108 protein-coding genes, 1 tRNA gene and 1 riboswitch (1 of these 110 only partly in view) are annotated in these 112707 nt (G+C 63.1%); of the genes, 26 read left to right on the top strand and 83 right to left on the bottom strand.

The features are described 5' to 3' along the window. The 19 genes from ACFO3A_RS09410 to hemA form a co-directional block, all read right to left on the bottom strand. Positions 1 to 284 carry the 5' portion of a TraB/TrbI/VirB10 family type IV secretion system protein gene (locus ACFO3A_RS09410; RefSeq protein WP_011716367.1) on the bottom strand. Its footprint begins 997 nt before the window's first position, so only the first 284 of its 1281 coding nucleotides appear in the window; its start codon is at positions 282 to 284; its stop codon lies off the left edge, out of view. A 2-nt stretch (positions 285 to 286) separates the two neighbouring features. Then, positions 287 to 1279, bottom strand: coding sequence for a P-type conjugative transfer protein TrbG (trbG, locus tag ACFO3A_RS09405; protein WP_021204027.1), 993 nt, complete (start codon positions 1277 to 1279; stop codon positions 287 to 289). Beyond that, positions 1276 to 1980 (bottom strand): conjugal transfer protein TrbF, encoded by a 705-nt coding sequence (gene trbF, locus ACFO3A_RS09400; protein ID WP_011716365.1) that lies wholly within the window; start codon positions 1978 to 1980, stop codon positions 1276 to 1278. The genes trbG and trbF overlap by 4 nt, the downstream gene beginning before the upstream one ends. A gap of 18 nt (positions 1981 to 1998) precedes the next feature. Further along, complete coding sequence (trbL, locus tag ACFO3A_RS09395; protein WP_011716364.1) at positions 1999 to 3381, bottom strand: P-type conjugative transfer protein TrbL; 1383 nt, start codon at positions 3379 to 3381, stop codon at positions 1999 to 2001. After that, entirely contained in the window at positions 3378 to 3695 is a 318-nt protein-coding gene (locus ACFO3A_RS09390; RefSeq protein WP_011716363.1) for a hypothetical protein, read from the bottom strand. The genes trbL and ACFO3A_RS09390 overlap by 4 nt, the downstream gene beginning before the upstream one ends. A gap of 12 nt (positions 3696 to 3707) precedes the next feature. Then, positions 3708 to 4451: a P-type conjugative transfer protein TrbJ gene (gene trbJ, locus ACFO3A_RS09385; RefSeq protein ID WP_011716362.1), complete on the bottom strand. Its 744-nt coding sequence runs from the start codon at positions 4449 to 4451 to the stop codon at positions 3708 to 3710. After that, positions 4448 to 6898, bottom strand: a complete 2451-nt coding sequence (gene trbE, locus ACFO3A_RS09380) for a conjugal transfer protein TrbE (RefSeq protein WP_023094630.1) — start codon at positions 6896 to 6898, stop codon at positions 4448 to 4450. The genes trbJ and trbE overlap by 4 nt, the downstream gene beginning before the upstream one ends. 10 nt (positions 6899 to 6908) lie before the next feature. Beyond that, positions 6909 to 7178, bottom strand: coding sequence for a VirB3 family type IV secretion system protein (locus tag ACFO3A_RS09375; protein WP_011716360.1), 270 nt, complete (start codon positions 7176 to 7178; stop codon positions 6909 to 6911). Then, positions 7175 to 7561, bottom strand: a complete 387-nt coding sequence (locus tag ACFO3A_RS09370; protein ID WP_011716359.1) for a TrbC/VirB2 family type IV secretion system protein — start codon at positions 7559 to 7561, stop codon at positions 7175 to 7177. The genes ACFO3A_RS09375 and ACFO3A_RS09370 overlap by 4 nt, the downstream gene beginning before the upstream one ends. Next, positions 7558 to 8628, bottom strand: a complete 1071-nt coding sequence (trbB, locus tag ACFO3A_RS09365; protein ID WP_011716358.1) for a P-type conjugative transfer ATPase TrbB — start codon at positions 8626 to 8628, stop codon at positions 7558 to 7560. Before trbB ends, ACFO3A_RS09370 begins: the two co-directional genes overlap by 4 nt. After that, positions 8625 to 9089 (bottom strand): CopG family transcriptional regulator, encoded by a 465-nt coding sequence (locus ACFO3A_RS09360; RefSeq protein ID WP_011716357.1) that lies wholly within the window; start codon positions 9087 to 9089, stop codon positions 8625 to 8627. Before ACFO3A_RS09360 ends, trbB begins: the two co-directional genes overlap by 4 nt. Then, on the bottom strand, positions 9086 to 11083 hold the full coding sequence (locus tag ACFO3A_RS09355; RefSeq protein WP_023094629.1) for a conjugal transfer protein TraG: 1998 nt from the start codon (positions 11081 to 11083) through the stop codon (positions 9086 to 9088). The genes ACFO3A_RS09360 and ACFO3A_RS09355 overlap by 4 nt, the downstream gene beginning before the upstream one ends. 234 nt (positions 11084 to 11317) lie before the next feature. Continuing rightward, entirely contained in the window at positions 11318 to 11581 is a 264-nt protein-coding gene (locus ACFO3A_RS09350) for an EexN family lipoprotein (protein WP_023112212.1), read from the bottom strand. Then, positions 11578 to 12522, bottom strand: coding sequence for a LysR family transcriptional regulator (locus ACFO3A_RS09345; protein WP_023094627.1), 945 nt, complete (start codon positions 12520 to 12522; stop codon positions 11578 to 11580). The genes ACFO3A_RS09350 and ACFO3A_RS09345 overlap by 4 nt, the downstream gene beginning before the upstream one ends. 29 nt (positions 12523 to 12551) lie before the next feature. After that, on the bottom strand, positions 12552 to 13745 hold the full coding sequence (locus tag ACFO3A_RS09340) for an MFS transporter (protein WP_023094626.1): 1194 nt from the start codon (positions 13743 to 13745) through the stop codon (positions 12552 to 12554). 67 nt (positions 13746 to 13812) lie between these two features. Beyond that, positions 13813 to 15657, bottom strand: a complete 1845-nt coding sequence (asnB, locus tag ACFO3A_RS09335) for an asparagine synthase (glutamine-hydrolyzing) (RefSeq protein WP_230686224.1) — start codon at positions 15655 to 15657, stop codon at positions 13813 to 13815. 37 nt (positions 15658 to 15694) lie between these two features. Beyond that, positions 15695 to 16768 (bottom strand): Gfo/Idh/MocA family oxidoreductase, encoded by a 1074-nt coding sequence (locus ACFO3A_RS09330; protein ID WP_023094624.1) that lies wholly within the window; start codon positions 16766 to 16768, stop codon positions 15695 to 15697. Beyond that, on the bottom strand, positions 16765 to 17265 hold the full coding sequence (locus tag ACFO3A_RS09325; protein WP_023094623.1) for a GNAT family N-acetyltransferase: 501 nt from the start codon (positions 17263 to 17265) through the stop codon (positions 16765 to 16767). Before ACFO3A_RS09325 ends, ACFO3A_RS09330 begins: the two co-directional genes overlap by 4 nt. A 1-nt stretch (position 17266) precedes the next feature. Continuing rightward, a complete protein-coding gene (gene hemA, locus ACFO3A_RS09320; protein WP_023112213.1) occupies positions 17267 to 18508 on the bottom strand; it encodes a 5-aminolevulinate synthase in 1242 nt (413 codons plus the stop codon). Between the two features lie 155 nt (positions 18509 to 18663). Here hemA and ACFO3A_RS09315 point away from each other — a divergent pair, with 155 nt between their 5' ends. After that, the gene (locus ACFO3A_RS09315) at positions 18664 to 19521 is read left to right on the top strand and encodes a helix-turn-helix transcriptional regulator (protein WP_023094621.1); all 858 of its coding nucleotides are present in this window, start codon (positions 18664 to 18666) and stop codon (positions 19519 to 19521) included. A 111-nt stretch (positions 19522 to 19632) separates the two neighbouring features. On the opposite strand, the gene ACFO3A_RS09305 is transcribed toward ACFO3A_RS09315, so the two are convergent. The 16 genes from ACFO3A_RS09305 to ACFO3A_RS09230 form a co-directional block, all read right to left on the bottom strand. Beyond that, complete coding sequence (locus ACFO3A_RS09305) at positions 19633 to 20289, bottom strand: MIP/aquaporin family protein (RefSeq protein WP_023094620.1); 657 nt, start codon at positions 20287 to 20289, stop codon at positions 19633 to 19635. 148 nt (positions 20290 to 20437) lie between these two features. Continuing rightward, positions 20438 to 21523 (bottom strand): methyltransferase domain-containing protein, encoded by a 1086-nt coding sequence (locus ACFO3A_RS09300; RefSeq protein WP_023094618.1) that lies wholly within the window; start codon positions 21521 to 21523, stop codon positions 20438 to 20440. Between the two features lie 29 nt (positions 21524 to 21552). Next, positions 21553 to 23313, bottom strand: coding sequence for an arsenical pump-driving ATPase (arsA, locus tag ACFO3A_RS09295; RefSeq protein ID WP_023094617.1), 1761 nt, complete (start codon positions 23311 to 23313; stop codon positions 21553 to 21555). Between the two features lie 42 nt (positions 23314 to 23355). Next, on the bottom strand, positions 23356 to 23709 hold the full coding sequence (gene arsD / locus ACFO3A_RS09290) for an arsenite efflux transporter metallochaperone ArsD (protein WP_023094616.1): 354 nt from the start codon (positions 23707 to 23709) through the stop codon (positions 23356 to 23358). A 122-nt stretch (positions 23710 to 23831) separates the two neighbouring features. Continuing rightward, positions 23832 to 24212: a PadR family transcriptional regulator gene (locus tag ACFO3A_RS09285; RefSeq protein WP_023112219.1), complete on the bottom strand. Its 381-nt coding sequence runs from the start codon at positions 24210 to 24212 to the stop codon at positions 23832 to 23834. Between the two features lie 133 nt (positions 24213 to 24345). Further along, on the bottom strand, positions 24346 to 25494 hold the full coding sequence (locus tag ACFO3A_RS09280) for a flavin-containing monooxygenase (protein WP_023094614.1): 1149 nt from the start codon (positions 25492 to 25494) through the stop codon (positions 24346 to 24348). 68 nt (positions 25495 to 25562) lie between these two features. Further along, a complete protein-coding gene (locus ACFO3A_RS09275; RefSeq protein ID WP_023094613.1) occupies positions 25563 to 25928 on the bottom strand; it encodes an ArsR/SmtB family transcription factor in 366 nt (121 codons plus the stop codon). Positions 25929 to 26004: 76 nt separating this feature from the next. Further along, complete coding sequence (locus ACFO3A_RS09270; RefSeq protein ID WP_377725843.1) at positions 26005 to 28002, bottom strand: relaxase/mobilization nuclease domain-containing protein; 1998 nt, start codon at positions 28000 to 28002, stop codon at positions 26005 to 26007. Positions 28003 to 28450: 448 nt separating this feature from the next. Further along, on the bottom strand, positions 28451 to 29050 hold the full coding sequence (locus ACFO3A_RS09265) for a S26 family signal peptidase (protein WP_023112221.1): 600 nt from the start codon (positions 29048 to 29050) through the stop codon (positions 28451 to 28453). Further along, on the bottom strand, positions 29047 to 29604 hold the full coding sequence (locus ACFO3A_RS09260; protein ID WP_023094610.1) for a DUF2840 domain-containing protein: 558 nt from the start codon (positions 29602 to 29604) through the stop codon (positions 29047 to 29049). The genes ACFO3A_RS09265 and ACFO3A_RS09260 overlap by 4 nt, the downstream gene beginning before the upstream one ends. Further along, complete coding sequence (locus ACFO3A_RS09255; RefSeq protein ID WP_023094609.1) at positions 29601 to 29864, bottom strand: hypothetical protein; 264 nt, start codon at positions 29862 to 29864, stop codon at positions 29601 to 29603. The genes ACFO3A_RS09260 and ACFO3A_RS09255 overlap by 4 nt, the downstream gene beginning before the upstream one ends. Continuing rightward, positions 29861 to 30499, bottom strand: a complete 639-nt coding sequence (gene parA, locus ACFO3A_RS09250; RefSeq protein WP_021204048.1) for a ParA family partition ATPase — start codon at positions 30497 to 30499, stop codon at positions 29861 to 29863. Before parA ends, ACFO3A_RS09255 begins: the two co-directional genes overlap by 4 nt. A gap of 265 nt (positions 30500 to 30764) precedes the next feature. After that, positions 30765 to 31610 carry a replication initiator protein A gene (locus ACFO3A_RS09245; RefSeq protein ID WP_031638372.1) on the bottom strand — a complete coding sequence of 282 codons (846 nt, stop codon included), beginning with the start codon at positions 31608 to 31610 and terminating at the stop codon, positions 30765 to 30767. Positions 31611 to 31636: 26 nt separating this feature from the next. Beyond that, positions 31637 to 31921, bottom strand: a complete 285-nt coding sequence (locus ACFO3A_RS09240; RefSeq protein ID WP_015476700.1) for a helix-turn-helix transcriptional regulator — start codon at positions 31919 to 31921, stop codon at positions 31637 to 31639. 114 nt (positions 31922 to 32035) lie between these two features. Continuing rightward, the gene (locus ACFO3A_RS09235; RefSeq protein ID WP_023083110.1) at positions 32036 to 32806 is read right to left on the bottom strand and encodes a DUF2285 domain-containing protein; all 771 of its coding nucleotides are present in this window, start codon (positions 32804 to 32806) and stop codon (positions 32036 to 32038) included. Between the two features lie 343 nt (positions 32807 to 33149). Next, on the bottom strand, positions 33150 to 33500 hold the full coding sequence (locus tag ACFO3A_RS09230; protein ID WP_023094607.1) for a DUF2958 domain-containing protein: 351 nt from the start codon (positions 33498 to 33500) through the stop codon (positions 33150 to 33152). A 319-nt stretch (positions 33501 to 33819) separates the two neighbouring features. On the opposite strand from ACFO3A_RS09230, the gene ACFO3A_RS09225 reads away from it, so the two are divergent. Then, positions 33820 to 34113, top strand: a complete 294-nt coding sequence (locus ACFO3A_RS09225; RefSeq protein WP_071533935.1) for a helix-turn-helix domain-containing protein — start codon at positions 33820 to 33822, stop codon at positions 34111 to 34113. A 318-nt stretch (positions 34114 to 34431) separates the two neighbouring features. Here the strand turns inward: ACFO3A_RS09225 and ACFO3A_RS09220 are convergent, their stop codons facing one another. Next, on the bottom strand, positions 34432 to 34746 hold the full coding sequence (locus tag ACFO3A_RS09220) for a DUF736 domain-containing protein (RefSeq protein ID WP_023094606.1): 315 nt from the start codon (positions 34744 to 34746) through the stop codon (positions 34432 to 34434). 824 nt (positions 34747 to 35570) lie between these two features. Beyond that, entirely contained in the window at positions 35571 to 35984 is a 414-nt protein-coding gene (gene cadR, locus ACFO3A_RS09215; protein WP_031639031.1) for a Cd(II)/Pb(II)-responsive transcriptional regulator, read from the bottom strand. Positions 35985 to 36076: 92 nt separating this feature from the next. Between cadR and ACFO3A_RS09210 the strand changes: the two genes are divergently transcribed. Then, entirely contained in the window at positions 36077 to 37192 is a 1116-nt protein-coding gene (locus ACFO3A_RS09210; RefSeq protein WP_377725838.1) for a cation transporter, read from the top strand. A gap of 143 nt (positions 37193 to 37335) precedes the next feature. Here the strand turns inward: ACFO3A_RS09210 and ACFO3A_RS09205 are convergent, their stop codons facing one another. The 5 genes from ACFO3A_RS09205 to ACFO3A_RS09185 form a co-directional block, all read right to left on the bottom strand. Next, the gene (locus ACFO3A_RS09205; protein WP_023094604.1) at positions 37336 to 37545 is read right to left on the bottom strand and encodes a hypothetical protein; all 210 of its coding nucleotides are present in this window, start codon (positions 37543 to 37545) and stop codon (positions 37336 to 37338) included. A gap of 62 nt (positions 37546 to 37607) precedes the next feature. Then, positions 37608 to 39665, bottom strand: coding sequence for a ParB/RepB/Spo0J family partition protein (locus ACFO3A_RS09200; protein WP_023094603.1), 2058 nt, complete (start codon positions 39663 to 39665; stop codon positions 37608 to 37610). Positions 39666 to 39745: 80 nt separating this feature from the next. Further along, positions 39746 to 40573, bottom strand: coding sequence for a DUF932 domain-containing protein (locus ACFO3A_RS09195; protein WP_023094602.1), 828 nt, complete (start codon positions 40571 to 40573; stop codon positions 39746 to 39748). A gap of 702 nt (positions 40574 to 41275) precedes the next feature. Beyond that, entirely contained in the window at positions 41276 to 41554 is a 279-nt protein-coding gene (locus ACFO3A_RS09190) for a hypothetical protein (RefSeq protein WP_023094601.1), read from the bottom strand. 65 nt (positions 41555 to 41619) lie between these two features. After that, the gene (locus ACFO3A_RS09185) at positions 41620 to 41970 is read right to left on the bottom strand and encodes a DUF2958 domain-containing protein (protein ID WP_017677011.1); all 351 of its coding nucleotides are present in this window, start codon (positions 41968 to 41970) and stop codon (positions 41620 to 41622) included. A 351-nt stretch (positions 41971 to 42321) separates the two neighbouring features. Between ACFO3A_RS09185 and ACFO3A_RS09180 the strand changes: the two genes are divergently transcribed. The 8 genes from ACFO3A_RS09180 to arsH are packed head-to-tail and all read left to right on the top strand — an operon-like array spanning position 42322 to position 48080. Continuing rightward, entirely contained in the window at positions 42322 to 42669 is a 348-nt protein-coding gene (locus ACFO3A_RS09180; protein ID WP_020203137.1) for an ArsR/SmtB family transcription factor, read from the top strand. A gap of 12 nt (positions 42670 to 42681) precedes the next feature. Continuing rightward, complete coding sequence (locus ACFO3A_RS09175) at positions 42682 to 43128, top strand: ArsI/CadI family heavy metal resistance metalloenzyme (protein ID WP_377725834.1); 447 nt, start codon at positions 42682 to 42684, stop codon at positions 43126 to 43128. A gap of 11 nt (positions 43129 to 43139) precedes the next feature. Further along, entirely contained in the window at positions 43140 to 43637 is a 498-nt protein-coding gene (locus tag ACFO3A_RS09170) for an arsenate reductase ArsC (protein ID WP_023094599.1), read from the top strand. A 42-nt stretch (positions 43638 to 43679) separates the two neighbouring features. Beyond that, positions 43680 to 44039 (top strand): arsenite efflux transporter metallochaperone ArsD, encoded by a 360-nt coding sequence (gene arsD, locus ACFO3A_RS09165; protein WP_023094598.1) that lies wholly within the window; start codon positions 43680 to 43682, stop codon positions 44037 to 44039. A gap of 13 nt (positions 44040 to 44052) precedes the next feature. Further along, complete coding sequence (gene arsA, locus ACFO3A_RS09160; RefSeq protein ID WP_023094597.1) at positions 44053 to 45819, top strand: arsenical pump-driving ATPase; 1767 nt, start codon at positions 44053 to 44055, stop codon at positions 45817 to 45819. After that, positions 45816 to 46928 carry an ACR3 family arsenite efflux transporter gene (gene arsB, locus ACFO3A_RS09155; protein ID WP_008643204.1) on the top strand — a complete coding sequence of 371 codons (1113 nt, stop codon included), beginning with the start codon at positions 45816 to 45818 and terminating at the stop codon, positions 46926 to 46928. The genes arsA (ACFO3A_RS09160) and arsB overlap by 4 nt, the downstream gene beginning before the upstream one ends. Positions 46929 to 46942: 14 nt before the next feature. Then, positions 46943 to 47365, top strand: coding sequence for an arsenate reductase (glutaredoxin) (arsC, locus tag ACFO3A_RS09150; protein WP_377725831.1), 423 nt, complete (start codon positions 46943 to 46945; stop codon positions 47363 to 47365). Beyond that, entirely contained in the window at positions 47358 to 48080 is a 723-nt protein-coding gene (arsH, locus tag ACFO3A_RS09145) for an arsenical resistance protein ArsH (protein ID WP_031639028.1), read from the top strand. Before arsC ends, arsH begins: the two co-directional genes overlap by 8 nt. A 41-nt stretch (positions 48081 to 48121) precedes the next feature. Here the strand turns inward: arsH and radC are convergent, their stop codons facing one another. The 5 genes from radC to rplM form a co-directional block, all read right to left on the bottom strand. Then, entirely contained in the window at positions 48122 to 48631 is a 510-nt protein-coding gene (gene radC / locus ACFO3A_RS09140) for a RadC family protein (RefSeq protein WP_008643200.1), read from the bottom strand. Positions 48632 to 48971: 340 nt separating this feature from the next. Next, a complete protein-coding gene (locus tag ACFO3A_RS09135) occupies positions 48972 to 50036 on the bottom strand; it encodes a PDDEXK nuclease domain-containing protein (RefSeq protein WP_377725829.1) in 1065 nt (354 codons plus the stop codon). Further along, positions 50033 to 51235 carry a tyrosine-type recombinase/integrase gene (locus tag ACFO3A_RS09130; RefSeq protein WP_377725827.1) on the bottom strand — a complete coding sequence of 401 codons (1203 nt, stop codon included), beginning with the start codon at positions 51233 to 51235 and terminating at the stop codon, positions 50033 to 50035. The genes ACFO3A_RS09135 and ACFO3A_RS09130 overlap by 4 nt, the downstream gene beginning before the upstream one ends. A 231-nt stretch (positions 51236 to 51466) precedes the next feature. Further along, a complete protein-coding gene (rpsI, locus tag ACFO3A_RS09125; RefSeq protein WP_377725826.1) occupies positions 51467 to 51859 on the bottom strand; it encodes a 30S ribosomal protein S9 in 393 nt (130 codons plus the stop codon). A gap of 11 nt (positions 51860 to 51870) precedes the next feature. Next, a complete protein-coding gene (gene rplM, locus ACFO3A_RS09120) occupies positions 51871 to 52299 on the bottom strand; it encodes a 50S ribosomal protein L13 (RefSeq protein WP_377725825.1) in 429 nt (142 codons plus the stop codon). Positions 52300 to 52539: 240 nt separating this feature from the next. Here rplM and ACFO3A_RS09115 point away from each other — a divergent pair, with 240 nt between their 5' ends. Beyond that, positions 52540 to 53430: a 23S rRNA (adenine(2030)-N(6))-methyltransferase RlmJ gene (locus ACFO3A_RS09115; protein WP_377725824.1), complete on the top strand. Its 891-nt coding sequence runs from the start codon at positions 52540 to 52542 to the stop codon at positions 53428 to 53430. A gap of 99 nt (positions 53431 to 53529) precedes the next feature. Here the strand turns inward: ACFO3A_RS09115 and ACFO3A_RS09110 are convergent, their stop codons facing one another. From ACFO3A_RS09110 to dtd, 5 genes are all read right to left on the bottom strand, one after another. Beyond that, complete coding sequence (locus tag ACFO3A_RS09110) at positions 53530 to 54162, bottom strand: septal ring lytic transglycosylase RlpA family protein (RefSeq protein WP_377725822.1); 633 nt, start codon at positions 54160 to 54162, stop codon at positions 53530 to 53532. 61 nt (positions 54163 to 54223) lie between these two features. Then, positions 54224 to 55060: a methylenetetrahydrofolate reductase [NAD(P)H] gene (gene metF / locus ACFO3A_RS09105; RefSeq protein WP_377725965.1), complete on the bottom strand. Its 837-nt coding sequence runs from the start codon at positions 55058 to 55060 to the stop codon at positions 54224 to 54226. Positions 55061 to 55088: 28 nt separating this feature from the next. Beyond that, on the bottom strand, positions 55089 to 56252 hold the full coding sequence (locus tag ACFO3A_RS09100) for a TlyA family RNA methyltransferase (RefSeq protein ID WP_377725820.1): 1164 nt from the start codon (positions 56250 to 56252) through the stop codon (positions 55089 to 55091). Between the two features lie 123 nt (positions 56253 to 56375). Then, a complete protein-coding gene (gene ahcY / locus ACFO3A_RS09095) occupies positions 56376 to 57815 on the bottom strand; it encodes an adenosylhomocysteinase (protein WP_377725818.1) in 1440 nt (479 codons plus the stop codon). Positions 57816 to 57895: 80 nt separating this feature from the next. Then, positions 57896 to 58009: riboswitch (S-adenosyl-L-homocysteine riboswitch) on the bottom strand. Between the two features lie 35 nt (positions 58010 to 58044). Beyond that, the gene (gene dtd, locus ACFO3A_RS09090) at positions 58045 to 58494 is read right to left on the bottom strand and encodes a D-aminoacyl-tRNA deacylase (protein ID WP_377725817.1); all 450 of its coding nucleotides are present in this window, start codon (positions 58492 to 58494) and stop codon (positions 58045 to 58047) included. Between the two features lie 174 nt (positions 58495 to 58668). Between dtd and ACFO3A_RS09085 the strand changes: the two genes are divergently transcribed. Then, positions 58669 to 60705 (top strand): putative bifunctional diguanylate cyclase/phosphodiesterase, encoded by a 2037-nt coding sequence (locus ACFO3A_RS09085; RefSeq protein WP_377725964.1) that lies wholly within the window; start codon positions 58669 to 58671, stop codon positions 60703 to 60705. Positions 60706 to 60788: 83 nt separating this feature from the next. Here the strand turns inward: ACFO3A_RS09085 and ACFO3A_RS09080 are convergent, their stop codons facing one another. The 3 genes from ACFO3A_RS09080 to fabI form a co-directional block, all read right to left on the bottom strand. Further along, positions 60789 to 62000 carry an acetate/propionate family kinase gene (locus tag ACFO3A_RS09080; RefSeq protein WP_377725816.1) on the bottom strand — a complete coding sequence of 404 codons (1212 nt, stop codon included), beginning with the start codon at positions 61998 to 62000 and terminating at the stop codon, positions 60789 to 60791. Positions 62001 to 62018: 18 nt separating this feature from the next. Further along, the gene (locus ACFO3A_RS09075) at positions 62019 to 63458 is read right to left on the bottom strand and encodes a bifunctional enoyl-CoA hydratase/phosphate acetyltransferase (RefSeq protein ID WP_377725815.1); all 1440 of its coding nucleotides are present in this window, start codon (positions 63456 to 63458) and stop codon (positions 62019 to 62021) included. Positions 63459 to 63528: 70 nt separating this feature from the next. After that, positions 63529 to 64305 carry an enoyl-ACP reductase FabI gene (gene fabI, locus ACFO3A_RS09070; RefSeq protein WP_377725813.1) on the bottom strand — a complete coding sequence of 259 codons (777 nt, stop codon included), beginning with the start codon at positions 64303 to 64305 and terminating at the stop codon, positions 63529 to 63531. Positions 64306 to 64601: 296 nt separating this feature from the next. On the opposite strand from fabI, the gene ACFO3A_RS09065 reads away from it, so the two are divergent. Beyond that, the gene (locus ACFO3A_RS09065) at positions 64602 to 65450 is read left to right on the top strand and encodes a 3-hydroxybutyryl-CoA dehydrogenase (protein ID WP_377725811.1); all 849 of its coding nucleotides are present in this window, start codon (positions 64602 to 64604) and stop codon (positions 65448 to 65450) included. A gap of 212 nt (positions 65451 to 65662) precedes the next feature. Here ACFO3A_RS09065 and ACFO3A_RS09060 read toward each other — a convergent pair whose 3' ends face one another. The 4 genes from ACFO3A_RS09060 to ACFO3A_RS09045 form a co-directional block, all read right to left on the bottom strand. Next, a complete protein-coding gene (locus ACFO3A_RS09060; RefSeq protein ID WP_377725810.1) occupies positions 65663 to 67366 on the bottom strand; it encodes a GDYXXLXY domain-containing protein in 1704 nt (567 codons plus the stop codon). Next, the gene (locus tag ACFO3A_RS09055; RefSeq protein WP_377725809.1) at positions 67363 to 68325 is read right to left on the bottom strand and encodes a DUF2157 domain-containing protein; all 963 of its coding nucleotides are present in this window, start codon (positions 68323 to 68325) and stop codon (positions 67363 to 67365) included. Before ACFO3A_RS09055 ends, ACFO3A_RS09060 begins: the two co-directional genes overlap by 4 nt. A gap of 14 nt (positions 68326 to 68339) precedes the next feature. Next, positions 68340 to 68738: a hypothetical protein gene (locus ACFO3A_RS09050; RefSeq protein WP_377725962.1), complete on the bottom strand. Its 399-nt coding sequence runs from the start codon at positions 68736 to 68738 to the stop codon at positions 68340 to 68342. Positions 68739 to 68842: 104 nt separating this feature from the next. Continuing rightward, entirely contained in the window at positions 68843 to 70630 is a 1788-nt protein-coding gene (locus ACFO3A_RS09045; protein ID WP_377725807.1) for a methyl-accepting chemotaxis protein, read from the bottom strand. 234 nt (positions 70631 to 70864) lie between these two features. Between ACFO3A_RS09045 and ACFO3A_RS09040 the strand changes: the two genes are divergently transcribed. The 7 genes from ACFO3A_RS09040 (at position 70865) to ACFO3A_RS09010 (ending at position 78986) form a co-directional block, all read left to right on the top strand. Beyond that, positions 70865 to 71722 (top strand): PHP domain-containing protein, encoded by an 858-nt coding sequence (locus ACFO3A_RS09040; protein WP_377725806.1) that lies wholly within the window; start codon positions 70865 to 70867, stop codon positions 71720 to 71722. A gap of 80 nt (positions 71723 to 71802) precedes the next feature. Next, complete coding sequence (locus ACFO3A_RS09035; RefSeq protein ID WP_377725960.1) at positions 71803 to 72438, top strand: L-threonylcarbamoyladenylate synthase; 636 nt, start codon at positions 71803 to 71805, stop codon at positions 72436 to 72438. A 98-nt stretch (positions 72439 to 72536) separates the two neighbouring features. Beyond that, positions 72537 to 73205 (top strand): site-2 protease family protein, encoded by a 669-nt coding sequence (locus ACFO3A_RS09030; protein ID WP_377725805.1) that lies wholly within the window; start codon positions 72537 to 72539, stop codon positions 73203 to 73205. 3 nt (positions 73206 to 73208) lie between these two features. Continuing rightward, the gene (locus tag ACFO3A_RS09025; protein WP_377725804.1) at positions 73209 to 74513 is read left to right on the top strand and encodes a tryptophan--tRNA ligase; all 1305 of its coding nucleotides are present in this window, start codon (positions 73209 to 73211) and stop codon (positions 74511 to 74513) included. 49 nt (positions 74514 to 74562) lie between these two features. Further along, entirely contained in the window at positions 74563 to 75264 is a 702-nt protein-coding gene (locus ACFO3A_RS09020; protein ID WP_377725803.1) for a response regulator transcription factor, read from the top strand. Next, on the top strand, positions 75258 to 76985 hold the full coding sequence (locus ACFO3A_RS09015) for a FecR family protein (RefSeq protein ID WP_377725802.1): 1728 nt from the start codon (positions 75258 to 75260) through the stop codon (positions 76983 to 76985). Before ACFO3A_RS09020 ends, ACFO3A_RS09015 begins: the two co-directional genes overlap by 7 nt. Before the next feature lie 90 nt (positions 76986 to 77075). Then, complete coding sequence (locus tag ACFO3A_RS09010; RefSeq protein ID WP_377725800.1) at positions 77076 to 78986, top strand: CHASE2 domain-containing protein; 1911 nt, start codon at positions 77076 to 77078, stop codon at positions 78984 to 78986. A 38-nt stretch (positions 78987 to 79024) separates the two neighbouring features. On the opposite strand, the gene ACFO3A_RS09005 is transcribed toward ACFO3A_RS09010, so the two are convergent. From ACFO3A_RS09005 to ACFO3A_RS08990, 4 genes are all read right to left on the bottom strand, one after another. Continuing rightward, positions 79025 to 79101, bottom strand: a tRNA-Arg gene (locus tag ACFO3A_RS09005). Between the two features lie 58 nt (positions 79102 to 79159). Beyond that, positions 79160 to 79867, bottom strand: coding sequence for a BON domain-containing protein (locus ACFO3A_RS09000; RefSeq protein WP_377725798.1), 708 nt, complete (start codon positions 79865 to 79867; stop codon positions 79160 to 79162). Then, a complete protein-coding gene (locus ACFO3A_RS08995) occupies positions 79864 to 80454 on the bottom strand; it encodes an SIS domain-containing protein (RefSeq protein WP_377725797.1) in 591 nt (196 codons plus the stop codon). Before ACFO3A_RS08995 ends, ACFO3A_RS09000 begins: the two co-directional genes overlap by 4 nt. Positions 80455 to 80566: 112 nt before the next feature. Beyond that, on the bottom strand, positions 80567 to 80953 hold the full coding sequence (locus ACFO3A_RS08990) for a YraN family protein (protein ID WP_377725795.1): 387 nt from the start codon (positions 80951 to 80953) through the stop codon (positions 80567 to 80569). Here ACFO3A_RS08990 and rsmI point away from each other — a divergent pair. After that, positions 80953 to 81870, top strand: a complete 918-nt coding sequence (gene rsmI / locus ACFO3A_RS08985; RefSeq protein ID WP_377725793.1) for a 16S rRNA (cytidine(1402)-2'-O)-methyltransferase — start codon at positions 80953 to 80955, stop codon at positions 81868 to 81870. The two genes, ACFO3A_RS08990 and rsmI, sit on opposite strands and share 1 nt — an antisense overlap. Positions 81871 to 81914: 44 nt before the next feature. On the opposite strand, the gene argH is transcribed toward rsmI, so the two are convergent. Next, positions 81915 to 83372: an argininosuccinate lyase gene (argH, locus tag ACFO3A_RS08980; protein ID WP_377725792.1), complete on the bottom strand. Its 1458-nt coding sequence runs from the start codon at positions 83370 to 83372 to the stop codon at positions 81915 to 81917. A 64-nt stretch (positions 83373 to 83436) separates the two neighbouring features. Between argH and ACFO3A_RS08975 the strand changes: the two genes are divergently transcribed. From ACFO3A_RS08975 to ACFO3A_RS08960, 4 genes are all read left to right on the top strand, one after another. Then, complete coding sequence (locus tag ACFO3A_RS08975) at positions 83437 to 84495, top strand: sensor histidine kinase (protein WP_377725789.1); 1059 nt, start codon at positions 83437 to 83439, stop codon at positions 84493 to 84495. Continuing rightward, positions 84476 to 85213, top strand: a complete 738-nt coding sequence (locus tag ACFO3A_RS08970) for a LytR/AlgR family response regulator transcription factor (RefSeq protein ID WP_377725787.1) — start codon at positions 84476 to 84478, stop codon at positions 85211 to 85213. The genes ACFO3A_RS08975 and ACFO3A_RS08970 overlap by 20 nt, the downstream gene beginning before the upstream one ends. 83 nt (positions 85214 to 85296) lie before the next feature. Then, complete coding sequence (locus ACFO3A_RS08965; protein WP_377725786.1) at positions 85297 to 86427, top strand: nuclear transport factor 2 family protein; 1131 nt, start codon at positions 85297 to 85299, stop codon at positions 86425 to 86427. Between the two features lie 111 nt (positions 86428 to 86538). Further along, positions 86539 to 87747, top strand: a complete 1209-nt coding sequence (locus tag ACFO3A_RS08960) for a L,D-transpeptidase family protein (RefSeq protein ID WP_377725784.1) — start codon at positions 86539 to 86541, stop codon at positions 87745 to 87747. Positions 87748 to 87877: 130 nt separating this feature from the next. Here the strand turns inward: ACFO3A_RS08960 and rpoH are convergent, their stop codons facing one another. From rpoH to ACFO3A_RS08865, 19 genes are all read right to left on the bottom strand, one after another. Beyond that, complete coding sequence (rpoH, locus tag ACFO3A_RS08955) at positions 87878 to 88819, bottom strand: RNA polymerase sigma factor RpoH (protein ID WP_377725783.1); 942 nt, start codon at positions 88817 to 88819, stop codon at positions 87878 to 87880. A 54-nt stretch (positions 88820 to 88873) separates the two neighbouring features. After that, positions 88874 to 89329, bottom strand: a complete 456-nt coding sequence (locus ACFO3A_RS08950) for a DUF192 domain-containing protein (RefSeq protein WP_377725958.1) — start codon at positions 89327 to 89329, stop codon at positions 88874 to 88876. Further along, the gene (locus ACFO3A_RS08945; protein ID WP_377725780.1) at positions 89329 to 90240 is read right to left on the bottom strand and encodes a type II secretion system F family protein; all 912 of its coding nucleotides are present in this window, start codon (positions 90238 to 90240) and stop codon (positions 89329 to 89331) included. The genes ACFO3A_RS08950 and ACFO3A_RS08945 overlap by 1 nt, the downstream gene beginning before the upstream one ends. A gap of 8 nt (positions 90241 to 90248) precedes the next feature. Continuing rightward, positions 90249 to 91112: a type II secretion system F family protein gene (locus tag ACFO3A_RS08940; RefSeq protein WP_377725779.1), complete on the bottom strand. Its 864-nt coding sequence runs from the start codon at positions 91110 to 91112 to the stop codon at positions 90249 to 90251. Between the two features lie 58 nt (positions 91113 to 91170). Next, on the bottom strand, positions 91171 to 92160 hold the full coding sequence (locus ACFO3A_RS08935) for a hypothetical protein (RefSeq protein WP_377725778.1): 990 nt from the start codon (positions 92158 to 92160) through the stop codon (positions 91171 to 91173). A gap of 237 nt (positions 92161 to 92397) precedes the next feature. Continuing rightward, positions 92398 to 93141 carry a hypothetical protein gene (locus ACFO3A_RS08930; RefSeq protein WP_377725776.1) on the bottom strand — a complete coding sequence of 248 codons (744 nt, stop codon included), beginning with the start codon at positions 93139 to 93141 and terminating at the stop codon, positions 92398 to 92400. Between the two features lie 19 nt (positions 93142 to 93160). Next, the gene (locus ACFO3A_RS08925) at positions 93161 to 96043 is read right to left on the bottom strand and encodes an RHS repeat-associated core domain-containing protein (protein WP_377725774.1); all 2883 of its coding nucleotides are present in this window, start codon (positions 96041 to 96043) and stop codon (positions 93161 to 93163) included. Between the two features lie 169 nt (positions 96044 to 96212). Beyond that, positions 96213 to 96917, bottom strand: coding sequence for a hypothetical protein (locus ACFO3A_RS08920; RefSeq protein WP_377725772.1), 705 nt, complete (start codon positions 96915 to 96917; stop codon positions 96213 to 96215). A gap of 2 nt (positions 96918 to 96919) precedes the next feature. Beyond that, positions 96920 to 102466 carry an RHS repeat-associated core domain-containing protein gene (locus ACFO3A_RS08915; RefSeq protein WP_377725770.1) on the bottom strand — a complete coding sequence of 1849 codons (5547 nt, stop codon included), beginning with the start codon at positions 102464 to 102466 and terminating at the stop codon, positions 96920 to 96922. A gap of 121 nt (positions 102467 to 102587) precedes the next feature. After that, positions 102588 to 104435, bottom strand: coding sequence for an ATPase, T2SS/T4P/T4SS family (locus ACFO3A_RS08910; protein WP_377725768.1), 1848 nt, complete (start codon positions 104433 to 104435; stop codon positions 102588 to 102590). 17 nt (positions 104436 to 104452) lie between these two features. After that, the gene (locus ACFO3A_RS08905; protein ID WP_377725765.1) at positions 104453 to 106633 is read right to left on the bottom strand and encodes a pilus assembly protein N-terminal domain-containing protein; all 2181 of its coding nucleotides are present in this window, start codon (positions 106631 to 106633) and stop codon (positions 104453 to 104455) included. A gap of 28 nt (positions 106634 to 106661) precedes the next feature. Next, entirely contained in the window at positions 106662 to 107684 is a 1023-nt protein-coding gene (gene cpaB, locus ACFO3A_RS08900) for a Flp pilus assembly protein CpaB (protein WP_377725764.1), read from the bottom strand. Between the two features lie 122 nt (positions 107685 to 107806). Beyond that, on the bottom strand, positions 107807 to 108013 hold the full coding sequence (locus ACFO3A_RS08895) for a hypothetical protein (RefSeq protein WP_377725762.1): 207 nt from the start codon (positions 108011 to 108013) through the stop codon (positions 107807 to 107809). A 10-nt stretch (positions 108014 to 108023) separates the two neighbouring features. After that, positions 108024 to 108659 carry a hypothetical protein gene (locus ACFO3A_RS08890; RefSeq protein WP_377725760.1) on the bottom strand — a complete coding sequence of 212 codons (636 nt, stop codon included), beginning with the start codon at positions 108657 to 108659 and terminating at the stop codon, positions 108024 to 108026. A gap of 106 nt (positions 108660 to 108765) precedes the next feature. Continuing rightward, positions 108766 to 109518, bottom strand: a complete 753-nt coding sequence (locus tag ACFO3A_RS08885) for a hypothetical protein (protein ID WP_377725758.1) — start codon at positions 109516 to 109518, stop codon at positions 108766 to 108768. Between the two features lie 17 nt (positions 109519 to 109535). After that, positions 109536 to 110396, bottom strand: coding sequence for a hypothetical protein (locus tag ACFO3A_RS08880; RefSeq protein WP_377725756.1), 861 nt, complete (start codon positions 110394 to 110396; stop codon positions 109536 to 109538). A gap of 30 nt (positions 110397 to 110426) precedes the next feature. Beyond that, positions 110427 to 111881 (bottom strand): pilus assembly protein TadG-related protein, encoded by a 1455-nt coding sequence (locus tag ACFO3A_RS08875; RefSeq protein WP_377725753.1) that lies wholly within the window; start codon positions 111879 to 111881, stop codon positions 110427 to 110429. 48 nt (positions 111882 to 111929) lie between these two features. After that, positions 111930 to 112181: a hypothetical protein gene (locus ACFO3A_RS08870; protein ID WP_377725752.1), complete on the bottom strand. Its 252-nt coding sequence runs from the start codon at positions 112179 to 112181 to the stop codon at positions 111930 to 111932. A 115-nt stretch (positions 112182 to 112296) separates the two neighbouring features. Next, entirely contained in the window at positions 112297 to 112599 is a 303-nt protein-coding gene (locus ACFO3A_RS08865) for a hypothetical protein (RefSeq protein ID WP_377725749.1), read from the bottom strand. Between the last annotated feature and the right edge of the window lie 108 nt (positions 112600 to 112707).

Genomic DNA, 112707 nt, shown 5'->3' with positions numbered 1-112707 from the left:
GGCGGCAGCTTCGAGTAGTCCGTCGGTAGCGCATCCAGCCCTTCGGACTTCGAGACGCGATCGACGTTGTAAAGCTCGGTTTGCTCGCCCGTACCGCGCCGATGCGGTTGCAGCGACCAGATCGTGGCCCCAAGCACGGCGACCGACAGGCCGCCCGCGAGGATGGCCAGCGTGCGCCGGTTCAGGCGCGTGACCGGACGCGGCTGGGCACGCAGCGCCACAGCCTCGGGCGCCACCTTGCCCGCCGGCGGAGCGGCGAGGTCGGGAGTGTCATCCTGGCTCATGGTCAGTTCCTCCGCGCCACGCCATCGGTGCGCTCGATCCGCACCACGTCGCCGCCATCGCCGCCCAGCCGCAGTTCGGCCGCGCCGAACAGGCGATCCACGATGTAGTACGGCGAGCGGAAACGATAATTCACCAGTTGCCCGTCGCCCTGCACGCCGATGACGAACAGCGGCGGCAGCTCGCCCTGGGCAATGCCCGCCGGAAACTGGATATAGACCTTCTCGCCGTCATCGAAGGCACGCAGCGGCTTCCACGGCGGGTTGCTGCCCGATACCGCGTAACGGAAGCGGATCTTCTCCAACGCCAGGCCGGTATCGACTGGCGCGGCGGCGCTGGCCGCCTGCGACTGGCGCTGCAAGGCCAGCATCCGGTCGCGTGGATAGTCCCAGGATACCGAGGCCATCCATGCCTTTTCCGTTGAGGTCAGCTCCAGCAGGTAGGTGCGCCGGCTGGTGGTGATGACCAGATTGGTTTTCAGGCCCGAGCGGATGGGCTTGACCAGCACATTAACGCGCAGCGCGTCGCTGCTGCCGCTGGACGTGTCGCCCACGATCCAGCGCACGGTATCGCCGGCGGCGACCGTCACCAGTTCCTCGCCCGGCTGGAGCGAAACCACGGTCACGCGCCCCGGCGAGGCATAGACCTGATAAAGCGCACCATCGGTGAAAGGCCACACCTGGATAGCATTGACGTAGCCCTCGCGTGTGGGTGCGATGCGTGCCTCGGCGTTGGCACGGGAAACACGTACCTTCTCGTCGGCTGGCTCCGGCGCAGCCGGGGCCGCATCGACCTCCGGCAGTGGCTTCAACTGCGCCGGCAACGCCAGCGGCTCGGGGACGGCGACGACTTCCACCGGCGCGAGCGGTTCGGGCAGCGGCTGGGCCAGCACTGGCTCATCAAGTGAGATGGTCGGCGGCGGCTTGCCCTGCGAGGCGCAGCCCGCGAGGGCAAGCAGGATCAACGGCAAAGCGTGAAAGCGGAAAGGCAGGTTCATGGCTTGGCTCCTTCGGAAGAATCCAGTTCGCGGCTCCACGACAGGCCGTTGACGTAGATACCCAACGGGTTCTTGCGCAGGCGCTGTTCGGTGCGCGGGGTTTGCAGGACGGTGGAAAGCACGGCGTTCCAGCGTTCGGTGCCAGCGGGTGCGCCATTGACGAACCGTTGCTCCGTCCAGCGCACGTTGAAAGACGTGTCGCTGGCACGCACCACGCTGGTGATCTGCACCGTCACCGATTCCTTGCCGATGCGAGCGAATGGATCATTGGTGCGGGCGTAGTCGTTGAGCACGGCCGCGCCCCGGTCGGTGGTGTAGTCGTAGGCATCGAGCCAGTTTTGCCGCACGACGATGGGGTCGATGGACAGCGAGCGCACCAGGCTGACGAAGCGTGCCAGGTGGTGCGCGATCTGCGCATCGGCGGGCCGGTACGGCGTGGCGGCCTCGCCCACGGCGCGAACCTGTCCGGCCTGATCGACCTCGATGACGTAAGGCGTCACGATGGACTGCGCCGAGCGCCATACCAGGCCACCGGCCATCAGTAGCGCGAGCACCAGGCAGCCGAAGGCCATCAGCCGCCAGTTCTTGGCCTGCACGCGGGCCGAGCCGATACGCTCGTCCCACACCTGGGCGGCGGCTTGATACGGGGTGGCAGGCTGCGGCGTATCGGCGTAGCGCACCTGCGGTCGTTTGAATCGCATGGGTGTTCTCCTTGAGGGTCAGGTATCGGAATCGCGCAGGCTCGGGCCTTGCCCTGAGCCGCCGCCGTCGCCACCGCGCAGCGTGTGGGCGGTGGTGGTCGCGGCATGGGTGATCTGCTGGCGGCGGTGCATCCGCTTGGCCCAGGCGGGTTGCTCTTGCTTCTGCGAGTTGGCAGCGCCGTCTGCGGCCTCGCTTGCGGCGGATTGGCCCGCCGCGGCTGCACCGGCATCGTCCGAAGATCCGTTCCAGCCGGCACGAAAGGAACTGGTCATCTTCTGCCCTGCTGCGGAAGCACCAGAAGCGACGCGGCGGCTGGCGGCCTGTGCGCTGGTCTTGGCGACATTGCCAAGGCCAGCCGCCGCGCCTTTGGCCCCGCCGCCCGCAGCGGTGGAACCCGCCTGGAACGCCGACCGCGCGTTGCCAGCCGCTGAGGTGGCGGCACGCGCCCCGGCACCGGCCAGCTTCGCGGCGGCTGGCGCCATGCGTGCCCCGGCGGCTACGGCGGCGCCCACGCCGGTCGCGGCGGCACCGATGGCGACGCCCGTGCCGACAGCGCCGACAGCAGCACCGGCCATCGCGCCCGCGCCAAGCTGAGGCGCACCGGACACCAGGCCGGTGGCGATGCCGGGGCCGAAGATGCCCAGCGCCAGCAGCGCGAGCGAGGCCAGCATCACGACCAGCGCATGGTCGATGGATGGTTCATCGGGATGCGCTTGGAACTCGGCGAACAGACCCGAACCGATGCCGACGATGACGGCCAGCACCAAGACTTTGATGCCCGAAGACACCACGTTGCCGAGCACCTTTTCCGCCAGGAAGCTCGTCTTGTTCCACAGCGCGAACGGCACCAGCACGAAGCCGGCGAGCGTGGTCAGCTTGAACTCGATCAGCGTGATGAAAAGCTGCACCGCCAGCACGAAGAAGCAGAGGATCACCACCAGCCAGGCGAGGAACATCACCACGATGGGGTCGATGTTCACGAACACCTCGGGGAACCCGGCCATGTCCCCGATCTGTTCCAGAATCGGTGCTCCTGCGTCAATGCCGGTTTTCGCCAGCCGCCCCGGCTGAAGAAAATTCTCCATCGTGATGGCTGATCCGGTGGCCGTGATTCCCAGGCCGGCGAACGAGCGGAACACGATGCTCGCCAGCCAGTTGAAGTTGCCGATGATGTAGGCGAAGGCGCCGACGTAGAGCACCTTGCGCAGCAGCTTGGCGATCACGTCCTCGCCCTGGCCGGTGGCGTGGCTCATGGCCCAGTACAGTCCCGCGATCGTCATGTCGATGACGATGAGCGTGGCGGTGAGAAACGCCACTTCGCCTTGTAGCAGCCCGAAGCCCGAGTCGATGTAGCGCGAGAACGTATCGAGGAAACGGTCGATGATGGTCACGTCGTTCATGGCGTGTTCTCCGGCGAGGTGAGCGGCGCTGGCATGTCGTCGGTGGGCGTGTCGAAGCTCGGCGGAATCGGCGGCAGTTCGGCCAGCGATTCGTATTCGTCCGGCCCGGTGTGGCCGGCGAAGAAGCGTCGCCGGAAGGCTTCGGCGGCGGCGCGGCAGGCGTCCTCGCCTACGGTTTGCCGATCAGCCGCGCATTGCCCGCGTAGCTCCTTGAGCCGCACGGGGTCGGCGGCCAGGGCGTCGGCCAAGTTCTCGACCGGCTGCTGGCCGCAAGCGGTCAGCAGCACGGCCAGCAGGACGGAAGCGCATCGCATGGCCGCCCCCCGTCAGTTGTTGTAGAAGTTGACGGACTGCGGCGTGTACGGTGTGCCGGTGCCGAGGAAGCGCCGCCGCACTTCGCGGGCGCGTTCGGTCGCCGCCGCCTGCCGCGCCAGTTCCAGCGAAGCGGCCCGGTCTTGCGTGATCTGGAGCTGCTGCGCCTGGATCGACTGCTTGGCCTGCAAGGCGAGAAGCTGATTCGTCGCCTGCATGGCTTGCAGCGCGCCGGTGGCCGACTGGCTCTGGCTCACGAGGTCGGCCAGCGCACTTTCGTCTTGAGCAAGGTTTTGCGACACCTGCGCCTGCATCCGCATCGCGGTGTGCAGACCGTTCAAGGTGTTCTGCCAGCGTTCGCGGGCGTCCTGCGCCATGCGGTCGCCGCTGATAGTGGCGGCATATTGCTCCGGGTACAGGCGGGCGAACGTGGCGTCCATGCTCTGCACGTCGTAGGCCAGGCCGCGTGCCTCGGCGATCAGGCGCTCAGTGGTGGCGAGCGTCGAGCGCAGCCGATTGACGATGTTGAAGTCCAGCTTCGCCAGATTGCGCGCCTGGTTCATCAGCATCTGCGCTTCGTTCTGGAGCTGGTTGATCTGGTTGTTGATCTGCTCCAGCGTGCGGATGGCTGTCAGCGTGTTCTGCACGAAGTTCGACGGGTCGAACACCGTCAGCGCGGACGCGGGCTGCACGGCCAGCAGCGATACCGACAGCACGGCGGCGAGCGAGACGGACAGCAAACGGGGCTTAGTCTTCATGGTGAAACCTCCAGTGGTTGGGAGTTGAGAAACGAAGCGGCCGCCGGTGAGGACGGCAGCAGGTCGGCGGCCCAGTCGAGGCCGCGATGGCGCAGCCACGCGCCGGTGAAGCCGGGGGCGCCGGCCTGCGTCAACACGCGGTCGATGTCGCGTTGGTCTTGAGGGGTGGATGCGCCCGCGAAGGCGAGCGCCAACGGCCCCAGGTCGAGGTCGAATAGGCGGTTGCCGAGACGCGACTGGTAGTAGTAGTCGCGCTTGGGCTGCGCGGTGGCGACGATCTCGATCTGCCGGCTGTTGAGCCCGAAACCCTCATAGATCGTGCGAATCTGCGGCTCGGTCGCCTGCGGGTTAGGCAAGAAAATCCGACTGGCGCAGCTCTCGATGATCGCGGGCGCGATGGTCGAGTCCTTGATGTCTGCCAGGCTCTGCGTGGCGAAGATGACGCTGACGTTCTTTTTCCTGAGCGTCTTGAGCCATTGCCGGATGCGGGCCGCGAAAGATGGCTCATCGAGGAACAGCCAGGCTTCATCCAGAATCAGCAGCGTGGGCGCACCATCGAAACGCTCATCGAAGCGGGCGAACAGGTAGCGCAGCACCGCTTGCACGGCGGCGGGGCTGTGCATCAGTTCTTCCATCTCGAAGCCCTGCACGTCGGCCATGCCCAGCCGGTCGCGGTCGGCGTCCAGCAGCTTGCCGTGGGCGCCGCCAAGCACATAGGGCGACAGCGCTTGCCGTAGCGCGTTCGATTGCAGCAGCACGGAAAGCCCGGTCAGCGTGCGCTGTTCCACCGGCGCACCGGCGAGGCTACCCAGCGCCGACCAGATGGCTGCCTTCTCGTCGGGGCCGACGGTCACGCCTTCGTGCAGTAGCCGGCCTTCCACCCATTCAGCCGCCCAGGTGCGGTAGCCCTCGCTGTCGATACGGGCCAACGGCTGAAAGGCGATGCCGCCATCGGCGCCGAGGTCGTAGTGTTCGCCGCCGAGGCCGAGGATGGTGGCACGCATGGAGCGGCCCATGTCGAAGGCGAAGATCCGCGAGCCGAAGTAGCGCCGGAACTGCATGGCCAGAATGGCAAGCAGTACCGACTTGCCCATGCCGGTCGGCCCGGCGACCAGTGTGTGGCCCACGTCGCCGATGTGCGTGACCAAGCGAAAAGGCGTCGCGCCATCGGTGCGGGTGACGATCAGCGGCGGGCCGTCCAGATGGTCGTTCTTCTCCGGCCCGGCCCACACCGCCGACAGCGGCATCATGTGCGCCAGGTTCAGCGTCGAGACGATGGGCTGGCGCACGTTCGCGTAAGCGTTGCCGGGGATGGACGACAGCCAGGCATCGACCGCGTTCAAGGTTTCGGGAATCGTCACGAAGCCCCGACCCTGGATGACGCGCTCCACCATGCGCAGCTTCTCGTCGGCCACTGCCGGGTCGGCGTCGAGCACTGTCACCGTGGCGGTGAGATAGCCGAACGCGACTTGATCGCTGCCCAACTCCTGCAAGGCCGCATCGGCGTCGGCGGCCTTGTTGCTGGCGTCGGTATCCACCAGCGGGCTTTCCTGCTGGAAGATCGTTTCGCGCAGCAGTGCGACGACGTTCTTGCGCTTGGCGAACCACTGGCGGCGCAGGCGGCCGAGTTCCTTTTCGGCCTCGGCTTTGTCCATGCAGAGAAAGCGTGTGCTCCAGCGGTAGCCAAAGCCCAGGCGGTTGAGGTCGTCCAGAATCCCCGGCCAGGTCGAGGTCGGAAAGCCACGCACCGACACCACCCGCAGGTGCTGGTCGCCCAGCATCGGCGCAAGGCCACCGACCAGGGCGCAGTCGGCCAGTAGCGCGTCGATATGGAACGGTACTTCGGGTACGCCGAGCCGGTAGCGCCGCGTCGAAACCGTCGCGTGCAGGCCGGTCAGCGTGTCGTCGTCATCGAGCCAGGCGATTTCCGGCATCACGCCATCGAGCAGATCGAACACGCGATCGGTTTCAGCCACGAAGGCATCGAGCCGACCACGCCAGTCCACGCCGTCGCCGGGCGAGTTCTCGTAGAGCAGCTTGGCAGCGCGGGCGCGCGATTCCTCCGGCGGGAGAAACACCATCGTCAGGTGATAACCGCTCTCGAAGTGATGGCCCGATTCCTCGAAGGCGGCGCGGCGTTCCTCGTCCACCAGCCAGGACAGCGGCTCGGGAAAATCCGAGTGCGGATAGCCCGCAGCCGGTCGGCGCTCGGCCTCGATGAACAAGGCCCAGCCCGAACCCAGGCGGCGCAGCGCGTTGTTGAGCCGCGCGGATGCGGCGATCAACTCGCCTTGCGTGGCGCTGTCCAAGTCCGGCCCGCGAAAACGTGCCGTGCGCTGGAAAGAGCCATCCTTGTTCAGCACAACGCCCGGCGCGATCAGCCCGGCCCAGGGAAGCCAGTCGGCCAGCAGCGCGGGCCGCTGGCGGTATTCGGCAAGGTTCAGCATGGCATCGTCCTCACACGTCCAGCAGCGGCTTGTGCTTGATGTGCCGGGCGAAGACCTGCATGAACTGCGGATCGACACGCGCGCCCCATACGGCCAGCGAATGGCCGACGATCCAGAGCACCACGCCGGGAATCCACAGTTGCAGGCCCAGCCCCACGGCGGCGGCCAGCGTGCCGTTCGCAATGGCGACCGTGCGCGGCGCACCACCAAGCAGGATTGGCTCGGTCAGCGAGCGATGCAGCGGCACCTCGAAGCCGGGAAGATCGTTGGCCGTGCTCATACGACGGCCCCGCCGGAGAAGCTGAAGAACGACAGGAAGAACGAGGACGCGGCGAACGCAATGGACAGACCGAAGACGATCTGGATCAGTTTGCGAAAGCCTCCCGACGTGTCGCCGAAGGCGAGCGCGAGGCCCGTGGCGATGATGATGATGACCGCGACGATGCGTGCGACCGGCCCCTGAATCGACTCCAAGATCGACTGCAACGGCCCCTCCCACGGCATCGAGGAACCGGCGGCCTGCGCCGTATCCGCCAGGAACAGCAGCAGTGCGGCCAGCAGCAGCCCCTGCCCCGCAGGGCGCGCGAGGCTGCGCAGCCGCATGAGACCGGACAGGTGGGGAAGCGGATTTACGGAAAAGCGGAAAGCATGGGCGTGTGTCATGGCAGTTCTCCAGGTTGGTCAGGGGACGGGGGAAGCGCAGCGGCGTCGGCTGCGAGCGGAAGCGGGATCAATTCGGGAAACGGCGTTTCCAGCGCGTCCGCCAGGCGATAGCCGGTGCCGTCGAAGCCGACGACACGGGCGATGGTTTCGACGTGGCGCTTGCGGCCACGTCCGGCGATGTGGATGACGACGTTGACCGCCTCGGCGATCAGCGCCCGTGGCGGATTCACTGCGACTTCGAGGATCAACTGTTCGAGGCGCAGCAAAGCGCCTAGCGCGGAACCGGCGTGGATGGTGGCGATGCCGCCGGGGTGGCCTGTTCCCCACACTTTGATGAGGTCGAGGGCTTCGCCGCCGCGTACTTCGCCGACGACGACGCGATCCGGGCGCAGGCGCATCGTGGCGCGCACCAGTTCCTGCATCGACACCACGCCCGCACGGGTGCGCAGCGGCACATGGTCACGGGCTGCGCATTGCAGCTCGATGGTGTCTTCGAGCACCAGCACGCGGTCGCCGGTGGCGGCGATCTCGGCCAGCAAAGCGTTGGCGAGGGTGGTCTTGCCGGTACTGGTGCCGCCGGCGATCAGTACGTTCTGGCGCTCGCGCACGGCGCGGCGCAGGAAGTCCGCCTGGCCAGCGGTCAGGATGCCGTCGGCCACATACTGATCCAGGCCGATGATGTTCACGGCACGCTTGCGCAGCGCGAAGGCCGGGCCGGGAGCGGCTGGCGGCAAGATGCCCTCGAAGCGTTCGCCCGTCTCCGGCAGCTCGGCGGTTAGCAGCGGCTGGCCGCGATGCACTTCCGCACCGACGTGCGCAGCCACCAGGCGGATGATGCGTTCGCCATCGGCTTCGGGCAGTTCCACGCCCAGCGGTGCGCGGCCCGACGACAGCCGATCCACCCATAGGGTGCGGTCGGGGTTGAGCATGATTTCCACCACGTCCGGGTCTTCGAGCGCGGTGGCAATCAGCGGCCCCATTGCCGTGCGCAGCATCTGGATTCGTCGATCCAGTGAGGTTGCGGCGGACGAACGAGGTTGAGGCGGGATCTGCGGAACGGCGCTCATGAGGCCCGCTCCCGCGCTTCGGCCAGCGCCACCGCGTCATCCAGTCGCATCGGGTCGGGATGCAGCTCCTCCACCACGTCGCGCACCAGGCTGCGCCCGCGCAGCAGATGGCGGCCGAGCTGTTCGACGAACTGCTCGAAGCGTGCCTTGCCCTGGGCGCGAGCCGCTTCTTGATGGGCCTCGGGAACCGGCGTGCTGACGGTGAGGAAGTAGCGGATGAACAGCGCCAGCGTTTCGATCTGGATGTTCTGGTCGCGCTCCAGGCGTTCGGCCTGCCGTGACAAGCGATCCAGTCGCTTGGCGATGGCGGCCTCGCGCTGGTCGCCTGCGTCCGGCGACAGCCAGGACGCCAGCGCCGCCGCGACGATGGACGACTTGGACACGCCTTTCTTGGCGGCCAGTTCTTCCAGGCGCTTGGCGTGCTCGTGCTGAATGAACAGGTTGAGGCGGTATTGGCTCATAAGTCGATTCCGTCGTTGGGGTCGAGGGAAGCCAGCCGGGCCGTGCGCTGCATGGCCGGGTCGAGCTGGCCGGGAAGCGGCAGCGGCAGGTCGTCGTCATCGAGCAGCGCGAGGTCGGAAGCGTGTGCGTCCGGCTCGGGGTCGTAGGCGACGGTTTCGGAGAGTTCGGGCTGGCGGCGCAGGCCGCCGTCGTCGGCGCCGCCGGGGTCATCGGCGGATGCCGTGGCCAGCGCCACAGGCACGGTCGGGATCGCCAGGTCGCTCCAGTCGTCGAGCCGCGATGGCGGCGCGTCGGCGTACTGCCCGGCTGCCAGCGTGGGCGGCGGTAGTACGCGGCGCTTGAAGTTGGCGTCGGCGTAGTAGCGCAATTTCTTCGCCTTGATCGGCGCGACGCTGGACACCATCACCACCGATTCGTCTGGCGGAAGCTGCATCACTTCGCCAGGCGTCAGCAGTGGCCGTGCGGTTTCCTGCCGTGACACCATCAGATGGCCCAACCACGGCGCGAGCCGGTGGCCGGCATAGTTGCGCTGCGCACGCAGTTCGGTAGCCGTGCCCAGGGTTTCGGAAATGCGCTTGGCAGTGCGTTCGTCGTTGGTCGCAAACGTCACGCGAACGTGGCAGTTGTCGAGGATGGAATGGTTCTGCCCATACGCCTTGTCGATCTGGTTCAGGCTCTGAGCGATGAGAAAGCTGCGGATGCCATAGCCGGCCATGAAGGCAAGCGCGGACTCGAAGAAGTCCAGGCGGCCCAACGCCGGGAACTCGTCGAGCATCAGCAGCAGTTTGTGGCGACGGGCGATGCCGTCGGAACCGTCGAGCGATTCGGTCAGCCGCCGCCCGATCTGGTTGAGGATCAGCCGAATCAGCGGCTTGGTACGGCTAATGTCCGAAGGCGGCACCACCAGATAGAGCGATACCGGATGCTCGGCGGAAATCAGGTCGGCGATGCGCCAGTCGCAGCGCGACGTGACTTCGGCCACGGTCGGGTCGCGGTACAGGCCGAGAAACGACATGGCGGTGGAGAGCACACCCGACCGCTCGTTGTCCGACTTGTTGAGCACTTCACGCGCAGCGGATGCGACAACCGGGTGCGGTGCGTCGCCCAGGTGCTTGGTCGTCATCATCCGGTGCAAGGTCAGCTCGAATGGGCAAGCCGGGTCGCTGAGGAAGTTGGCGACGCCGCGCAGCGTCTTGTCCTCGCTGGCGTAGAGCACGTGCAGGATGGCTCCGACCAGCAGTGCGTGACTGGTCTTTTCCCAATGGTTCCTGCGTTCGAGCGCCCCGTCTGGATCGACCAGAATGTCCGCCACGTTCTGAACGTCGCGCACTTCATGCGCGCCGCGCCGGACTTCCAGCAATGGGTTGTACGCGGCCGACTTCGCATCGGTCGGGTTGAACAGCAGGCAATGCGAGAAGCGCGAGCGCCAGCCGGCCGTCAGCGTCCAGTTCTCGCCTTTGATGTCGTGGATCACGACGGACGCAGGCCAGCTCAACAAGGTGGGCACCACCAGGCCCACGCCCTTGCCCGAGCGTGTCGGCGCGAAGGTCAGGACGTGCTCCGGGCCTTCGTGCCGCAGGTACTGGCCGCGATGCAGGCCGAGGAAAACGCCGTCGGGTTGGGTCAGCCCGGCTTTGCGAACGTCATCCGCATCGGCCCAACGTGCAGAGCCGTAGGTGGTGACAAGGCGCGATTGCCGCGAGCGCCATACCGACATGGTGATGGCGACCACAACGGCAACCAGGCCGCTGCCGCCCGCGATGGCACCGCCCACGTCGAAGACATGCGGCGCGTAGGCATCGAAGAAGAACCACCACTCAAAGAGTCGCCAGGGGTGATAGACCGGCGTTCCAAAGAAGTCGAACCACGGCGAGCCAAGGCGTAGTTGATAACCCAGGGCGGCGGCTGTCCATTGCGTTGCACTCCACACACCGGCGATCACGATGCCGAAGACGGCGGCGATCTGCCCGAACAGCACGCCCTGAGCTTGCATTGACTGGCCTCCGATATTCCCTGCGCTGATTCCTCATCCAAATGCGGCACAAGGACGTGCCGCATAGCGCGAGGATCAGTGCCGGGTCAGTGCCGGTCAAAGACTGTTATCGGAAGCAAGATGATGAAAAAAGCATCGTTTCAGGCTGTGTAGAACCCAATAAAAACGCCGCAGGCGCGGGCGCACTGCGGCGTGTTGGCAAAGAAGAACAGTTTTTTTGCGACGGACTGGTAATCAGAACTTCGGTGGTGTTTCCGGTGGTGTGTAGGGCGTTGTTCCATCGCCATAGAATCGTTTGCGTGTGGCTTCGGCCACTCGATTGCACAGCACTTCGCCCAGCGTCGCGCGGTCGATCTTGCATTGCTGACGCAGCTCCTTCAACCGCGCCGGATCGGCGGCCAGTTCCTCCACGGTAGGCACGTTGGCCTGCTTGGGTGCCTCCGATGGGCCGCAAGCGGCCAGCAGTACGGTCAGCAGGAACGGAATGGATTTCTTCATGGCTCGATTTCCTCCTGGGGGGCAGGTTCAGGTGGCGGTGCTGGCTTCACTCCTTCGGGCAACTCGATGGCCCGCACTCGCTCGATAAACCGGGACAACACTTCCGAAGTCTCGCCTTCACGCCGAAGAAGGTAGGTCTTCAGCATGGGGGAGCGACCCGCCAAGGGGCGGGCCACCACGCCGGACTCCCGGCTTGCGGTGATATGCGGCCCGGAGGTCAATCCCAAGGCAAAGCCCGCAGAAACCACCACCATCATCAGATCGAGCGAGGCGACGCGCTCACAGATCAGGGGTTCCCGCCCAGCGTGGCGCAGCACCCGCTCAACCTGTCTCGCGTGGCCCTCGCACGCCTGCGGGTCGCATAACACCAATGGAAAATGCAGGACTTCATCCAAGGGAATGCGCTTGTACCTGAGCAAATGGTGTCGTGCAGGTACGGCCACCATCATCGGGTCACTCCACACTGCTTCTGCTGCAATGCCTTCCCCCACTTCATCCGACTGCGCAAAACCTATGTCGTACAGATCATCGTGCAATCCCTTGATCTGCTGTGACAGTGGCACCTCAAAAAGTCGAATATCAACTTCGGGTTCTTCCTGCCGACAGATCGCTAGCAAAGTCGGTAGACGCGATGGAGTAATGCTGTCGGATAAGCTGATGCGCAACTGCCCATGAAATCCGTTGGCCGCTGCCTTCACGCTGTCGCGGGCCTGCTGCAAGGTGCCGAAGATGCGCGGTACATGCTCCAGAAACAGCTTGCCCGCCCGCGTCAACCTTGTGCTGCGACTGGTACGGACGAACAATTGCTCACCCAGGTCTTCTTCCAGTTCCTTGATGGTGCGTGACAGCGGCGACTGCTCAATATGCAGTCGCTCGGCCGCACGCGCGAAGTGGAGTTCTTCGGCAACGGCGAGGAAACAGCGCAGGTGACGTAACTCCATAGCTCAGTATCCTCGTCCAGATTCCAGCATCAGTGCGATTCGGCTCGAACTCGCCCTGCGGTCGGAGCGCGACGCAGGACCAGCAGTTGCACCAGCGTGCCCAAGGCCGCAACGATGCCCGCACCGCTGGCCAGCAAGCTTACCGGCCACTGCTGGAGCAGCAGCACGCCGCCCAGCGCCGCGCCGATGGCACTGCCCAGGTACAGCGCCGATTCGTTGAGCGCCACGGCCAGATTGCCATCGCCTTGCTGCTCGCGTGCATGGATCAGTTCGTTGTTCTGCGGCACCTGCAGCGCCCAGCCCACCGCGCCCCAAACAGCGATCGGCAGCATCACCAACCATGCGCCCAGTGCAGCCGTAGCCGGCAGCAGGAACAGCGCCACGGCCAGAATCGCCATGATCCACAAGGTCAACAGCGGCCCCTTGACCCGATCCACCAGCGGCCCGATCAGGAAGCTGCCGAGCACGCCACCCACACCCCACACCCATAGGTAGGGCGTGGTCGAACGGGCCAGACCATCGCCAGTGGCGGCCAGTAGCGGCGCGATGAAGGTGTACATGCCCAGGCTGGCGATGGCGGCCAACAGCGACACCAGCAGGATGGCGACCACGCGGCCATCGGCCAGCAGGGCCAGCTTGGCTTTGAGTGGCGTGGCGGCTGCGGGGGGAAACACTGGCAGCCTCAGCGCCAGCCCCACCCAAGACAAGGCGCCCAACGCGGCGACCAGCCACAGCGCGGATGCCCAACCCAGGCGATCAGCCAACAGCAGGCTCAAGGGCACGCCAAGCACGGTGCCGCTGGCCATGCCGCCCATGATCACCGCAATGGCTTTGCCACGCTGGTCGGGGACTGACAGGGCCGCCGAGGCTGCGATGCCCATGGCGAGGTAGACGCCGGCACCGATGCCCGCGATGGCGCGGAAGATCAGCAGCGCAGTGAAGTTGGTTGCCAAGGCGCTAGCACCATTAGCGAGCACGAACAAACCGAGCGCAAACAACAAGCCGCCGCGTTGCCGATGGGCCGGCAGCAGCGCGACGAACAGCGGTGAGCCCAGACCGTAGGCCAGGGTGAAGGCTGTCACCAGTTGCGCCGCGAGGGCGACGGGCACCGCGAAGGCTGTTTCGATCATCGGGATCAGGCCTGCGGTGACGTAGGACGCCATGCCCAGGGCGAAGGCACCGAGGGCGATGAGATAAACCGGGGATTGCGTGGGGCGGGACATAGTGGGGCTCCCAAGGGATGTAAAAGAGCGGGGACGCGCACGCGACCGTGCGCATTCCACGGTCGCGTCAGAGAGCGAGCTCGACCTGGTATTCGGCCAGCCAGGCGTTCAAGCCGATCGCCAGCTCCATGCCCATTCGGTCGTACATCGGCGACAGGTCGCCGAGCGGCTTGGCCAGGGTGTGGGCGACACGCTGCCGATCAAGCAGCGGCAGTACCGGCGCGGAGGGGTCGGCCAGGATGGCGGCCAGCGATTCGCGTAGGCCGCGCTCGTAGGCAGGGTCCTGGGTCGAGGGGTATGGGCTCTTGACCCGCTCGGCGATGCTGTCGGGCAGCAGGTCGCGGGTGGCGGCACGCAGGATGCTTTTCTCCCGACCATCGAAGGCCTTCATCTCCCAGGGGATGTTGAAGGCGTACTCGACCAGACGGTGGTCGCAGAAAGGCACGCGCACTTCCAGGCCCACGGCCATGCTCATGCGATCCTTGCGGTCGAGCAGCGTCTGCACGAAGCGTGTCAGGTTCACGTAGCTCATCTGGCGCATGCGCCGGTTGGTCGAGTCCTCGCTGGGCAGCACCGGGGTTTCGGCCAGCGCCTGGCTGTAGCTGTCGCGCAGGAAGCTGTCCATCTGCAAGGTGTCCAATAAATCCTGGGCGAACAGGGTCTTGCCGTCGAAGTATTTGCCAGTGACCGAGGTTAGCCACGGATAGGTCTGGGCCGCGATCGCCTCCGGGTCGTGGAACCAGCGATAGCCGCCGAACACCTCGTCGGCCGACTCACCGGACAGCGCCACCGTCGAGTGACGACGGATCTCCTGGAACAGGCGATACAGCGAGGGCCACATGTCGCCCCAAAACGCCGGCGGCAGATCCAGTGCGCGGACGATCTTGGCACGCAGCTCCGGGTCGGCTAGCTCGCGGCTGTCGAGCACGATCTCGCCATGGGTGGAGCCGATGCGTTCCACCAGATCGCGCACAAATGGTGCATCGGGCGTTCCCCGCACGGCGTCGCCGCTGAAGCCACCGCCATGATCCGCGAAGTCCACCGAGAACGAACGGATATTGTCCTTACCGGCGGCCAGCAGTTTCTTAGAGGCCAGGGCAGTGATGATCGAGGAGTCGAGGCCACCGGAAAGCAGGCTGCACAGTGGTACGTCGGCGACGATCTGCCGATCGACGATGTCCTCCAGCAGATCGCGGGTGTGGCGAATGGTCTGTTCCAGCGTGTCGCCATGCTCGCGAGCCTCCAGTGTCCAGTAGCGGTGGCGCGACAGGCCGGTGCGACCCACCCGGATCATTTCGCCGGGCAACACCTCGCGCATGCCGGCGAAGATGGCTTGTCCCGGCGTCTTGACCATCTCCAGGATCTCCCGCAGCCCATCTGCCGCCACCTTGCGTGGCACCAGCGGGTGGGCGAGCAGTGCCTTGGGTTCGGAGCCGAACACCACGCCGTCGTCGGTCTGGAAGTAGTACAGCGGCTTTACGCCCATGCGGTCACGCACCAGCAGCAGTTGCTGTTTGGCACGATCCCAGAGGGCGAACGCATACATGCCGTTGAGCCGCTCGACGAAGGCTGCGCCCCATTCCAGGTAGGCACGCAGGACTACCTCGGTATCGCTTTGCGTCTCGAAGCGGTGGCCGCATGCCTGAAGGTCACAACGCAGCTCGCAGAAGTTGTAGACCTCGCCCGTGTAGCTGATGACCGCGGCAGCACGCTGGCCGCCGTGGTCGGCCACCATCGGCTGGCGGCCACCTTCCAAGTCGATGATCGACAAGCGCCGGTGGCCCAGGCCGATTGGGCCGTCGATCCAGATGCCTTGTGCATCCGGGCCGCGCGGTGCCAGGGTATCGGTCATGCGCTGCAAGGTCTTGCGGTGCGCCTCCATGTCATGGCTGAACGCAAGCCAGCCTGTCATTCCACACATGGTCACTCCTTTCAATGGTTAGTCGGTCTCAGCCGAGGCTTTCGAGGTCTGCGCTCGCGGGGATAAGCAGGCGTGTGCCGCCGCGCACGTAGCGGGCCAGCGGCGGCGATCCAAGCTGCTGGCCGATGCCGTCGAGCAGGTGTTGTAGGTGGATCGCGTCATCGAGGCCGGCAAAGGGTTGACGTGGCGGTGCGTCCAGCGCCGCCACGCGCAGGGCGTCTTCGCACAGCCGCGACAGCTTGAGCAACGTTTCCAGCCCGGCTTCCCCAGGGGCCGTGTGGTATTCGTCCACCACCACCTCCCGGCCGTCACCATCGCGGGTCCAGATGCGCAGTTCGTCGTGATCCCAGGCCGGGGTGTCGTAGACCAGCCGCGCGTGGAAAATCCGGCCTACCGGATCGGAAAACGAGAAGTCCACCGTGCGCTGCCGCTGGATGTTGACGAAGCTGCTGTAGCCTGCCACCACCGCCTCGCCCAGGGTGGCGGTGAGCATCACCGTGTCCGGCACCTTGGAACCGGAGAGGGAAAAGTCCGAACCGATGCCGATCGCCTGCCGCACGCACAGCGTTTCGTCGAGCGCACCAATCCACTGCACCAGGTCCAGAGCGTGAATTACCTCGCTGCTCACGCCGCAGGTGGGCCGGTAGTCGTTCAGCCTATCCTTGCCCCAATGAAAGCTGGCGCGGATCAGCGACCAGCCCTGCTGGGCCACCCGTTCTTTCAAGCGTTGCGAGGCGTACGAATAGCGTTCCACCAGGTCCAGCGCGAAGCCTTGGGTTTGCGCCAGTCCGGTGCAGACGCGCGGCCAATCATCTCCTGGAGCCGCCAGCGGTTTCTCGCAGAGCACGAAGCCATCGAACCCGGCTAGGTCGCGCAAGATGCCCACATGCCCGTGGTCGTTGACGCTGACTACCACCATGTCCGGGCGGAACTCGGCCAACGCCCGGGGGACATCGGAGTAATACGACAGGGTTTCGCCGCTGCGTTCACGGCGTGCCACGTAGGCCATGTCGAGTGGCAGATCCAGCTTGCCGGCAAGATGATGAAACGCGCGACGGTAGCGCTGGCCGGCATAGCCCAGGCCAACAATGAGCAGCTTCATGGTCGACCTCCGACGAAGCTCAGCAGGCCTTCCGGGCTGCGTGCGAAACCGAGCTTGCGGTACAACGCTTCGGCGGCCGGGGTCGTCTCCAGCAGCACCTTAGTCGCACCGTGTCCGGCGAACCATTGCAGCAGCTCGCGCATTAGCCGCTCGGCAATACCCTGGCGCCGGCAGGCGGGCACCACCACCACCGACTGCACCCAGCCGCACCAGCCGGTCAGACCATCCGGTGCGGGTGGGCGTCGGTCTATAAGGCCGGTGGCGCAGGCCACGACCTCACCTGCCTGTTCGGCGACGACGATCCGCACTTGCGCGTCGCCGGGCAGCATCTGGGCCAGCCATTCTTGATAGGCGATCTTCCAGCGTCGGCTTTCATCGGGCGTGCGGCTCACATAGCTCGCCTCGGATGCGCCATCGAGCAAATTGGCACGCAGCGCTACCAGCGCGTCGATGTCCGCCAACGCAGCCGGGCGAACCGTCCAGGCAGTCTTTGGCATATCACGACACCTCCTGTAAGGCGGTGGCTGTTGCTGGTGTCTGCAAGGGAATCTCGAAATGCATAAACACCTCGCGCAATGCTTCGGCAAGTTGGTCGATCTGCGTGTCGCTGTGATTCGGGGTAGCGTTAACCCGAAAGCGTTCGGTGCCGACTGCCACCGAGGGGAAGTTGATTGGCTGCAAGTAAATGCCGTGTACGCGCAGCAGCCTTTCGGCGGCGGCCTTGCATTTACCTGCGTCGCCGATCCGTACCGGCAGCACATGCGTGGTTGAGCACGGCATCACAGGGATGCCAAAGGCATTCAACGCTTGCCGCAGGCGACGGGTCTGCACATGCAGTCGTTCGCGTTCATCTACATGCGCTTTCAGGTGCTCGACGCTGGCCAGGCAACCGGCCGTCACCGCTGGCGGCAGCGACGTGGTGAAGATGAAGCCAGTGGCGAACGAGCGAACTGCGTCGATTAGCCATGATGTACCGGCGATGTAGCCGCCGATCACGCCAATCGCCTTGGCCATCGTGCCCTGGATGATGTCCACTTGATCGGCAACGCCTTCGAGCGCCGCCAGCCCGGCACCGCGCGCGCCATACATGCCCACCGCATGAACTTCGTCCAGATAGGTCAGCGCGTTGTGGCGGTGGGCCAGAGCGACAATCTCGGCGATGGGCGCAACATCGCCGTCCATGGAATACACCGACTCGAAGATCACGATCTTCGGCCGTTCGCGCGGATACTGAGCCAGCAGCGTTTCCAGATGCGACAGGTCGTTATGACGGAAGACCTGGCGCTCACCAGTCGTCGCACGGATGCCGTTGATGATTGACGCATGGTTCATTTCGTCGCTGATGACCACGCAGTCGGGAATCTGCCGCAACAGGCACTGCAGCGACGCATCGTTAGAACTGAAACCCGTTGGAAAGACCAGTGCCGCCTCTTTGGCATGCCAATCGGCCAGGCTGCGCTCTAACTTGTCGTAGAGCCCGTGGCTGCCGCCGATGTTGCGCGAACCACCCGAGCCGGCACCGTAGAGATCAATCGCCTCGTGCATGGCCTTGCGCACGACCGGATGCTGGGACATGCCCAAGTAGTCGTTACTGCACCAGACAACCACCGAACGCTCGTCGTTGCCTTCAAGCTGCGCCAACGGGTACTGGCCGCAGATCCGGTTCAAGGTCACAAAGGTGCGGTATTGCCCGGTCGCCTTCAATCCATTCAGCTTTTCACTCAACAAGCGCTGGTACATGCCCATTTCTCCTTGGTTCCGCTACACCTCAATGGCGATTTCGCAAGCACCCGCTGCGGGCCGTTGCGGCACTGAAACAGTGGGATATACCGATTGTGGGCGCGTCTTTTAACTATTACAATTTAACTATTTATACTGTTACTCAAGGTAATGGCATGAGTATCATTCGCAATATGGAGCGCACCCGCAAGGAACTGTCCGAGTTCCTGCGCAGCCGTCGCGAGCGGCTGAGCCCGATAGACGCAGGCTTACCGGCGGGTGGTCGCCGCCGCACGCCGGGGCTGCGGCGCGAAGAGGTGGCGGCTCTGGCTGGCGTGGGCTTGACCTGGTACACATGGCTGGAGCAAGGGCGCGATATCAGCGTGTCCGCCACCTTCCTGGACAACCTGGCACGCGTGCTCAAACTCGATGCGGCGGAGCGGCGCTACCTGTATTTGCTCACGCAACAACGCCCGCCCGCCGAGCCGGGCAAGACGTGGTGCGTCGTACCGCCAGTGATTCATCGGCTCATGGGCGACCTGATCACACGCCCCGCCTATGTCATCAATCTGCGTTGGGACGTCCTGGCCTGGAACACAGTGGCGGACCGTGTATTTCGCTTTTCCCAACATGCTCCTGAGCGCCGCAACTTGTTGTGGATGTTGTTCGCTGACGAACCGACTCAGGCGCTGTTCGATCCCTGGGATGACCAGGCGCTGCAAATGCTGTCCCACTTTCGCCGTGATTTCGTCAAGGCAACGCAGGAGCCTGATATCTGTGCATTGATTAAGGATTTAGAGAAGGTCTCACCTGACTTCCGAGAATGGTGGCAACGGCAGGACATTCACGGACCTGACCATGGCTGGCGGCGCCTGCATCTCGAAGGGATCGGTCCGGTGGCATTCGACTACACCAAGCTGACGATTGACGAGGATCATCATTTGCGGCTGGTGTACTACGCGGCAATGGAAGATGACGGCGGCACGCGAGGATTCGCGAAGTGGTTAAACCAGGCCGAAGCGACGGAGGCTTGAGATTCGGGCATACGGGCTAACCGATGGCAGGCCCCCCTTGTCGCCCCATCTCCCAGGAAACGCTACCGCCGCGCATCGTCGCTGCAAGCGGCTGTCCCAGCCGCTGCTCGGTCACTGGTTTCCACTTGGCAACGTGGCGGGCTTGTCCAGTAAGACGAAAACAAGGACAGCGAGCAGTGCCCCGGATAGCGGTGCCAGCCAATAGACCCAGTGGTATTCCCAGTGATGGCTGAACAGTGCAGGCCCGAAACTTCGCGCTGGATTCATGCCAGCGCCTGTGATGTGTCCACCGATCAGCGCTCCCAAGAACACCATCGCGCCGATGATTAGTGCATTGGTCGTGCGCAACACGGTCAAAACAAGGAAGAAAGTCAGAATTGCCTCCACCATAAAACCATTCGCCAGACTGACGCCGGTGCTGATTCGGGTAGTGCCTGCTTCAATCCGTTGCCCGAACAGGGCGAACAAAGCGGCCGATGCCAAGCAGGCACCGATAATTTGTGCAATGGTGTAGTAGAGCAGGCATCTATAAGAACATCTGCCGGTAGCGCAGAGCGAAAGCGTCACCACAGGATTGAGGTGGGCGCCGCTTGTTATTGAAATACCGCTGATGATGCAGGTGACGCTGACCCCGAACGCAAGCGCGACGCCGAGGTAACTGACCGCATCGCTTTGCTTGCTTAGTATCGCTGCGCCAGCTCCGATGAAAATCAACGTGAAAACGCCGATCAACTCAGATAGAAAATTTCGCCACTGTGTAGGAAGCATACGGACTCCTCCATGAACTACCGGCCTTGTTCAATGCGGCGCCCCTGTTACGCAGCATTCCTATCTGTTCCGTTTGAAAACACTGAGATCAGGAAGGCGTAATGAACTCTCCTAATCTCACTTCATGCTGCGTACCAAATGGGGGCTTTTAGCATCCGCAACCACTAGGGCCGCACACACCCGCATCGGCCAGCGCCGGCGTAAATTCAATCTGCTGTGCCCCGCACTGGAAAAGCCCATAGTGCCGTCGGCCCTCGCCAATCACATCGAACAAGGTGCGATAGCGACTCTTGCGGATCATGTCGGCGGTGTTGCGGCATACCGATACCGCCCGGCCAGTATCGAAAGCATGGCCGTTATCCAGCACGAATCGGTCAGGAGCTTCTGGAAGGTTGCCCTTGTAGATGGCAACTTGACCATAATCCTCGCAGCGATCTTCCAGATCCATTTTGAACAAGCGCAGAGTGATCGAATACAGCTTCGCCCCGCCGAGCTTGGCTTCGATGGCGGGATTGGCGATGGTTTTCAGCGCTTTGGCGGTGATCCGTACATCAAGGAAACCGGCAGCTCGTGCCAAACGCACGAAGTCCTCGAAATACAGGGCATCGCCGATACATTCACCGACGATGAGCGGGTCGTTTTTCAACTCCGGTGCCAGCCTGCGATCCGCATAAATATCGGCGAAGTAGATTTCCCCGCCCGGTTTGAGCAGTTTTGCCATGCCCGCCAATACATCGGCCTTGGTCATGGATAGGTTGATTACGCAGTTGGAAACGATGACATCAACGCTTTCGGGTGCAATGCCTAGCTTGTCCAGGGCTTCGATCTTGCCCTGTAGGAATTGGACGTTGCTTTTGGCGTAGCCGAATACCTCGCGGTGGTGCTCCACATAATCTTGAGCGAAGGCGATTTGTTCGGCCGTGGCATCTACGCCGATTACCTTGCCTTGCTCACCGACCAGACTGGACAGGACGAAGCAATCGCGCCCGCCGCCGCAACCCAGGTCTAGCACAGTGGCGCCTTCCAGCAGCGGCGGGAACGGCGCCCCGCAACCGTAAAAGCGCATCTGCACATCTTCGTGGATTTGCGCCAGGATGGCCTTGATGGTCTCGGATGGCGGTTCGTCCACTGTGCAGACATTGGTCGCCAAATCTTCCTTGTCAGTCAAGGTGCCGCCGTAGTAATGCTGAACCTCCTCGACGCGCCGTTCCAGGGTATGGGCTTGATTGCTCATGGTCTGCCTTCCTTCCTTTGGGTTAAATGTCAATGGGTCGCCATGCGCCCCAACAAGTCGATGCCAACCGGCTCCTGCGCCTGTAATGGAATCACTGCGAAACGCTTGGCATGCTGGTCTTGCACCTCGGAGATCAATGGCAATTCGCGGTTGGCGCGAGTCACCAGGAAAGGTGATGCCGGTCGAGCGGCGGCCAGGCTGCTATTCACCACCCAGGCCCACGGCTCGATGCCCGCGCGGCGCAGGTCGTCTTGCAGATTGGCCGCTTCCAACACAGGCGTGGTTTCGGCCAGTGTCACGACGATCACCTTGGTCTTTTCGGGGTTCTGCAATTGCGTCATCGGCGTGATGACCTGCTCACCGGGCTTGCCCATCTGCCGTACCATGTCGCGGTGGTAGGCACCCGTGGCATCAAGCAGCAACAGCGTGTGTCCGGTGGGCGCCGTGTCCATGATGACGAAATGCTCATCGGCCTCCTTGACGATGCGTGAGAACGCTTGGAATACAGCGATCTCTTCGGTGCAAGGTGAGCGCAGATCTTCTTCGAGCACCGCCAACCCTTCCGCATCCAAGCCTTTGCCCTGGTTTTCCAGCACAAATTGGCGGTAGTTCTCGGTTTCTACCTTTGGGTCGATACGGCTGACGGACAGGTTTTTCAGGCTGCCATCAAGCGTGTACGACAGATGAGCGGCAGGGTCGGAAGTGGTTAGATGCACCTGATGACCGCGCTGGGCCAAAGCAACAGCAACCGCTGCCGCGACAGTGGTTTTGCCCACACCACCTTTGCCCATCATCATGACCAAGCCATGCCCCTGCGTGCTCAATGCCTCGACCAGCCCTGACAACGCCGGGAAGGTGGTCTCTGTCTGATCGTGCAATGTCTCCAGCGGCCCGTCCGATTGTTCGCCCAGTAACATGCGCAGGGCTTGCACCCCCATCATGTTGAAAGGCTTAAGTGGCAAACGATCCTGCGGCAATGTGGAGAGGTTGGCTGGAAGCTGGGTCAGCGCGTGCTGTTCCCGTTCAAAGATCGTGGTCGCCAGCGGATCGCCCTCAGCGGCCTGTTGGGGAAGAACACCGTTGATGACCAAGTGCTGGCGCGTCAGTCCTATGGCATGCAGTTCATCATGGGTATGGGAGACCTCCTTGAGCGTGGAGGATTGTGCTCGCGCGACCAGTACCAGGCGGGTTTGCGCAGGGTCGGCCAACGCCTTGACCGCATCGGCATACTGACTTTGCTTTTTTTCCAATCCAACCAACGGCCCCAGATTGGCGGCGGCATCGGGATTGTTTTTGAGATAGCCTGACCACGCGCCAGGCAATTCCAGCATGCGGATGGTGTGTCCGGTGGGTGCGGTGTCGAAGACGATATGGTCGAAGTCACTGCGCAAGGCCCGATTCGTCAACAAACCGGTGAACTCGTCGAATGCCGCAATTTCGGTGGTGCAGGAACCGGACAATTGCTCCTCAATGCTTTGAACGATCTCGGCTGGCATCGAATCGCGTACTGGATCAAGGACACGATCCCGATAGGCTTGCGCGGCGGCCATCGGATCAACCTCCAGCGCCGATAGACGCGGCACCTGAACGATGGCGACGATTTGATGGCCTATCGGCTGGTTGAATACCTGGCCGACATTGGAGGCCGGATCGGTACTGACCAGCAGCACTTTTTTTCCTGCATCCGCGAGACGCACGGCGGTGGCGCAGGCCAACGAGGTTTTCCCTACACCGCCCTTGCCGGTGAAGAACAAGAAGGGCGGTGCGTTGTGTAGAAATTTGAACGACATGTGATGTTCCGTAATCTGAGAAGAGGGGTTCTTGCTTGGCGCTCAAGCACGTGCCGTAGGTGTGCAGCAGGACGTTGGAGCAGTGCTGATCGGTGTGACCTCTGCACCGAACCAACGGGCCAGTTCCTCGCGGTTGGGAAGCCGGCCCGTTAACGCCACCACGTCATTGACCAGCGTGACCGGCAGCGACTGCGTTCCCGATACGTCAAGGAACGCCTTGACACGCGGATTGCTGATAAAGCTCTGCGGGTTCTTCAACAGGTTGTGGCGCTTGACCTCGAATCCCTGCTGCTTACACCAATCCATGTCGGCGTTGAAATGCAGTGCGTTTTGGTCGATTACGACGCTGCTGGTGGCACAGCATCCTGCGGGTTCAAAGATTTCAATGGTGGTCATGAAATGCTCCTTTCGTGAGGTGGGTGAGAGCGAAAAATGCGTCGCTACAAACATATACATTGATACTCAATGGATCGTTCATCTATACATAGATGGGCAATGTTATAGCTCAAAAAAAACCATCACTGTTGCCGAGTGATGTGTGCGGCCACCTCCATCCAGGCATCTACTGCCACCGTGAAGGCTTCACGGCCCTTGTCCGTCAGGGTATAAACCTTGCGTCCGCGACCAGCGACCGTTTCAGTATGCGCGGTTACATAACCGCCTTGCTCGAACTCACGCAGAACCGGATAGAGCGTGCCCTCCGTGGGGGCACAGCAGCCTTGGGTTGAGCATTCCACTTCACGGGCGATTTCGTAGCCGTGCATGGGCCGCGCCTTCAAAACACTGAGAATGAAAAACTTGGACAGGCTCATCTTGATGATGCCGTTCCAGTACAAGCGGTCGGTGTAGTCCACCGGCACACGCTCTACGTTTTTTAGGGAAGTCGTCGATTTAGCCATGTGGACGATTCTATACATCGCCCATCAATGTATCAAGCGACTTTTCTACAAAATTGGGTTCTATGCCTAGCTCACCTGCCTTCATTGCTCCCTGCAATATCTTTCAAGATGTTGATTTATATGTGTATTTTCCCTATGAAATTTCACTTCCGCTACGCGGTGGTTGATCTTGGATCAATGCGATAGAGCCGACATGATCCGTAGAAGCCGAGGCCGTGCTCATGTGGCCGGTTTCTTGATCGTTCTTGTGTAAGTACGCGAGCAGGTGCGGCATGATGTGCGCGGCGTCGGCACCAACGCCGCGCAGGGTGGCGGAAGCGAAGTTGCGTTGCCTTGGAAAGCCCACGAAGTAGAGGCCGGGGGTGGCCTGCGCGATGCCGTTCTGCTGTGCCAGGCGGTTGTCGGCACTAACGGCACCCAACTCCTGGAGGTAGGTGGCATTCGGGCGAAAGCCCGTGGCGAACAGCAGCACGTCCACCTGTTCTTCGGTGCCATCCGGCCAGACCACGCCGTGCGCGGTGATGCGGGTGAACATTTCCTGGCGCTGTACCCGTCCGGTCTTTATCGCGTGGCTGTATCTCCCGCTGTCGAGTACCGGGGTGCTTTGGTCGTTCAACCAGCGTGTTTGCTCCAGGCCAGTCCACTTCATCCAGAAATGGAAGTCCAGGCCGAGGATGCGTTGGGGAAAGAAACGTATCGGCTGCAAGGTAGCCAGCTTCACGCGGGCGACCCCGGCAAGTTCCGTAGCGATTTGTACGGCGGAGTTCGCACCGCCAACCACGACGATGCTGCTTCCCAAGAAGTCCTTGGAGTTCAGATACTCGGCACTGTGCAGTATTCGCCCGCGAAACCGCTCTTGCCCTTCGATAGCGGGAACATAGGGCATGCCGAACGCACCGGATGCCGCGATCAGCGTTCTGGCGTGGTAGCGTTGGCCGCTTGCCGTCACCGCCTCAAATCCATCGCCATTGCGGACGACGTTCACCACCTTCTCTCCGGTGCGAACCGGCAGCCGGAATCTCCGCGCATAGTCGTCCAGATAGGCCACAACTTCATCGCGATGTGGGTAACGCCCTTGCGGCCCCGGAAACGGCAGACCGGGCAACGCGGAGTAGCCGGCGGGCGAGAACAGTTCCAGGCTATCGTAGTAGCTGCGCCATGCGCCACCGGAGCGGTCGGAGGCTTCCAGAATCAGGAAGTCGATCTGCCGTTGCGCGAGGTGCCAACCCATGGCCAAGCCAGCTTGGCCGCCACCGATGACAAGGGTCTGCAAAGTCTTCATGGCCTCAATCTCTCATAATTATATATGCGCATATATGCACATAATGGGTACAAAAACGGAACTGGAGATCATTTGCTTTCGGCCCCGTTCGCAGGACAGCAATAGGGTGCGAGCCGGCCAACTTCACGAAGAATCACCTCGAACTTGCGCATGATCGCCGGCCCGTCCACCTCGTAGATGCGATGGCGCCCGGCACGCTCCATGCGCACGATTCCAGCTTCCAACAGCAGTTGCAGATGCCGAGAAATCACCGAACGCTCTTGGGGCAGCCTCTCCGCGATCTGCCCCACGTCCGCGCGGCCAAGCAGCATTAGTTGCCGTAGAACAGCGACCCGTGAGGTTTCCTGCAACGCCTTGAACAGCGGATCATCCAGCACAGCCACGGCCGAATTGATGGCTTGGGCACGCAGTGATTCTTGGGTCGGGATGTTCATGCTCTGCCGGGGTCGTCGAGATCAGATAGCGACCATTATATGTGCATGTGTGTGCATATATGATGAATGCCGCCTTTTAGCCGACGGACGGGCCGCGCTGGCGGCCTAGTTCCCAAGAGGCGTGTCCGCCGCTGACTGTAGCGGCCAAGGATCGACCCAGCCGCTGCTCGATGACGGGCTTCCACGGCACCAGGCTGAACCCCATGCCGTCATCGAGCATTGCGTAACGCCCACTGGCGAGCATCACGCTGCGCCGATAGATGCCGACCACGCGCTGGCCGTCCGTGACGGGCCGATGTTCCAGGCCGGTTTCTGCGGCAATGCTTTTGGCGGCCTGCGCCAGTTCGCGGTTGCGCAGCGTGCCCAGCAGGTTGCGGGCGAGGATGACGCGCTGTCCGCGCCGCTCTGCCAGCCCCTGTTCGGCAAGGAAGTCGGCACGCTGCTGCATTGCCTGCTTGACCTCGCTGCCAAAGCCCAGCTCGCCCAGGCCCGAGCCGCCGCCGATCAATTGCTGGTCGAGCCAGGTGGCCCCGATCACGCGGGCCTGCCGCTCAATGGGCAGGTGCGATTTCAGCTCCACGGCCACGCCGCCCAGGCGTTGCGCGTCGTAGCGGCGGCCCTGCTCGGGCAGGTCGTCTGGCACCTTCCATAGCCCTTCGGCCACGCGCTCCACGATGCCGACCCGGCGCAGGGCTTCCAGTCGGCGGACGTGGGCCGCGACGACTTCCTGCGGGTCGCGCCCAGCCTTGGCCCGGCCTCGTTCGATCGCCAAGTGATGATCTGTGCGGTACAGGCCACCGCTCGCCAGCCCAGCGACGTTCTTGTCGGCCGCCCGCACCTCGGCGGAACCACGCACTTCCACCACCGCACCGGCGGGATAGTTCGCCAGCTCGTCGCGGGCGTTCAAGGCGACGTAGTGGGCCTTGCCGTCCACACCGTCGATGACCAGATAGCCGCGGTCGTGTAGCTCGTCGGCCAGCCCCTTGGCGGCGACGCGACCGATGACAGTACGGCCATCCTCGCCCGGCTCGAACACTGCCAGCTCGCGCGGTCGCCCGCTCATGGCACGCTGCATGGTGCGGATGATGTCGCCGCGCTCGCCCAGGGCACGCAAGGTCTTCTCGGCGTCCGCATGAACGGCCCAGGTGCCGGGCTGCATCTCGTCGGCCAGACCCAGGCGTTGCAAGCGTTGCAGGCGACCGATCAGCAGCAGGCGCTGGCGTTGCAGCCGGGGTTCGTTGAAGCGTTCGATCTGCACCCGGCCATCCTCGCCAGCCTCACGCTGCAACGTGCGGTCGAGGCTCGTCCACCGCTCTTGCTCCACCTCGCGCTGCAAGGTCTGCTGGATCTCCAGTTCGGTGCGCGGCCCCAGCCATTCCGTCGCCAACTCGGCGGCGCGATGGCGGAAGCCGTGGGCGATGTAGTCGCCCGAGATGATGAGGTCTTTGCCGGTGTCGTCGCATCCGCGCACGATCAGGTGCATGTGCGGGTTGTCGGTGTTCCAGTGATCCACCGCCACCCAATCCAGCCGCGTCCCCAGGTCGGCTTCCATGCGGTTCATTAGGTGCCGGGTGTAGGTGCGCAGGTCGTCCAGCTCGGCCCCGTCCTCCGGGGAGAGGATGAAGCGGAAATGGTGCCGGTCGGCGGCGGCCCGCTCCTTGAAAGCGTCGAGGTCGGCCTCGTCGGTCTGCGGCCCGTAGGCCCGGCCCGGTTCGCCATCGCGGCCGGCGCCGTCGCGCTCGATGTAGCGCAGATGCTTGGCGAGCGATTGCGGGCTGGCATTGCGTTGATTGACCAGCAGGGTCTTGATCGTCACGCGCCGAGACATGGGCGTCAGCTTCGCCCCAGCGAAACGCGCCGCCGTATGGCCGCGTCCCAGGCGCGAGCCGGGCCGCTGGCCTGCGTGCTGGCCCTGGCCGCCGGACGCGGCGGAATGGCGCATCGAGGACTTGCCGCCGCTGGCCTTGCCAGCCTGCTTGAGCACCTTGGAAACGAAGCTCTGGCCCCGGCCCTTGCCCCGGTTCTTCGGGGCGCTGGGGCGCACGCGGAAATCGTCATCGCGGCGGTCGGTCATGGCCGCGTTCCTTGCAAGCTCTGGCGTGTCCGGTCGTGCGAAGCACGCAGACATGCCCGCATCGGCGCGGGCTTCGCGCCACAAGCGGCACGGCGGCAAAGGCGCTCCGTGCCGCGCCACCCCCACGTGCAGACTGGCTTTCGACGCGGCCCGGTGCCGCGTCCTTTTGTCTTGCCTTCCGCCTTTGCCCTTCGCTGTCGCTCCGGGCGTCGGCGGCCCGGCGGCGCTGCGCTGCTTGCAACCCGCCCGCCGGCGAACGCGCCAATGGCCGCAGGCCGGGCGCGTTCGAGGCAAGACGCCTGCACGTTGGACGGCTGCGCCGGATGTTGCGCGAGGCGCGGCGCGGATGCGCCCGCGCTGCACGCGCGATGACACGGCGGCAGCCACCGGAACGACATGCCCGATGGCACGATGAGATGCACGGCAACGTGCAGCGAATCGGCGGCCATCATGGGCGTGTTTCCAGCCAGACCGGATACGCGACGCCGATCACGGCGGATGCGCTGACCGGCCCGAAATAGCGGCTGTCGAACGACGCTGGATTGGTCACGCTCAACAGGAACAGCTCGCCCGATTCGAGGCGGCGGCAAAGCTGCAGGGATGGCAGCGGCCGGCCCAGCCGGTCGGCAGGCAGCGCGGCGGCCGCAGGCACGCCGTCGATGCGTACCTGCCCGGCGACGATGCAAACGTGTTGCGGCGCGACCGCGCCCACACGTTTGAGCAGCGGAACGCGGGTCGGCAGGTAGCCGCGCTGCGCAGCCAGCATGGCGGCCCTGTCGGGCAGCGGCACCAGCACGATGCTGTCCACGGACAACGGACGTGGCAGCGAGGCGGTGCGCGGGTCGAACGGTTCGATGCGATACCAGCCGACCGCCACGCTGTCGGACGGGTTGTAGGTCAGACGCGGCAGCGGCGACACGAAAGCCGCCCAGGCCAGCGCAGCGAGGCCGACGGCGGCGAAGCCCGCCAGCACGATGCGAACGCGCAGGCGCGAGCGAGGTTGCGGCGCGACTTCGTGCGTGCATGGGGTGTTGGATTGGGTCGTCATGGCAGCGCCCTTCCGGCCAGCCAGGCGGCGTGCCGCTCGGCGATGTATTCGGGCAGCGCCAGGCGGGCCGCCAGACGGTTGCCCAGCGTGCGCCAGTACGCTGGCGACACGTCGATGGCGGCGATGCCTTGCCCTTCGATGCCGTCGATGCGTTCCAGCACGGCACGCACCGCGTTTTCGCCTTCGGCGTGCAGCAGCAGGCGTGCGCCGGGCCGCACGCCAGGGATGCGCTGCATGTCGTCCAGCGGTGTGGCGGCTTGCATCACCATGAGCTGCCAGCGGATCGTGCCGTAGTCGTTTGCTTCCCAGCGCACGCGGCAGAATATTGCACGCGGCAGGAACACCGCGCAGCGCCGCCAGCGGTCGAGCCGCAGCGTGCGTGCCGGTTCGCCGAAACGCAGGTAGAGCTTGAAGTGCGGTTCGATGTAGGCGAGCGATACGCGCGTCAGCGGCACGTTGCCAGCCTGGCCGGCGAGCGTCGAAAGCGAAGGCGGCGGCGCAGCAGCCGGTGCAGCCGTCGCCGCATGAGCGGCAGGCAAGGCGGATGCGTTCATGGAAGGTTCTCCGGGCGCTTGTCGGGGAACTCCCGTTCCAGCAGGCCGCGCAGCAGTTCGGCCACGGTCACGCCCTGGCCGAAGGCGGCGATCTTGATGCGTGCACGTAGCGCGGGCGTCACGTCGAGCGTCAGGCGGGCCGTATAAAGGTCGCCCTTGTTGAGCGCATCGGCATCGCCCTGGCGAATCCACGCCTCGGCGTGCGGATTCGCGGGCGGACGTGCGCCGATGCCGACGCGCTTGCTGCGCGGGCTGCTCATGTCGGCCACCGCAGCAGTTCATCGGTGAGGACGGCGATCTCGCGGGCAGCGGCGCTGTCGGGCGCCGTCTCGCGGGCGAGCCGGCCAGCGGCCACGCTGTCGGCGAAGACGATGCGCTGGCGCACTTCGCTGCGCAGCGCCGGCAGCGGCTGTTCGGCCAGCGATTGCCGCGCTTCCCTGCCGATGATGGTGGTGCTGACGCGCCGGTTGATGACGAAGGCCGCGTGCAGCGCAGGCCGGAACACCTGCGCTTCGCGGATCAGCGCCACCATCTCGGCGCTGGCCCACAGGTCATACGGACTGGGCTGCACGGGAATCAGCACGCGCTCGGCCGCCAGCAGCGCGGAACGCGCCAATGCGGCGATGCGCGGCGGGCCGTCGATGATGACGTGATCGGCGCGGCGGGCCAGCTCCGGCGCTTCCTGATGCAGCGTCTCGCGGGCGAGGCCCACGGTGCTGAACAGCCGGGGCAAGCCCTGCTGGCTTCTGCGCTGCGTCCAGTCCAGTGAGGAACCCTGCGGGTCGGCATCCAGCAGGATGACGTGCAGACCGCGCATCGCCAGTTCGCCCGCGATGTGCGTGGCGAGCGTGGTCTTGCCGACGCCGCCTTTCTGATTGAGAAGCGCGAAGATCATGACGCGGCCTCCCATGCTGGAAAGCCGGGATTCACCTGCCCTGCAAAACGCTGTTCGCTGTGCCGTTTGGCGGTTGTCCACCGAAACGGTGCGCTTCTACTAAAAGTTAGAGATTTATAGTTAGGTAAGTTAGAGAGGCCGAAAACCCGCACCGTTACTGGCTTTGCGGCGTTTTCGTACTCCTGATAGCACGATAGGCGTACTCCCGATAGCACGATAACGGGTACTCCTGATAGCACGAGGCCGTCCACAGCTTTTCCCGCAGTTATCCCCGTGCCGTATGCAGCACGGGCCGGAAGGTCAGTAGTTCGGTGTTGTCGTCCGGCATGCGCTCGATGCCGAGGACGTAGCCGGGTAACGACTGCCGTGCCACCAGCACGCGCAGGTCGTAGGCGAAGTCCGAGAAGCGAGCCGCGCTGCCGGATTTGCGGTGCAGATGCCGGAAGTCGAATTGCCAGCCGTGTTCCTGCCGCCCGCCGTGCTTGCGTACCAAGCGGTACAGCCAGCGTTCGATGCCGCCCTTCAAGCAGAAATAAGCCGGGTCGATGGTCAGCACCAGGGCGGCGTCGAGCACGCCGGCATAGAACCAGTCCGGCAGGATCAGCTCGATGCCCAGCGGCGTGCCGCTGGCATCGGCCAGTTCGCGCCATTCGTTGATCCACGAAAAGCGATGCAAGCGCCTGCCCGTGGTTTCTCGGATGGACGTGGCCACACTGGTCGATTGCAGCCGGTCGAGCGCCGCTTTCAGGCGCAGGTAGTCGTTGAGGGATGTGCCGCGCCCGATGAAGCGCAGGATCTCGTAGGGCGTGGCGTGTATCCGGCGCGACGGGCGAATGCCCGCGTCGCGTGCCTCCACGATCTGCGAGGCCGCCCAAATCAAAACGTCGGCATCCCATATCGTGGCGATGCCGTGCTCGGCCGTGCCTTCCACGCGGATGGTGATGTTCCCGCTGCGGAAGTCGATCGGCGCGATGCGCCGCGACTTCGCCAGCGAGAAGAATGGAAAGGCCATCAAGTCCTGGCTGTCGCGTGGCGCCATGTCGCCCGGCAGCGCGCGGAACAGGTCGAGCTGTTCGCACTGCGGCAAGGCTTGCCCTGGAGGGCCGGACATGGCGAAGGCCACCCACGCGCCGACGATCAGCGGCCATCACGGTAGTCACCCGCGTGGCGTTCGGCGTATTCCGGGTCGGATGTAGCCTCGTAGCTGCGCTGGTCGGCCCAGGCATTGAGGTCGCTTACTGCGTACATGACGCGGCGACCGAACTTGCGGAACTTCGGGCCACCGCCGATCACGCGCTGCTTCTCCAGCGTGCGAGGACTGAGGCGCAGATACTCGGCGGCTTCGTCGTTGGTCAGGTAGCGTTGGGGCTGCGAGGGCGCAGCGACAGTAGCGGCGGCAGGCCGCAAGGGAGAGGGTCGCATGGGGTGTACCTCTATCAAGCCCGGCCACACCACGCGGCCGGATAGAGGCACTTTCAAGAAAGCAAGGCTTCTTGCTAAGGGACGATTTGCAGGGGGCGCGAAACGTCCCCCCTCCTAATGCGACGGGAACGGCGGAAGCTGTGCCAGGCGGCGGTAGCCGCCGCGCATCAGCGCATCGCCCCGGCGCACCAGGCGCCGCACGCGGGCACGCAAGGCGCTGTCTTTGTGCCAATCGGCCGCGACGGCATCAACGCCGAACAGCCCCTCGGCAACCTCGCGCAAAGACGCGCCCGCCAGGGTCGCGTCTAGTGCCTGCAAGGTGTGCAGTTCCAGCACTGCGGCGTGCGTGGGCCGCGAGCGGGTCGCCGCCGCAGGCGCGGCCCCGGTTGCAGTGGACAACGCATCCAGCCCAGCCGCCAGTGCGCGATAGCGTGCGCAAGGCGTAGTGCAGCCTCGGATGGCGTAGAGGTAGGCCATTCCGTCGGCCATGCTCGGCGTGAGCGCGAGCCGCACGCAGCAGCCAGGCCATTGCGTCGTCAGCACCAGGCGCTTGCCATCATGGATCAGGTGCTTGCGTCCTGGGACGTTCCAGAACTCGAAGGCATCGGCATCCGGCGGCGGGTCGTCGTCCGGGTAGAGCTGGATCACGCCATCGTGATCGGGGAACCACGCCGGATGCGCGTCGCGTGCATCCAGGGCGGGATCTTCCAGCAGGCGCAAGCCCCAACGATGCGCCGTATCTGGTCGGCGGCGACGGTGCAGCCAGTCGTGCCGGTAGTCAGGGTTTCGGCGCAGGTACTCCCAAGCCAGCGCGGGGCCGCCCTGGTGCAGAACGTAGAGATAAGCCGCTGTCGGATACCAGTGTTCGACGCTGCGATCAGTCATGACGGAACCTCCCTGTGCTTGGGGTGCGTCGCCTGGATTCCGTCGTGCGGGAGCTATCGAATCACCATCAGGTTGTCATCGAAATCGGGGTAAGCTGTAACTACTGGTGTCAAGACAGATTCGCTCCGGGGCATTGCTGAAATCGTCTGAATGCGACGGCTGCGCCGCCACGAAAATGGTGCGCAGCATGGCGCACGGTGCAGCAGCCCGCGCCAAGGATCATGACTGTTTGCGTCAGAAGCGCACCGCTTCGGTGCAAGGATGTGGATTCAGACCTGCCCGGTCTTGGGTAAGACCGAAATAGTCACGATGCGCCCGTTTGACCCGGCTGCGCTGGCTTGCATCAATCCATGATCGAGCCGTTTTCCTGCGCCAGCCGCACGTATTCCGATAGTTGCCGCGCAGGTTGAAAGTAACTGTCGCGCATCACGGGCCGCTTGCACGGCCCGACGATGACAGCCAGATCGGACAGCTTCACCGTTCCCAAGGCGGGCATCCCGATCCCGAGGTCGATCAGGCCGTAGGCCGTATCGCCATCGGTAGGATCGAGCGCGGCCAGCAACCAGGTCGCGTGCGCGTCCGGGGTGAATAGCCGCACCACGGGCATCGGGTCGATGCTCCGGCCGGCGGCGCGCGCCTCGCCAACGGCGAGCAGTTGTGCGTGCTGTTCGGCAGTGATGAGCGGTTGGGTCATGGTTGGCATTCCCACGAATCCGACGATGCAAGGAGAAGCCTTCCTGCCAAAACACGGAAGCGGCGAAATGGATGCGTGCTTTCGTGCGGAAGCACGAAGGCGTAAGCCGTCGAATCCGTACAGGCACGGAAGCGCAGAAGCGGAATTGTGCAGGCCATGAAAGACACGGATGTGGCTCCACGGGTTTGAGGAAATCCGCATATGCGGATTTCCGTAAAAGCACGAAAGCGTGCCTCTCAGTCATAAATGAACACTATAGATTGTAGCCCTATAGGGCGCAATGGACTGTCATCTTGGTTTTTATGGGGAAACCAAGTTGGTGACAGCGAAACACTCATTGGCGACGGCGATACGGACAGTCAGGAAGGCGCGGGGCTTGAGCCAGGAAGCGTTTTCGGACGTGTCTAGCCGCACCTACATGAGTTCGCTGGAGCGCGACTTGAAAAGCCCGACCCTGCACAAGCTGACCGAGCTGTGCGAGGTCATGGAGGTGCATCCGCTCACGCTGCTGACGCTGGCCTATGCCGGCGACAGCACGGATAAGACCGATGAGCTGCTGGCGCGGGTACGCCAGGAGCTTGAGGCGGTGTTGAAAGAGCGCAGCACGCCGTAGCGCGCGTCGGCGTGTAAGACTGGATTCCGCAAGCGGAGCGCGTAGCGCCGCAGGCGCGAAGGCGTGAGGGATTGAAGCCGCATGGCCGTGACGGCTTGCCGGCACGGGGCGCAGCCCGAAAGCCCGGCGGTGCTAGCAGCGCCGACACGCCATCTTGGATTTGCCTCCACGGGCATTGAACCTGCTGAATATGACTGCGGCAATACCGGAACCAGAAACGATCGGGCGCGAGCTGACGGTTTCCCGCTGCCGCGTGTTCGGTGCTGCGATAAGCAACGCTGCACCCCGCCGCAATGGGCGGGGTGCTTGGGGTAGCCGTCAGGCCGCTTGCGGCCTGCTGCGTGACCAGATCAGATCGTGCGTGCCGTTCTCGCCTTCGATCAGGCGGGCATAGACCGGCGCCGGGAACGAAGGATCGTCGAGGGTCACGGACTTGTATTCCCGCCCGGCTTCGCTGGTCTTGTTCCACGCCGCGCCGATGTCGTGGCCGGCGGCCTGGAGGCGGAAGTCGGGGGCGTTCTCGCTGCTGCCCTTGTCGTTGGGAACCAGCTTGACCTTGATGTTGAGCGTCAGGGTGCGAAGCGTGCCGGTGAAGCCGTCTTTGTCTGCGGTGAAGGTGCCGATGTTGGCCATAATGATTTCTCCTTTCGGTTGAACAAGGTTCGCGCTCATCGCGTCCTTGTTGTGATCCGGCCGGCGGGGGACGGGCTGGCTGCACCGCTTGCGGTCGCAACGCAGTGGAGAGCCGGGAGGCGAAAAGAATTTGCTGCGCGAGGAAGCCGCGTAGCGGCGGGGAAATTGTTTCCGCCGGACGGTTGCAGCCATGAAGCCCGAGGCGCAGCCGCGCCCCCGCCAGGATTCACAACGAGACAAGGACGCCTTGGGCCGAACCGCTCCGAAAGGAGATAGGGCCGGCTCGGCATCCCCGCCCGAAGGCTTCTCCGGCTCGCCCGCTGACGCGGGCCAGGTCAACCACCCGACGACAGGCGAGAGCGCCCCTGCCGCACCTTGCGGCGCCGGTCTTGAGGCGTGGCGTGGAAGCTCCATAGCGATACCGGGCGGGTTGTCCGTGAACCGTCCTTCGTGACGTGATGGGCAGGAACCGCCAGCGTTGAGGACGGCACGCATCCGCACAACCTGCCGCAGCAAGCGGCAGCGTGTTCGCCAGCACCCGTCCATCGCGGCGGGACGCTTGCCGGGCCGATCCGGCGCAGCCGGTTCGGCGGTATCAAGGGGCGCCAAGCTGCGCGCGGCGGGGATAGCCCGCAGGGCTTTCCCCTGGAGGCAAGCGAAGCACGCAGCGCCCCAGGCGCGAAGGCGTGAGGGATTGAAGCCGAATGGCCGTGACGACGAAGGCGGCACGGGGCGCAGCCCGAAAGCCCGGCGGCGCATCGAGCCGACACGCCACATGGCCGACCACGACAAAGCGGTACTACTTGAGACTCGACACCTAACAGCTACTTTGACGTGCTGGCTCCGGTTGCTGAGCGCAACGACTCAAGCGCGCCGCAGTCACCAATGCAGACACCCCCCGCACAAGTGCTGCGAACCGCATGAAGCTGCTTGCGCAGGGCTTTCAGTTCGACAATCCGCTGCTCAACTAACCGCATGTGGGCGTCCAGAAGGGTGTTGACATCATCGCACGATCTTTCGGGATCATCCTGCAACTGAAGTAGGACGCGAATCTCGTCATGCGACATGTCCAGCGAGCGACACCGCATGACGAAAGCCAGTCTGTCGGCATGTTGGTCGCCGTAGTCTCGATAGTTGTTGGCTGTACGCGATGGCGCTTGCAGAAGGCCCTCGGCCTCGTAGAAGCGGATGGTGGGAACAGAACAACCCGCCATCAGCGCCAACTCACCAATTTTCATGCGGCTTTCCTCCAATGTCTTGACCCTATACCTACTTGAGGGTTTCTAATGGAAGGTAACACCGATCTGCGCTTACTTGAGAGCTTCTAACAATGACCATGAGCACCTGTCAGGGTGATAGCTGCGCCGGCAGTTGCGGTACTCCGACAACGCCTGAGCAGGTTTCCACAGGCGAGGCCTTACGGGCGAGCACGTACTCTGTTTCAAAGATGGACTGCCCCTCGGAGGAAAACCTCATCCGTATGGCCCTGAGTGGCCTTCCGGGGGTTGGGGCAATGGCTTTCGATTTGGCCGCTCGGAAGCTGCGGATAACTCACTTCGGTGAACCTGAGCGAATCACTGAAAAGCTACTGCCTTTGAACCTCGGCGCAACATTTATAGAAACTACCGCCATCACGAATGGCGTTGCCAGGAAGACCCGCTTCGCTATTCCAAAAATGGATTGTCCTTCCGAAGAAAACCTCATCCGCATGGCCTTGGCGGATGCGTCGGGGGTCGCTGCTCTGGTGTTTGACCTAAAGGCCCGTGAACTGACCGTGGCTCACGAAGGAAAACCAGACGATGTGTTGGCTCGCCTTGTCCCGCTGAACCTTGGCGCACGCGTACTAGAAAGCATCGAGGGCGTCGAGGTGGAGCCGGCCAGCCCTGATCCCGAGGGCGACGCAGCGGAGGCTACAACGCTGAAGCTGCTGCTCGGCATCAATGGTGCGATGTTTGTCTTCGAGATGATCGTGGGCGTGTTTGCCCAATCCACCGGCCTCATCGCGGACTCGCTCGATATGTTCGCAGATGCTGCGGTTTACGGACTTGCGCTTTACGCTGTAGGCCGCACTGCGGCCTTGAAGTTGAAGGCCGCGCACATTGCCGGTTGGCTTCAGGTTGTGCTCGCGCTGGGGGCTTTGTCTGAAGTGATTCGGCGAGCATTGTTCGGAAGTGAACCCCAGTCCGCGCTCATGATGGGCATGGGATTGGTTGCATTGGCGGCCAACGTCATTTGTCTGGTGCTCATCGCCAAGAAGCGCGACCGGGGTGCCCACATGACAGCGAGCTATATCTTCTCGGCGAACGATGTCATTGCTAATGCTGGCGTGATTGCCGCTGGGGCGCTTGTCGCCTGGACAGGTTCGTCATACCCAGACCTGGTGATTGGAACGCTCATTGCTCTGGTAGTGCTCAACGGCGCAAGGCGAATCCTGAAGCTCAGCTAACGCCGGGTAGCTGCCGGATAGTCATTGTTCACGCAGCGGATTGAAGCTGTTGGCCTGGAACACCGGGCGCGGCCACTGCCGCGCCCGGATTTTGCGTCCACCGCGCCCAGGACGGCACGGCCTGGGCGCGGTGCAGATCGCGGTTATTCCTTCGTCTCGATAAGCCACCACACGGCACGCGGCATGGCGCGGCCCGTGATGGGGTGAATGTCGGTGAGGTCGGCGCAAGCCGTCCAGCCCGAGGGCGGACGATAGCTGCGCACGTCGCCTTCGCCGTGCCAGCGGCGGGCGCGTACCGTGCCGGGGGCGTAGATCGCCGCCATGCGCGGGCGGCTGATGGTGGTGCGGGTCATGGGGGTGTCTCCTTCCAGCGAAGCGCCCCGGTTGAGGCCGGGGCGCATGCCTTCGGCGCGGATCAAGCGGCCAGCGCCTCGGCGGGTTCATCCGCCATTGCCTCGGCATCCTCCGGGGCGTCCTGCTCCGGGCCTGCCTCCTGCGCGGCATCCTGCGGGCCTGCGGCCTTGAAGATGGCGGGCATCCAGCCGGTACCATCGGCCAGCCGTTCGGCCTCGCTGGCAATGTCGGCCTTCTTCAACTTCGCCAGCCGGGTGACGTGCTGCGGCGCGTACTCGCCCACGGCATCCAGAATCACGGCCTTCGGAACGTGCTTGAAATAGCCTTCTGCGGTCGGCTGCCACCATGCGGCCATGTCGAGGCCCACGGCCTGCGCCAATTCCTCACCGGGTTGCTGCACCGTGGCGCGGGGCGTCACCACGTCCACCGTGGAAGCCACGCATACGGCCAGCAGCCGCACCAGTTCGTCTTGCGGCTTCGCCAGCAGCGCGGCGAACAGTTCGGCGCTGTCCTCCGGCAAGGCTTCGCCCGCCACCTGTTGCAGTTCGCGCAGTGCCACGGCGGCGGGCGATTCCGGCCAGTCCGGGGCCATGCCTTCCAGCCGGTCTTGCACTTTCAAGCTCACGCCCAGCGGCAGGTCGTGGCCGTAGTGGCTGCCCTGCAAGATGGTCTGCACCATGCCATGCACCACGGCAGCCAGCGCGGCTTGCGGGTGCCGGGCGACGTCGATTTGCAGCGCGGCGGTGCGGTGGGCGCTCAACCGCTGCGCCAGCCGGTCAGACATGGCGGCGATCTTGGGCTGTTCGTCGTCCTCGCCTTCGTCGTCGTTTCCGGCTTCGCCTTCGCCGCCGAAACCCTGCCGCAAGCGTTCCAGCGTGCGCAGCGCCTTGGCTTCGGCCTCACGCATCAGGCCGCGATGAATCACGGTTTCGCCATTGCGGTCGATGGTGACGATAGCCCCGGCTGCGGCCTTCACGTTCGGACTGTAGTCCTGCAAGCCATCTTCCAGCGCCTGCAATTGCTCGCCCACGGCTTCGCCTTCCTCTTGCAGCGCGTCGGCCTTGTCCTCGTCCTCGGCGTCCAGCGCGGCATCCACGGCTTCGGCCAGTTCGTGCAGCTTGGCTTGCAGCTTCTCGATGCGTGCGGCTTCGCGCTTGTTCGGTTCGCGGCGCTCCTTCGGTGCGCGTTGGAAAGCGTGCAGGTCGGAATGGGTCATTCCCGGCGTGGCATCCACCCATGCCCAACCTTCGGCGCGAACATTGGCGGCAATGCCTGCCAGCCGGTCTTGCGCCAGCCGTTCCAGCAACGCGGCATCGGTCAGATACACGCCTGCGTCATCTTCGGCGAACAGGTCACGGCGGATGCCGCCGCCTGCGGCTTCGTAGCTGTCCAGCCCGACGAAGCGCACCAGCGGATGCCGGTAGGCGTCGATTTCCCGTTCGGTCAGGCGTTCGCGCAAGTGCGAGGGGTGGCGCTGCCATTGCGGGGCATCGTAGAACGCGGCTTCCTGCGCAGTGTGGTCGTCAGTGATGGCAAGGGCCATCAATTGGTCAAGGCTCACGGCATCGGCGCGATAGTCTGCCATCAGGCGCGGGGAGACATTCGCCAGCTTCAAGCGGCGCTGCACCACCAGCGGCGTGACGGAAAAATCCGCCGCAATGTCCTCGATGGGACGGCCTTCGGCCACCAGCGCGGCGAATGCCTCGAACTGGTCTGCCGGGTGCATGGCCTCGCGCTGCACGTTCTCGGTGAGGCTGGCCGTGCGTGCGGTTCCATCGGCCACCAGCAGGCAAGGCACTTCCCATTCCTTGCTGATGCGGTGCTTCTTCGCCTGCAGCTTCAAGGCGGCGAGGCGACGGCCACCGGCCACGACTTCGTAATGCTCGCCATCGGCGGATGCGATCACGATCAGGTTTTGCAGCAGGCCGACGCGCTGGATACTTGCGGCCAGTTCGGGGATGGACATGCGCGGGTTCTTGCGCACGTTGCGGCCCGTGGGGCGCAGTACCAACCGTGACAGCGGAACCAGAATCAGGTTCTTGGTCGGGTCGGCGGCTTCCAGCGGGATAGCTGCGGCGGTATTGACGGCGCGGGCTTCGGTTTGGGTGATGGCGTTCATGGTGATAACTCCTTGCGGTTAGGAAATGCAGCAGCGAAAGAAGCGGCAAGGGCTGCTGCCTGCCCCTGCCGCGTGGGGAATCAGGCTTTCAACTGGCGCAGGCCATCGGCCAGCAGCCACAGGGCGCGGTTCAGGCGCACATCGGAATCAATGCCCTGCACGGGGCGGGTACGTTGGCGGCGTCCGTTGGCGCTGCGGCCATGCAATCCGCCCTTGGTCAAGTTCTCCTGCGTGCGGTTGAACACGCTCCACAGGTCGGGCCGGCGGTCGTCGAACCGGCGCGGCATCAGGATTTGCGATTCGGTGATAGGTGCGGGTTTGTCGGGGTCGTCGTACTTGAGCGACAGCGCAGCACGGGCGAACACTTCGGCCTCGCCTTCGTCCAGCGTGATGCTGCGCATCAGATCGCGGGATTCCTTCACCCGCTCGAAGCCGCTCAACACCTCGAAAGCGCCTTCGATGACGGAACCGGCCACGTCGCCCTTATGGGGTACGCGCACGTCCGCCACGGTGTCGCCGCACACAAGGCCATTGCTGCAAACGAAGCGGAACATTCCGGCCAGCATCTGATAGCTGCTGGTGCCGTCGTGCGAGTTCAGCAGCACGATTTCGTTAGCCTCCGCGCCGTTGATCTGGCTGGCGTGGCGCAGGCGAATCATGTGTTTGGTGTGCTCGCGGCGGCCTTCATCGCGCACGCGGGTCTGCGTCACCATGAAGGGTTGAAACCCCTCCTTGCGAAGCTCGGTCAGCACCGTGGCGGTGGGGATGTAGCTGTACCGCTCGGAACGGCTCTCGTGTGGGGCATCCGCGAAGATGGAGGGTGCCACCCTGCGAATCTGGTCATCCGACAGCGGGTAGTCGCTACGCAGTGCCGGGGAATGGGAAGCGAAACGGGATGCGAGTTGCATGGTCTTTCTCCTGATGAAAAGGGTTTGCTGTTCAAACCGCACACCGGATTCCTAGATTCGGAGCCCAGCCTTTCGGCTGTTCGGTGCGGTTGGCACGAGGAACCCGGTTGGCCCTGTTGCCACCGTCTTTCCTGAGTTCATCGCCCGCGACGGTCAGGAGCGCGCGAACGGGTGCCGTCAAGGAGGCAAGCGCAGGGTTGGTGCGGCCCGCAGGCGAAGCCGAGGACACGGCCCTGCGCGCCTTGACGGCGCACGGGCGCGGGCTACAGTCGCGGACAAGGTGATGAAGTCAGGGAAGACGGCTGGACATGGCAACGGCCATCCCTCTGTGCCGAACCGCACGCAAGCGAAGCGCGCAGGCCCGAAGCTGGAAGCCGGGCCGGAGGCGTCAGCCGAGCGGAGCGAGGGAACGATGGAAGCCCGTCAGGGGCGAAACCCCGCAGGGGGTTCGATGCGCAGCACGACAGCGCGACCGGCCATGTTTCTTGGCCGGGGACGCCCGGATTTCAAGGCTCGATGCACAAGCTCATTCGCCAAGCATCGGGAAGCAGAGCCAGTTGTGCCGGTGATTGCTGCGGTCTGGCCGATCCGGCGTAGCCGGTTCGGCGGTCTTTGAGGGGCGCCAAGCATCGCGCGGCGGGGATGGCCCGCAGGGCTTTCCCCTGGAGGCAAGCGCAGCGCCCCGTCAGGGGCGCGAAGGCATCACGCCAAGTCGTCAGGGCGCAGGCTGGATTCTGCAACCGGCATCCACGGCGAAGTCGAGTTCAGGTAGTAGCGCCTACCACGCGCATACAACCCCGAAGGCTCGGTGGGCTGGTAGAACCCGGTGACGCGGCGCCGAAACTGTGCGCCGTACTCGTTGGTGTAGATCACCGCGTCGCCGATCTTGAAGCGCAAGGGCTGGCCGTTCTCCGGCGCAAACGGCTTGAGCGCATCGTGCTGCGCCGTGATTTCGATGATGTAGTCGTGATGGCTGCTCATGGCATGGATCTCCTGCAAAGGTTGAGAAAGCACAAGGAGCGCCTTGCGGCGCTCCCAGGGCCGAGTCAGACAGCGATCCGCCCGGCCAGACGCGCATCGCGTGCGTAGGCGCTCAACCGCTTCTCGGCGCGGAAAGACAGGTCGCGCTCGATCGGCAGGCCCAGCCCGCCGCGCACCGTCGCCAGTTCGCCCAAGCTGACCCAGCCGATTTCCGGCGCCCCCAGGCCCAGGTCGCAAAGACCAAAGGCGTGGTCGTGGTCGTCGGGATCAATCTCGGTCAGCAGCCAGGTCGCGCCGGCGTCCGGCGTGAACAGCTTGACCACGGGGGCCGGATCGAAGTCCGGGTTCTCCAAGGATTCGCGGCCGTTGGCCAGCAGCACGATGCGCTGCTCGTCAGTGATGAGTGCGTTGTTCATGGTGAACTCCTGAAGGGTTGCCGGGCGGAATTGCCCGACCCTTCCGGGGCACGGCGCAGCGCAAGCAGTCAGGGGTCAACGACGGCCGCCAGGACGCAAGCGCCATCGGCGTGCAGCCCTTGACGGCGAGCACGCCGTGGCACGATGAAGGGAACAGCAAGACCGCCTCCCTTGCACCTCCATATGCGTCGGTTTTAGGCGAGCAGAGCACCCAGGTCGGAGGCGCCAGGGGGCATAGCCGGATGGCCGTGATTCGACACGAAGCGCGAGACACAGCCCGCGAACCCGACGGCGGCACGCCGGGGCGCCACGAGGTTCTGTTTGCTGGCTTCTTGCGCAATGATTCAATAAATGTTGTATTATCGAACCATGAACGAAGATCAAGCTGTTTCCGCCCTCGGTGCCCTGGCCCACACCCAACGCCTGCGCGTGTTCCGCGCCCTGGTCGTCGCAGGCCCCGAGGGGCTGACGCCCAGCGTCTTGGCCGACCAGCTCGACGTGGCCCGCAACTCTCTGTCCTTCCATCTGAAGGAGCTGGCTCACGCTGGCCTCGTCACCATCGAACAGCAAGGGCGCAACCTGATCTATCGCGCCGACTTCGCGCAGATGAACAGTCTGCTTGGCTACATGACCGAGCACTGCTGCCAGGGCGGCGTATGCGAAGTCACTGAATCTCCCTCCACCTGTGCCTCCTGCTGAAAGGAACTCTCCATGAAGCGCTTCCACGTCCACCTGCACGTCGATGACTTGAACCGCAGCATCGGCTTCTATTCCCAACTATTCGCGGCGCAGCCTGCGCGCGTCGAAGGCGACTACGCGAAGTGGATGCTCGAAGACCCGCCGATCAACTTCGCCATCTCCACGCGCGGCAACAAGCCGGGCATCGACCACCTGGGCATCCAGACTGACGACGCCGAGGAACTGGCCGCCCTGAAACTCCGCGCACAAGCCGCCGACATGGCGTTGCTCGACGAAGGCACGACCACCTGCTGCTACGCACGCAGCGAGAAGCATTGGGTCACCGATCCGCAGGGTATTGCCTGGGAGCACTTCCACACGTTAGGCAGCATCCCGGTCTTCCATGAGGCGGCCTCAGTCACGACGCCGATCACCGCACCGGCTTGCTGCACAGCAAGCCCCCGTTCTTCCTGCTGTTGAGAAAGCACACCATGACCACAAAGGCCACATACAACGCACTGTTCATCTGCACGGGCAATTCCGCACGCTCCATCCTCGCCGAAGGCATCCTCAACGAACTGGGCCAAGGGCGCTTTCGGGCGTACTCGGCAGGTAGCCAGCCCAAGGGCGAAGTGCATCCGCTGGCGCTCGCCACGCTGGAGAGGCTGCACATGCCAACGACTGGCTACCGCAGCAAAAGCTGGGATGAGTTCGTAGCGCCGGGGGCGCCGGTGTTCGACTTCATTTTTACCGTCTGCGACAACGCCGCCGGCGAGGCGTGTCCGTTTTGGCCGGGCAAGCCGGTATCGGCTCACTGGGGCGTGCCCGATCCGGCAGCCGTTGAAGGCAGCGAAGAACAACGACTCAAAGCGTTCAAGGATGCCGCGCTGATTTTGCGCCGCCGCATCGAGCTGTTTCTCTCGCTGCCACTGCAACGCCTGGACGCCATGTCGCTGCAACGCGAGTTGCGAAACATCGGCCAAGAGTGAAGAGCGTTACTTCATCAACAACCAAATTTGAAAGGACTCCCCATGCCAAACATCCAGATTTTCGACCCGGCGCTGTGTTGCAGCACCGGCGTATGTGGCGTTGAAGTGGATCAAAACTTGGTGAACTTCGCCGCCGATGTGGATTGGGCCAAGCAAAACGGTGCTCAGGTCGAACGCTTCAACCTGGCACAGCAACCCCTCGCTTTCGCCGAAAACCCGACAGTGAAAGGCTTTTTACAACGCTCGGGCCAAGAGGCGCTGCCCCTGGTTCTGGTCGATGGTGAGGTGGCCTTGGCCGGCCGCTACCCCAGCCGAAGCGAATTGACCCGCTGGGCAGGCATCGAGGCGCCCGAAGCCTCGCCAGCCCAAAATGCCTGCTGCTCTGGCGGCCGCTGCTGCTGAACAAGGAGATCCCATGCACTTCCTGACCCAGCCGCCTCGCTTCCTGTTTTTCACCGGCAAAGGGGGCGTCGGCAAAACCTCCATCGCCTGCGCAACGGCCGTGCAACTGGCGACCCAGGGCAAGCGTGTGCTGCTCGTCAGTACCGACCCGGCTTCCAACGTGGGGCAGGTTTTCGGCGAACGCATCGGAAACCACATCACGATGATTGCCGCCGTGCCGAATCTATGGGCACTGGAAATCGACCCGCAGGCAGCCGCGCAAGCGTACCGTGACCGCATAGTCGGCCCAGTGCGAGGCGTGTTGCCCGATGCGGTAGTGGATGGCATCGAAGAATCCCTGTCGGGTGCCTGCACCACGGAAATCGCCGCCTTCGATGAGTTCACGGCCCTGCTGACCGATGCGGCGCTGACGCAGGATTACGCGCACATCATTTTCGACACAGCCCCTACCGGCCACACCATCCGCCTGCTGCAACTGCCGGGCGCATGGAGTGGCTTTCTGGAAGCAGGCAAAGGCGATGCGTCGTGCTTGGGGCCGCTGGCGGGCCTGGAAAAACAGCGCAGTCAGTACAAGGCTGCGGTAGAGGCGTTGGCCGATCCCTTACGCACTCGTCTAGTGCTGGTTGCCCGTGCGCAGCGCCCCACGCTGCGCGAGGCGGCCCGCACCCATGAAGAACTGGCCGCTATCGGCCTGTCGCAGCAACACCTGGTCATCAACGGCGTATTCCCTGCCGGTGAGGCCGAAACCGATACGCTTGCCGCTGCCATCTACGAAAAAGAGCAGGCTACGCTGGCCGCCATTCCGTCTGTCCTCCAGGCGTTGCCTCGGGATCAGATCGCGCTCAAGCCGTTCAACCTCGTGGGCCTCGACGCTCTGCGCCACCTGCTGGTCGATACCGACGCCACGTATGGCGCCGATGCCATCGAGCTGCCCGACCAGATCAATGCACCGGACTTGTCCGCCCTGGTCGATGAAGTCGCTGCCGATGGGCACGGTCTGGTCATGGTGATGGGCAAAGGCGGCGTGGGCAAGACCACGCTGGCCGCCGCCATTGCCGTGGAGCTGGCGGGCCGGGGCCTGCCCGTGCATCTGACCACCTCCGACCCGGCTGCACATCTGGCCGACACGCTGGAAGGTTCGCTTCCCAATCTGGCTCTCAGCCGCATCGACCCCCAGGAAGCCACGGCACGCTATCGCCAGCATGTGATGGACACCAAGGGCGCGCAGCTCGATGCCGAAGGCCGCGCCTTGCTGGAAGAAGACCTGCGCTCACCCTGCACCGAGGAAATCGCGGTGTTCCAGGCATTCTCCCGTGCCATCCGCGAAGGGGGCAGAAAGTTCGTGGTGATGGACACCGCGCCCACGGGCCACACCTTGCTGCTGCTCGACGCCACCGGCGCATACCACCGCGACATCGCCCGGCAGATGGGTGAGACGGGCGTTCACTTCACGACGCCGATGATGCAGTTGCAAGACCCGAAGCAGACCAAGGTGCTCATTGTCACCCTGGCCGAAACCACGCCCGTGCTGGAAGCGGCCAACCTGCAAGACGATCTGCGCCGCGCGGGCATCGAGCCGTGGGCCTGGATCGTTAACAACAGCGTGGCGGCCGCACATCCGCATTCCCCGCTGCTGCGCCAGCGTGCACGCAACGAATTGCGGGAAATCGACGCCGTGGCCACACAACATGCCCGACGCCATGCTGTCGTGCCGCTTCTGACCGAAGAGCCGGTGGGAGTGGAGCGTCTGCGGGCTTTGGCAAACAGGAAAATCTCATGAATCACGACAGCCCCCAAAGCGGGCATTCGATGCTGAACACGCCATCGCGCCTGTCCTTCCTGGATCGCTATCTCACCGTCTGGATTTTCGCCGCGATGGCGCTGGGTGTTGCATTGGGCACGTTCTTCGACGGTTTGCCCGATGCGCTCAATGCGCTCTCGATCGGCACGACCAACGTCCCGATCGCCATCGGCCTGATCCTGATGATGTACCCGCCGCTGGCCAAGGTGCGCTACGAGACGCTACACGAGGTCTTCGCCGACCGGCGCGTGCTGCTGCTGTCACTGGTGCAGAACTGGATCATCGGGCCGGTGCTGATGTTCGTGCTGGCGGTGATTTTCCTACGCGACCAGCCGGAATACATGACCGGCCTGATCCTGATTGGACTGGCACGCTGCATCGCTATGGTGCTTGTGTGGAACCAGTTGGCGCGTGGTGATAACCAGTATGTCGCGGGCCTAGTCGCCTTCAATTCGATCTTCCAGATCCTGTTCTTCTCGACCTATGCCTGGTTCTTCCTGTCGGTGCTGCCGCCTGTGTTCGGCCTGCAAGGCAGCGTCATTGACGTGGGCTTTTGGACGATCACCGAGGCGGTACTGATTTACCTGGGCATCCCGTTCCTGGCCGGCTACCTGACCCGGCGCTCGCTGATTCGACGCAAGGGCCAGGACTGGTACGAGCGTGCATTCCTGCCGCGGATCAGTCCCATCACGCTGGCGGCGCTACTGTTCACCATCGTGGCCATGTTTAGCCTCAAAGGTGCCGACGTGGTGCGCCTGCCGATGGACGCGCTAAAGATTGCCGTGCCGCTGACACTCTACTTCGTGATCCAGTTCCTCATCAGTTTCTTTATGGGCCGGCTGATCCAGGCCGACTACCCACGCACCACCGCCATCGCCTTCACTGCCGCGGGCAACAACTTCGAGCTGGCCATCGCCGTGGCTATCGCGTCATTCGGCCTGGCTTCGCCTGTCGCCTTCACCACGGTGATCGGGCCGCTGGTGGAAGTGCCGGTGCTCATCCTGCTGGTGCATGTCGCCTTGCGGTTGGGCCGCCGGTGGCGGCTCAAGGGCGCCAGCATGTATTCCGCCAACCCCACGAATCCCTGAACCGAGGCAATGGCATGAGCCAGATCACCATCTATCACAACCCCGACTGCGGTACGTCGCGCAACGTGCTGGGCTTGATTCGCAACAGCGGCGAAGAGCCGACCATCATCGAATACTTGAAAACACCGCCCGACCGCGAGACGCTGAAAACGCTGATCGCCGCGATGGGCGTGTCAGTGCGTGCGGTGCTGCGCGAGAAAGGCACACCTTATGCGGAATTGGGCCTGGATGATTCCAAATGGAGCGACGAACATTTAATCGACTTCATGCTCCAGCACCCCATCCTCATCAACCGCCCCATCGTGGTCTCGCCGCTGGGCACACTGCTGTGCAGACCTTCGGAAGCGGTGCTGGGCATCCTGCCCCAGCCGCAGCGCGGTGCATTCAGCAAGGAAGACGGCGAAGCCGTCGTGAATGCGGAAGGCCGCCGTGTCTGAATCCAGAATCGACCTACCCAATATCGACACCACGCTGTTCCAGCAACCCGATGCCCAGCGGTTGATGGCACCCGAGCGTGCCACCCACGCGCCGCGCTTCCTGCTGCTTTACGGCTCGCTGCGCGAACGCTCGTTCAGCCGCCTGGCTGCCGAAGAAGCGGCACGCATCCTGAGCGCGCTCGGCGGTGAGACACGGATGTTCAACCCCTCGGGCCTGCCGTTGGTGGATGACGCGCCTCACGATCACCCAAAGGTCAGGGAACTGCACGAACTGGTGCAATGGGCCGAAAGCATGGTGTGGAGTTCGCCCGAGCGCCACGGTGCCATGACCGGCTTGATGAAGACCCAAATAGACTGGATTCCTCTGTCGGTCGGCGCGGTGCGCCCGACACAGGGCAAGACGTTGGCGGTGATGCAGGTGTCGGGTGGATCGCAGTCCTTCAACGCCGTTAACCAAATGCGCGTGTTGGGCCGCTGGATGCGGATGCTGACCGTCCCAAACCAGTCTTCGGTCGCCAAGGCATACCAGGAGTTCGATGAAGCGGGACGCATGAAGCCCTCGGCCTATTACGACCGCATCGTGGATGTGATGGAAGAGCTGATGAAGTTCACGCTGCTCACGCGCGACGTGGCGCCATATCTGGTAGATCGCTACAGCGAACGCAAGGAAAGCGCCGAAGCCCTGAGCCGGCGCGTCAATCAAGCAGCGATCTGAGAGCCGCCATCGCAGCAAAAAGGGGGCCGAAGCCCCCTCGGTCAAATCAGACCGCGTTCGGCGAAGGATATGGTGCTGCCACCCGCCACGATGATGTGATCCAGCGTGCGGACATCCACCAGCGCCAGCGCCTCCCTGAGCCGCTGGGTCAGTACCTTGTCGGCGCCGCTCGGTTCGGGGTTGCCGCTCGGATGGTTGTGCGAAACGATGACCGCTGCCGCATTGAGCCGCAGCGCCTCCTTGACCAGCTCGCGTGGATACACCGATGCACTGTCGATGGTGCCTCGGAAAAGCTCGCTGTATTCGATCAGGCGATGCTGCGTATCCAAGAACAGCACAGCGAAGACTTCATGCTCGAAACCAGCCAACTTGGCGCTCAGGTACTCCTTGACCGCCACCGGCGAACTGAACGACGCACCGCGCTGCATCTTGTACTCGATGGCCTGGCGTGCGGCCTCCAGAATTTGGTCGGCCGTCGCCAGCAGGTAGCGGCCCTGTGCATCGCGCACCATCAGCGAGGCATCGAACGAGGAAAAGGACAGTTGCGACATGATCGTGCTCCGGTTGCTCGGGCGGAATTGCCCGGAACCGGCGCCAGCACGGCGCAGCGCAAGCAGTCAGGGGTCGCAGACGGCCGCCAGGACGCAAGCGTGCATGGCACGCGCCGCCCTTGACGGCGAGAACGCCGTGATACGGTGAAGGGAACAGCAAGACCGCCCACACCCGCCCACTGCACACAGTCGGTTTTTGGGGCAAGCGGAGCACGCAGGCCCGAGAGGGCCGGAGGCGTCAGGGGTCAAAGCCGGATGGCCGCGATTCGGCACGAAGCGCGGGGCGCAGCCCGCGAACCCGACGGCGGCACGCCGGGACGCCCGACTGCTTGGGACAGGACTACTCGTTGTCGGTCTTGCGCTGCTCGATCTGCAACTGCGCCCGCTGCGTTGCCTGTTGCAGCCGCTCCACCAGCACGCCCCTCGGCGGCAAGGCGGTCAAATACTCGGCTACATGGATGCCCGACTTGTCCAGCTCCAGCAACTCGATCTGCTCGCGCTTCTTGCCGGTGCAAAGGATGATCCCCAGCGGCGAGGCTTCTTCCGATTCGCGTTCGTGCTTGTCCAGCCAGCGAAGGTAAAGCTCCATCTGTCCCTTGAAAGCCGCCTTGAACTCGCCGACCTTCAACTCCACTGCCACCAGTCGCCGCAGCTTGCGGTTATAAAACAGCAGGTCGAGGTGGAAATCCTCGCCGTCAATTTGGATGCGCTTCTGCCGGGCCACGAAGCTGAAACCCGCGCCAAGCTCCAACAAGAACGACTCCATTTCGCGGATGATCGCCGCCTCCAAGTCGCCTTCCTGCCAAGTGTCCCGCAGCCCCAGGAAGTCGAGGATGTACGGGTCGCGCATGACCAGGGCGGGCGACATGCGCTGCGCATCGCGCATCGCCGCCAGCTCCTGCGCGATCGTCTCGCCCGGCTTTTGGGACAGCGCCGTGCGCTCATACAGCATCGAGTCGATGCGCTCGCGCAGCGTCCGCACGCTCCAGCGTTCGGCGCTCGCCATCTGCGCGTAATAGTCCCGCTGGAGCGGATCTTTCAGCGGGATCAGGGCGATGAAGTGCGTCCAGCTCAATTCTCGTATCAGTGATACGAGAATCTGCTCGTCCGGGAAGGTGGCTGCGAACTGCACCATGCGGCGCAGGTTTTGCTCAGCAAAGCTGTTGCCGTACTCCTTCACCAACTGCGCCGCCAGGGTAGGCAGGACTTCCTTGCCATAAGCGCCCCGGCGCCCGTCCAAGACCTGCGTATGGATGCGCTGGCCGATGCGCCAATAGAGCATCGTCAGCTCGCTATTCACCGTCGAGGCGGCGTGCTTACGCGCCGTCTCGATCAGTGCCCGAATGTCGCCCAGCAGCGCCGACGGCGCTACGGGCGATGCCACAGATGACCGGCGCCTGGTCATGCTGTCGCCTCCGCAGGAGGCTGCTTGGCGCCGGTAATTGCCTTGCGCCGGTTCGCCACCAGTTCAGCCGCCTCGCGCACCGGATCGTCCTCGGTGTGGACATAGCGCATGAACATCACAACGGTCTTGTGCGCCGTCAGCGCCATGCCGACCTTGACCGGGATACCTGAATTGGCAATGTCGGTCGCAGAGCGATGGCGGATGCCATGCGTCCCCACGTGCGTCGCGCCCGCCGCCTTGAGCGCGCGGCACCAGCCGCCGTAATATTCGCCTGTGGTCAGGTGTTGCGCCGGATGGCGTGGCGACGGCAGCACATAGGGATTGCCTTCCTGTCTCGGTGCCGTCGAAAGCAGCCGGTAGGCTTCCTCGCTCATGGGCTTGGACATGCCGCCGGTCTTGCTGTCGGGCCAGACGACGCGCCGATTCTCCAGATCGACCCATTCCCATTCGAGCGTGACGATTTCAGAGCGGCGGGCGGCGAACTCGAATTGCAGGCGAATCGCCAGAGGGATGACGTAGTTCTCAAGCCCTTCCACCTCGATCTTGTCGAGCTGCCGGAACAGCTTGCCCATGTCGTCGTCGCTGATGAGATGGGTGGACTTGCCGGCAGGGAACATCGGGACATGGCAGCAAGGATTGGTGCCGTCTGGCCGATAGCCCCACACCTCCGCCATGTTGAACATCTTGCGCAGGATGCTGAACGCCTTGTTCGCCTCGGTCTGCTTGTATGAAAGTTTCTCCATCAGCCCGGCAACGTCCGGCCGCTTCACGTCGTGAACCTTCTTGCGGCCCAGCAGCGGGATGATGCAGCGGTCGATGACGCCTTGATAGCCGACTCGGGTGCTGGGCTTGTTGCGCTTCTTGGAGTAGTCCTCCATGAACTTCTTGCACAACTCCTCAACGGTGGGTGCCTGGCGTGCCTCGGCCTTGTCCGCTGCCGGATCGCCGCCCCGGCGCACCTGGGCCAGCCATTCCTGCGCCAGCGAGCGGGCCTGTTCAACGGTCAGCTCGCCGAACAGGCCCAGGGCCGGCTTGCGTCGCTCGCCGGCGTTGGTTCGGTACTGGAGCATGAACACCTTGCGACCGGCTGGCGTAATCTTGCACAGGAATCCGGGAACAAGGGTATCGCGCAGCTCGATGGCTTGCGCTTGGGGTTGTGCCGCATCGACTGCGGACTTGGTGAGCTTGATCTTAGCCATGATGACTCCTCGGAAAGACCCGATTCCCAGGAGCCTCGTAGGAGCCAGTAGAAGGGAAGCCGGGTCAAGTTTCAGAAAGCACCGGCATATGTTGAAATCGCCTAAGTTATTGATAAACCTGCTGTATATGGCTGTGGCGTAGTCCAGCAAAGTGCGGTACTGGAGTCATCCTGAAATAAAAAAACCGCCTCGTGGCGAGGCGGCTTTTGCAGCAGAAACTGCCCGGCGCGATTAACGCTTGGAGAACTGCTTGGCGCGGCGTGCGGAACGCAGACCGACCTTTTTACGTTCGACTTCGCGGGCGTCGCGGGTGACGTAGCCAGCCTGGCTCAGCACCGGCTTCAGGCCTGCGTCGTAGTCGATCAGGGCGCGGGTGATGCCGTGGCGGGCTGCACCGGCCTGGCCGGATTCGCCGCCGCCGCGCACGTTGATCTGGATGTCGAAAGCTTCCACGTTGCCGGTCAGCACCAGGGGCTGCTTGGCCACCATGATGGAGGTTTCACGGCCGAAGTATTCCTGGATGTCCTTGCCGTTCACGGTAATCTTGCCGCTGCCTTTTTTCAGGAAGACGCGAGCGACGCTGGACTTGCGACGGCCAGTGCCGTTGTTCCATTCACCAATCATCTCGAGACTCCTTAGATATCCAGCACTTTGGGCTGTTGGGCGCTATGGGGATGCTCGGCACCGCCGTAGACCTTGAGCTTTTTGATCATGGCGTAACCCAGGGGGCCCTTGGGCAACATGCCCTTGACGGCTTTTTCCAGGGCGCGGCCGGGGAACTTGGCTTGCAGATCACGGAAGTTGGTGGCCGTGATGCCGCCGGGGAAACCCGAGTGGCGGTAGTAGATCTTGTCGGTGTTCTTCGTGCCAGTCACTTTGAGCTTGGCAGCGTTGATCACAACGATGTAGTCACCGGTATCGACGTGAGGCGTGTAAATGGCTTTGTGCTTGCCGCGCAGACGCAGGGCCACTTCGCTGGCGACCCGGCCTAGCACCTTGTCGGTGGCGTCGATCACAAACCACTCGTGTTGCACCTCAGCGGGTTTTGCGCTGAATGTAGACATGAGGTTTTCTCTTTAAAACAAAGGTTGCGAACCCTTTTCTGCGGTCGGTGCTTCTTCTTGTGCAGGAAGCCTCTTAGGCAGCACACCAAAAAACCAGGGGCATTGCTGCCCCGGGGTTTGGCCTTCGTCGCGGGGTCCATAAAATCGCTACGAAGCCCGCCATTATACAAAAACACTCTGGCGCGTGCCAAGCAGCGTATTGCGCCAGACTTTTCCACCGTTTTCCCCACCGCAGCCCCTATGTTCAGCTACCGCCACGCCTTCCATGCCGGCAACCATGCCGATGTGCTGAAGCACACCACCCTGATCGCCATTGCCCAGTACCTGGCGCAAAAGGACACGCCGCTGTCCGTCATCGACACCCATGCGGGCGCCGGGCTGTACCGCCTGGATGGCGACTTTGCCCATACCAGCGGCGAGTCGCTGGACGGCATCGCCCGGATTCTGGCCGTCGACCCGGCCACGCTGGCCCCGGCCTTGCAGGCGTATGCGCAAGCGGTGCTGGCTTTCAACCCCGGCAGCCGCTTGCGTACCTACCCCGGCTCGCCCGCGCTGATGCTGGGCCTGCTGCGCCCGCAAGACCGGCTGCGCCTGTTCGAGCTGCTGCCACAGGATGCCCGATCGCTCACCGGCAACATGCTGCAACTGCAAGAGAACAAATCGGTGCAGGTGCTGACCGAGGACGGCTTTGTCGGGGCCAAGAAATTCCTGCCCCCGCCCGACCGCCGGGGCTTGCTGCTGTGCGATCCCAGCTACGAGATCAAGACCGATTACGGCAAGGTCGTCGCCCTGGTGGAAGACAGCCTGCGCCGCTTTGCCACTGGCTGTTACGCGATCTGGTACCCCATCATTGGCCGCCAGGAGGCGCACGACCTGCCCAAGCGCCTGAAAGCCCTGGCCGCCAAGGCCGGGAAGAACTGGCTGCACGCCACGCTGACCGTGAAGTCCGGCAAGGTGCAGACCCTGCCCGACGGCCAGGTCAAGCGCCCGGGGCTGCCGGCCAGCGGCATGTGCATCATCAATCCGCCGTTTACCCTGCACGCGCAGCTGGAAGCGGCGCTGCCGCAGATGGTGCAACTGCTGGGTCAGGACAAGAACGCGGGCTTTACGCTGGAGAGTACGGGACGTTAAAAAAGAGCTGTTACCGCTGGTATTTAAAAGATTTCAGGCATAAAACAGTCTGAAAACCAATGAATACCTGCGGTAGCAGCTCTTTTTTTCGGTGGATTTTTACTGCGCTGCTTCTGGCCCGGCGGCCAGTACGTCCACGCGGTCGGCGCAGGTTTCCTCGGCGTCCAGCTTCCACAGTTGCACGCGGCGGATGCCGCTATCCGTCATGCCCAGTGCCTCGGCGGCGGCGCGGCTCAGGTCGATGATGCGGTTTTTTGCATACGGCCCCCGGTCATTGACGCGCACTTCCACGGCCTTGCCATCGCGGCTGAGGACGCACAGCCGCGTGCCGAAAGCGTAGCGGGGGTGGGCGGCGGTGAAGTCGTGGGTGTTGAAGCGCTCGCCGCTGGCCGTGCGCCGCCCGTGGAAACCGGGGCCATACCAGGAGGCGATGCCTTGCTCGTCGACCATTTCGTCCTGCACCGCCTGCCGTGCCGCCCGCAAGGGGTCGGGCAGTTGCAGGCCGGGTTCGGGGGCCATGCGGCGCAATTGCTGGACGAGGGTGAGGTTGCTGGGCGCCTGCAGGTGGGCGCCAGTTTCCACCGGGGTGACGGCGGTGGGGGCGCAGCCTGCTGCCAGCAGGGCTGCGGCGAGGGCGGCCAGTGGCGACGGCCAGCGCCGTGCCCGGCGGGCGGGCCGGTCGGTCAGTGCGGGCGGCGGCAGGGCCGTTCGGGTGGATTGGTGTCCATCCATGCGATTGTCCTTGCAGTGGCAGCGCTGCCAGGGCTGCCGACCGCACGGGGATGGCCTGCGTCTACAGGCCGAGGCGGTCGCACAGCGCCAGGGTGGCGGCACTTTGGTTCATCGTATAGAAGTGCAGACCCGGCGCCCCCAGGGAGCGCAGTTGTTCGCACAACCGGGCGACCACGTCCAGGCCGAAGGCACGGATCGAGGCCGTATCGTCGCCGAAGGCTTGCAGCCGCAGGCGGATCCAGCGGGGGATTTCTGCGCCGGTCGCATCGGAAAAGCGCATGAGCTGGGAAGCGTTGAGGATCGGCATGATACCCGGTACCACGGGTATACCCACCCCCAGGCGTTGCGCATCGTCCACAAACCGGGCGTAGGCGTCGGCGTTGAAAAAGTACTGGGTGATGGCCGAATCGGCCCCGGCGCGGGCCTTGGCGGCGAAGGCCCGCAGGTCGGCTTCGGGGTTGCGGGCCTGGGGATGCACCTCGGGGTAGGCGGCCACTTCGATGTGGAAGGTGTCGCCAAATTCCGCGCGGATGAAGGCCACCAGATCGCTGGCGTACTGAAATTCCCCGCCCAGGCCGTAGCCGCTGGGCAGGTCGCCGCGCAGGGCGACCAGGCGGCGCACGCCCATGTCCTTGAGCTGCTGCAATTCGCTGCGCACCGATTCGCGCGTGGCGCCGATGCAGGAGAAGTGCGAGGCCGCCGCCACGCCTTCCTGCTGGATGGCCTGCACCAGGGCGAAGGTGCCGCTTTGGGTGGAGCCGCCCGCGCCGTAGGTGACGGAGCAGAACTGCGGCTGGCGGGCGTACAGCGCCTGGCGCACCTGGACGTGCCTGGCCGCGCCTTCGGCGGTTTTGGTGGGGAAGAACTCGAAGCTGATGGGAAAGCTGGCGTGGGCCATCGGGGGTGTCTCCACAAAGGATTGCGTTTTATTTCTTGCGCTTGGGGCGGGCCGGGCCGGGGACGTTGTAATAGTCCTCCTCGTCGCCGTTGATGACATCGGCCCGCTTCTGCTCGCGCAGCAGGGTGCGCGAGACGCGGGCCGGTTTGGCGGTGGCGGGCTGTTCGGGCAGGGGCGCGTCCAGGTGCTGCACCTGCGCCCCTTGTTGGGCGTGGACGAAAAACTCGTGGTTGCCGTCGCCGCCGGTGATGGGGGAGTCCAGCCACGCCTTCACCTCCAGCCCCAGATCGGTCAGACAGGTGCGGATGCGCTGCTCCACCTCGGCGTACAGCGCCGGGTCGCGCACGATGCCGCCCTTGCCGACCTGGCCGGGTTGCAGCTCGAACTGGGGTTTGACCAGCATGAGCAATTGCCCGTGCGGTTTGAGCAGGCGCACCACGGCGGGCAGCACCAGGGTCAGCGAGATGAAGGACAGGTCGCCCGTCACGAAGTCGAACTGCGGCGTGATGTCCACATCGGCAAACTCGGCCTTGCGGCGCAGTTGCGTGGGCAGGGTGCCGGCCTCGCGGGCCTTGGCACGGGCGATGCGTTCGGCCTTGAAGGCTTCGATGTCGCCCTCTTTGGCGTCGTCGCTGTCGTCGTAATCCTCGGCGATTTCGCCGCCGTTGCGCATCCAGGCGTAGGGGGCCTGGGGCTGGGTGTCGTTGTCCTCCTCTTCCTCCCAGCGTTCGCTGAGGACTTCCTCGCACGCCTGCTGCAAGGCTTCGGCGCTCATGCTGCGGGCGTTCAGGCCTTCCACGCAGACCACCCGCGCATCGCTGCGCAGGCGTTCGTGCAGCTGGCCCTGGCCCACGTCCACGCCGACGACTTGCGCCGCGCCCGCTTGCAGCAGGCAGTCGGTGAAGCCGCCGGTGCTTTGGCCCACGTCCAGGCAGCGCAGGCCGGACACGGGCAGGCCGGTGGCGGCCAACGCGCCTTCCAGCTTCAGGCCGCCGCGCGAGATGTATTTGGCCTCTGCCGTGTCCAGCAGTTGCAGCTCGGCCCCGGCGGGGATGTCGTCGCCGTTTTTCAGCACTTTTTTCCAGGGCAGCAGGGGCGAGGTGCGCCACTGCACGCCCGAGGCTATCAGCCGCTGCGCCTGGGAACGGGTACTGGCATGGCCGTGATCGACCAGGAAAACATCTGCACGCATATGAGAGAGGGGAAAAGGGGGATGGGTGTTATTGCTTTGATAGCTTCTTCCGCACGTAAATAAACAAATCTGGATATGAAACCATCTACATCTGTTTGTTTATCAGCGGAAGAAGCTATTGTTTTAATAACGGTAAGTATCCGGCTTGAACGGGCCGGTCTTGGCCACGCCGATGTAGTCGGCCTGGGCGTCGGTCAGCTCGGTCAGTTGGGCGCCGACTTTTTTCAGGTGCAGGCGGGCGACTTTTTCGTCCAGGATTTTCGGCAGCACGTAGACCTTGCCTGCTTCGTAGGCATCCGGGCGGGTGAACAGCTCGATCTGCGCCAGCGTCTGGTTGGCGAACGAGTTGCTCATCACGAAGCTGGGGTGGCCGGTGGCGCAGCCCAGGTTCACCAGGCGGCCCTTGGCCAGCAGGGTGATGCGCTTGCCGTCGGGGAAGATGACGTGATCGACCTGGGGCTTGATCTCCTCCCACTGGCAATGCTGCTCCAGCTGGGCGACCTGGATTTCGTTGTCGAAGTGGCCGATGTTGCAGACGATGGCCTCGTTCTTCATCGCCTGCATGTGTTCGAACGTGATGACGTCGCGGTTGCCGGTGGTGGTCACGAAGATGTCGGCCTTGTCGGCGGCGTACTCCATGGTGACGACCTTGTAGCCTTCCATCGCGGCCTGCAGGGCGTTGATGGGGTCGATCTCGGTCACCCACACCTGGGCGGACAGGGCACGCAGCGCCTGGGCCGAGCCCTTGCCCACGTCGCCGTAGCCGGCCACGCAGGCCACCTTGCCGGCAATCATCACGTCGGTGGCGCGTTTGATGCCGTCCACCAGCGATTCGCGGCAGCCGTACAGGTTGTCGAACTTGGATTTGGTCACCGAATCGTTCACGTTGATGGCGCGGAACAGCAGCGTGCCCTTGGCCGACATTTCGTTCAGGCGATGCACGCCGGTGGTGGTTTCCTCGGTCACGCCCAGAATCTGGGCGCTCTTGCGGCTGTACCACGTCGCATCCTCGGCCAGCTTGGCGCGGATGGCGGCAAAGACGATTTTTTCTTCTTCGCTGCCGGGGTTGGCCAGCACGGAAATGTCCTGCTCGGCCCGCTTGCCCAGGTGCATCAGCATGGTGGCGTCGCCGCCGTCGTCCAGGATCATGTTCGGGCCTTCCTGGGCGCTGCCGGCGGGGCCGAACTCGAAAATCTTGTGCGTGTAGTCCCAATAGTCCTTCAGCGATTCGCCCTTGATGGCGAACACCGGCGTGCCCGTGGCGGCAATCGCGGCGGCGGCGTGGTCCTGGGTCGAGAAGATGTTGCACGATGCCCAGCGCACCTCGGCGCCCAGGGCTTGCAGGGTTTCGATCAGCACGGCGGTCTGGATCGTCATGTGCAGGCTGCCGGTGATGCGGGCGCCCTTCAGGGGCTGCTGCGCGGCAAATTCTTCGCGTACGGCCATCAGGCCGGGCATTTCGGTTTCGGCGATGCGGATTTCCTTGCGGCCCCAGTCGGCCAGGGAAATGTCGGTAATGGCGCTGTCGGCAGCGTTGAAAGAGGAATGGGCGGGGGTGCTCATGGTTGCTCCAGTGCAAATCAACATTGGGAAAACAACCACACTACGGACGCAGGGGAGGGTCTGGCCTCACCGCACCGAAGCGTGGGTGAGCGTCGTTGCCAGAGAGGCAGGGGCCGCGAGCCGCACTGCCGCCTTTCCGAGCCTCACGCCGGGGCTGATCGGTACGCCCGGACGCTGCAACGCTCCTCGGAAAGAAGAAGGGCGCGATTGTAAGGGATGCCCGGCAAGTTCACCCCGGCGGGGCCACGCGCAGCGGAATCGTCACCGGCCCGTCGTTGACCAGATGCACCTGCATGTCGGCGGCAAATTCACCCGTCGCCACCTGCGGGTGCGCGGCGCGGGCCTGCTGCACCAAGTAATCGTACAGCCGCTGCCCCTCCTGCGGGCTGGCGGCCTGGGTAAAGCTGGGGCGGTTGCCGCCCGAGGTATCGGCGGCCAGGGTGAACTGGCTGACCAGCAGCAGGCCGCCGCCCACGTCCTGCACGCTGCGGTTCATCTTGCCGTCGGCATCGGCAAAGATGCGCAGTTTCAGAACCTTGGCCAGCAGCTTGTCGGCCTGCTGTGCGGTATCGCCCTGTTCGGCACAGACCAGAACCAGCAGGCCGGGGCCGATCTGTCCGACCACCTGCCCGGCCACTTCCACCCGGGCGCTGCGCACCCGTTGCAATAGGGAATACATAATTTCTCTGAGGTTGTGGTGACAACGCTACTCAATATAAACACCAAGCCTATATCAAGTTCATGCCCCCGGAAATCAGCTATAAACCGCGCCATGCAACAAGGGCACGCGGCGGACCACACGCAACCAGCGCAAGCATCTCACCACGCACCGACCGCAGCAGTACAGTTTTCACTGCTTCGTTCGGTAGCGGATGCCATGCCTGCCCAGATGGCCTATTTCGAGGCACCCAGCCTGCGCTGCCTGTTTGCCAACGAGCGCTACGCCCAAGCCTGCGGCCAGCCCAACGGCAAGGCCCTGCTGGGACGGACCCTGCAGGAAATCCTGTCGCCGCCGGTGTGGCAGAGCAACCTCCGCCACCTTGAGCAATGCCTGGCCGGCGTGCCGCAGCACTACAGCCTGCCGATGCAAGGCAGCCGTGGCGATACCCGGATGCTGGAGATACACCTGGCCCCGCATACCGAGAACGATGCGGTGCAGGGCGTATTTCTGCTGGTCTACGACATCACCCACAACTGGCGTGCCGAGCAGGCGGCGCGGGCCAGCCAGGAACGGCTGGAGAAATTCAACGCGGCCTCGGAAGAAATCATCATCTTCCACCAGAACGGCACCATTCTGGATGCCAACCAGGCAGCCGAGCGGATCACCGGCTACAGCGTCGAGAGCCTGCGCGGGCGCAGCATCTTCGATCTGGTTCACCCTGACGACCGGGTGCGCACCATGGGGTACGCCCACCAGAACTACGAGGACCCGTACGAGGTCATGATCATGCGCCGTGACGGGCGCTGCATCGACGTCGAAGTCACCGGGCGAAGCCTTTCCCAGACCGACGGCACCACCCAGCGCATCGTGGTGGCCCGCGATATTTCCGTGCGCAAGCAGGCCCAGGCGCAAGCCGTCTTCATGACCCAGCACGACCTGCTCACCGGGCTGCCCAACCGTCAGCACCTGTTGCGCTACACCGAACAGACCCTGCACCGGCTGGCCGAGCAGCAGCGGCAGGCAGCGTTGCTGTTCATCAACCTGGACCATTTCAAAACCCTCAATGACTCCCTGGGCTACTTTGCGGGCGACGAGGTGCTGCAAGCCATGGCCCTGCGCCTGAAGGCGAACATCGGCCCGGAGGATTTCGTGGCCCGGCTGGGCAACGATGAATTTGTCGTGCTGGTCACGCAGATCAGTAGCTGCCAGGAGGCCAAGGCCGTCGCCGAGAAGCTGCTGCTGTCCATCCACGCCCCGCACGCGCTGGCCGGGATGCCGATTTCGCTCACGCCCTCCATTGGCATCAGCCTGTTTCCCGAGCACAGCCGCAAGTCCGAAGAGCTGCTGCGTCAGGCCAACCAGGCCATGCTGGTCGCCAAGGAAAACGGCGGGGCCAATACCCAGGTCTATGCCACGTCGATGGACGGCACGGTTCCCTACGAAGAGCTGGTGCTGGAGCGCCAGTTGCGCGAAGCCATCGAGCAGAACCAGCTGGTGCTGCACTACCAGCCGCAACTGTGTTTGAAAACCAATACCCTGGCGGGCTTTGAAGCGCTGGTGCGCTGGAACCACCCGCAACGCGGCCTTGTCGGGCCGGACAAGTTCATCGCCTTTGCGGAAAAGCGCCGTCTGATCTCCGGCATTGGCCGCTGGGTGCTGTTCGAGGCCTGCCGCCAGCTCAAAGCCTGGCACGACGCCGGGCTGCCCAAGGTGCCGGTGGCGGTGAACATTTCGCCGCTGGAGTTGCGCCAGCGCGATGTGCTGGCCGATATCGAGCTGGCGCTGAAAACCACCGGCCTGGCCCCGCAGTACCTGGAAATCGAAATCACCGAATCGGTGCTGATGCAGCAGTCCAGCCCGGCGCACAGCATCCTCAAGGCCCTGCGGGCGCTGGGCGTGCATATCGCCATCGACGACTTCGGCACCGGCTACTCGTCCCTGGCCTACCTGAAGCGCTACCCGATCGACAAGCTCAAGATCGACCGCTCCTTCATCACCGACACCCCGCACAATGCGGACGATGTGGCCATCGTCACCGCCATCATTCAAATGGGCCGCAGCCTGCAGCTCAAGGTGCTTGCCGAAGGCGTCGAACAGGACGCGCAGCAGGCACTGCTGCGCAGCCTGGGCTGCGATCTGATGCAAGGCTTCGGTTTGTCCCGCCCCCTGCCGGCCAGCCAGGTGCATGCCTGGTGGCAAAGCTGGGGCACCCAGCCGCTGTTCGCCTAGGCGGCTGCGCAGCGCTGCCGATCAGCCCCGACGCACCCATCGCCCACGCCATCCCCCTGCGAAGAGGGGGATGGCGCAAAAAGTTACGCCGCAGCACATTCCTGGCGCAGCAGGGCGGCGGCTTCGCGGGCGGCGACACGGCCTTCGTCGGTGGGGATGACCCAGATTTCGATGCGGCTGTCCGGGGCGTGGACGGCCCAGGCGTGCTTGCCGTCGGCTTCGCGGTTGCGTTGCGGGTCGATGCGCAGGCCCGTCCAGGCCAGGCGTTCGCACACCTGCTCGCGCAGCACGGTGTCGTTTTCGCCAATGCCGCCGCTGAAGGCGATCACGTCCAGCCCGCCCAGGCAGGCCGTCAGCGCCCCGGTTTCCCGGATCACCCGGTGGGTGAACTGGTCGATGGCGCGGATGGCATCGGGATGGCCCTTGGCCGCTGCGTCGCGCAGGGTGCGCATGTCGGCGGAAATGCCGGAGACGCCCAGCAGGCCGGACTGCTTGTAGAGCAGCTTTTCGATGCGCTTGGCATCCCAGCCCTGCTCCAGCAGATACAGCAGCACCCCGGCATCCAGGCTGCCGCTGCGCGTGCCCATCATCAGGCCATCAAGGGCGGAAAAGCCCATGGTGGTGGCGACGCTGATGCCGCCGACGGCGGCGCACAGGCTGGCGCCATTGCCCAGATGGGCCATGACCACGCGGCCCCGGCCACGAATGGTCTGCTGCTCCAGCACCGACATGATGTACTGGTAGGACAGGCCGTGAAAGCCGTAGCGGCGCACGCCTTCGTCCTGCAGGGCCTTGGGCAGGGCGAAGGCATAGTCCACCTCGGGCATGTGCGCGTGGAAGGCGGTGTCGAAGCAGGCGATCTGCGGCACCTGGGCAAACGCCTGGCGGAACTGGCGGATGCCTTCCAGGTTGTGCGGCTGGTGCAGCGGCGCCAGGGAGTTGAAGCGCTCCAGTTGCGCCAGCACAGCGTCCGTCACCGCGACGCTGGCGCTGAAGACGCCGCCGCCATGCACCACGCGGTGGGCGACGGCATCCAGCCCCTGCGCCTCGGCCAGCTCCTGCACCAGGGTGCGCAGGCGGGCCAGTGCGACTTGAAAAGGTGCTTTTCCCGCAGGGACGGTCAGCGTTTCCTCGTGTTTTTGGCCCTGGTGCTTCCAACCCAGGCAGGGCTGGCCGCCGGGTTCGAGCCCCTGGAAGTTGCCCGATACCGTATGCGGTAGCACCTGCCCGCCTTCCAGGGGGTGCAAGGAAAATTTCAGTGAGGACGAGCCTGCATTCACCGCCAGAATTGCCATCGCTGTTGCTCCTTGCCGTTAGCCTTGTTTCCAGGCATTGGCCTGGTTCTTGCGCCGCTGGTCGTGCGCGGCCAGCACGGCCAGCACAGTGGACGCTACCCGGGCCATCGGGCCATCGGCACGGCTGGTCAGGGCGATCGGCACGCGGGCGCCCAGCACCAGCCCCGAGCCGTTGGCCCCGGCCAGGTATTCGAGCTGCTTGGCGATCATGTTGCCGCTTTCCAGGTCGGGCGCGGCCAGGATGTCCGCCTGCCCGGCCACTTGCGAGACGATGCCCTTGATGCGCACCGCGTCGGGCGAGATGGCGTTGTCGAAGGCCAGCGGGCCGTCCAGCAGGCCGCCGGTGATCTGGCCCCGGTCGGCCATCTTGCACAGGGCGGCGGCGTCCAGCGTCGAAGGCAGGCCGGGCGAGACGGTTTCCACCGCCGAGAGCAGGGCCACCTTGGGCTGCTCCACCCCCATGACGTGCAGGAAGTCGATGGCGTTCTGGATGATGTCCGCCTTTTCCAGCAGCGTGGGCTTGATGTTGATGGCCGCATCGGTAATCACCAGCGGCTTGTTGTACAGCGGCACGTCGAAGCGGAAGACGTGCGACAGGCGCCGCCCGGTGCGCAGTGCGGGCTGGGCCAGCACGGCCTTGAGCAGCTCGTCGGTGTGCAGGCTGCCCTTCATCAGGATTTCGACTTCCTTGCGGGCGGCCATGGCGGCGGCCAGCTCGGCGGCGGCGTGGCTGTGCTCCACCGAGATGATTTCCGCGCCCTGTAGGTTGATGCCCGCTTCTTCGGCCACGCGGCGGATGCGCCCTTCGGGGCCGATCAGCACGGGCTGGATCAGGCCATGGTTGGCGGCGTCCATGGCGCCGGAGAGCGAGCCGGCATCGCAGGGATGCACCACCGCGCAGCGCACGATTTCCAGGGCCTGCACCTTGTCGAGCAGGGCGTTGAAGCGTGCCTCGGGGTCGAACAGCTGGATGTTGGGTGCCTGCACGCGCTGCACGCGCACCTTCTGCGTGGGCGGCATCAGGTTGGCCTCGCCCTTGAGCACCACTTCGCCCTGCTGGTTGGTGACCTGGCAGTCGAGCTTGATGCGTTTTTTCTCGTCGTTCTTTTCCTTCACCGTGGCCAGTACGGTCAGCGTGTCGCCGATGCGCACGGGCTTGGTGAACTTCAGCTCCTGGCCCAGGTAAATCGTGCCGGGGCCGGGGAACTGGGTGCCGAACAGGGCCGAAATCAGCGCTGCGCCCAGCATGCCGTGGGCGATCACGCCGTGGAACATGGTGGCGTCGGCGTATTCCGGGTTCAGGTGGGCGGGGTTGATGTCGCCGGAGACGGCGGCAAACGCCTGGATGTCCTGCAGCGTGACGGTGCGCACCAGGCGGGCGCTCTGGCCGACGGACAGTTCATCGTAGGTGACGTTTTCCATCCACAGGCCGTCGTTGGCGGTGTTTTCAGTATTCATGGGAAGGCTTCCTTGGGGTGGGAACAAGGGGCTGCGCAGCAGCCCCGCCGGGGCAGTCGTGGCGCTGCCGTCAGTCCATGGCGTGGACGCCGGCGTCCACGTAAATCGTCTGGCCGCTCATGCCGCTGGCGGCGTCCATGCACAGGAAGGCGCTCAATTGCGCGATTTCTTCCAGCGTGACCAGGCGCTGCAGCGGCGCCTTGGCCTGGGCCGTGGCCATGAGCTGGTCGAACTCGGCAATGCCCGAGGCGGCGCGGGTCAGGATGGGGCCGGGGGAGACGGCATGCACGCGGATGTTCTTCGGGCCCAGCTCCATGGACATGTAGCGCACCAGCGATTCCAGCGCGGCCTTCACCGGGCCCATGACGCCGTAGTTGGGCACCACTTCGCCCGAACCCAGGTAGGTCATCGACAACATGCTGCCGCCGGCCGTCATGTGCGGGGCGCACAGCTTGGCGGCTTCGGCGAAGCTGTGGCAGGAGACGCTCATGGCGCGGGCGAAGCCCTCGCGCGAGCTGTCCACCACGTCGCCGTGCAGGTCTTCCAGCGGCGCCCAGGCGATGGAGTGGATCAGGAAGTCGATCTGGCCGAACTTGTCCACCGCATGGGCCACGACGGCTTCCAGCTCGCCGGGCTGCTCGACGTCGCAGTTGAGCAGGTCGGCCCCCACCTTGTCGGTGAGCGGCTGGACGTATTTGCGGGCCTTGTCGTTCAGGCAGGTGGCCACGACCTCGGCGCCCAGGGTACGGAACAGCTCGGTGCAGCCCCAGGCAATGGAACGGTCGTTGGCTACGCCCAGGATGAGGCCTTTTTTGCCAGCCAGGCTGAAGGGGGAAGTCGCAGTCATCAATACTCCTTGGTGATGAATTCCGGTTGTCAATCCACCGATTTTCTTGCCGGACGTGCCGGGCAGGTCTTGCTGGAAACCGGGATGAAACGCTGAACCTGAGAAGAAATAAATCGGGAAAGGTTACTTCATTAACAAAATGAAGCAAAACAGCGGATTTTCAGTAGAAACCCTAGGTATCACAAGTCTTTTCAACAAACCTGTAGTTTCACTCAAGTTTAAGTGGCGCAGGCGTCCCGGACGGCCAGCGAAATTGACTAGGATGCGCGTTTGTTCAACCTCTTGCAGGAACCCCTATGCAAATTCAAACCGTAGGCATCATCGGCGCTGGCACCATGGGCAACGGCATCGCCCAGGCGTGCGCCACCTCGGGCCTCGACGTGGTGATGGTCGATATCTCCGACGCTGCCGTGCAAAAAGGCGTGGCCACCGTGGCCGGCAGCCTCGACCGCCTGATCAAGAAAGAAAAAATCACCGTGGCCGACAAGGAGGCCGCCCTGGCCCGCATCCAGACCTCGACCGACTACACGGCGCTGAAAGCGGCCCAGATCATCATCGAGGCGGCCACCGAGAACGAGGCGCTGAAGGTCAAAATCCTGCAGGAAGCCGATGCCCTGGCCGCGCCCGAGGCGATCATTGCCTCGAACACTTCGTCCATCTCCATCACCAAGCTGGCCGCCGCCACGGGCCGCGCCGACCGGTTCATCGGCATGCACTTCTTCAACCCCGTGCCGATGATGGCGCTGGTGGAGGTGATCCGTGGCCTGCAGACCTCCGACGCCACCCACGCTGCCGTGCAGGATCTGGCCGAGCGCCTGGGCAAGACGCCGATCACGGTGAAGAACGCCCCGGGCTTCGTCGTCAATCGCGTGCTGATCCCGATGATCAACGAAGCCTTCTTCGTACTGGCCGAAGGGCTGGCCACCGCCGAGGACATCGACGCCGGCATGAAGCTGGGCTGCAACCACCCCATCGGCCCGCTGGCCCTGGCCGACATGGTGGGCCTGGACGTGTGCCTGGCGGTGATGAACGTCTTCCTCGACCAGTTCGGCGACAGCAAATACCGCCCCTGCCCGCTGCTCAAGGAATACGTGGCGGCAGGCCGCCTGGGCCGCAAGACCGGCCAGGGGGTCTACAGCTACTGATGGGCGCAGCCCTGGGGTAGTGCAAACCGGGCCTGGCCCGGTTTTTTTTCGCGGACTCTTTGAATAAAAGGAGCTGCTTGCGCTGATAGATAAACAAGATCAATATCTTTTATATTTGAAATCGTTTATTTATCATCGGAAGCAGCTCTCTTTTTTTCATATTTTTCGATTCCTGCCGAAAACCGGCGGCATCCCCGGGCCGATTGTCGCCGTCAGTCCTCTGGCGCTTCCGGCGCCGGCGGCATGGGCAGCTTCCCGGGCTGGATGGCGGTCAGGTCGGCAGCGGCCAGCCCCGCCAGCAGCGCCTGTCCGTCGGCCAGCACGCGGAACTCGCCAAACCGCGCGGCGGCCAGGGGGCGGCCTTGCCCTTCGGGGAAGAAGAAGGCATCCGTCACCACCACCCAGCGTCCTTTGAGCCGTTTCAGCGGCAGCAGCACGGTGCCTGCCTGCGGTGTTTCGCCGGGCCGGGCCAGGCGCTCGATCTGCGCCACGCCCCGGTCGTCGAGCCGGGCCACGGCCAGCACCCGGTGCTGCCAGGGTTGCTGCGCCTGCAGCGTGTCCAGCGCCTCGGCAACGGCTGCCGGGTAGGCAAAGCGCAGCGCCATGTAGTCGCCCTGCATGAGCGAGCGCGGGTCTTGCGGTTGCAGGGGCAGGTAGATTTTCTGCCCCTGCGCCAGCACTGCTTCCTTGCGCTGCACGTCCCACTGCACCAGGCCCAGCGCCAGCACGCCTGCCACGGCCAGCACCAGGGTGATCGGCCAGGGCGTGCGCACGGGCGCAGACGTGGCCTGCGCCGGTGACGTGCGTGGGCCGCGCAGCCACCACAGCATCGGCACCATGGCGGCGCCGACGATGCCCAGGGCCGCTGCCTTGTCCTGCAAGGGCCATTGCAGGGCGTAATAAAAATTGCCCAACTCCATCAGCGCCACCGCCAGCGCCAGCCAGAACAGCCGCCAGCGGTTTGTTCCGGCGGCAAAGCTGGCCAGCACGACGATCACCCCCATCGACGGCACCCCAAGGCAGGCGACCAGGGCTGCGGCGTACACCAGCCACAGCACGCCCCGGCGCGGCCAGCGTTGCAGCAGCCACCCGGCGCTGACCAGCACGGCCCCGGCTTGCAGCGCGTTCTGCCAATGCCAGGCCCACAGCAGTGCCTGCCCGGCCTGCGGGTCGTCCGCCGAGCCTCGCGCACCCAGCAGCACGTACCGCAGGACGATTTGCAGGGCCAATGCCAGCAGCAGCCCCACGGCAGCGCTTTCCAGCAAATCACGCAGCTTGGCGGCCCAGGGCCGGGTCAGCCAACGGCCTTCGCAATGCGCCCACACGGCCCACGCGCCCGCCAGCAGCAGGGTGTGGCGCGGCCAGCTTTCCCATAGGGAAAAGATGGCTCCAAGGTATGGCTGCCCTGCGCCCTGCGCAGCGGCCCAGGGGGGTAGGAACAGGAATGTCCAACTAGCCAGCACCCCCAGCAGGCGGCGCAGCCATGCCTGGGGCACGATCCAGGCCAGAGCGGCCTGGAAGGCCAGCAGGCTGGCCGTGACCGTGCCCAGCGTTTCGGAGCGGAAATCCTGCACGAAGGCCCACAGCCACAGCGCTTGGGCGGCCAGCAGCAGGCTAAAACCCAGTTGCTCGGCAAACAGAGCCTGGCTGCTGCGCAGCAGCCAGATGGCCGCTGCCGCCAGCACCAGACTGGTCAGCAGGGCGCCGCTGAAAGAGGACAGCGCGTTCCCCAGCGTCATGGCCAGCAGGCCCAGAAACGGCCATAGCACCAGTTGGGCGCCAAAAAAACTCAGTGCCAGGACGATCCATGACGGCGCGGGCGGCGTGGCAGGCGGCAGGGCATCGGTGGGCAGCAAGCCTTCGGCCTGGGCGCGGGGCCACCATGCGGGGGCGGGGGGCTGCGTTGTCGTCGTCATTGTGCGGACTCCTTTTGCAGGCGGTAAAGCCAGTGGGCGCTGCCGCCGACGCTCAGGGCAATCATCAGGGTCATCAAGGCCAGCCCGCCTTCCGTGTAACCGATGCGCAGGTGTTCAAACATGCCATGCCCCAGCCCGACCAGCCACAGCACGTTGGCGGCGATCAGGCCCAACCCCAGCACGGCCAGATGGCGTGTGCGCCAGGCGTGCGCCAGCAGGCAGGCCACTGCCAGGCAGGCCAGCAGGTACAGCGGCCATTGGTTTTGCAGCACCAGGGACTGCACGCCCAGCGCCGTCCAGGCGGCCAGCGCCAACCCGGCGCCCATCGGGCCGCTGAGGGTGGGCCGGGCCACGGCGGCCCAGCCCAGGCGGGGCAGCAGCACGGGCACCAGCCAGACCGGCAGCCAGAGCAGCAGGTGCAGGACGCGCCGCAGCGTGCCGCCCTGCCAGAGCAGATCCCATGCCGTGGTGCCCAGCCCGATCCAGAAGCCCAGCCCGGCCCCGACGATCAGCAGCCACAGCGCCCACAGCCCATCGCTGCGGGCCACGATCGTCCACGGCAGCGCCAGGGCGGCCCAGAGGGCGAACAACTGCCAGGCATCGGCCCCGGTCTGGTAGGTCTGCCCCACAAAGGCCAGCAACCCACCCAGCGCCAAAGTTGCCAGCAGCAGGGCGGTCGTGCGTACCTGCGCCAGCGTCATGGCCGCCAGCAGGGGCAGCAATACTGCCGCTTGCAACACGTGCAGCTTGAAGCTGCGTGTCTGTTCCGGCCACTGCGCGGCAATCCAGAAAATCAGGCCGCCGCCCAGCAGTAATGCGGCCACGACGACCAGACCCCGCCACAGTCTGGCGGCCCAATCCACGGGCGGTTGTTCCTGGGCGCAGGCGGCCAATTGCCGGGCCTGCACGGGCGAGAGCTGAAAGTGGCGCACCAGTGCGTACAGGTCTATGGAGGGCATGGGATGGTTCCTTTTCATCGGCAATTGCCAAATGCCTGGCATTCCGGCACCAGATTGCCCTGTGCATCACGCCATTGCAGGGGCGTCGCAGCCGGGGAGGGCGCAGGAGGTGTCGCGGTGTTGTCCGGTGCAACGGGTGCCGTGTGGGCTGGGCGGGGGCGATCGGGGTCGTGCAGCACGGTGGAGCCGCCCACCCCAGCGCCGACCCGCGCCCGGCCCACCGAGGTCGAAGTGCCGACGCCGGCACTGCCTGTCACCTGGCCGCGCTGGTTCACACCGACCCCCACCCCCACTGGCCCCGCTCCGACGGCGGCCCCGGCGGAAACGCCACCCGAGCCGATGCCGACCCCGACATTCACCGGCCCGACAGGCACCCCGACCCCAACATGGGCCCCCGTATGGGAGCAGCCCATAAACAGCAACGCCACCGCAATGGTGGCGCAGCCCTGGAAAAATTTTGCTTGCGTCATGGCGGCATTGTGCAATGCACGCCATGTGCGGAGATAACGGTTACCGATTAAAACGTTTCCCAGTCGTCCTCGCCGGTGCTGGACGCGGCGGGTTTGGCCGCTGGCAGTTTCGGGGCCGCCGAAGGCTTGGCCGTTGGGGGCGTTGGCGCAGCCGCAGCCGGTTTGAGGGCCGGTTTGGCGGTTGGCGCAGGCGTGCGCTTGGCCGGTGCCGGAGTGGCTGCGGTAGAGGCACGCGGTGCAGGCGTTGGGGCTGGTGCCGGTGCCGGGCGTTTTACGCCGGTGCTGGGGCCTGTACCGACATTGAAGACCGATACCACCTGGGCCAGCCGCTGGGCCTGCTCGCTCATGGAGCCGGCGGCGGCGCTGGCCTCTTCCACCAGGGCGGCGTTCTGCTGGGTCATCTGGTCGAGGTTGGCCACTGCCTGATTGACCTGACCGATACCGTCGCGCTGTTCGGTGCTGGAGGCGGTGATCTCGCCGATCAGGTCGCTGACGCGGCGCACGCTGGAGACGATGTCCTGCATGCTTTTGCCCGCCTGCTCGACCTGGCTGCTGCCCGCTTCCACGTTTTCCACGCTGGTGGTAATCAAGCCTTTGATCTCTTTGGCAGCTTCGGCGCTGCGCTGCGCCAGGCTGCGCACTTCGCCGGCCACCACGGCAAAGCCCCGGCCCTGCTCGCCGGCGCGGGCGGCCTCGACGGCGGCGTTCAGCGCCAGGATGTTGGTCTGGAAGGCGATGCCGTCGATCACGCCGATGATGTCGTTGATCTTGCGGCTGGAGTCGGTGATGCTTTGCATGCTGTGCACCACCTGATCGACCACCGCACCGCCTTGTTCTGCGGCCTGGGCTGCCGTTGCGGCCAGCTGGTTGGCCTGGCGGGCCGTATCGGCGCTTTGCGTGACGGTGGCGGTCAGCTCTTCCATGCTGGCAGCAGTTTCTTCCAGGTTGGCAGCGGTTTGTTCCGTGCGGGCCGACAGGTCGTGGTTGCCGGTGGCAATCTGGTGGGCTGCCGAAGAAACCGAGTCCACCCCGGAGCGTACTTCGCTGACCACCTCGCGCAGTCGTGCCGCCATGGCATCGAGGCTGCGCAGCAGGTGGCCCAGTTCGTCGCGGCGGTCGTCTTTCGCATGCACGGTCAGATCGCCCTCGGCGATGGCATCGGCCAAGCCCACGGCCCGGGTCAAAGGCTGGGTAATGGAGCGCACCAGCCAGGCGGACAGGAAGAGCGCCAGCAGTACCACCAGCGCCACGATGGCGCTGCCGACCAGCAGGGCCTGCCGGCTCAGTGCGGCGGCGGTTTGCCTGACGGTGTCGCGCCGCGTCTCCTGCCACTGTACGAATTTGTCCAGTTCCTGGACGTATTGGTCGATTTGCGGGCGCAAAGTGCTGTCGACCAGGGCGGCAGCGCCGTCCAGGTCGCCTTGTTTGCGCAGTTCATTGGCTTGCCGGATGGTGCCCAGGGCCGTTTGCCGAACGGCCGCAATGGTTTTGAACTGGGCATGTCCTTGTGGCGTGTTGAGCAGCGATTCGACCTGGCGCTGCACCTCGGTAATGGCAGCCGTGCCGGTACTCGATTCCCGCTCCATGCGCTCGGCCAGTGTCTGGTCGGTGGTGCCCATCTGCACGACGGCGCGGTGGGCATCCAGCGCCACCATGCCGCGCCAGCGGATGGAGAGGGCGGTGCGGTTCTGCACGCGCTCCAGATCCTGGGCCGCTTCCTCGTTGAGATTTTGCAAATACAGAAGCAGTCCGCCCAGCACTGCCACCATTGCCACAATCAGCCCCAATACCAGGGCCCACAGCTTGCGCCCTACGGATAAATGTTTGAAGTTCATATAGAAATTGATTTTCAAGACGGGCGTTTACGCCACTACGATTAAAACAGTGCGATTTTCCAAAGCCCGGTGGGCGTTTATTGAAGGCACTGTGCTTATTCCACCGGGGTCTGGGGGTACTCTGGCCGAATCTTGCTTTTTATTTTATTGCGCCCCTCTCCAGAAATCTTCTGGTGCATATTCGGGTTTTCTTATCTGGCCGACATGAATGAGAAATACTGTCATGCTTGCACGATGCCTCTCGCTTACCACCGTCCGGACTTACATTGCCATTCCCGTTATTCCGATGGGACGCTTTCTCCCGCCGATCTGGCCCGGCAAGCCCATGCCCAGGGCGTCGATCTGTGGGCTTTGACCGATCATGACACGCTCGCCGGGCAAACAGAAGCCCGGGCAAGCACTGAAGCGCTGGGCCTGGCCTGGGTCAGCGGCGTGGAGGTTTCGGCAGGCTTTCTGGGCCAGACCATCCATGTCGTGGGGCTGGGCGTCGATGTCCGGCACCCGGGTCTGGAGCAACTGCTGGCGGCCAACCGTGCTAGTCGCATCCCTCGCGCCCAGGCCATGGCGGCGGGCCTGACCGCCCAAGGGATTCCGAACGCTTACGCCGGGGCGCTGCATTACGCGCAAGACCCGGCCCAGCTTTCGCGCACTCACTTTGCCCGCTACCTGGTCGAGATAGGCCGGTGCCGCAGCGTGGCCGAAGTATTCCGCCGCTACCTGACCCCGGGCAAACCGGGGTATGCGCCGCACCAGTGGGCCAGTCTGTCCGCGTGCGTGGGGCAGATTCGCGCAGCCGGCGGGGTGGCCGTGCTGGCGCATCCGGCCCGCTACAAGCTACCGGCGCTGCAGGTGCAATTGCTGTTCGATACCTTTGCCGAACACGGCGGGCAGAGCATCGAGGTGGTCACCAGCGCCCACACTCCCGCCCAAGTCCAGCAATACGCCGCCGTGGCCCGTGAGCGCGGCTGGGTGGCGTCCTGCGGCAGCGATTTTCACAGCCCGCAGGAGTCCCGCTGCCTGCTGGGGGCGCTGGCGCTGCTGCCTGGCCGGTTGCGGCCCGTCTGGGATTTGCTGGGGGAGCGTATCCATTAGCGCTCTGTTGGTGGCAGGCAAACGCCAAGTCCACGACAATCGAGCGTTTGGCGGTCATGCTTGCCGCCCAGGACTGTGCCATGGCCCAATACTTCGAGATTCACCCTGACAACCCCCAGCCGCGCCTGCTCAAGCAGGCGGCGCTTCTGCTGCAGAAAGGCGGTGTACTGGCGATCCCCACCGATTCCAGCTATGCCCTGGTCTGCCAGTTGGACGACCGCGATGCCGTGGAGCGCCTGCGGCGCATCCGGGGCGTGAACGACAAGCACCACCTGACGCTGCTGTGCCGCGACCTGTCGGAGCTGGCCAGCTACGCCACGGTCGATAACCGGCAGTTTCGCCTGATGAAGCTGGGCACCCCCGGCCCCTATACCTTCATCCTGGATGCGACGCGCGAAGTGCCCCGGCGGGTGAGCCACCCTTCGCGCAAGACCATTGGTCTGCGCGTGCCCGATCGCAAGGGCACGCAGATGCTGCTGGAGCTGCTGGGAGCGCCTTTGCTGGCCACGACGCTGATCCTGCCGGGCGAGGAGATGCCGCTGAACGACCCGCAGGAAATCCGCGAGCGGCTGGAACACCAGGTCGATGGCGTGATCGACGCCGGCGCCTGCCCGCTGGAGCCGACGACGGTGCTGGACCTGACCGCCATGGTCGGCAATGCCGCCCCCCTGGTGGTGCGCCAGGGCCAGGGCAGCCTGGCCGCGCTGGGCCTGTAGCAGGTATTGCCCCCGTGCTGCCGCCTGGCCTGGCCAGCAGCAGATTTTCCTTTTAAAAACCGGTATTTGCGTGCCGGCTCTGAGAGAATGCAGCCCCTGTGGATATTGCACATTTAATACAAACCGTTTTGATTTATGCCCTGCCGGTGCTGTTTTCCATCACCGTGCACGAGGCCGCCCATGGCTATGCCGCCCGCTACTTTGGCGACCATACGGCCAGCATGCTGGGGCGCATCACGCTCAACCCGCTCAAGCACATCGACCCGGTGGGCACCATCCTGATTCCGGCGCTGCTGTACTTTTCCACCTCGGGGGCGTTCCTGTTCGGCTATGCCAAGCCGGTGCCGGTGAATTTCAACAACCTGCGCCACCCCAAGCGCGACATGATCTGGGTGGCCCTGGCCGGGCCGGCAGCCAATCTGCTGCAGGCGCTGCTGTGGCTGGCGCTGCTGATCGTGCTGATCGGCAGTGGTGTGGAAGAGCGCTTTTTCCTGCAAATGGCCAAAGGCGGCGTGCTGGTGAATCTGGTGATGTGGGCGTTCAACCTGTTTCCGCTGCCGCCGCTGGATGGCGGGCGCATTCTGGTCGGGCTGCTGCCGCCGCGCAGTGCGATGGCGGTTTCGCGTGTCGAACCGTACGGCTTTTTCATCGTCATGGCGTTGGTGCTGTCCGGTATCGTCGGCACCTACTGGCTGCGCCCCTTGATGGCCTATAGCAACCAGGCGTTGATCTGGGTGCTGCAACCTTTGATGTTTCTGTTCGATTGATCTATGACTACCTCCCGTCCCATCCGCTTTCTTACCGGCATTACGCCGTCGGGCACCCCGCACCTGGGCAACTATGCGGGCATGATGCGCCCGGCCATTGCGGCCACCCACACTGCCGGGGTGGAGAATTTTTATTTCCTGGCCGATTACCACGCCCTGATCAAGACGCAGGATCCGGCCCGTATCCACCGCTGCACGCTGGAGATCGCCGCCAGCTGGCTGGCCTGCGGCCTCGACCCGGACAAAGTCACCTTCTACCGCCAGTCGGACATTCCCGAGATTGCCGAGCTGAACTGGTTCCTCACCTGCGTGACCGGCAAGGGCCTGCTCAACCGCGCCCATGCCTACAAGGCCGCGCAGGACAAGAACCAGGAAGCCGGCCGCGACCTGGACGATGGCGTGAACGCCGGCCTGTTCATGTACCCGGTGCTGATGGCGGCCGACATCCTGATTTTCAATGCGCACAAGGTTCCGGTCGGGCGCGATCAGGTGCAGCACCTGGAAATGGCCCGTGACATCGCTTCCAGCTTCAACCACTTGTATGGCGAGCATTTCACCCTGCCCGAAGTGGTGATCGAAGAACAGGTGGCCACGCTGGCGGGCCTGGATGGCCGCAAGATGAGCAAGAGCTACGACAACACCATCCCGCTGTTCGCCGCGCCGGCGCAGTTGAAGAAACTGATTGCCTCCATCGTCACCGACTCCCGTGCCCCGGGGGAACCCAAGGAGGTCGAAGGCTCGGCGCTGTTCCAGCTCTACCAGGCCTTTGCCACGCCCGAGGAGGTGGCCGCCATGCGCCAGGCGTATGCCGATGGCATCGCCTGGGGGGAGGCCAAGGAGCGCCTGCTGGCCTGTATCGACCGCGAGATCGCCCCCATGCGGGCACGCTACGACGACTTCATGGCGCACCCGGAAAAGGTCGAGGCCATCCTGCAAGCCGGTGCGCACAAGGCCCGCGCCCTGGCGGTGCCGTTCGTGCAGCGCCTGCGCGGCGCCGTCGGCCTGCGCAGTCTGGCCGAGCAAAGCACCGGCGCCCATTCGGCCAAGGCCGTGAAAACGGCCCTGCCCGGTTTCAAGCAATACCGCGAGGCCGATGGCAAGTTCTATTTCAAGCTGGTCGATGCGCAGGGCAGACTGCTGCTGCAAAGCCGGGGGCTGGACGCGCCGCGCCAGGCCGGCCAATGTATCGCCCGGTTGCAGCAGGAGGGCGCCAGCGCCCTGGCGGCCCTGGCCGCTCAGTTGCAGCCGCTGGAGGATGAAGCCCTGGTGCATGCCGCCCTGGCCCAGCTGCAGGCGGCGGCACAGTAATTGCGATAGAGAAGATCAACAAAAAAACAGCACAGCAAGGAGAGATGCGATGCGCATAGCCATTTTGGAGGACGACCCGCAGCAATTGCAGATGATGGAGCAGGTGGTACTCGGCATGGGCCACACCTGTCAGGGCTACCCCACTGGCGCCCAGCTCGTCAAGGAGCTGCGCCGGGAAAGCTTTGACCTGCTGGTGCTGGACTGGGAGCTGCCGGATACCAGCGGCCCGGAAGTTGCGGCCTGGACCCGTCAGGAGCTGGGCAGCGAACTGCCGATCATCATCGTCACGCTGCGCAGCGAGGAGGCCGACATCGTGCAGGGCCTGCAAAGCGGCGCCGACGACTTCATGACCAAGCCCCTGCGCGTGGCCGAGTTCAAGGCCCGCCTCCAGGCCCTGCTGCGCCGCGCCCACCCGGCCAGTACGGAGGAGGTACAGCAATTCGGCCCCTACCGCTTTGACCGCAGCAGCTTGAGCGTGCAGTTCGGCGCAGCCACGGTCAGCCTCACGCACCGGGAATTTGCCCTGGGGCTGCTGTTGTTCCAGAACCCGGGGCGGCTCATGTCGCGCGACTACCTGCGCGAAGCCGTCTGGGGGCAGAACGCCGAAGTGCTTTCGCGCACCCTGGACACGCACATCTCCCGCCTGCGCCAGCAATTGCAACTGCGCCCCGGCAGCCAGTACGCCATCATGGCCGTGTATGGCCTGGGCTACCGGCTCGATGTTCAGGCAGAAGGAGGGCCGTCATGCTGATCGTGCGTTGGACCGGGCTGGGCCTGGCGGCGGCGCTGGTCAGCCTGCCCGCACTGGCGCAAACCGCCGCATCGGCAGCCCGACTGCCCACGGTGCAGCACCGCATCCAGGCAGGCGACACGCTGGAGCAGCTGGCCCGCCGCTACCTGGGCGACACCACCCAGTGGCAGGCGCTGCAGCAGCACAACGGCAACATCGACCCCTATCGCCTGCCGCCGGGGCAATTGCTGGAGATTCCCCTGAACCTGCTGCGGGCGGCCACGGCCAGCGTGGACTATGTGCAGGGCACGGCCAACCTGCACCGCAGCGGCGAGGCGGCGCAGCCGGTGCAGCGCGGCCAGCCATTGCGTGAAGGCGATGCGCTGGCGCTCGACCCCGAGGCCTTCGTTGCCGTGCGCCTGGCCGACGGCTCGACCGTGCGCGTGCAGGCCAACAGCCAGATCACCCTGCAGCAACTGCGCCGCCGGGGCCGCGCCGGCAGCCTGCAGTCGGTGCTGGAATTGCAGCAGGGCGGGGTGGAGGTGGCCGTTCCCGGTCGGCCAGACGCCACCCGCCAGCTCGAAGTGCATACCCCCGTGGCTGCCACCAGCGTGCGTGGCACCCGCTTCGACGTGCAGGTGACGGACAGCGGCGGCAGCAGCGCCGCCGTCGAACAGGGCCGCGTTGCCCTGCAAGGGCAGACCGATACCGCCGCCACCGTGCTGCGCCCGGGCCTGGGCGCAGCCGTGGGGCAGGACGGGCACGCCACGGCGCCCGTCCGGCTGCTGCCTGCCCTGAACCCCGGCGATTTGCCCGCGACGGCCAGCGATGCCCAGTGGCTGGATCTGCCGCTGCCCGCGCTGGAAGGCGCCAGCGCCTACCAGGTGCAGGTGGCCGCCGACCCGGCGGGCCAGCAGGTGCTGCGCAATGGCCGCTTTGCCACGCCGCAGGTGCGTTTTGCCAGCCTGGACGATGGCGATTACTGGCTGCAGGTGCGGGGGCTGGACGCCCACGGCATCCGCGGTCAGGCGGCCCAGGCGCCGCTGCGCATCAAGGCCCACCCGGTGGCTCCGCTGGCGTCCCACCCGGCGCCGCAGGCCATTGCCGCCCAGGGGGCCACGCAACTGGCCTGCACGCCGGTGGACGAGGCGCAGGCCTACGTGCTGCAAGTCGCAGCGCTGGGGCCGGCACCGGCAGAAGGGGCGGCCCCGCCTGCCAGCGTGGCGGATGCCGAGGCTGCCGCGCTGTTTGCCGCCCCCGTGGCCCAGGCCGTGGACGTGGCCGACTGCGCCCTGGACCTGGCCCCGCTGCCGCCGGGCGCCTATGCCTGGCGCACGGCCAGCGTGCGCTGGGTCGGCGGCGTGCGCGACCAGGGTCCCTTTGGCGTCGTGCAGACCTTTGCCCTGCAGCCGCCGCCCGCGCTGCCGCAGGAGGTGCAGGTGCAAAGCCACCAGGGGCACACCACCATCTTCTGGGCCGGTGGCCCCGGCCAGCGCTACCGCCTGCAGGCCCTGGCCACCCCGGATGCGGCAGAGCCGCAACTGGACCTGTGGCTGGACACGCCGCAGTGGACGGTGTCCGGCCTGCCCACCGGCACCTGGCACGTGCGCCTGCAGGTACAGGACGGCAACGGCCTGCTCAGCCGCTTCTCGCCCACCCGCAGCGTGCAGATGCTGCCCCTGGTGCAGGATGGCTCGGGCAACACGGTCGGGACGGGGAGTGGCCTGGGCTTGCTGCATTAAAAGATAGCTGTTCCCGCTTTATTTATCTATATTTCAGATATAAAAATAATTGAAATACCTATAAATAAAGCGCAAGCAGCTCCTGTTTTAATGAAGCTCTCCCCCCATTCCTCGCTTTGGCTGCAATGGCTGCTGCTGGCAGCGCTGTTGAGTGCCCTGGTCGTCAGCCAAAGCCAGCCCGGGCAGCTGGGCAGCGCCAATGCCTGGCTGCAGGACCGCATCACCCGCCTGCACGCGCAGGCGCCCGCGCCGGAGGTGGTGCTGGTGCTGGCCGATGACCGCAGCATCGCCGCCATTGGCCGCTGGCCCTGGCGCCGTGCCCTGCACGCGCAGGTGCTGCGCCACATCGGCCAGGGGCAGCCGCAGTCGATCGGCCTGGACTTCCTGCTCACCGAAGAAGACCTGGACTACCCCGAGGACGACTGGCTGCTGGCCCAGGCCATCGCCGCCAGCGGCCGGGTCGTGCTGCCCGTGGTGCCGGCCGGGGACGAGACTTTCCAGCCGCTGCCCGCGCTGGCCGAGGCCGCTGCCGCGCTGGGGCATACCCAGGTGCTGCCGGATGCCGATGGCAGCGTGCGGCGCTTTCACCCCTGGCAGGGGGCGCTGGCGGCGCCCTGGCCCCACTTCACCACCGCCATGCTGTGCGTCGAACACCCCGACCGGAGTGCGTGCCGGCGCCCGGCCAGCGCACAGGCGCTCCAGGCAGCGCCGCTGATCGGCTTTGCCCGCAGCCAGCCGACGTTTATCCGCTACGCCTACCTCGACGTGCTCCAGGGCAAGATTCCGGCCAGCGCCTTTCGCAACAAGCACGTGCTCATCGGCAGCAATGCCACCGGGGTGGCCACCACGGCAGCCACCCCGGGCGCCCCTGGCCAGGCTCGCATGAGCAATGTCGAGCTGCTGGCCCACACCCTGCACAGCAGCCTGACGCAAAGCCACCTGCGTAGCGCCGCGACCGGCACCAACGCGCTGGTCAATCTGGCCTGGGTGGGCGCCGGGTTGCTGGCGGTGTTGCTGCTCAGCCCTTCCAGCGCCCTGGCGGCCTGCTGCATCCTGGCCGTGCTGGCATTGGCGCTGGCCTGGAGCGTGGCCGTGGTGACCGGCGTGGTGCTGCAACCGGCGGCGGCGCTGCTCGGTCTGGCCACGGCCTACCCGTTGTGGAGCTGGCGGCGCCAAACTGCCGCCCTGCATTTTCTGGAGGCGGAGCTGCGCACCCTGGAGCAGCAGGGAATGCGCCTGCCTGCGGCCCCGCGTGGCCGGGGGGATTTCATGCAGCAGCACATCGTGCTGGTCGATCAGGCCCTGCAGCAGATGCAGCACCTGCAAACCCAGCGCGAACAGGCCATGCGCTTCATCTCGCACGACGTGCGGGCGCCGGTCAGCGCCTTGCTGACCGAAATCGAGCTGGAGCGCCACGGGATGCTCCCTGCCGACGGCCCCCCGTTGCTGGAACGTATCGAGCGCAACGCCCAGAGTGCCCTGCGTCTGGCCGACGATTTCGTTCACCTGGCCCGCACGCTGGAGCAGCCCTCCATCCGGCGCGAAGCGGTCGAACTGGGCCTGCTCGTCGACCAGGCGCTGGACGACACCTGGGCCAAGGCCACGGCTGCGCAAATACGGCTGAACTGGCTGCCGCAGGAGCAGGAGGCCCTGGTCGCCGGCGACCCCAGCCAATTGCGCCGCGTGCTGGTGAACCTGCTGACCAATGCCATCAAATACAGCCCGGCGGGCAGCGAGATCGACATCCACCTGCAATGGGTGCCGACGGGCTGGACGATCACCATCGCCGACCAGGGGCCGGGCATCGACGCGGAAGCCCTGCCACGCCTGTTCACCCCGTTTGCCCGGCAAAAACGCCATGAGGACAACGCCATCGCCGGTATCGGCCTGGGGCTGGCCTACGTCCACACCGTGGTGCAGCAGCATGGCGGCAGCATCACCGCTGGCAATCGCCCCGAAGGCGGTGCGGTGTTCACCCTGACGCTGCCCGCGCAGGCATGAAAAAAGCCCCAGAGTGGTGACTCTGGGGCTTGTTCATATGGTGCGGCTGGCAGGAATCGAACCCACGACCCCTTGGTTCGTAGCCAAGTACTCTATCCAGCTGAGCTACAGCCGCGAAGCCTGCAATTCTATATTGAAAATCGCCGCTGTTTTGCAAAAAGCAGTTTTTTTCTTTACCGCACCGGCTGCGCCACGGCGCCGGACTCCTGTACGGGGGCACCGGATGCCGCCGGGGCATCGGTGGTTTCGGGCTGCGCCGGCTGGGTCTGGTAGCGGGCCAGTTCGTCTTCCGTGATCACCTCGAAGACGCGCACTACCTTGCGCACGTCGTTCACGCCCCGGGCGATTTCCGCCGCCCGCTTGGACTCGCGGGCCGTGACGATACCCATCAGGTACACCACCTGCTGCTCGGTCACCACCTTGAGCGTGTTGGCCTGCAGGTCCTTGGCATCGACAAAGCTGGCCTTGACCTTGCTGGTGATGAACGCATCCTTGGTGCGCTGCCCCAGGGCCGAAACCATGGGCACCACCTCCAGCTCATTGACCACGGTGCGCACGTTCTCGATGCCGGCGGCCAGCGTTTGTGCCCTGGCCTTGTCGTCGGCCGTGCGCACTTCGCCGGTGAGCAGTACCACCCGGTTGAAGCTGGTGGGGACGATGCGCCCGGCCTCCGGCATCTGCTCGCGCACCTGGGCGTTGAATTTCTGCTCGATGCGCCCGTCTTCCAGCTGCATCCCGGACGTGCGCCGGTCGGCGGCCACCAGCACCGCCCCCGTCGCCCCGGTGCCGACCAGCAGCGGCACGCATCCGGCCAGGCCCAGCGCTCCGGCAGCGGCCAGCACGCCCAACGCGGCGCGGCGCGGCAGTGTTTTCGTGTTCATAACATCTCCTGTTCACCCAATAGTTGCACATCAATGCCGTCGCACAGGCAATGCACCAGCAGGGTCTGCGCTTCCCGCACCCGTGCCGCCCGCTCGTGGGGGACGCACACCAGCACGTCCAGCTCGCGCATCCTGGCGGCCACGGCGCCGCCGGTATGGCCGGTCAGCGCCACCACCATCAGGTCGCGTTCGTGGGCCGCGTCGATGGCTTCGAGCAGGCTGGCCTCGTTGCCGCCGACGGTCAGCACCAGCAACACGTCCCCGGCCTGCCCGAGCGAGCGCACCTGCCGCGCCAGGTAATGCACCGACGGCTGGCTGGCCGTGCCCAGGTAGCCCGCTTCCGAAGACAGCGCCATGGCGGCCAGCTCCGGGCGGTCGCGCTCGAAGCCGGTAACGCACAGCGTGGCGAACATTTGCGCCTGCACCGCGCATACGCCCGCGCCGCAGGCCAGGATCTTGCCGCCTCCGGTGATGCTGGCCGACATGGCATGGACGGCGGCCACCAACGGCCCCTCCAATCCTTGCGCGGACTGGTACTTCAAATCGGCACTGTCGATAAAGTGCTGCTGGATTCTTTGCTCAAGCATAGGGCGGCAATGATAGCGATGCCCCGGCCACCACAGCCGGGGCGGTACGTAACAAAAGGGGCAAACTGTACCGAAAGAATGGCTGGGCAAGGCCGGGATCGGGAACGCCTGGCTACGCGGCATCGAATGCGGCAGGCAGCCATTGCACCTGCTGGCCCTGCACGGTCACCACGTCGAACCGGCTGGGCCGGTCGCCGCCATGGCGCAGCCACCAGTGGCGGGCGGCGAAAACGATCCGTGCCCGCTTGGCCGCGCCGATGCTGGCCGCCGCCCCGCCAAAGGCGTTGCTGCTGCGGCTGCGCACCTCGACGAAGACCACGGTGCCGTCCGGCGCCTGGCAGATCAGGTCGATCTCCCCGCCGCCGCGTCCCGGGGTTCGATAATTGCGCTGCAACAGCCGCAGTCCCTGCGCCTGCAAGTACGCCCAGGCCCGGTCTTCCGCCTGCCGGCCGCGTTCGGTACTGGCCGGGGCCGGCCTCTTTTTTCCAAGGAATTGCATTGAGCACCTTTTTCGCTACCGCCTTGCCTGCGGCCCAGGCCGTTGCCGGGCCGCAAACCTATCCTACCGGGGCCTTGTACGTCATTGCCACCCCGATTGGCAACCTGGCCGACATCAGCCTGCGGGCGCTGCATGTGCTGCAACTGGTCGATGCCATTGCCTGCGAGGACACGCGCCACACGCAAAGCCTGCTGCGCAGCTACGGGCTGGAACGCCCGGGGGCGCAACTGCTGGCCGTCCATCAGCACAACGAGGCGCAGGCCGCGCAAGGCATCGTCGAGCGCCTGCGGCAGGGCCAGCGCATCGCCTACGTGAGCGATGCCGGTACGCCCGGCGTGAGCGACCCCGGCGCCCGCCTGTGCGCCCAGGTGGCGGCGGCCGGGCTGCGCAGCATTCCCCTGCCGGGGGCCAGCAGCATTACCAGTGCGTTGAGCGTGGCCGGCTGCGTGCCGCCGCAGGGCGACAGTGCCGGGTTCGTGTTTCACGGTTTTCTGCCGACCAAGGCAGCCGAGCGGCAGGCAGCCATCGCCGCCCTGGCGCAGGAAACACGTTGTGTCGTGCTGCTGGAGGCGCCGCACCGCATCCACGATCTGGCACGCTTGCTCACGGTTTTGGGAGCGCGTCCCGTAACTATGGCAAGGGAAATAACCAAACAGTTCGAGCAAATCACCACCCTGCCTGCGCAAGAAGCTGCAAATTGGATAGCGCAAGAGCCGCAGCGCAGCAAGGGCGAGTTCGTCGTCGTGCTGCACCCGATGGCAGCGGCGCAGAACGATGCCGCCGACCATGACCGCGTGCTGCAACTGCTGCTGGCCGAGCTGCCGACGAAGACGGCGGTCAAGCTGTGCGCCGAAATCACCGGGGCCAGCCGCAATGCCTTGTACGAGCGGGCGCTGGAATGGAAAAACGCTGGCTGATTCGGCCAGCGTTTGCGTCGCTACTGTCGTCCGGCGCGGTGGTTTTATCCCAGCCGCGCCCGGTGGCGTGCCAGTTGGCTGCGCACCTGCGCCGGGGCGGTGCCGCCCAGGGTGTTGCGGGCGTTGAGCGAGCCTTCCAGGCTCAGCACGGCAAACACGTCGTCGGCCACGTTGGGGTTGAAGGCTTGCAGCTCGGCCAGGGAAAGTTCGCTCAAATCCACGCCTTTTTGCGCCGCCAGCTTCACGGCGTGGGCTACGGTTTCGTGCGCGTCGCGGAAGGGCAGGCCTTTTTTCACCAGGTAGTCGGCCAGGTCGGTGGCAGTGGCATAGCCCTTTTGCGCGGCGGCCCGCATCGCCTGGGCGTTGACGGTGATGCCGCCTTCCTTGCAGCCGGTGTGTGGGTTGACCTGGCCGCCGACCATTTCGGCAAAGATGCGCAGCGTGTCCTTCAAGGTGTCCACGGTGTCGAACAGCGGTTCCTTGTCTTCCTGGTTGTCCTTGTTGTAGGCCAGGGGCTGGCCTTTCATCAGGGTGATGAGGCCCATCAGGTGGCCCACCACGCGGCCGGTCTTGCCCCGGGCCAGTTCGGGCACGTCCGGGTTTTTCTTCTGCGGCATGATGCTCGACCCGGTGGTGAAGCGGTCGGCAATTTTGATGAAGCCGAAGTTCTGGCTCATCCACACGATCAGCTCTTCGGACAGGCGCGAGATGTGCACCATCACCAGGCTGGCGGCGGCGGAAAACTCGATGGCGAAGTCGCGGTCGGAGACGCCGTCCAGGCTGTTCTGGCACACGCCCTCCATGCCCAGGGTGGTGGCCACGCGCTCGCGGTCCAGGGGGTAGGTGGTGCCGGCCAGGGCCGCGCTGCCCAGGGGCAGCACGTTCACGCGCTTGCGCACGTCCAGCATCCGCTGGGCATCGCGCTCGAACATTTCCACATAGGCCAGCAGGTGGTGGGCAAAGCTGACGGGCTGGGCCACCTGCAGGTGGGTAAAGCCGGGCAGGATGACTTCGACATTGTTTTCCGCCACTTCCACCAGCGCCAGCTGCAGCGCCCGCAGCAGCTCGACGGTGACGTCGATCTCGCCGCGCAGCCACAGGCGTACGTCGGTGGCCACCTGGTCGTTGCGGCTGCGGCCCGTGTGCAGGCGCTTGCCGGCGTCGCCGACCAGGGCGGTGAGGCGGGCCTCGATGTTCAGGTGCACGTCCTCCAGGTCGAGCTGCCAGTCGAACTGGCCCGCTTCGATCTCCTGCGTGATCTGCGCCATGCCCTTTTGGATGGCGGCGTAATCCTCGGGGCCGATGATGGCCTGGGCGGCCAGCATTTCGGCGTGCGCCAGGCTGCCCGCGATATCTGCCTGCCACAGGCGCTTGTCAAAAAACACGCTGGAGGTGTAGCGCTTGACCAGATCGCTCATGGGTTCGGAAAACAATGCCGACCAGGCCTGGGCCTTGGTGGCCAGCTGGTTGGAAGAGGGTTGGGAGCGCGTCAGGTCGGACATGGGGCAATAATTTCCAGAAAAGAGAGAACACACGGCATCCGCCATCCAGATACCTATGCGTCTCATGCAAAAGACTGAAATTCTACCCAGCCCACCCCTGGTCACTTCCGGTTGGATTTTTGACACCTGCCAGCTCGGTGTGGTGCTGCGGGCCGTGCTGGCGGTGCAGCTGGTGCTGGTGCTGGCGGCCGCGTACACCAGCACCGGCCTGGCCCAGTGGCTCATGCAGGCGGCCTGGCTGACCAGCGGCGGCCTGTGCGGCAGCCTGGCCTGGCTGCTGCTGACCTGCGCGGCCAAGCGCTGGCTGCAACGGTTGACGCTGCCGTGGCAATACGCCATCGGCATGGGGCTGGGTGCCCTGGCGGGGGGCTACGCCAGCGCGATTCTTCACTTTACCGACGATCTGCCCTGGGCACACTGGGCGGCCAATCTGGCCGTGGGCAGCCTGCTGGCCGCAGGCGTCATGGGCTGGCTTTTGTTGCGCAGCCATGCCCGCACCCCGGCGGCAACGACGGCGCAACTGGCGCTGCTGCAGGCGCGGATTCGGCCCCATTTCCTGTTCAATGCCTTGAACAGCGCCATCGCCCTGGTGCGCTCCGATCCCGCGCTGGCGGAACAATTGCTGCAGGATTTGAGCGACTTGTTCCGCGCCACCCTGCAAGAGCCGCGCAGCACCATCGCCCTGGCCGACGAGGTGGAACTGGCTAGGCGCTATCTGGATATCGAGCAGTTGCGCTTTGGCCCGCGAATGCAGGTGCGCTGGGACATCGACCCCGCCGTGCTGCACGTGGCCGTGCCGCCGCTGCTGCTCCAGCCGTTGGTGGAAAACGCCGTCAAACACGGCGTGGAACCGGCCGAACAGGGGGCGCAAATCCGCATCAGCCTGCGCCGCCACCGCCAGTCCCATGCGCTGCTGACCGTGACCAACACCCTGGCCGGGCACAGCGCCCCCGGTCTGGGCATGGCGCTGGCGAACGTGCGCCACCGTCTGCAACTGCTCTACGATATGGATTTCCAATTGCACCTGCGCCACAAGGCCCATGCGTTTCAGGTGCAGTTGCGCCTGCCATTGACGCCCCGGCCCTTGCCGCCTTCGCCTGCCCATGCACATTCTGATCATTGACGACGAACCGCTGGCCCGCAGCCGCCTGCGCCACCTGCTGGGCGACTGCATGGCCCCCGGTGCGCCCTGGGTCGTGAGCGAAGCGGCCAACGCCAGCCAGGCCATGCAGCTGTTGCCGGGCCAGCCCCCGGTGCAAGTGGTGCTGCTGGACATCCAGATGCCCGGCGCCAATGGCATGAGCCTGGCCTTCACCCTGCAACAACTGCCGGCGCCGCCTGCCATCATTTTTGTTACCGCGCACAGTCAGTACGCAGCCCAGGCGTTCGACGTGCAGGCGTGCGATTACCTGACCAAGCCCGTGCGCCTGGAGCGCTTGCAGCAGGCGCTGGCCAAGGCGCAAAAAATGCTTCCGCCCGTCGATGCCACGCCGGCCCCGACGCTGGCCGCCACCGCGCCGGGCCGCAGCCTGCCGATTCCATTGGCGCAGGTTGTCTGCGTCAAGGCCGAGCTGAAAATGCTCACGGTGCATACCGTCACCGGCTGTCATGTGCTGGAGGGCAGCCTGCTCGACCTGGAACAGCGCTACCCGCTGCAACTGCTGCGCGTACACCGCAGCGCGTTGGTCAATCCGGCCTTCATCCGGGGGTGGGAGCGGCACGACGGCGCAAGCCCCGGCGAGGGCTGGAGCCTGCGCCTGCACGGCCTGGCGCAGCCGGTGCCCGTCTCGCGCCGGCAGTTGCCGGCGGTGCGCAAGGCGTTGGGGGGCGTCGGGAATTAAAGTCCTTGCCTGCCAGGGCCTTGATTACAATTTGCCGGTTTGGCTATTTTTCTCCCCCCTCTCTTACCTTTCCCCACGCGCCCATGAAGATTTTTCTCCACCCCCTGCACTCGTTGCGCCGTGTGGTACTGGTTTCGTTTCTCCTGGGCGCGGCTGTTGCGCACGCCGATAACGCGGACATTACGGAACTGCTGAAAAGCAACCAGTCCCAGCAGGCACTCAAGCTGCTCGACCAGCGTCTGGCGGCTACCCCCAAAGACCCCCAGTTGCGCTTCCTGCAGGGGGTGGCCTTGGCGATGGACAACAAGAACAAAGAGGCGATCGACACTTTCAGCCGGCTGACCGAGGAATACCCCGAGCTGCCCGAGCCGTACAACAACCTGGCCGTGCTTTACGCCAACCAGAACCAGCTCGACAAGTCGCGCCAGGCGCTGGAGCAGGCCATCCGCACCAACCCCAGCTATTCCACCGCCCACGAGAACCTGGGGGATATTTATGCCAAGCTGGCCAGCCAGGCGTACAGCAAGGCCTTGCAGCTGGACGGCAGCCATGCCGATTCGGTCAAGCCCAAGCTGGCCCTGATTCACGACCTGTTCTCCACCGGCCCGGGCAAGGCAAAGGCTGCGGGGCCGGCAACACCGTCCGTCTCCGCACCGCAGCCGCCCGCCCAGGCGGCCGTTGTGGCCGTGGCACCTGCCGCGCCCGTGGCGCCGGTCGCTGCCGCTCCCGAACCTGCTTCCGCTCCGGCCACGGCAACACCGGCAACGCCTGCTGCCCCGGCAGCAGCCAAGGCCGCTGCCGAAACCGCCGGTACGCCTGCAACGGCTGCTGCCAAGGTGGAAACGGCCAGTGCAGGCAAGAGCGCACCTGCCGCCACCGAGGCGGTGGAAGCGGCGGTACACGCCTGGGCCAAGGCCTGGGAGTCGAAAAACATGGCCGGCTATCTGGCCGCGTACAGCCCGGACTTTCAAACCCCGGGCAAGCAAAGTCGCAAACGCTGGGAAGAAGAGCGCCGCGTCCGCATCGTGGGCAAGAGCGCCATCAGCGTGCAACTGTCCGATCTGACCGTGCAGATGCCGCAACCGGATCAGGCGACCGTACGCTTTTCGCAGCATTACAAAGCCGGTAACCTGGATACCCGCAGCCGCAAGACCTTGCTGCTCGAACAGCGCAGCGGCCAGTGGCTGATCGTGCGTGAAACCGTGGGCAACTGATACGGGCCTGTTGGAACCATCCGCCGTGTAGACGTTTTCTTCTGCGCGGCGATTATTTTTTTTTGACTCATTTTGTTTCATTTACTTTCAAATACTGCCATTTTTTGCGTATTGCGCCAGCGCCTTTGCCTGGGGCTGCTGACTGTCTGCCTGCTGCCGCCGACCGCGCTGGGCGGGCCACCTGCGGCGGATGCGTTGCGTGATGGCCAGGCCGAGCAGCGGCTGATGCAGGTGCTGGCACTCACCAGCGCCGGCCTGACCGCCCAGGCTCTGCCGCTGGCCGAAGAACTGGTGCGCGAGTACCCGAACTTCCAGCTGGCGCAACTCGCCCTGGGGGATTTGCTGCTGGCGCGAACGCATGGGCTGGCCACCTTCGGCAATACCGATGCCCCGAACGAACAGACGCAAACGACGCTGCACGCCCTGCGGGTGGAATCGTTGCGCCGGATTGCCGCCCAGAAACAGGGGCTGGCCCCGCCGCTGGGCAGTATTCCGGCGCAGTTTGTCCAGTTGCCCCGCAACTTCCGCCACGCCATCGCCATTGATGCGGCGCTGTCGCGCCTGTACCTGCTGGAAAACGGCCCCGAAGGGCTGCGTGTCGTGGCCAATTACTACGCCTCGGTCGGCAAGCTGGGCATCGACAAGACGCTGGAAGGCGACCAGCGCACCCCGCTGGGGGTGTATTTCATCACCAGCAACCTCGACCCGAAAACGCTGGACAAGTTTTACGGCGCCGGCGCCCTGCCCCTGAATTACCCCAATCCGCTGGACGTGCGGCGCGGCAAGACCGGCCACGGCATCTGGCTGCACGGCACGCCGCCGGAACAGTTCGCCCGCGCCCCCCAGGCCACCGATGGCTGCGTCGCATTGGCCAATCCGGACCTGGAGCGCCTGCTGCGCACGGTGCAGCCCCGCACGACCCCGGTGGTCATCGCGCCCATGCTGACCTGGGTGCAGCCCCAGGCCCTGGTTCCGGAGCGGGAAGCGTTTACGGCAGTGCTGGCCGCGTGGCAGCAGGCCCGGGCCGATGGCGCACTGGCCTCGGTACTGGACTTTTATGCGGAGGATTTCCAGGGGCCGAAAAAAGCGAATCTGGCCGCCTGGCGCAACCAGCTCCAGACCGAGCTGGCCAAGCAGCAGGGCCGCCCATTGCAGCTCAAGGATTTGTCGCTGCTGCACTGGCAGGACGCGGAGGACACCATGGTCGTCACCTTCGGTGCCGTGGTTCAGGGCGAGCGTACCGGCCCGGTCAAGCGCCAATACTGGCGTTACGAAGCCGCACAGGGCTGGAAGATTTTTTACGAAGCGACGATCGGGTAAGGCACTTTTCCCCATAAAAAAAGAGCTGCTACCGCTGGTATTTACTGGATTTCAGATAGTTTTATACCTGAAACCTTTTAAATACCAGCGGTGGCAGCTCCTTTTTTGAGATTGCTCCCGCTAAAACGTTTTAAGCAAACTCCACCAGCGCTTTTTTCATCTTCTTCATGGCCGCCACCTCGATCTGGCGGATGCGTTCGGCGCTGACGCCGTATTCGGCAGCCAGCTCGTGCAGCGTCATGCCGCCGCTGCCGTCGTCGTTCACCTGCAACCAGCGCTGCTCTACGATGCGGCGGCTGCGCTCGTCCAGCCCCTCCAGCGCGTGGGCAATGCCGTCGCTGGCCAGCACGTCGCGCTGGCGCGATTCGAGCATGGCCGTCGGCTCGTGATTGCTGTCGCTCAGGTAGGCAATGGGGCCGAAGGCGGCCTCGCCGTCGTCGCTGGGGCTGGGGTCCAGCAGCACGTCGCCCCCGGCCAGACGCGCTTCCATCTGCATGACTTCCTCGGGCTTGACGCCCAGCTTGCCAGCCATGGTGTCGACCTGTTCGGGTGTCAGCGTGTCGCGCAGCGTGGCGTCGTCGCCCAGTGCGGCGTCGGCCTGCATCCCCTGCTTCATCGAGCGCAGGTTGAAGAACAGCTTGCGCTGCGCCTTGGTGGTGGCCACCTTCACCATGCGCCAGTTCTTGATGATGTATTCGTGGATTTCCGCCTTGATCCAGTGCATGGCGTAGCTCACCAGCCGCACGCCCTGGTCGGGGTCGAAGCGCTTGACGGCCTTCATCAGGCCCACGTTGCCTTCCTGGATCAGATCGCCTTGCGGCAGGCCGTAACCCAGGTACTGGCGCGACAGCGAGATGACCAGACGCAGGTGCGACAGGATGAGCCGCCCGGCAGCGTCCAGGTCGTTGTGTTCCTTGAGCTTGCGGGCGTACTCCTGCTCCTCCTCCAGAGTGAGCATGGGCATCCGGTTGGCGGCACTGATGTAGGCATCCAGATTGCCCAGGGAAGGCAGCATCGCCCAGGGATTGGTGGGCGCCAAGGTCGTTGCAGTGCAAGCAGGGGTATGGGTCATCGCAATTCGTCCTTTCATCCAGCAGCGGATATTAGCACTCGATAGAGGTGAGTGCTAAAGGCAAAGTTCCTCGGGTTTCCTGGAATGGGCGGTTTTGGCGCAAGCCACCGACAGCCGGTCGCCCGCCTGCACCCCCCAATGCGCCACCGTGCCCGCAGGCAGCTCCAGCACATGCGCGGCACGCAGCCGCTGGTCGTTGGCCGGGTCGCGCCAGTGCTGCCCCAGACGCATTCCCCAGCGCGGCAGGCGGGCGGTGCCCGTCACCCGGTAAACCCCCTGTGTGTCTGGCCGTGCCAGGAACACGACGTCCAGCGGATAGCGCATGAAACAGCCATGCACACTGGTGCAATCCGTCAGCAGCAGCCCCTGCGGACAAGGCTGCACCTGCAAGGGTGCAGCCAGCATCAACCCCCTGAAGCGCCGCCAGAAGCTGCCAGCCAGCGCCACCTGCAACGCCTGGGGGCCAGCGGCAGTGACAAGCCGCGCAGGCAGATCGAAGGCCAGCCCCATCACAGCCCCGAGTGCATGAACTTCATCACGATCGGGAAGAACAGCACGATGAAGGTGCAGGGAAAGATGAAGGCAATCAGCGGGAACAGCATTTTTACCGGCGCTTCCATCGCCAGCTTTTCCGCCCGCAAGAAGCGCTCCGTGCGGCGCTGATCGGCCTGCACGCGCAGCACCGGCCCCAGGCTCATGCCCATGTTTTCTGCCTGAATCACCGCGCCGACAAAGCTGGCAATGCTCGGCTCGTCCAGCCGCTGCGCCATCGCCTTCAGGCTCTCTGCCCGGCCCTTGCCCGCCCGTACATCACGCAGCACCCGCTGAAACTCATTGCGCAGCACGCCACGCGGCCCCTTGCTCACGGCCTGCTGCATCGCCCCTTGAAAGTTCAGCCCCGCCTCCACACACAGCGTCACGATGTCCAGAAAAAACGGCAGCGTCTTGAGCATCTCGCTGCGGCGCAGCGCAATCTGATCCCTGAGCCACAGCGCCGGATACAACCACCCCAGCACCAGCCCCAGCAGCGCCACTTGCAGATACAACTCTGCCGTCAAAGACTCCTGCTTCATACCGGCAAACGTATTGGCCACCCACACCAGCAGCAACGCCACCACCAGCCCGCACACCCAGCGGCTGGCAGCAAACTGGGCCGGACTCAGGCTGTAATCCAGCCCCGCCTTGCGCAAGCGTGCCAGCAACGCGCTGTAGCGCGGCGCACGAATCAGCGGCTCGATGAAATACGCCACCCACTGCACCGGCCACCACACCAGCCGGAACCCCAGGGGCGGCGGGTCCTTGTACTGGCGATCTTCTTCGGGCACCTGCGCCACCGCCCGGCTCACCAGCCAAACCACCAACGCCACGGCCACACCCGCCGTCATGGCCACCGCCAGAATCACCCACGTCGTCGTATCCATCGTCTACCTCACACATCAATGGCAATGATCTTGCGGATCACGTAAATCCCCATCACCTCCAGGAACGCGATCACCGCCAGCGTGGCCCAGCCCAGCTCGGTATGCCACAGCATGGCCATGCCCTCCGGCTCCATATGGTTGAGTACCAGCATCAGAAACATCGGCAGCATCCCCACCACCCAGGCCTGCAGCTTGCCCTGTGCCGTCAGCGCCTTGATCTTGCCCTCCATCTGCAAACGGCTGCGGATCGTATGGGCCGTGCGCTCCAGCGTCTGCGCCAGACTACCCCCAGTCTCCAGCGCAATACGCATTGCCGACACCACCAGAATGTTCGTCTGCGTCGGCACCCTGCGGCTCAAATTGGCCAGCGCCTGCTCCAGCGGCACCCCCATGCGCTGCTCGCGCAGCATCAACCCAAATTCCTGACCCAAAGGCGCTGGGGACTCACGCACCAACTGCCCGATTGCCGTGCCCAAACCGGCCCCCGCCTGCATGCTGCCCGACAAAGCCATCAGCGCATCGGGCAATTGCGCCTCGTACCGGGCCAGCCGCTTCAGCCGCATCCACCGGTACAGCACCCTGGGCATCAGCGCCATCACGGCAAACACCGCCAGCGCAATCACCACCGACCCCGTCACCAGCCACACCAGCATCCCGCCCAGTCCCATCAACCCCAGATTGGCTAGAAACAGCTTCTGCGGATCGATGAACAGAAAAAACTCGCGGGCCTGAAACTGGGCCTTTTCCGTGAACGTCGCCTGGTAGCGTTTGAGGGTATTTGTCCCCAGGTCAATGGCAAACCAGGCCAGTAGCGCGGCAGCCACTGAAAAAATGCCGATTACCAGCGTAGGAATGATGAAATTTTTATCCATTGTCGTGTTGCTTCAATACCTAAATCAGAAAAAATATGGCAATTGGCTTCAATGCAGCCTACTTTAATTTTTTGCAATCGGCCTGCATATCTTCCGTAGTACAAATCGTGGATTTCTGCTCCGCACTCAAATCTGCCCAACGTGACCTGAATAAAGAACCAAACAGATGTTGCTTCCAGCGACGTTGCATCAATGTATTCAAGTGCTGTTCATCCAGAATTATTTGCTTGTTATTGATCAATGCCTTGTCGATCTGGAAAATTTCATCATTCAGAAAATTTTCCACTTGGTCTGCCGTAAAAGTATAATATCTAGCCAAAATGGGATATAAATCTTCATTTTTTGTTTTTAATATTTCTTCTACCCATTGCGAGGGTATTTCTTCTTTTTTGAATAATGATTGCTCTAAATTTTTGCTGCTGGGTAATCCTAATTTGGCCAGCACAGCATCGTCCTTTGCTTCATCCACACGGCATAGCAAACTTACTCCCCCTGGCGTAGGTAAGCCATCTCCGAATGGAAGTAGACCTTCCACCAGAAAAATCTTCCAATGCCAACTTGGCGTCAGGCGTTCAACCCCCCATTTTTTGACAGACTTTGGAAAGTTATCCCATTCCTCATCAAACTCATCGTGCGGAATGGGATGAAACCCTTTTTCCTGTAAAGCTTTGCTAAGTTCTTCTACGCGTGCAAGACGTGACCAAGCCATTGTTGCTTTCCACCAGATAAAAACTTTGTCAAACTGTACACCTAAAGCCGGAACTGACCAAGGTAGGAAGCTTGGTTCGTCTAGGTTTTTATTAGCTGTTTCCCAAAGCTTAAATTCAGTTGAGTCGAATAATGCTTCTTCTGCTTTACGTTGCTGTGAATCATGAATCGCCGGTGGCATATCACAGGTAATCCTTGGCCCCAGGGCATGTTCAATCAGCGTTTGAAGTGCTGGAGAGGGTACATCCTGTGGTATTTTAGAAGATGTATCTGCCATCGCAGTCGTCATTCCGCCCACTAAACCAATGGCGTAAAGAAAATATTTTATGGATTTTTTCATTATTAATCTTTCTTCTTTGAATTACTACATCTCTAGTCCTGCAAACACATAACTGTGCTGACTATTTGGCAACCAACGGTTAGTTGCAAGAGGACTGTGCGTGGTGAGCATGAGAAAAAATGTTTCTGCTATGAATAAGAAAACTGTCAGCGCTTGTAGATAAAGAGATTTATAGTGATTTATATATAAATATCAATGTATACAAGCGGTAGTAGCTACTTTTATGATAGTAAATGATTAATAATCCATTTCTATCTTTTTGCCGGTTTTAGGATCGATTTGCCAACCTTTTCTGCGGACCTGTTGAAGTTTTCCGTTGATCATTCTAAAAAGAATCTGTTTTTCACAAAAGTCACCACCAATCATTATGTCGTCATCTGTTGCATAAGAGCGTCCGTATTCATCTTTCTTCCAAGGATAATTATTTCCATTCCTTATTTCCCACCCTACCAAAATAGTCTCCGGTGTCATACGCAATTTAAGTTTAAGAGAACCTTTATATTTCCGGATGCGATACAGCACTTCGTCCGGAATGCGGGTAGCGACGGGAACAATAACATCGACCTCCGGTGGGCCTTGGTAGCCTTGCTTATCCCAGTAGTGGCCTGGAAGTTTTTTAGGAATGGTTGCGGAGAATCTTTGGTAACGTAAATATTTTGGTATGGGTAAGCCATATTTTTCATCGCCAAAATAAGCACTGGTGCCGCTTTTTTTGGGAAAGTAAATTCCAAGAAGGGGGCCAAACAATTTCCCATTGGGTTGGTAGACAAGCTGCCGCATATCGGTGTCATAAGTGGCGCTCACCAGAAGCTCTCCTCCTCCAGATATTCCTCTGAACTTATGGCGCAGTGCTTTATCTTCTTCACTTAACCCAAATCGCTCAGAGGATTGTTGGGTGCCCACAGCACAGCCCCAAAGGGGGAGTGTTGTCAGGACAACCAAGGATTTTCTACGCGGCAGGAATGGATTTTCTTTGGACATCAATCAAACCTCCTGTTTATTAAAGTTCATAGCCATTGTCCAGCAGCCAGCGGATATAACTGGGTAGATCGACCGTGCCAGTACGATTACAGTTTCCTGGCGTGGAAGGTGTGCATGGTTTGTTTTTGGACGGTGCGCGGTCTTGCAGCTCCGGTATTTTGTTACTGGGCATGTTGCTTTGTGGCGTGGGGATACCGTCTTTATCTTTGCCCCGGTCGTCGTAGTGAATGAACCGATAGGTGTCAGCATTGACCATGCTGGTGGCGCCACCTGTTTGATTGGCATTGCTAAAACTTTGGGTACGCTGGGTACTGCCACCGACTGCGCCCCGCACCTCCCGGTCTTCTACAGGGAATTTGTAGGTTTCGTATTCGACATCCGGGTAGGTATTAGTATTTCCTGTTGGAATTTTTATGACGATTTCTGACGGTGCAGTATTGGGATTGCCAAAGCGCATGGTATTGGCTTGGTCGTGCAATACGGCAGTTCCTTGCATATCTATGTTGAAGCTCTCGTCCATTTGAACTCCTGCATTGACAGCCTGACGCAGCATCCAGGCCAGGGCCACGTCAGAGAGTACACCGCCATCGGTATAGCCGCCGCCAATATCCGAGTGCGCCCCGATAAAGCCCAGCTCTATGCGTATCTGGCCGGGGGTGCTGCTGCTGGCCCCAATGGATTGCAGCGGAAAGCCGCCATAGTGGTCGTCCTGGGGTAAGTGCAGACGTGTTTTATCCCACGAGGGGAAGTTCCTGATTGGGGCGGTCCAAAATGCTTCCTCCCCCGCTGGGCCAGTGCTGCGATGTTCATTCAAGGCCACGGCATGGGCCACATATTCGAACTGGCTGGGAATGGAAAGGTTATAGCTGGCTTCACTAAAATTTGTGGACAGCACGGTGTCAAAAATCCCCATGAATCGAAAATTGACAACTTGGCAGCCCATAATAGGATTGCCAGCCTCATCAAAGCTTAATCTACCAGTATTTGGGTCATGCTTCTGATACCAAATAGCCCCATCTTTAAGCATTCCCACCAGTCGGTTCGCAAAATCCCGTGCCTGGGCAGCGCCCCGGCTGAATCCCACAATGTCGATATTCATCGCTTCGTTGTTATTTTCAAATGCTTCGGCGGCATCCACAAAATACAATAGCATTCGCTCAATGCGTGCCGGGCCAGAGTAATTGCCGCCACGGTCTGGAATCTTTGCGATGAAAGGCACAATGGTTTTATCGTAGTCCTTGGAAATAATATCGCCATAGTTATCACGGCCCTTATGGTCGGTCCCTACGCCTGTGACATATTTTGTTCCACCGTCATCTCTATATAAATCTCGGAAATTGACTACATTGGTCAGAGCATTTCGGTCACTCTCATCATTCCCCGTCCCATCAAACGCAAACAGCACCAGCCCATCCGGGTCAATCCACCCCAGCGGGTTATTGGCCACATAGGCATAGGCATTCGGCCCATCGGGGTGGCCCAGCGGGTCGGGCGTTAAATACGCCCCCTGGGCCGGGTCGTAATAACGCTGGCGGTTGTAGTGCAGGCCGGTTTCTTCATCTGCATATTGCCCCGGCAGCCGGATATTCAGGGTGAAGTTGCTTTGTTGGTTTTGAATGGCCGCTGCCCCAAACGGCGCATAGCTGGCCTGCCACACCAGTTCACCGTTTTCGTTGGTGGCCGCTTCCGGCGCACCCAGGTGGTTGCTGTGGATATAGGCCAGGGTTGCGTTGCCGGGCAGATAGCTGGAGAGCAGCGCTTTGACGTCTGCCCACAGGCCGATGGTTTGTTCCAGCGGTTCAGGGCTTTCTTTTTCTGCTGCTTCGGGAACCGTTTGGGCCAGCTTGGCGCCTTTGGGCGTGTCGATGACGGCCAGCAGCAAATCGGCCAGATAGATGTATTGGCGTTGTATGTGGCCGCTGGCGTTCAGTTCTGCCAGCAGGTGGCGGTCTGCGCTGTAGAGGTAGCTGGTGGTGCGCCCGCCTGCGTCTTTGGCGATGCGCAGGCCCCGGTGGTCGTAGTGGTAGCGGGCGATTTCTTGCCGGGTTGTTTCGCCTGCATGAATGGAAGTCAAGCGCCCTAAAGCATCCCACTGGTAGCTGCGCTGGCCTTGCCCGGTGGGCTGGCCGTTGGCGTTGTAGGTGGTGGCGGCATCCTGGTGGGTGGGGCGGCCCTGGGCATCCCAATGGGTGCGGGTGGTGCCTGCCGTCAATTCATCCTGGCTGGCGGTGTGCTGGGCCAGTACCCGGCGCTGGTCCTGGTAGGCGTAGCGCCAGACCTGGGTGTCGGTGGCAGTGTCGGTGGTTGTGCTGGTCTGCACCCCGGCAACAAGCTGGCCTGCGCCGTCATAGGCCCAATAGCGTTGCTGTGCTGCACCTTGGTGGCGGCGCTGGCTGTGCAGCAGCAGGCCGTCGCCGCTCCACAGGTAGCGTTCGTCGAAGAAGGCCAGGGCGGCTGGGGTAGCGGGGGTGGTTGCGCTGGGTGCGGTGCTGGCCTGGGCATTGCCGATGCCCAGCAGGCGCTGCACGACCGAGGCGGTGGCGGGCCACAGGGGTGTTGGTGTTGTTGGGATGCGGGCCTGGGCCTGGGCCTGGGCGTGCAGTTGCCGTGGGCCTGCGCTGGGCCTGCTGTGGACGATGCCTGCCAGGGTGCCGGTGCCATCGCGCAGCCATTGGCTGTGGATGCCGTTGCCTGCGGTGTAGCTTTGCAGGCCGACCAGGTTGCGTTGCAGGTGGCTGGCAATGGCGTCTTCTGCGGCCAGTTTGCGCAGCCACGGTCTTTGCACGGGGCTGCGCACCAGGGCGGTGACTTGCCCCTGGCCGTTGCGCTGGTAGTGCAGCCAGCAGCCATCGGGCAGGGAGCTATCAGAAGGGCGGCACTGGATGCCGTGCGGGGTGAGCATGAGAACGAATGCTTTTACTATGAATAAGGAAGCTGCTAGCGCTTATAAATAAAGAGATTTATATTAATTTATATATGAATATCAATGTATGCAATCGGTAGTAGCTACTTTTATGATAGTAAATGGTTAATAATTCATTTTTATCTTTTGAAAATAGACTGATAGTTAATTAAAAATCTGTCTCGATACGTTCACCGGTTTTAGGGTCTATGTACCACCCTTTGCGCACCGTCTTGCCGTTGTAGATTTTTGCTTCTCTGAAGTCGCCGCCTGCAAAACTATGAACCGGGGCGACATAGACAGGATGTCCATAGTTATCCCGCTTCTTTGGATTGAAACCGGGGCGTCGCTCTATATCCCAACCTATCAAAATAGCATCCGACATTAAACGAATTTTAAGCCGCAACAATCCTTTGCGATCACGGCGCAGATCTGCCAGTAAATCATCAGGAATACGGCTGGCTACAGGCACTGTGACATCCACCAATGGCTCACCTTCGTACATGGGCCAACTGTGATGGGTGATGAATTTGGCATCGCTGGAGTATCTTAAATATCTTAAAAATTTAGGCATTGGCAATCTATCGGCTCCGCCCCCATAGGAGGAAATAGATGGTGATGTACCAAATACACCTGCTGCAAAAATCCAGTTATTCTCCATCAATAAGACAACGTCAGATAAACCTAATAATGCATCAATTCTTTTCTCACCACCATAAATGCCTTTGAATTTACACTTGAGCAAGGTATCAGGATTATCTTGAATGGCACTGGATTGTTGGCAGTGGTCACAGCCCGTAATGAAGGTGGCTAACCCTGGAATAGACAACCAACTTAACAACGATTGCATCAGCTTTCTTTTTTCGTGATTCATCACTATTCTCCTAGTCCAGCAAACACATAACCGTGCTGGCGCAGCCAACTCATGTAGCTTTGCATCTCTACGGTGCCGGTACGATTTTGGAGGTTACGAATTTCATCGATATCCTCTGTAATTCTGGTGTCGTTCAAAATATTTTGTGGTCTTGGGGTGTAAGTAATAAATTGATGCGTGTCAGCATTCAACATACTTCGATTACCACCAGGTTGGACAGGCAAATCAAATACCGGTCTGCGTTGTGAACCTGAACCAAATCCGCCATGCACCAATCGGTCTTCGGTTTGATAGGATTCGGTGCCTAATAAACCGCCTGTAAAACCTTCAACTTCAAATGTTCCGGGGGCTGTTCTTGGGTCGCCAAAGCGCAGTAGATTACTTTGGTCATGTATAACAACATTGCCGGTTGGAATTTCAATTCGCCTAGTATTCATTGCTACACCGGCAATTTGTGCCTGAGCAACCATCCACGCAAGTGCTACCTGTGATAACTGATTTTCTCCTGCTGAATAGCCACCGCCAATATCAGCGTGCGCTCCAATAAATCCCATTTCTATTCGTTGCTGACCTGGTGTATTATTGCTTCTGCCAATAGACTCTAGTGGAAAACCACCCCAATGGCGATCACCTTCCAAATGAACTCGTGTTCGACTATAGAAATTTCGGTTAGCAAGAGCATTAAATGTTCCGTTTGGTTGGCTCCGGTATTCATTCAATGCAACCGCATGGGCAACATAGGAGAACCATTCAGGAATAGTTAAGGTGTAATCACGACCTGAATTAGTGCTAAGTACTGTATCGAATAGCCCCATGAATCGAAAATTTACCCATTGACAAGACCTTTTTCCTGTTTCTAGGTCATTATAAAAATAATATTTTCTCCCGTTAATAAGATGTGTTTCTCTAATAATCTGATTGGCAAAGTCTCTGGCCTGTGCGGCACCACGGCTGAAACCAACAATATCAATTTCCATGACTTTATCATCATCAAAAAGCATGGCTTGGTCACGAAGATAGAGCATCATGCGGTCAATACGATCAACACCCGTTCGATTGAGACCGGCATCTAATCCGGGGACTAGAATATCATCATACCGAGAATCCCTATGGATAGTACCTACTCCAGTAATATAACTGGCAGGGCCGTTAATATTTTCGTCATATAAATTTCTAAATAAAACCACGTTGCTTACAGTGCTGCTGCGTTGTGTTAACCATTCTGGATCATCAGAGTTTTCCGTCCCATCAAACGCAAACAGCACCAGCCCATCCGGGTCAATCGACCCCAGCGGGTTATTGGCCACATAGGCATAGGCATTCGGCCCATCGGGGTGGCCCAGCGGATCGGGCGTTAAATACGCCCCATGGGCCGGGTCGTAATAACGCTGGCGGTTGTAGTGCAGGCCGGTTTCTTCATCTGAATACTGCCCCGGCAGCCGGATATTCAGGGTGAAGTTGTTTTGTTGGTTTTGAATGGCCGCTGCCCCGAACGGCGCATAGCTGGCCTGCCATACCAGTTCACCGTTTTCGTTGGTGACCGCTTCCGGCGCACCCAGGTGGTTGCTGTGGATATAGGCCAGGGTTGCGTTGCCGGGCAGGTAGCTGGAGAGCAGCGCTTTGACGTCTGCCCACAGGCCAATGGTTTGTTCCAGCGGTTCGGGGCTTTCTTTTTCTGCTGCTTCGGGAACCGTTTGGGCCAGCTTTGCGCCCTTGGGCGTGTCGATGACGGCCAGCAGCAAATCGGCCAGATAGATGTATTGGCGCTCTATGTGGCCGCTGGCGTTCAGCTCTGCCAGCAGGTGGCGGTCTGCGCTGTAGAGGTAGCCGGTGGTGCGTCCGCCAGCGTCTTTGGCGATGCGCAGGCCCCGGTGGTCGTAGTGGTAGCGGGCGATTTCTTGCCGGGTTGTTTCGCCTGCATGAATGGAAGTCAAGCGCCCTAAAGCATCCCACTGGTAGCTGCGCTGGCCTTGCCCGGTGGGCTGGCCGTTGGCGTTGTAGGTGGTGGCGGCATCCTGGTGGGTGGGGCGGCCCTGGGCATCCCAATGGGTGCGGGTGGTGCCTGCCGTCAATTCATCCTGGCTGGCGGTGTGCTGGGCCAGTACCCGGCGCTGGTCCTGGTAGGCGTAGCGCCAGACCTGGGTGTCGGTGGCAGTGTCGGTGGTTGTGCTGGTCTGCACCCCGGCAACAAGCTGGCCTGCGCCGTCATAGGCCCAATAGCGTTGCTGTGCTGCACCTTGGTGGCGGCGCTGGCTGTGCAGCAGCAGGCCGTCGCCGCTCCACAGGTAGCGTTCGTCGAAGAAGGCCAGGGCGGCTGGGGTAGCGGGGGTGGTTGCGCTGGGTGCGGTGCTGGCCTGGGCATTGCCGATGCCCAGCAGGCGCTGCACGACCGAGGCGGTGGCGGGCCACAGGGGTGTTGGTGTTGTTGGGATGCGGGCCTGGGCCTGGGCCTGGGCGTGCAGTTGCCGTGGGCCTGCGCTGGGCCTGCTGTGGACGATGCCTGCCAGGGTGCCGGTGCCATCGCGCAGCCATTGGCTGTGGATGCCGTTGCCTGCGGTGTAGCTTTGCAGGCCGACCAGGTTGCGTTGCAGGTGGCTGGCAATGGCGTCTTCTGCGGCCAGTTTGCGCAGCCACGGTCTTTGCACGGGGCTGCGCACCAGGGCGGTGACTTGCCCCTGGCCGTTGCGCTGGTAGTGCAGCCAGCGGCCATCGGGCAGGCTGGTGGCGGCCAGGCGGCCCTGGCTGTCGTGCAGGTAGCGGGTGTGGCTGGTGGTGTTGTTGGTGTTGTTGGTGTTGGTGTTGGTGGTGTTTTGGCCGTTGGCGGTGGTGCGGGTGACGCTGCGGCTGGCAATCAGCCCCCGATGGTCGTAGCGGTAGCGTTCGGTTTGCGTGGGGTGTTCCACGGCCAGCAGGTGGCGGCCCTGGTAGTGCCAGCGGGTGGTTTGGGGTGGGGTGTCGTTGGTATTGCCTGCGCTATTGGCTCCATTGGCGCTGTGGATGTGCTGCTCGGTAATGCGCCCGGCGCTGTCGTAGGCGTAGCGGGCGTGGTTGCCCTGGGCGTCGTGCATGGCGATGAGGCGGTCGGCGGCGTCCCAGGCCAGGGTGTGGCGGCCATGTTGGCCGTCGGCAGTCAGGACGGTGCGGCCAAAGTCGTCCTGCCAGCGGGTGGGGCTGGCGGTTTGGGCGGCGGGTACCCCGGGAGCTGCTGCTGGACGGGGTTTGCTGTTGCCGGGCAGTTGGATGCTTCTGCCGGTGGAGTCGTGGTAGGTCAGGGGGCGGCCCTGGCTGTCGTAGTCGATGTGGGCAAAGCGCCCGGCGTTGTCGCTCCAGTGGGTGATCTGGCCGTGGTCGTTGTAGCGCCAGGCTTCGGTGCGGGCGATGCGGTTGCTGTGCTGGCCGCTGGCGGTGGGGCGGCTTTCGCTGTCGTAGCTGCGGGTGTGCAGCAGGCCCAGGGCGCTGGCTTGCCAGATAAGGCGGCCTGTGCTGTCGAATTGCCGGGCCAGGGCGGGGGTGTAGGCCGGGGCGTTCTGGAGCAGTTCGGCCAGGGCCGGTGGGGGCGGCTGGTCGGCAGGCTGGCCGCTGCCGCTTTCCACCATCTGGCCCAGGGCGTTGTAGCGGTAGGTGCGCACCTGGGGCGGTTGCCCACCAGGGCCGGTGCTGACCAGATGGGTGATGCGGCTTTGGCTGTCATAGGCCCAGTGGGTGGCAAAGCCTGCATCGTTGCGTACCTGGGTCAAGCGCCCTGCGCGGTCGTGTTGCAGGTGGTGCTGGTAGCCGCCGGGGCTGGTGATCTGCACCATGTAGTCGCCGCGTGCATCCCACTGAATGCGCGTGCTGCTGGATGCCAGCGGCCCGTCCACCTGCACCAGCAGGCTGCGCCCGTTGATTTCTGCATACCGGTAGCGGGTGGTGCGCTCGATGGCCGTGGGCTGCTGCTGGCCTTCGTCGTTGATGGGGCTGAAGCCCTGCTGCGTCAGCTGCGTGATCTGCCCGGCAGCGTTGTAGCGCAGGGTGAGTTGTTGTTGCTGCCCTTGAACGACGCTGGGGCGGGTGATGCGCGTGGGTTTGTCGGGCCAGCGCCGGTCTTCGTAATAGACCTGCTCCTGGGCTTGCCCGATGCGGCTGGTGTGCAGTGTTTTGGCGGGCGGGGGTTCTTGGTTCTCTTCGATGGTGGTGGGCTGGAGTTGCTCCTGGGCGGTAAGGCGCCCCTGGCTGTCGTAGTGGTAGCGGATGTTCACCGGCCCGCATTGGGCGCAGCCTGCACCCCGTGCTTCTGTCAGCCGGTATTGCCCGGCAATGATGCGCTGGCGGTACAGAGTGTGCTGGCCCAGGCTGTTGGTCAGCAGGGTGCGCCCTTCTTGGGCGGGCAGGGTGGGGGCCAGGTATTGCAGGGTGACTTGTTCCTGGCCGGGGGTGCCCTCTGGGGGCGCTCCTTTGGTGCTGAGGATGGCCCGGCCCCGTTCGTCGTAGCGGTAGGTGGACAGGCGCTCTTTGGTGCGCTGGCCGCTGCTGTCTGTGCCTTCCATGCTGATGCCGCTTAAGCGGTAGGGCCAGCGCTTGTCTTCGTAGTGGTAGTGACGTTGGGTTTGGTCAGGACTGGTGACGCCCAGCAGGTTGGCCGCATCGCTCTTTTGCGTGCCGTGCTGGTAGGTGAAGCGCCCCAGCGGGGTGGTGATGGCCTGCACACCGGCAAAGAGGGCGGGCTGTTCGCTGGTCCGGGCCTGGGCAATGGTGGCTTTGTCGGGGTAGCTGAAGATGAGGCTGCGCCCTTGCGGGTCGGTCACTTGCGCCAGTTGGCCGTTGGGGCTGCGCTGCAAGGTGAGGGTGGCACCGCTGGCAGCGCTGATGCGTTCGAGCTTGCCCTGGGCGTTGAAGTGCAGGCTGCGCCCGGCATGGGGGCCGTGGCTCCAGTGCCAGGTGTAGCGCTTGCGCTGCTGGCCGTTGGCACTGCGCCGCTCATCGATGGCGATATGCCCCTGGGTGGGGTCGCCACTGGCGCAGTGGCTGGGGTTGGCCGGGTCAATAGCAAAGATGATGCGGCTGCCGTCCGCTTGCAGCACCTGCACGGTGTTGCCCACTTCGTACAGCTCGGTCTCATAGCTCAAACGCCAGCCTGCACCCAAAGCACCTAAAACCCGTGCATGGGCGCTGTTGTAGTGGCGCACCAGCTCCAAGCCCAGTTCGCCGGGCAGGGCGGGCATGTCCACTTCCATCTGGTATTTGTTGCCGTTGGTGACGTTGATGGGGTTGCCAGCACCCAGATTGGGCCCGCCGGTGCTGCCTTGGCTGGCCGGGCCAGAGCTATCACAAGGATTGCCGCCTGCGTTGGGCTTGCAGCTGCCACCAGCGCCGCCGCCACCGCCACCGCCGATGTCCCCAAAGATGGGCGGCTGCGTGGGGGCGCAACTGGAGCGGCTGGGGTCGCAGGTGCCGCTGCCGCTGCCCAGGTCGGGTAGGCCCGGGATTTGCCCCAGGGCAGGCAGGGTGAGCAACGCGGTCAGAAGCGTCAGAAGCAGCAGGCGGCGCAGGAAGCGGTGGAGGGAAGGCATGAGGCAAATATCTTGCTATTAATAAAGAAGCTATTAGCGCTTGTAAATAATGGAATTTATATTGTTTTATATCTAAAAAACAATGTATATAAGCGATAGAAGCTATATTTATGATAGTAAGTCAGAGTGCATCGCTGGCGTTGTCGTCCATGCTGCCCAGTTCAGGAGCGGGCTGAAAAATGCTCAGGTCCTGGGCATGGCCAATGGCGCGTAGCTCCTCATAGAAGCTGGGCACGGTGTCGCAGCCGGTGAAGCAGCCGCGTACCTTGTGGTCGGCGCCGTAGCCTTGCTGGTGAAAGCGCAGGATTTCCTGCATCTGGATTTTTCCGCTCTCCATGCCAGTGACTTCGGTGACGCTGGTGACCATCCGGGTGCCGCAGGCAAAGCGGGTTTGCTGGACGATGATGTCCACAGCGCTGCTGATCTGTTCGCGGATGGCTTGCAGCGGCAGGTCCATACCGGCCATCAGCACCATGGTTTCCAGGCGTGCCAGTGCATCGCGCGGGGTATTGGCGTGCAAGGTGGTGAGCGAGCCTTCGTGCCCGGTGTTCATGGCTTGCAGCATGTCCAGCGCCTCGGCACCGCGGCATTCGCCGACCACGATGCGGTCAGGCCGCATCCGCAGGGTGTTGCGTACCAGATCGCGGATATGCACGGCGCCGCGCCCTTCGAGGTTGCTGGGGCGGCTTTCCAGGCTGATGAGGTGTTCGTGGTTGAGCTGTAGCTCGGCGGCATCTTCGATGGTGATGATGCGTTCGTGCCCGGGGATGAAGTTGGAGAGGATGTTCAGCAGCGTGGTTTTGCCCGATCCGGTGCCGCCGGAGACGATGACGTTTTTACGCGCGACCACGCAAATTTCCAGAAACGCGGCCATGGCGGCGCTGATGGAGCCCATGCGCACCAAGTCCTGGGCCTGTAGCTTGCGTTTGGCGAATTTGCGGATGGTCAGGCACGGGCCTTTGAGGGCCAGGGGCGGGATGATGGCATTGACGCGCGAGCCGTCTTTGAGCCGGGCATCCACCATCGGGGAGGATTCGTCGATGCGCCGCCCCAGCGGGGTGACGATGCGCTCGATGACGCTGAGGACAGCCCGGTCGCTGGTGAACGTCATGGGGTGCTTGACCAGTCGGCCAGCGCGTTCGATGTAGATTTCATCGAAGCGGTTGACCATGATTTCACTGACGCCGTCGTCGTCCAGCAGGTCTTCCAGCGGCCCCAGGCCGATGGCTTCCGCCAGCACCTGGCGCAGCAGTTGCGGACGGTTGATTTCGGGCGGTATCTGTGCTTCCAGCTCGGCGATGATTTCTTCGATCAGGGCGCTGGTTTCCTTGCGCAGCAGTTCATCGCTCATGCTGGAGATGTCATGGCGGCGCAGGTCCATGGTGTCCAGCAACTTGGCGTGGACTTTTTTTCGCCACTCGAACTCCAGTTGTCGCTGGTGCTGGTTGGGTAAAACCACCAACTGATTTGCAGGCTGGGGTGTCGGCCCCTGCGGCGGGGGCGGGGTGGCTGCCTGGGCACGCAAGGCTGCGCGGTGTGCGTCTTCGCGGATGGCCTCTGCCTGTGCGTGCCGTGCTGCCGCCGTGCGGGAGCGCTGACGCTCTGGCGGCTGGTCTGGCCCGGCATGTTGGCCGTGGGGATGATCTTCGGCCTGTGCTGCGTCCTTGGCCTGTGCGTCAAGCCGCACCCGCAGCCGAAAAGGGCCAATGCCGATATCGTCGCCGGCCTTGACGGGGCCGTATTGCAGGTCGATGCGCTCTCCGTTGACCAGGACGCCGCCAAAGGCGCCCAGGTCTTCCAGAAGAATGCCCGCCGGGGTGAGGAACAGCCGCGCATGTTCCTTGGCAACGCGCCAGCTTTCCAGGCGGATTTCAGCCTGGCCTGCGCGGCCAATGATGGCTTCCCCGGGGGCGAGAAGGCGCTCGACCTCCCCGTTGGGCTTATGAATCTGTACTTGGATGTGTGACATGGCGTGCCGGGGCGGGGTTATTCGTGAGTGGATGGCGTGTGTTCTGCCTGCGGCAGCAGTTGCACCGGTTGCAGCCAGGGCGAGGCCACCCAGCCGCGCTGGCCCTGGTACTGCACGGCAGTCCACGCGCCGCGCTCCAGTACGGCCAGGGCGTCCACGATCTGGTCTTCGGGAATGAAGGTTTGCACCGGCGCGTTGCGGTCAGGGGTCAGCATCAGGGGCAGCATTCGCGCCAGTACCCGGTAGCTGCCAGCCGTGGGCAGGCCATCGAGCGTCAGCGCCGTGCCTGCGGCCAATGGCACGGGCTGTGCCGCAGGCAGGGGCTGGGTGGACACAGGTTCCAGTTCCAGGCGCACAGGCGTGACCCAGGTGCGCTGCACCCAGCCCTGCATGGTGCCGGTCTGCACGGGCAGCCAGTCCCGGGAGACGGTTTCATGCGTCGGCTGGGCACGCAGGGTGACTACCGCACCCCGGTCGAGCAGCAGCAGGCTGCGCCCTTTCAGGTCGGGGCGGGCACGCAGCGCCAGGCCGTCCTGCAAGACCCGGAAGGTGCTGCCCTTGTTGGCGTCGAAGGGGGTGGCGGCCACCAGCGGGGGCGGGGGTGCAGCTGCCGTTTCATTTGTCGTGTGTTCTGGTGCCTCGTCGGGGGGTGTTGCGGCGGCAGGGGAAATGTCCGGGCGGGCCATATCCACCCCTGGCTGCAAGGGGTTGCTCAGGTAGGGCGCTGCGCCAAGCCGCTCCTGCAGGCGTTCGGTGGTGCGTTCGATGCGATCGACGATTCCGGGCGACTGGGCGTCCACCACGGTGGGCGTGACGAAGATGACCAGTTCCGTCTCTTTGTTCTGGAAGCTTTTGGAGCGGAACAGGGCGCCCAGGATGGGGATGTTGCTCAGGCCCGGAACCCGGTCGGTATTGACCGATGTTTCGCGCTGGATCAATCCGCTCAGGACAATGGTTTCGCCCTGGCGGACGTTGAATTCGGTATTCGTTTTGCGACTGAGCAGGCCCGGCCCGAACTCGGTGGAGATCGATGGGTCGATGCTGCTGACCTCGGCGGCAATCTGTGCATGGACGTTGCCGGTGTTGTCCACGCGCGGCAGGATGTCCAGCCTGACGCCGTATTGCTTGAATTCAATGGACGGCCCTTCGTTGGTGCGTACCGAGTAAGGAATCTCGCCCCCGGCAAGGAAGCTGGCGCTTGCCCCGTTGCGTGCCGACAGCTGCGGTTCTGCCAGGATGGTGGTTTTGCCCTCCTGGGCCAGGGCATTGAGCGTGGCATTGAGGCCCAGGTTCAGCAGCGAACCGATATGCAGCGCTTTGGGCAGGGTCAGTGTGCTGCCATCGGACACGATCATGGGCGGGGTGTTTTCGGAGCCGGTCTGTACGCCGATCTGGAATCCGTCACCCCGGCCACGCCGGATGGGCGACCAGATGCCCCCGACGGCCACGCCACCGGTAGCACGCCAGGACAGGCCCAGTTCCCGCAGGGCCGAGGTGGGAAACTCGACGACCTTCACGTCCAGCATGACCATCTTTTCCACCCCCAGCGTGCTGGTGAAGTTCACGATCTGCGGGTAGCGCTGGGCCAGCATGTCGATACGGGCCAGGTCGGCCATGCTCAGGCCTTCGCCCTCGACGATCACCTTGTCGCCGATGATGGACGCCCGTGCCTTGGGGATGCTGGTCAGAAATGCGGCGATCTCCCGTGCGATGCGGCTGGTGTCGCCGGGCACGATGTTGATTTTCACGCGCTGGTAGCGGCCATCGGCGTTCCAGATGAACAGGCTGCTGGTGCCCATGCCGTTGGCAAACAGGATGACTTCTTTCTCGTCCAGCGCTGCGGCGGTCAGGATGCTGCCGTTGCCCACGGCGATCCGGGCCACGCCAGGGGCCGGAAATACCCGCGATTCGCCGACGAACATCTCGATCTCGGGAATCTGCCCTTCGTCGCTGGGGCGTTGCACGGGTTCGTAAGGGCGTGCGCCAGGGCCTGCGATTTGTGCCTTGCGGTTGGATTTGGTGTTGCTGCGGGGCTTCAGGTGTTCGGCGTAGCCGTTGATGGGTGCAGTGTCCTGGGCCATTGCAGGCATGAGTGCGGTACTGCTGCCAGCCAGCACCAGCAAGGCGCAGCAGGCCGCCGGAATCCGGCGCAGGCGCGGCAGGCGGGGCGGTAGGTTCGAAGAAGTCGTGGATTGCATGGTGTGAATGGATGAAGCTGAAAAGAAATTACGGCCTGCCTGCGGCGCTGACCGAGGTCACGACAGTGCGGACATCCGGCCCGCCGTCCTCTGCCAGGGCATTCGCGCCATCGGCTGCGGAAGGGGGCCGGGCAGCATTTATCAGGGCCGAGACAGCCGCGCCGGCCTGCGCTGCTGCGGCCTGCCGATCTGCGGAAGCAGGCGGCACATAGGCCCCCAGCCGCAGCGCTTCTGCAGGAATGCTGCTGTTGCTGCCGCCGTACAACACGGGCACTTCCCGCACGCCGGGCGCCAGCACATCCCCGCGCCTGCGCTGGTCGATCAGGGCGGCCAGATCGACCAGCGGCTCCGGCAACGGCTGTGTGTCCTCTGGATTGCGCAGCAATGCGGTCAGCCGCCCTTCTTCCCGGGCAATCACCACGTTCTGTGCCTGTTTCCAGTCGGTATCCAGCGTCACCGTGGAATAGATGCGCGTCTCGCCATTGCGTGATTCATCCACTGCGCGTTGTCCTGTTGCCAACACGCGCACGCCTTGCAGCAAGGGGGCTGTTACTTTCTGCCTCTCTTGCTGGAATGTCACCAGCAGATCGATCAGATCGCCCGGCTCCAGCAGGCCGGAAATGGAGTTGATCTCATCGACGGCGACCGTAATGGCGCGTCGCCCAGGCGCGACCCTGACGGAGAAGGTGGGTACTTTGCGCCCTTCCAGCATGGGCCACAGCAGCAACTCACCTCCCTTCATATGAAAGGCCAGTTCCTGCCCCTCTATGGATGCGAACTGATCCGGGCTGATGGCCAGGCTGTGCGCGTAATCCCCGGGTACTTCACGTACCGCCAAGGTTTCTGCCGTGAGCAAAACACCTGCCTGCAAATCCTTCTTGGCAACCACTACGCTGACCATTTCGCCCCGGGAGCGGGACTCGATTTCCTGCAGGCGACTGGATAGATAGCTACTTGCTACAAACGCGGCCAGCAAGCCAAAAGTAATGGCAACCAGCAGCACGCCAACAGTTTTAGAAGGTTTTAACGACCTTGCTGAGGGCAATTTCATTCAACATCTCCAGAGATACGAGGCGCCATGCACCATGCATGCGCCCCGAGACGCCTAAACAGGCAAAACCAGTCCCGACCCCGGCAAAAGCCAGAGGGCCGTGAACATCACCATCCGGTGCATCAGGGAAGGGAAAAGGCGTACGCCAGCTTCGAGAACGACAGGCGCATTGCCATCAGCAACTGGCGCAACACGCTGTCGTCAGAGGCCATGCCTATCCCCAAGGTCAGGGCCAGGACGGCGCAAACCACCACGTACTCCACAGAAATGCCGCCGCGCTGCCCGGCCTGGAATCTCTTGCCTTTTTCCGGCGATCTCGACATGCCCATGAACACGTTCCTACTCCCTCGATGAATAAGCAATCAGGTTCAGGACGATGCTGCTGCGGCCGTCCTCCAGCCGCAGCAGCACCAGGGCTGCTTCCTGGCTCTTGCCGCTGAACAGCAGGCTGCGTTCCGTCCCATTGCTGGCCTCATGTCGCGCTTGCAGGCGCAAGCCCTGGCGTTCCAGTTCGCGCGTTACATGTGCCTCGTTGTAGTCCACGCCATAACGGTTCATTGCCGTCAGGTGCAGTGCATCCTTGCCGGGGTCGCGGTCACTCAGTTCACTGACGAGCTGGGTCTGTGGCGGCAACCGGCTTAACCAATCCCGCAGCAGTGCGGGCTGCCTGTTTTCGTGGACGGACTGGCCGGTCTGCATCGTTGCCACCAGCACCTTGGTGTAGTCGGCAGAGGTCGTGCCTACCATCGCTTCCAGCTCTACCGTCAGGAAATAAGCGCCCTGGCGCTGTCCCAGAACCAGCTTGCGCCCGACCTGGTTTTCGACCAACGGCCCCTGCACATGGCCCCGATACCAATCCCGCAGCGTCTGCACATTGCCCTGGGCGATATAGCCGGTGATGCGTACCGGCATGCCGTGCAGAACCATCTGGTTGCCGACCTGAAACTGCTCGACCGCAGGCGGGGCAGGCAGCATCCATCGGCCAGGTATCGGACGCAGCTTGTGCGATCGGCAGGCACGCAGCCAGCCCGATCAACACTGCAACACTTGTTCTCTGAAAAATCCCGTGCATGCGGCTGGCCTACTTGCGGGCGCGGAGGCGATCGGCGGGCACCAGGTCTTCCCAGCGCTCCAGCTTGCCGACTTCCGGCGGGCTGACATGGCCCAGCTCCAGCAATGCAAACGGCAGGCTCATGACCGAACTGGTGGCGTTCAATGCCTTGGTCAAATCCTGGCTGGCCCGCACTCTCTGATTGACATCGCTGGGAGAATGCCCTGTCCAGTTGCCGATCATCACCACCGTTTTGCGGCCAATCCGCAGGTCCAGCGCATCGAACGGTTCATAACTGCGAATGCCTGAGGGCAGATTCACCAACGGTACCTGCACGGCCCCCTCATACAAAGGCGGGTCGTTCAGTTTGAAAGCGCCTGCTCTCAAAAATATCCGGTCTGTATCGACATCCTGGCTCGGCCCCACGCGCACGGCGATATCGTCTATTTTCTGAATCAGCGGCTTGTCGGCAGGATCACGCCAGAACAGGTTTTGATGTGCCTTGAAATCACCCGCAGCATCCTTGGTTTTGATCGGTGCGTCAGGGTTGCTGAAAAACCGCCGACGCACTTCGATGGCCAGATCGTCGGCGGGTTTGAATCCTGCTGTGGTCTGGTCATTATTGACCGTGGCGTCAAATGCAGCGTAACGGCTGCCGACCTGCACTGCGTGGCTGATGTCCTGGTATTTGGCGATCATTGGAATCAGCAAAAGCAGTGGCATCAGTGCGATTGCGACCACGATAAATTCAACGAGTGACTGGCCTTTCTGTTGGTATTTCATTGCTATAGATGGAAAATTCAGTCATCCAGAATGTCTTCACTCGCTTCTTCAATCGTGAACCCGGGAGTGTAAAGATGGGGGAAGAGTATTTTTTTGTCGATATAAATATCCTCTTCCACTACGGTTGCTTTGACATGCAGTCCGTTTTCTTTGAAGGTTTTGTCCACTTTTTCCAATAATATCCCTTGGTGTTCCGAACCATAGAATTCCAGTGTCCTCCATTTTTCCTTGCGCGGAAGAATGCACACATGGCTTCCTGTGAGGGCATTGATGGTATCTCCGTTGTTATAAATTTTTTCGAAAATAATTTTTCTGCAATTCCCGTCGTTGCCGACCTTGTATTTTTCCAAAGTGCGTGAAGGCATCATATAAGCGTCGCCGAACTCTCCCAATAATGCCTGCGGATAGTATTCCTGGCAGTGCCCTTCAGCAGTCTTTTTCTGGGTATAAACAATGCACACGCCAACACCAGCATATCCAATGCTCATTTGAATATTGCTCGGCTTGTCGTTTATCAATTGACAGTCATCGGAGATATATATTATTCCATCCCAGCGATAAATGATTTTAAGATTTTCTGTGTAATAGATATCGTAGGCAACGGATTTTAATTTGGTGTCCGGCGGAGGCAAATTCACAGGCTTTTTTAAAATATCGCAGATATTTTTCTGCGAGCGTATCTCTGCCCATGTGGATTGATCGCTGGCATAGCCTTCCAAACGGACATGGTGGCCCAGAATCTTGCCATCGCGTTCTGTATGGGATGGCAATTTCTTTACGCGTCCCTCTCCGGCGTTGGCCGCTGTCCCACTGAACAGCATCAGAAAAACTGCCGTCCACCAAAACAGCTGTATTGATATGGATTTGTTATTTTTCATCTTCGCCTCGCCTGTTATTTCTATTGCCAATCATGGCCTTGCCACCCCTTGGCGCAGCCATTGGCTGGCCACATCGCCTTCCACCAAACGGGTTTGCCAATAGGGATTGAAAAGACTGCCCAACTCCACGGGGCGGCTACGCTTGGCTCCCCAACGGTTGTCGCCATGGTCTGGCGGGCGCTCGAAGAACACTTCGGTGCCCGAAACCGCCGCCATCACACCATCGGCCAAGGTGGTTTCATACGCCGCAATGCGCGAATCTCCCCGGGTTTGAATCTGGCCGGTACTGCCATCTGTCGTTCGCAATTGATTCGCGGCCCGTGTCAGGCGTACCGAATGGCGCAGCACCGGCTCCTTGTTGCTGTTGCTGCCCGTCAGCCAGCTGGCGTTCAGGTCGTAGTAGCCGGGCAGGCCGCTGTAGCGCATATCGGGAGAATTCGTTTGCAAGGCATACCGATGCGCCGAAGGGTTGCGGGAGGAAGAGCCGCCGTAGGTGCCCGCAGGGGCTTGATTCGTCACAGATGCCTCTTGCTGGGCCATGCCGGTGGGCGTTTCCCCTTTTCGGCAGCCAATGAAACGGCGTGCGCGATACCGGTGGTAAGACTGCGTATCCACCGCGTGCCACTCGTCCAGCCCCAGTAGTGCGGTTCCTCCGGCGCGATCCACGTAATTGAATTTTCCGAAGCACCGGCCCAGTTGTGGAATGACGGCAGTAGAGCGCCACCTGCGTTCTTTCACAAAAGCATCGGTATATGCGCCCTCCAGCGTTACGTCTTTGAAGCGTGTGCGTTCGCTGCCGTCATACCGCTTGGTAAAGGCGCCCCCTGGCCCATACAGCCAATCATCCGTGCCTGCCGTTAAATCAACGGTTACATGGCCATCGCCTGCGTAATTGGCATCTGCCACGCTTTGCATGATGCGGTGGCGTTCGGCAACAAAACCGGTGTGCAATATTTGCTGGGCAGTTTTGATGACCGATTTCTGTACCTCTGCCGCTGCCACCGCTGCGGTTGTCGCATTTTGCACAAGGTCGCTGAAATTCGGTATATGGGGGCGGATATGTTGCGACTCCATCAGACCGCACGCCACGGCATACTCAGGCCCGAACTTTCTCATCGCAGAAAGCATGGAAAAGAACGCAGACCAGTAATTGCCATTCTCAACCTGAGCAATACCCCGGCATTCTGGATGAACGCGCGGCAAGTTACTGCTCCAGTTTTCCACGTACTGTGCCCAGGAGGACATGCTAACCATCTGCGAGACGAGTACCTCGTTTGCCAGCAAGGCACGATTGTTGTAAGCGCTGTAATTCAACGCGCGGGCATGCATCAACCCAGCGCTGTATGCCACTGCATCCGCAGTAGTAACCAGCTTGGTTTTCTCACGGGTCAATTGCCCGACATTGAACATGAAGAACAAAGCCGCCAGACCTGCCACCAGCATGAAAATACCGTATAGCAACGCCTGACCGCTTTGGCGGCCCATGGAAGACCGCCTTTGCATACTCTTCCCTTGCACGAGGATGCAAAATAATTATTTATTGTTGTAGGCGTCCAGCCCTTTGGTTTTATTCGCCTCGGTCTTGGCACCATCGGAGGCAGTCTTGGCATTCTTGATCGATTCGGAGGCTGATTGCCCCGCTACCTCACTGGCAATCCCTGCGGTTTGATTGCGGATGGTTTCACCAAAAAATTGGTAAACCGCGATCGCTGCAACAGCAATCAATGCCACGATGATGATGTACTCGGTCATGCCTTGACCACGCTGTTTTTTTAGATCCAACATGAAAACACTCCATTGACATATGCTTCACCAGGATAAGAAGCAGAGTTTCCACACCAAGAGCCCCTCCGCTCTGTGAAGGTTGCGAAATGTACCATCTTGCAATATCTTCAGAAAATTAAATTGTAACAATTTGATATTTTAAACGTTGCCTTTTTGGATTTTTATGCGGCTTTTCTTTGTAATTGCAAGGTTCGTGTAAGTCGCAAAAACTTACAAATATCTTTTGAAAAAACTTTCTTCCTAGTAGATTACGACAAACAAAAAACGAGGTGACTATTAAAAAAGAAGCATCTTGACAAGAGTGGGTGCTATCTATCTTGTTTTTTTGGGATTTTTTTCTCTTCTCTTTCATGAGACGCAAGTTGATACATAAAAAATCATGGGCAGGTGCTGGGCGGGCCCAGCGCGGCGCAGCCATGCTGGAGTTTATTTTTGCCGGCTCGCTCATCAGCCTGATCGGTACTGTGGCGCTGCAATACGTACTCATGTTCAACGCCAAGAACATCGTCAACCATGCCGGTTTCAT

The organism is Comamonas nitrativorans (assembly GCF_042654765.1).
GTDB classification, from domain to species: Bacteria; Pseudomonadota; Gammaproteobacteria; order Burkholderiales; family Burkholderiaceae_C; genus Comamonas; species Comamonas nitrativorans.
The sequence above is the reverse complement of the archived record's forward strand: the minus strand, read 5'-3'. Positions and strand labels throughout refer to the sequence as shown.

Bases quoted from the DNA above. Each gene is read 5' to 3' on its own strand.
- trbG (WP_021204027.1), bottom strand. From the start codon at position 1,279: ATGAACCTGCCTTTCCGCTTTCACGCTTTGCCGTTGATCCTGCTTGCC.
- trbF (WP_011716365.1), bottom strand. From the start codon at position 1,980: ATGCGATTCAAACGACCGCAGGTGCGCTACGCCGATACGCCGCAGCCT.
- trbL (WP_011716364.1), bottom strand. From the start codon at position 3,381: ATGAACGACGTGACCATCATCGACCGTTTCCTCGATACGTTCTCGCGC.
- ACFO3A_RS09390 (WP_011716363.1), bottom strand. From the start codon at position 3,695: ATGCGATGCGCTTCCGTCCTGCTGGCCGTGCTGCTGACCGCTTGCGGC.
- trbJ (WP_011716362.1), bottom strand. From the start codon at position 4,451: ATGAAGACTAAGCCCCGTTTGCTGTCCGTCTCGCTCGCCGCCGTGCTG.
- trbE (WP_023094630.1), bottom strand. From the start codon at position 6,898: ATGCTGAACCTTGCCGAATACCGCCAGCGGCCCGCGCTGCTGGCCGAC.
- ACFO3A_RS09375 (WP_011716360.1), bottom strand. From the start codon at position 7,178: ATGAGCACGGCCAACGATCTTCCCGGCTTCGAGGTGCCGCTGCATCGC.
- ACFO3A_RS09370 (WP_011716359.1), bottom strand. From the start codon at position 7,561: ATGACACACGCCCATGCTTTCCGCTTTTCCGTAAATCCGCTTCCCCAC.
- trbB (WP_011716358.1), bottom strand. From the start codon at position 8,628: ATGAGCGCCGTTCCGCAGATCCCGCCTCAACCTCGTTCGTCCGCCGCA.
- ACFO3A_RS09360 (WP_011716357.1), bottom strand. From the start codon at position 9,089: ATGAGCCAATACCGCCTCAACCTGTTCATTCAGCACGAGCACGCCAAG.
- ACFO3A_RS09355 (WP_023094629.1), bottom strand. From the start codon at position 11,083: ATGCAAGCTCAGGGCGTGCTGTTCGGGCAGATCGCCGCCGTCTTCGGC.
- ACFO3A_RS09350 (WP_023112212.1), bottom strand. From the start codon at position 11,581: ATGAAGAAATCCATTCCGTTCCTGCTGACCGTACTGCTGGCCGCTTGC.
- ACFO3A_RS09345 (WP_023094627.1), bottom strand. From the start codon at position 12,522: ATGGAGTTACGTCACCTGCGCTGTTTCCTCGCCGTTGCCGAAGAACTC.
- ACFO3A_RS09340 (WP_023094626.1), bottom strand. From the start codon at position 13,745: ATGTCCCGCCCCACGCAATCCCCGGTTTATCTCATCGCCCTCGGTGCC.
- asnB (WP_230686224.1), bottom strand. From the start codon at position 15,657: ATGACAGGCTGGCTTGCGTTCAGCCATGACATGGAGGCGCACCGCAAG.
- ACFO3A_RS09330 (WP_023094624.1), bottom strand. From the start codon at position 16,768: ATGAAGCTGCTCATTGTTGGCCTGGGCTATGCCGGCCAGCGCTACCGT.
- ACFO3A_RS09325 (WP_023094623.1), bottom strand. From the start codon at position 17,265: ATGCCAAAGACTGCCTGGACGGTTCGCCCGGCTGCGTTGGCGGACATC.
- hemA (WP_023112213.1), bottom strand. From the start codon at position 18,508: ATGTACCAGCGCTTGTTGAGTGAAAAGCTGAATGGATTGAAGGCGACC.
- ACFO3A_RS09315 (WP_023094621.1), top strand. From the start codon at position 18,664: ATGAGTATCATTCGCAATATGGAGCGCACCCGCAAGGAACTGTCCGAG.
- ACFO3A_RS09305 (WP_023094620.1), bottom strand. From the start codon at position 20,289: ATGCTTCCTACACAGTGGCGAAATTTTCTATCTGAGTTGATCGGCGTT.
- ACFO3A_RS09300 (WP_023094618.1), bottom strand. From the start codon at position 21,523: ATGAGCAATCAAGCCCATACCCTGGAACGGCGCGTCGAGGAGGTTCAG.
- arsA (WP_023094617.1), bottom strand. From the start codon at position 23,313: ATGTCGTTCAAATTTCTACACAACGCACCGCCCTTCTTGTTCTTCACC.
- arsD (WP_023094616.1), bottom strand. From the start codon at position 23,709: ATGACCACCATTGAAATCTTTGAACCCGCAGGATGCTGTGCCACCAGC.
- ACFO3A_RS09285 (WP_023112219.1), bottom strand. From the start codon at position 24,212: ATGGCTAAATCGACGACTTCCCTAAAAAACGTAGAGCGTGTGCCGGTG.
- ACFO3A_RS09280 (WP_023094614.1), bottom strand. From the start codon at position 25,494: ATGAAGACTTTGCAGACCCTTGTCATCGGTGGCGGCCAAGCTGGCTTG.
- ACFO3A_RS09275 (WP_023094613.1), bottom strand. From the start codon at position 25,928: ATGAACATCCCGACCCAAGAATCACTGCGTGCCCAAGCCATCAATTCG.
- ACFO3A_RS09270 (WP_377725843.1), bottom strand. From the start codon at position 28,002: ATGACCGACCGCCGCGATGACGATTTCCGCGTGCGCCCCAGCGCCCCG.
- ACFO3A_RS09265 (WP_023112221.1), bottom strand. From the start codon at position 29,050: ATGACGACCCAATCCAACACCCCATGCACGCACGAAGTCGCGCCGCAA.
- ACFO3A_RS09260 (WP_023094610.1), bottom strand. From the start codon at position 29,604: ATGAACGCATCCGCCTTGCCTGCCGCTCATGCGGCGACGGCTGCACCG.
- ACFO3A_RS09255 (WP_023094609.1), bottom strand. From the start codon at position 29,864: ATGAGCAGCCCGCGCAGCAAGCGCGTCGGCATCGGCGCACGTCCGCCC.
- parA (WP_021204048.1), bottom strand. From the start codon at position 30,499: ATGATCTTCGCGCTTCTCAATCAGAAAGGCGGCGTCGGCAAGACCACG.
- ACFO3A_RS09245 (WP_031638372.1), bottom strand. From the start codon at position 31,610: ATGTCCGGCCCTCCAGGGCAAGCCTTGCCGCAGTGCGAACAGCTCGAC.
- ACFO3A_RS09240 (WP_015476700.1), bottom strand. From the start codon at position 31,921: ATGCGACCCTCTCCCTTGCGGCCTGCCGCCGCTACTGTCGCTGCGCCC.
- ACFO3A_RS09235 (WP_023083110.1), bottom strand. From the start codon at position 32,806: ATGACTGATCGCAGCGTCGAACACTGGTATCCGACAGCGGCTTATCTC.
- ACFO3A_RS09230 (WP_023094607.1), bottom strand. From the start codon at position 33,500: ATGACCCAACCGCTCATCACTGCCGAACAGCACGCACAACTGCTCGCC.
- ACFO3A_RS09220 (WP_023094606.1), bottom strand. From the start codon at position 34,746: ATGGCCAACATCGGCACCTTCACCGCAGACAAAGACGGCTTCACCGGC.
- cadR (WP_031639031.1), bottom strand. From the start codon at position 35,984: ATGAAAATTGGTGAGTTGGCGCTGATGGCGGGTTGTTCTGTTCCCACC.
- ACFO3A_RS09210 (WP_377725838.1), top strand. From the start codon at position 36,077: ATGACCATGAGCACCTGTCAGGGTGATAGCTGCGCCGGCAGTTGCGGT.
- ACFO3A_RS09205 (WP_023094604.1), bottom strand. From the start codon at position 37,545: ATGACCCGCACCACCATCAGCCGCCCGCGCATGGCGGCGATCTACGCC.
- ACFO3A_RS09200 (WP_023094603.1), bottom strand. From the start codon at position 39,665: ATGAACGCCATCACCCAAACCGAAGCCCGCGCCGTCAATACCGCCGCA.
- ACFO3A_RS09195 (WP_023094602.1), bottom strand. From the start codon at position 40,573: ATGCAACTCGCATCCCGTTTCGCTTCCCATTCCCCGGCACTGCGTAGC.
- ACFO3A_RS09190 (WP_023094601.1), bottom strand. From the start codon at position 41,554: ATGAGCAGCCATCACGACTACATCATCGAAATCACGGCGCAGCACGAT.
- ACFO3A_RS09185 (WP_017677011.1), bottom strand. From the start codon at position 41,970: ATGAACAACGCACTCATCACTGACGAGCAGCGCATCGTGCTGCTGGCC.
- ACFO3A_RS09180 (WP_020203137.1), top strand. From the start codon at position 42,322: ATGTTGTATTATCGAACCATGAACGAAGATCAAGCTGTTTCCGCCCTC.
- ACFO3A_RS09175 (WP_377725834.1), top strand. From the start codon at position 42,682: ATGAAGCGCTTCCACGTCCACCTGCACGTCGATGACTTGAACCGCAGC.
- ACFO3A_RS09170 (WP_023094599.1), top strand. From the start codon at position 43,140: ATGACCACAAAGGCCACATACAACGCACTGTTCATCTGCACGGGCAAT.
- arsD (WP_023094598.1), top strand. From the start codon at position 43,680: ATGCCAAACATCCAGATTTTCGACCCGGCGCTGTGTTGCAGCACCGGC.
- arsA (WP_023094597.1), top strand. From the start codon at position 44,053: ATGCACTTCCTGACCCAGCCGCCTCGCTTCCTGTTTTTCACCGGCAAA.
- arsB (WP_008643204.1), top strand. From the start codon at position 45,816: ATGAATCACGACAGCCCCCAAAGCGGGCATTCGATGCTGAACACGCCA.
- arsC (WP_377725831.1), top strand. From the start codon at position 46,943: ATGAGCCAGATCACCATCTATCACAACCCCGACTGCGGTACGTCGCGC.
- radC (WP_008643200.1), bottom strand. From the start codon at position 48,631: ATGTCGCAACTGTCCTTTTCCTCGTTCGATGCCTCGCTGATGGTGCGC.
- ACFO3A_RS09135 (WP_377725829.1), bottom strand. From the start codon at position 50,036: ATGACCAGGCGCCGGTCATCTGTGGCATCGCCCGTAGCGCCGTCGGCG.
- ACFO3A_RS09130 (WP_377725827.1), bottom strand. From the start codon at position 51,235: ATGGCTAAGATCAAGCTCACCAAGTCCGCAGTCGATGCGGCACAACCC.
- rpsI (WP_377725826.1), bottom strand. From the start codon at position 51,859: ATGATTGGTGAATGGAACAACGGCACTGGCCGTCGCAAGTCCAGCGTC.
- rplM (WP_377725825.1), bottom strand. From the start codon at position 52,299: ATGTCTACATTCAGCGCAAAACCCGCTGAGGTGCAACACGAGTGGTTT.
- ACFO3A_RS09115 (WP_377725824.1), top strand. From the start codon at position 52,540: ATGTTCAGCTACCGCCACGCCTTCCATGCCGGCAACCATGCCGATGTG.
- ACFO3A_RS09110 (WP_377725822.1), bottom strand. From the start codon at position 54,162: ATGGATGGACACCAATCCACCCGAACGGCCCTGCCGCCGCCCGCACTG.
- metF (WP_377725965.1), bottom strand. From the start codon at position 55,060: ATGGCCCACGCCAGCTTTCCCATCAGCTTCGAGTTCTTCCCCACCAAA.
- ACFO3A_RS09100 (WP_377725820.1), bottom strand. From the start codon at position 56,252: ATGCGTGCAGATGTTTTCCTGGTCGATCACGGCCATGCCAGTACCCGT.
- ahcY (WP_377725818.1), bottom strand. From the start codon at position 57,815: ATGAGCACCCCCGCCCATTCCTCTTTCAACGCTGCCGACAGCGCCATT.
- dtd (WP_377725817.1), bottom strand. From the start codon at position 58,494: ATGTATTCCCTATTGCAACGGGTGCGCAGCGCCCGGGTGGAAGTGGCC.
- ACFO3A_RS09080 (WP_377725816.1), bottom strand. From the start codon at position 62,000: ATGGCAATTCTGGCGGTGAATGCAGGCTCGTCCTCACTGAAATTTTCC.
- ACFO3A_RS09075 (WP_377725815.1), bottom strand. From the start codon at position 63,458: ATGAATACTGAAAACACCGCCAACGACGGCCTGTGGATGGAAAACGTC.
- fabI (WP_377725813.1), bottom strand. From the start codon at position 64,305: ATGACTGCGACTTCCCCCTTCAGCCTGGCTGGCAAAAAAGGCCTCATC.
- ACFO3A_RS09065 (WP_377725811.1), top strand. From the start codon at position 64,602: ATGCAAATTCAAACCGTAGGCATCATCGGCGCTGGCACCATGGGCAAC.
- ACFO3A_RS09060 (WP_377725810.1), bottom strand. From the start codon at position 67,366: ATGACGACGACAACGCAGCCCCCCGCCCCCGCATGGTGGCCCCGCGCC.
- ACFO3A_RS09055 (WP_377725809.1), bottom strand. From the start codon at position 68,325: ATGCCCTCCATAGACCTGTACGCACTGGTGCGCCACTTTCAGCTCTCG.
- ACFO3A_RS09050 (WP_377725962.1), bottom strand. From the start codon at position 68,738: ATGGGCTGCTCCCATACGGGGGCCCATGTTGGGGTCGGGGTGCCTGTC.
- ACFO3A_RS09045 (WP_377725807.1), bottom strand. From the start codon at position 70,630: ATGAACTTCAAACATTTATCCGTAGGGCGCAAGCTGTGGGCCCTGGTA.
- ACFO3A_RS09040 (WP_377725806.1), top strand. From the start codon at position 70,865: ATGCCTCTCGCTTACCACCGTCCGGACTTACATTGCCATTCCCGTTAT.
- ACFO3A_RS09035 (WP_377725960.1), top strand. From the start codon at position 71,803: ATGGCCCAATACTTCGAGATTCACCCTGACAACCCCCAGCCGCGCCTG.
- ACFO3A_RS09025 (WP_377725804.1), top strand. From the start codon at position 73,209: ATGACTACCTCCCGTCCCATCCGCTTTCTTACCGGCATTACGCCGTCG.
- ACFO3A_RS09020 (WP_377725803.1), top strand. From the start codon at position 74,563: ATGCGCATAGCCATTTTGGAGGACGACCCGCAGCAATTGCAGATGATG.
- ACFO3A_RS09015 (WP_377725802.1), top strand. From the start codon at position 75,258: ATGCTGATCGTGCGTTGGACCGGGCTGGGCCTGGCGGCGGCGCTGGTC.
- ACFO3A_RS09010 (WP_377725800.1), top strand. From the start codon at position 77,076: ATGAAGCTCTCCCCCCATTCCTCGCTTTGGCTGCAATGGCTGCTGCTG.
- ACFO3A_RS09000 (WP_377725798.1), bottom strand. From the start codon at position 79,867: ATGAACACGAAAACACTGCCGCGCCGCGCCGCGTTGGGCGTGCTGGCC.
- ACFO3A_RS08995 (WP_377725797.1), bottom strand. From the start codon at position 80,454: ATGCTTGAGCAAAGAATCCAGCAGCACTTTATCGACAGTGCCGATTTG.
- ACFO3A_RS08990 (WP_377725795.1), bottom strand. From the start codon at position 80,953: ATGCAATTCCTTGGAAAAAAGAGGCCGGCCCCGGCCAGTACCGAACGC.
- argH (WP_377725792.1), bottom strand. From the start codon at position 83,372: ATGTCCGACCTGACGCGCTCCCAACCCTCTTCCAACCAGCTGGCCACC.
- ACFO3A_RS08975 (WP_377725789.1), top strand. From the start codon at position 83,437: ATGCAAAAGACTGAAATTCTACCCAGCCCACCCCTGGTCACTTCCGGT.
- ACFO3A_RS08970 (WP_377725787.1), top strand. From the start codon at position 84,476: ATGCACATTCTGATCATTGACGACGAACCGCTGGCCCGCAGCCGCCTG.
- ACFO3A_RS08965 (WP_377725786.1), top strand. From the start codon at position 85,297: ATGAAGATTTTTCTCCACCCCCTGCACTCGTTGCGCCGTGTGGTACTG.
- rpoH (WP_377725783.1), bottom strand. From the start codon at position 88,819: ATGACCCATACCCCTGCTTGCACTGCAACGACCTTGGCGCCCACCAAT.
- ACFO3A_RS08950 (WP_377725958.1), bottom strand. From the start codon at position 89,329: ATGGGGCTGGCCTTCGATCTGCCTGCGCGGCTTGTCACTGCCGCTGGC.
- ACFO3A_RS08945 (WP_377725780.1), bottom strand. From the start codon at position 90,240: ATGGATACGACGACGTGGGTGATTCTGGCGGTGGCCATGACGGCGGGT.
- ACFO3A_RS08940 (WP_377725779.1), bottom strand. From the start codon at position 91,112: ATGGATAAAAATTTCATCATTCCTACGCTGGTAATCGGCATTTTTTCA.
- ACFO3A_RS08935 (WP_377725778.1), bottom strand. From the start codon at position 92,160: ATGAAAAAATCCATAAAATATTTTCTTTACGCCATTGGTTTAGTGGGC.
- ACFO3A_RS08930 (WP_377725776.1), bottom strand. From the start codon at position 93,141: ATGTCCAAAGAAAATCCATTCCTGCCGCGTAGAAAATCCTTGGTTGTC.
- ACFO3A_RS08925 (WP_377725774.1), bottom strand. From the start codon at position 96,043: ATGCTCACCCCGCACGGCATCCAGTGCCGCCCTTCTGATAGCTCCCTG.
- ACFO3A_RS08920 (WP_377725772.1), bottom strand. From the start codon at position 96,917: ATGAATCACGAAAAAAGAAAGCTGATGCAATCGTTGTTAAGTTGGTTG.
- ACFO3A_RS08915 (WP_377725770.1), bottom strand. From the start codon at position 102,466: ATGCCTTCCCTCCACCGCTTCCTGCGCCGCCTGCTGCTTCTGACGCTT.
- ACFO3A_RS08910 (WP_377725768.1), bottom strand. From the start codon at position 104,435: ATGTCACACATCCAAGTACAGATTCATAAGCCCAACGGGGAGGTCGAG.
- ACFO3A_RS08905 (WP_377725765.1), bottom strand. From the start codon at position 106,633: ATGCAATCCACGACTTCTTCGAACCTACCGCCCCGCCTGCCGCGCCTG.
- cpaB (WP_377725764.1), bottom strand. From the start codon at position 107,684: ATGAAATTGCCCTCAGCAAGGTCGTTAAAACCTTCTAAAACTGTTGGC.
- ACFO3A_RS08895 (WP_377725762.1), bottom strand. From the start codon at position 108,013: ATGGGCATGTCGAGATCGCCGGAAAAAGGCAAGAGATTCCAGGCCGGG.
- ACFO3A_RS08890 (WP_377725760.1), bottom strand. From the start codon at position 108,659: ATGCTGCCTGCCCCGCCTGCGGTCGAGCAGTTTCAGGTCGGCAACCAG.
- ACFO3A_RS08885 (WP_377725758.1), bottom strand. From the start codon at position 109,518: ATGAAATACCAACAGAAAGGCCAGTCACTCGTTGAATTTATCGTGGTC.
- ACFO3A_RS08880 (WP_377725756.1), bottom strand. From the start codon at position 110,396: ATGAAAAATAACAAATCCATATCAATACAGCTGTTTTGGTGGACGGCA.
- ACFO3A_RS08875 (WP_377725753.1), bottom strand. From the start codon at position 111,881: ATGGGCCGCCAAAGCGGTCAGGCGTTGCTATACGGTATTTTCATGCTG.
- ACFO3A_RS08870 (WP_377725752.1), bottom strand. From the start codon at position 112,181: ATGTTGGATCTAAAAAAACAGCGTGGTCAAGGCATGACCGAGTACATC.
- ACFO3A_RS08865 (WP_377725749.1), bottom strand. From the start codon at position 112,599: ATGGCTGCGCCGCGCTGGGCCCGCCCAGCACCTGCCCATGATTTTTTA.